Annotated in this window: 77 protein-coding genes, 2 pseudogenes and 1 riboswitch; of the genes and pseudogenes, 44 read left to right on the top strand and 35 right to left on the bottom strand. The window is 56.7% G+C overall.

Features of this window, described 5'->3' with window-relative positions:
* From HMPREF3096_RS21710 to HMPREF3096_RS21725, 4 genes are all read left to right on the top strand, one after another.
* A partial coding sequence (locus HMPREF3096_RS21710; protein ID WP_070544607.1) for a carbohydrate porin occupies positions 1–1,436 on the top strand: 1,436 nt, incomplete at its 5' end.
* 269 nt (positions 1,437–1,705) lie between these two features.
* Positions 1,706–3,574 carry a beta-glucoside-specific PTS transporter subunit IIABC gene (locus HMPREF3096_RS21715; RefSeq protein ID WP_070544581.1) on the top strand — a complete coding sequence of 623 codons (1,869 nt, stop codon included), beginning with the start codon at positions 1,706–1,708 and terminating at the stop codon, positions 3,572–3,574.
* 4 nt (positions 3,575–3,578) lie between these two features.
* Complete coding sequence (locus HMPREF3096_RS21720; protein WP_070544582.1) at positions 3,579–5,039, top strand: glycoside hydrolase family 1 protein; 1,461 nt, start codon at positions 3,579–3,581, stop codon at positions 5,037–5,039.
* Between the two features lie 23 nt (positions 5,040–5,062).
* Positions 5,063–5,896 carry a PRD domain-containing protein gene (locus HMPREF3096_RS21725; protein WP_023340178.1) on the top strand — a complete coding sequence of 278 codons (834 nt, stop codon included), beginning with the start codon at positions 5,063–5,065 and terminating at the stop codon, positions 5,894–5,896.
* A 72-nt stretch (positions 5,897–5,968) separates the two neighbouring features.
* Here HMPREF3096_RS21725 and HMPREF3096_RS21730 read toward each other — a convergent pair whose 3' ends face one another.
* Complete coding sequence (locus HMPREF3096_RS21730) at positions 5,969–6,844, bottom strand: LysR family transcriptional regulator (protein ID WP_070544583.1); 876 nt, start codon at positions 6,842–6,844, stop codon at positions 5,969–5,971.
* A 129-nt stretch (positions 6,845–6,973) separates the two neighbouring features.
* On the opposite strand from HMPREF3096_RS21730, the gene gstA reads away from it, so the two are divergent.
* The gene (gstA, locus tag HMPREF3096_RS21735; protein ID WP_008804819.1) at positions 6,974–7,588 is read left to right on the top strand and encodes a glutathione transferase GstA; all 615 of its coding nucleotides are present in this window, start codon (positions 6,974–6,976) and stop codon (positions 7,586–7,588) included.
* A gap of 69 nt (positions 7,589–7,657) precedes the next feature.
* On the opposite strand, the gene HMPREF3096_RS21740 is transcribed toward gstA, so the two are convergent.
* The 6 genes and pseudogenes from HMPREF3096_RS21740 to HMPREF3096_RS31050 form a co-directional block, all read right to left on the bottom strand.
* The gene (locus HMPREF3096_RS21740; RefSeq protein WP_070544584.1) at positions 7,658–7,951 is read right to left on the bottom strand and encodes a PTS sugar transporter subunit IIB; all 294 of its coding nucleotides are present in this window, start codon (positions 7,949–7,951) and stop codon (positions 7,658–7,660) included.
* A 265-nt stretch (positions 7,952–8,216) separates the two neighbouring features.
* The gene (fabF, locus tag HMPREF3096_RS21745; RefSeq protein WP_070544585.1) at positions 8,217–9,491 is read right to left on the bottom strand and encodes a beta-ketoacyl-ACP synthase II; all 1,275 of its coding nucleotides are present in this window, start codon (positions 9,489–9,491) and stop codon (positions 8,217–8,219) included.
* Between the two features lie 19 nt (positions 9,492–9,510).
* Positions 9,511–11,073, bottom strand: coding sequence for a DHA2 family efflux MFS transporter permease subunit (locus HMPREF3096_RS21750; RefSeq protein ID WP_016161075.1), 1,563 nt, complete (start codon positions 11,071–11,073; stop codon positions 9,511–9,513).
* Positions 11,070–12,113, bottom strand: a complete 1,044-nt coding sequence (locus tag HMPREF3096_RS21755) for an HlyD family secretion protein (protein WP_070544586.1) — start codon at positions 12,111–12,113, stop codon at positions 11,070–11,072. Before HMPREF3096_RS21755 ends, HMPREF3096_RS21750 begins: the two co-directional genes overlap by 4 nt.
* Positions 12,097–12,654 carry a winged helix-turn-helix transcriptional regulator gene (locus HMPREF3096_RS21760; protein ID WP_070544587.1) on the bottom strand — a complete coding sequence of 186 codons (558 nt, stop codon included), beginning with the start codon at positions 12,652–12,654 and terminating at the stop codon, positions 12,097–12,099. Before HMPREF3096_RS21760 ends, HMPREF3096_RS21755 begins: the two co-directional genes overlap by 17 nt.
* Positions 12,651–12,770: pseudogene (locus tag HMPREF3096_RS31050) on the bottom strand (hypothetical protein); the annotation flags it as partial. The pseudogene HMPREF3096_RS31050 and the gene HMPREF3096_RS21760, both read right to left, overlap by 4 nt.
* Before the next feature lie 205 nt (positions 12,771–12,975).
* Here HMPREF3096_RS31050 and asd point away from each other — a divergent pair.
* A complete protein-coding gene (gene asd, locus HMPREF3096_RS21765) occupies positions 12,976–14,094 on the top strand; it encodes an aspartate-semialdehyde dehydrogenase (protein ID WP_070544588.1) in 1,119 nt (372 codons plus the stop codon).
* Between the two features lie 37 nt (positions 14,095–14,131).
* On the opposite strand, the gene HMPREF3096_RS21770 is transcribed toward asd, so the two are convergent.
* The 5 genes from HMPREF3096_RS21770 to hpxW all read right to left on the bottom strand — a co-directional run bounded on the left by HMPREF3096_RS21770 (position 14,132) and on the right by hpxW (position 18,199).
* On the bottom strand, positions 14,132–14,554 hold the full coding sequence (locus HMPREF3096_RS21770; protein WP_070544589.1) for a GNAT family N-acetyltransferase: 423 nt from the start codon (positions 14,552–14,554) through the stop codon (positions 14,132–14,134).
* Positions 14,555–14,639: 85 nt separating this feature from the next.
* Complete coding sequence (gene hpxZ / locus HMPREF3096_RS21775) at positions 14,640–15,026, bottom strand: oxalurate catabolism protein HpxZ (RefSeq protein WP_070544590.1); 387 nt, start codon at positions 15,024–15,026, stop codon at positions 14,640–14,642.
* A complete protein-coding gene (locus HMPREF3096_RS21780) occupies positions 15,023–16,420 on the bottom strand; it encodes an AtzE family amidohydrolase (protein WP_012541680.1) in 1,398 nt (465 codons plus the stop codon). Before HMPREF3096_RS21780 ends, hpxZ begins: the two co-directional genes overlap by 4 nt.
* Positions 16,417–16,602: an oxalurate catabolism protein HpxX gene (gene hpxX, locus HMPREF3096_RS21785; RefSeq protein WP_012541681.1), complete on the bottom strand. Its 186-nt coding sequence runs from the start codon at positions 16,600–16,602 to the stop codon at positions 16,417–16,419. Before hpxX ends, HMPREF3096_RS21780 begins: the two co-directional genes overlap by 4 nt.
* Before the next feature lie 10 nt (positions 16,603–16,612).
* Positions 16,613–18,199, bottom strand: coding sequence for an oxamate amidohydrolase (hpxW, locus tag HMPREF3096_RS21790; RefSeq protein WP_038422574.1), 1,587 nt, complete (start codon positions 18,197–18,199; stop codon positions 16,613–16,615).
* A gap of 179 nt (positions 18,200–18,378) precedes the next feature.
* Between hpxW and hpxU the strand changes: the two genes are divergently transcribed.
* The 7 genes from hpxU to hpxK all read left to right on the top strand — a co-directional run bounded on the left by hpxU (position 18,379) and on the right by hpxK (position 24,780).
* Positions 18,379–19,218, top strand: a complete 840-nt coding sequence (gene hpxU / locus HMPREF3096_RS21795) for a MurR/RpiR family transcriptional regulator HpxU (RefSeq protein ID WP_008804829.1) — start codon at positions 18,379–18,381, stop codon at positions 19,216–19,218.
* A gap of 214 nt (positions 19,219–19,432) precedes the next feature.
* Positions 19,433–20,218 (top strand): transporter substrate-binding domain-containing protein, encoded by a 786-nt coding sequence (locus HMPREF3096_RS21800; protein ID WP_004143665.1) that lies wholly within the window; start codon positions 19,433–19,435, stop codon positions 20,216–20,218.
* Between the two features lie 9 nt (positions 20,219–20,227).
* Positions 20,228–20,893, top strand: a complete 666-nt coding sequence (locus HMPREF3096_RS21805; protein ID WP_004176117.1) for an amino acid ABC transporter permease — start codon at positions 20,228–20,230, stop codon at positions 20,891–20,893.
* A complete protein-coding gene (locus HMPREF3096_RS21810) occupies positions 20,893–21,549 on the top strand; it encodes an amino acid ABC transporter permease (RefSeq protein WP_004179948.1) in 657 nt (218 codons plus the stop codon). The genes HMPREF3096_RS21805 and HMPREF3096_RS21810 overlap by 1 nt, the downstream gene beginning before the upstream one ends.
* Entirely contained in the window at positions 21,530–22,267 is a 738-nt protein-coding gene (locus HMPREF3096_RS21815; protein WP_070544591.1) for an amino acid ABC transporter ATP-binding protein, read from the top strand. The genes HMPREF3096_RS21810 and HMPREF3096_RS21815 overlap by 20 nt, the downstream gene beginning before the upstream one ends.
* A gap of 15 nt (positions 22,268–22,282) precedes the next feature.
* Positions 22,283–23,524: a pyridoxal-phosphate-dependent aminotransferase family protein gene (locus HMPREF3096_RS21820; protein ID WP_008804831.1), complete on the top strand. Its 1,242-nt coding sequence runs from the start codon at positions 22,283–22,285 to the stop codon at positions 23,522–23,524.
* Complete coding sequence (gene hpxK / locus HMPREF3096_RS21825) at positions 23,521–24,780, top strand: allantoate amidohydrolase (protein WP_063266861.1); 1,260 nt, start codon at positions 23,521–23,523, stop codon at positions 24,778–24,780. The genes HMPREF3096_RS21820 and hpxK overlap by 4 nt, the downstream gene beginning before the upstream one ends.
* Positions 24,781–24,812: 32 nt before the next feature.
* Here hpxK and HMPREF3096_RS21830 read toward each other — a convergent pair whose 3' ends face one another.
* Complete coding sequence (locus HMPREF3096_RS21830) at positions 24,813–25,790, bottom strand: NAD(P)H-dependent flavin oxidoreductase (protein ID WP_004179941.1); 978 nt, start codon at positions 25,788–25,790, stop codon at positions 24,813–24,815.
* Between the two features lie 174 nt (positions 25,791–25,964).
* On the opposite strand from HMPREF3096_RS21830, the gene HMPREF3096_RS21835 reads away from it, so the two are divergent.
* Together HMPREF3096_RS21835 and HMPREF3096_RS21840 are read left to right on the top strand one after the other, a co-directional pair.
* Positions 25,965–26,870 carry a LysR family transcriptional regulator gene (locus HMPREF3096_RS21835; RefSeq protein WP_162542831.1) on the top strand — a complete coding sequence of 302 codons (906 nt, stop codon included), beginning with the start codon at positions 25,965–25,967 and terminating at the stop codon, positions 26,868–26,870.
* 87 nt (positions 26,871–26,957) lie between these two features.
* The gene (locus tag HMPREF3096_RS21840) at positions 26,958–27,446 is read left to right on the top strand and encodes a hypothetical protein (protein ID WP_064166513.1); all 489 of its coding nucleotides are present in this window, start codon (positions 26,958–26,960) and stop codon (positions 27,444–27,446) included.
* Between the two features lie 232 nt (positions 27,447–27,678).
* On the opposite strand, the gene HMPREF3096_RS21845 is transcribed toward HMPREF3096_RS21840, so the two are convergent.
* Together HMPREF3096_RS21845 and HMPREF3096_RS21850 are read right to left on the bottom strand one after the other, a co-directional pair.
* Entirely contained in the window at positions 27,679–28,779 is a 1,101-nt protein-coding gene (locus tag HMPREF3096_RS21845; RefSeq protein WP_023322644.1) for an NADH:flavin oxidoreductase/NADH oxidase, read from the bottom strand.
* Between the two features lie 107 nt (positions 28,780–28,886).
* Complete coding sequence (locus HMPREF3096_RS21850) at positions 28,887–30,494, bottom strand: FAD-NAD(P)-binding protein (protein ID WP_070544592.1); 1,608 nt, start codon at positions 30,492–30,494, stop codon at positions 28,887–28,889.
* A gap of 276 nt (positions 30,495–30,770) precedes the next feature.
* Here HMPREF3096_RS21850 and HMPREF3096_RS21855 point away from each other — a divergent pair, with 276 nt between their 5' ends.
* Entirely contained in the window at positions 30,771–32,003 is a 1,233-nt protein-coding gene (locus HMPREF3096_RS21855) for an MFS transporter (RefSeq protein WP_070544593.1), read from the top strand.
* Between the two features lie 40 nt (positions 32,004–32,043).
* On the opposite strand, the gene HMPREF3096_RS21860 is transcribed toward HMPREF3096_RS21855, so the two are convergent.
* Positions 32,044–32,958, bottom strand: coding sequence for a DMT family transporter (locus tag HMPREF3096_RS21860; protein WP_070544594.1), 915 nt, complete (start codon positions 32,956–32,958; stop codon positions 32,044–32,046).
* A 203-nt stretch (positions 32,959–33,161) separates the two neighbouring features.
* Between HMPREF3096_RS21860 and HMPREF3096_RS21865 the strand changes: the two genes are divergently transcribed.
* The gene (locus HMPREF3096_RS21865; protein ID WP_023297644.1) at positions 33,162–34,262 is read left to right on the top strand and encodes an iron-containing redox enzyme family protein; all 1,101 of its coding nucleotides are present in this window, start codon (positions 33,162–33,164) and stop codon (positions 34,260–34,262) included.
* On the opposite strand, the gene HMPREF3096_RS21870 is transcribed toward HMPREF3096_RS21865, so the two are convergent.
* Entirely contained in the window at positions 34,238–34,816 is a 579-nt protein-coding gene (locus HMPREF3096_RS21870) for a TetR/AcrR family transcriptional regulator (protein WP_023322639.1), read from the bottom strand. The genes HMPREF3096_RS21865 and HMPREF3096_RS21870 overlap by 25 nt on opposite strands.
* A 338-nt stretch (positions 34,817–35,154) precedes the next feature.
* On the opposite strand from HMPREF3096_RS21870, the gene HMPREF3096_RS21875 reads away from it, so the two are divergent.
* Together HMPREF3096_RS21875 and HMPREF3096_RS21880 are read left to right on the top strand one after the other, a co-directional pair.
* Positions 35,155–35,343, top strand: coding sequence for a hypothetical protein (locus HMPREF3096_RS21875; protein ID WP_004891873.1), 189 nt, complete (start codon positions 35,155–35,157; stop codon positions 35,341–35,343).
* 69 nt (positions 35,344–35,412) lie between these two features.
* Positions 35,413–35,991 carry a GNAT family N-acetyltransferase gene (locus HMPREF3096_RS21880; RefSeq protein ID WP_162542817.1) on the top strand — a complete coding sequence of 193 codons (579 nt, stop codon included), beginning with the start codon at positions 35,413–35,415 and terminating at the stop codon, positions 35,989–35,991.
* 37 nt (positions 35,992–36,028) lie between these two features.
* Here the strand turns inward: HMPREF3096_RS21880 and oxlT are convergent, their stop codons facing one another.
* Complete coding sequence (oxlT, locus tag HMPREF3096_RS21885) at positions 36,029–37,327, bottom strand: oxalate/formate MFS antiporter (RefSeq protein ID WP_012968194.1); 1,299 nt, start codon at positions 37,325–37,327, stop codon at positions 36,029–36,031.
* A 446-nt stretch (positions 37,328–37,773) separates the two neighbouring features.
* A riboswitch (guanidine-I (ykkC/yxkD leader) is annotated at positions 37,774–37,872 on the top strand.
* A 56-nt stretch (positions 37,873–37,928) separates the two neighbouring features.
* Here oxlT and HMPREF3096_RS21890 point away from each other — a divergent pair.
* The 7 genes from HMPREF3096_RS21890 to atzF all read left to right on the top strand — a co-directional run bounded on the left by HMPREF3096_RS21890 (position 37,929) and on the right by atzF (position 47,544).
* Complete coding sequence (locus HMPREF3096_RS21890; protein WP_044649752.1) at positions 37,929–38,987, top strand: putative urea ABC transporter substrate-binding protein; 1,059 nt, start codon at positions 37,929–37,931, stop codon at positions 38,985–38,987.
* Positions 38,988–39,011: 24 nt separating this feature from the next.
* Positions 39,012–39,827 carry an ABC transporter permease gene (locus tag HMPREF3096_RS21895; protein ID WP_008804845.1) on the top strand — a complete coding sequence of 272 codons (816 nt, stop codon included), beginning with the start codon at positions 39,012–39,014 and terminating at the stop codon, positions 39,825–39,827.
* Positions 39,824–40,600, top strand: a complete 777-nt coding sequence (locus tag HMPREF3096_RS21900; protein WP_012541697.1) for an ABC transporter ATP-binding protein — start codon at positions 39,824–39,826, stop codon at positions 40,598–40,600. Before HMPREF3096_RS21895 ends, HMPREF3096_RS21900 begins: the two co-directional genes overlap by 4 nt.
* 4 nt (positions 40,601–40,604) lie before the next feature.
* The gene (locus HMPREF3096_RS21905; protein WP_070544595.1) at positions 40,605–41,333 is read left to right on the top strand and encodes an urea amidolyase associated protein UAAP1; all 729 of its coding nucleotides are present in this window, start codon (positions 40,605–40,607) and stop codon (positions 41,331–41,333) included.
* Between the two features lie 10 nt (positions 41,334–41,343).
* Positions 41,344–41,979 carry an urea amidolyase associated protein UAAP2 gene (locus HMPREF3096_RS21910; RefSeq protein ID WP_008804848.1) on the top strand — a complete coding sequence of 212 codons (636 nt, stop codon included), beginning with the start codon at positions 41,344–41,346 and terminating at the stop codon, positions 41,977–41,979.
* A 166-nt stretch (positions 41,980–42,145) separates the two neighbouring features.
* Positions 42,146–45,751 (top strand): urea carboxylase, encoded by a 3,606-nt coding sequence (gene uca / locus HMPREF3096_RS21915; protein WP_070544596.1) that lies wholly within the window; start codon positions 42,146–42,148, stop codon positions 45,749–45,751.
* Complete coding sequence (gene atzF / locus HMPREF3096_RS21920; RefSeq protein WP_070544597.1) at positions 45,748–47,544, top strand: allophanate hydrolase; 1,797 nt, start codon at positions 45,748–45,750, stop codon at positions 47,542–47,544. Before uca ends, atzF begins: the two co-directional genes overlap by 4 nt.
* Before the next feature lie 42 nt (positions 47,545–47,586).
* On the opposite strand, the gene HMPREF3096_RS21925 is transcribed toward atzF, so the two are convergent.
* Together HMPREF3096_RS21925 and HMPREF3096_RS21930 are read right to left on the bottom strand one after the other, a co-directional pair.
* On the bottom strand, positions 47,587–48,225 hold the full coding sequence (locus HMPREF3096_RS21925; protein WP_023322633.1) for a hypothetical protein: 639 nt from the start codon (positions 48,223–48,225) through the stop codon (positions 47,587–47,589).
* A gap of 124 nt (positions 48,226–48,349) precedes the next feature.
* Entirely contained in the window at positions 48,350–49,015 is a 666-nt protein-coding gene (locus tag HMPREF3096_RS21930) for an SDR family NAD(P)-dependent oxidoreductase (protein ID WP_070544598.1), read from the bottom strand.
* Between the two features lie 104 nt (positions 49,016–49,119).
* Here HMPREF3096_RS21930 and HMPREF3096_RS21935 point away from each other — a divergent pair, with 104 nt between their 5' ends.
* The gene (locus tag HMPREF3096_RS21935) at positions 49,120–50,040 is read left to right on the top strand and encodes a LysR family transcriptional regulator (protein WP_023322632.1); all 921 of its coding nucleotides are present in this window, start codon (positions 49,120–49,122) and stop codon (positions 50,038–50,040) included.
* 36 nt (positions 50,041–50,076) lie between these two features.
* Here the strand turns inward: HMPREF3096_RS21935 and HMPREF3096_RS21940 are convergent, their stop codons facing one another.
* Entirely contained in the window at positions 50,077–51,129 is a 1,053-nt protein-coding gene (locus tag HMPREF3096_RS21940; RefSeq protein WP_032730998.1) for a LacI family DNA-binding transcriptional regulator, read from the bottom strand.
* A 216-nt stretch (positions 51,130–51,345) separates the two neighbouring features.
* Between HMPREF3096_RS21940 and HMPREF3096_RS21945 the strand changes: the two genes are divergently transcribed.
* The 8 genes from HMPREF3096_RS21945 (at position 51,346) to HMPREF3096_RS21980 (ending at position 56,965) form a co-directional block, all read left to right on the top strand.
* On the top strand, positions 51,346–51,783 hold the full coding sequence (locus HMPREF3096_RS21945; RefSeq protein ID WP_070544599.1) for a PTS sugar transporter subunit IIA: 438 nt from the start codon (positions 51,346–51,348) through the stop codon (positions 51,781–51,783).
* 11 nt (positions 51,784–51,794) lie between these two features.
* Positions 51,795–52,061: a PTS sugar transporter subunit IIB gene (locus HMPREF3096_RS21950; RefSeq protein ID WP_012968203.1), complete on the top strand. Its 267-nt coding sequence runs from the start codon at positions 51,795–51,797 to the stop codon at positions 52,059–52,061.
* A gap of 30 nt (positions 52,062–52,091) precedes the next feature.
* Positions 52,092–53,354: a PTS ascorbate transporter subunit IIC gene (locus tag HMPREF3096_RS21955; protein ID WP_023322629.1), complete on the top strand. Its 1,263-nt coding sequence runs from the start codon at positions 52,092–52,094 to the stop codon at positions 53,352–53,354.
* Between the two features lie 23 nt (positions 53,355–53,377).
* Entirely contained in the window at positions 53,378–54,058 is a 681-nt protein-coding gene (gene alsE / locus HMPREF3096_RS21960) for a D-allulose 6-phosphate 3-epimerase (RefSeq protein ID WP_012968205.1), read from the top strand.
* Between the two features lie 113 nt (positions 54,059–54,171).
* Entirely contained in the window at positions 54,172–54,642 is a 471-nt protein-coding gene (locus HMPREF3096_RS21965; protein ID WP_012968206.1) for a PTS sugar transporter subunit IIA, read from the top strand.
* Positions 54,643–54,698: 56 nt separating this feature from the next.
* A complete protein-coding gene (locus tag HMPREF3096_RS21970; protein WP_004179922.1) occupies positions 54,699–55,010 on the top strand; it encodes a PTS fructose transporter subunit IIB in 312 nt (103 codons plus the stop codon).
* Between the two features lie 42 nt (positions 55,011–55,052).
* On the top strand, positions 55,053–56,159 hold the full coding sequence (locus tag HMPREF3096_RS21975; protein WP_023322628.1) for a PTS fructose transporter subunit IIC: 1,107 nt from the start codon (positions 55,053–55,055) through the stop codon (positions 56,157–56,159).
* A 185-nt stretch (positions 56,160–56,344) separates the two neighbouring features.
* Entirely contained in the window at positions 56,345–56,965 is a 621-nt protein-coding gene (locus HMPREF3096_RS21980) for a LysE family translocator (protein WP_023322627.1), read from the top strand.
* A gap of 57 nt (positions 56,966–57,022) precedes the next feature.
* Here the strand turns inward: HMPREF3096_RS21980 and HMPREF3096_RS21985 are convergent, their stop codons facing one another.
* Positions 57,023–58,231, bottom strand: coding sequence for an MFS transporter (locus tag HMPREF3096_RS21985; protein WP_023322626.1), 1,209 nt, complete (start codon positions 58,229–58,231; stop codon positions 57,023–57,025).
* 103 nt (positions 58,232–58,334) lie between these two features.
* Between HMPREF3096_RS21985 and HMPREF3096_RS21990 the strand changes: the two genes are divergently transcribed.
* Positions 58,335–59,237, top strand: a complete 903-nt coding sequence (locus HMPREF3096_RS21990) for a LysR family transcriptional regulator (protein WP_070544600.1) — start codon at positions 58,335–58,337, stop codon at positions 59,235–59,237.
* A 41-nt stretch (positions 59,238–59,278) separates the two neighbouring features.
* On the opposite strand, the gene HMPREF3096_RS21995 is transcribed toward HMPREF3096_RS21990, so the two are convergent.
* Positions 59,279–60,166, bottom strand: a complete 888-nt coding sequence (locus HMPREF3096_RS21995; protein WP_070544601.1) for a LysR family transcriptional regulator — start codon at positions 60,164–60,166, stop codon at positions 59,279–59,281.
* A 160-nt stretch (positions 60,167–60,326) separates the two neighbouring features.
* On the opposite strand from HMPREF3096_RS21995, the gene ahlK reads away from it, so the two are divergent.
* The gene (gene ahlK, locus HMPREF3096_RS22000; RefSeq protein ID WP_004218740.1) at positions 60,327–61,121 is read left to right on the top strand and encodes an N-acyl homoserine lactonase AhlK; all 795 of its coding nucleotides are present in this window, start codon (positions 60,327–60,329) and stop codon (positions 61,119–61,121) included.
* Positions 61,122–61,225: 104 nt separating this feature from the next.
* On the opposite strand, the gene tolA is transcribed toward ahlK, so the two are convergent.
* From tolA to HMPREF3096_RS22035, 7 genes are all read right to left on the bottom strand, one after another.
* Positions 61,226–61,654, bottom strand: coding sequence for a cell envelope integrity protein TolA (gene tolA / locus HMPREF3096_RS22005; protein ID WP_008804864.1), 429 nt, complete (start codon positions 61,652–61,654; stop codon positions 61,226–61,228).
* Between the two features lie 111 nt (positions 61,655–61,765).
* Positions 61,766–62,908: a M20 family metallopeptidase gene (locus HMPREF3096_RS22010; protein WP_012968216.1), complete on the bottom strand. Its 1,143-nt coding sequence runs from the start codon at positions 62,906–62,908 to the stop codon at positions 61,766–61,768.
* A complete protein-coding gene (locus HMPREF3096_RS22015) occupies positions 62,908–63,663 on the bottom strand; it encodes a glutamine amidotransferase (protein WP_023297626.1) in 756 nt (251 codons plus the stop codon). Before HMPREF3096_RS22015 ends, HMPREF3096_RS22010 begins: the two co-directional genes overlap by 1 nt.
* A gap of 14 nt (positions 63,664–63,677) precedes the next feature.
* Positions 63,678–64,757, bottom strand: coding sequence for a phosphotriesterase family protein (locus tag HMPREF3096_RS22020; protein WP_008804866.1), 1,080 nt, complete (start codon positions 64,755–64,757; stop codon positions 63,678–63,680).
* A 3-nt stretch (positions 64,758–64,760) separates the two neighbouring features.
* Positions 64,761–65,762, bottom strand: coding sequence for an ABC transporter permease (locus HMPREF3096_RS22025; protein ID WP_016161045.1), 1,002 nt, complete (start codon positions 65,760–65,762; stop codon positions 64,761–64,763).
* Between the two features lie 18 nt (positions 65,763–65,780).
* On the bottom strand, positions 65,781–66,527 hold the full coding sequence (locus HMPREF3096_RS22030) for an ATP-binding cassette domain-containing protein (protein ID WP_004198552.1): 747 nt from the start codon (positions 66,525–66,527) through the stop codon (positions 65,781–65,783).
* 380 nt (positions 66,528–66,907) lie between these two features.
* The gene (locus HMPREF3096_RS22035) at positions 66,908–67,930 is read right to left on the bottom strand and encodes a LacI family DNA-binding transcriptional regulator (protein ID WP_004190069.1); all 1,023 of its coding nucleotides are present in this window, start codon (positions 67,928–67,930) and stop codon (positions 66,908–66,910) included.
* A 345-nt stretch (positions 67,931–68,275) separates the two neighbouring features.
* Here HMPREF3096_RS22035 and HMPREF3096_RS22040 point away from each other — a divergent pair, with 345 nt between their 5' ends.
* Positions 68,276–69,229 carry an ABC transporter substrate-binding protein gene (locus HMPREF3096_RS22040; RefSeq protein WP_004151648.1) on the top strand — a complete coding sequence of 318 codons (954 nt, stop codon included), beginning with the start codon at positions 68,276–68,278 and terminating at the stop codon, positions 69,227–69,229.
* A gap of 1 nt (position 69,230) precedes the next feature.
* On the opposite strand, the gene HMPREF3096_RS22045 is transcribed toward HMPREF3096_RS22040, so the two are convergent.
* Positions 69,231–70,103, bottom strand: coding sequence for a PfkB family carbohydrate kinase (locus HMPREF3096_RS22045; protein WP_070544602.1), 873 nt, complete (start codon positions 70,101–70,103; stop codon positions 69,231–69,233).
* Positions 70,104–70,129: 26 nt separating this feature from the next.
* Between HMPREF3096_RS22045 and HMPREF3096_RS22050 the strand changes: the two genes are divergently transcribed.
* The 6 genes from HMPREF3096_RS22050 to HMPREF3096_RS22075 all read left to right on the top strand — a co-directional run bounded on the left by HMPREF3096_RS22050 (position 70,130) and on the right by HMPREF3096_RS22075 (position 77,073).
* Positions 70,130–70,975 (top strand): BtpA/SgcQ family protein, encoded by an 846-nt coding sequence (locus HMPREF3096_RS22050; protein WP_004176161.1) that lies wholly within the window; start codon positions 70,130–70,132, stop codon positions 70,973–70,975.
* Positions 70,975–71,619, top strand: a complete 645-nt coding sequence (locus tag HMPREF3096_RS22055; RefSeq protein ID WP_023297624.1) for a TenA family protein — start codon at positions 70,975–70,977, stop codon at positions 71,617–71,619. Before HMPREF3096_RS22050 ends, HMPREF3096_RS22055 begins: the two co-directional genes overlap by 1 nt.
* Before the next feature lie 377 nt (positions 71,620–71,996).
* Positions 71,997–73,607, top strand: a complete 1,611-nt coding sequence (locus HMPREF3096_RS22060) for an ABC transporter substrate-binding protein (protein WP_070544603.1) — start codon at positions 71,997–71,999, stop codon at positions 73,605–73,607.
* Positions 73,585–74,547, top strand: a complete 963-nt coding sequence (locus HMPREF3096_RS22065) for an ABC transporter permease (protein WP_008804871.1) — start codon at positions 73,585–73,587, stop codon at positions 74,545–74,547. Before HMPREF3096_RS22060 ends, HMPREF3096_RS22065 begins: the two co-directional genes overlap by 23 nt.
* Complete coding sequence (locus HMPREF3096_RS22070) at positions 74,540–75,403, top strand: ABC transporter permease (RefSeq protein WP_077270180.1); 864 nt, start codon at positions 74,540–74,542, stop codon at positions 75,401–75,403. The genes HMPREF3096_RS22065 and HMPREF3096_RS22070 overlap by 8 nt, the downstream gene beginning before the upstream one ends.
* The gene (locus HMPREF3096_RS22075) at positions 75,400–77,073 is read left to right on the top strand and encodes a dipeptide ABC transporter ATP-binding protein (RefSeq protein ID WP_046881456.1); all 1,674 of its coding nucleotides are present in this window, start codon (positions 75,400–75,402) and stop codon (positions 77,071–77,073) included. The genes HMPREF3096_RS22070 and HMPREF3096_RS22075 overlap by 4 nt, the downstream gene beginning before the upstream one ends.
* Positions 77,074–77,257: 184 nt before the next feature.
* Here HMPREF3096_RS22075 and HMPREF3096_RS22080 read toward each other — a convergent pair whose 3' ends face one another.
* The 4 genes and pseudogenes from HMPREF3096_RS22080 to HMPREF3096_RS31955 all read right to left on the bottom strand — a co-directional run.
* On the bottom strand, positions 77,258–78,796 hold the full coding sequence (locus tag HMPREF3096_RS22080) for a DHA2 family efflux MFS transporter permease subunit (RefSeq protein WP_070544605.1): 1,539 nt from the start codon (positions 78,794–78,796) through the stop codon (positions 77,258–77,260).
* A 10-nt stretch (positions 78,797–78,806) separates the two neighbouring features.
* A complete protein-coding gene (locus HMPREF3096_RS22085; RefSeq protein WP_176747757.1) occupies positions 78,807–79,985 on the bottom strand; it encodes an efflux RND transporter periplasmic adaptor subunit in 1,179 nt (392 codons plus the stop codon).
* 15 nt (positions 79,986–80,000) lie between these two features.
* Entirely contained in the window at positions 80,001–80,456 is a 456-nt protein-coding gene (locus HMPREF3096_RS22090; protein WP_008804876.1) for a MarR family winged helix-turn-helix transcriptional regulator, read from the bottom strand.
* A 404-nt stretch (positions 80,457–80,860) separates the two neighbouring features.
* A pseudogene (locus tag HMPREF3096_RS31955) lies at positions 80,861–81,125 on the bottom strand (ISNCY family transposase); the annotation flags it as partial.
* Positions 81,126–81,229: the final 104 nt, after the last annotated feature.

Consider the following 81,229-nt stretch of genomic DNA (forward strand, 5'->3'; position numbering starts at 1 on the left):
CAGCAAAAGTTCGATTTATTCAACAAAGCCGCTCAGCAGATGAAAAAATTCAACCAACAACAAATTCTGCCACTTCAACTGTTGCAGTAGCATCGAGTAATAGCAACAAAACAGGCAATAGTGCCACAACTAAAGTTAATAATGATCTTACGTTGAAAGAAATTAGTGACTTTGTTAAAAACGATATTGGGTTTTCGTACAATGGCTATTTCCGTTCTGGTTGGGGAACGGCTAATCATGGATCGCCAAAAGAATATGCTATTGGATCTCTTGGCCGTTTCGGCAATGAATATACCTCATGGTTCGATCTTCAACTCAAGCAGAAAGTGTACGACCAGGATGGTAAAACTGCACATGCTGTCGTTATGCTGGATGGCAATGTGGGTGAGCAATACAACAATGCAGTCTTTGATAAAGATACAGAGAGTAACTTACAATTTTCTGATATCTATCTCACGACAAAGGGATTTCTTAATTTTGCCCCTGAAGCTGATTTTTGGGTAGGTAAACACTATCTGCCTAAGTATGAGATACAGATGCTTGACTGGAAAAGCGTCAGAACAGAAAGCGGAGCAGGGCTCGGTATAGAAAACTGGAAAATGGGTCCAGGCAAATTTAACGTTGCTGTAGTGCGTCAGGACCTGAACGCGCGTGCTCTTGATTATGATACATCAGGAAATTCATTACAGATCAATACGAATGCGCTTGATATACGTTATCGTGAAATTCCATTATGGGATAAGGCAACATTAGAACTTGATGGGCGCTATAACATGGCAAACAAATCAGACGTCGTGAAGTCAGGGGAGGCTGATGGTCAGTATTATCATGTAAAAGATGCCTGGCTGGTAGGTGCGATTTTAAGGCAGAAGTTTGACGCAGGGGGTTATGACGAATTAACCCTGCAAGCTGCCAATAATTCTATCGCCAGTTCTTTTGCAAAAATTTCAGGAGCAAACCCAACATTTGGGAGTGGTGATAACTATTATGGAAATCACACAAATGGCAAGGCATTCAGAATAATTTCTCAAGGGGAATTTTACCCCACGGAAAACACTATTGTTGCACACGCACTAGTATATTCAAATGGTAATGATATATTTAGCTATGATACTGGTGCTCATACAGATTTTGAAAGTTATCGAAGTGTCATCCGTCCTGCTTATATCTGGGATAAATTCAACCAGACCGGGGTAGAACTCGGATGGTTTAGACAGGATAACAAAACTCAAGAGCAGACATATAGTGAATCCGGTTACAAAACAACATTGTATCATGCGCTTAAAGTTAATACATCAATTCTAACTTCAAGGCCAGAAATTCGGTTCTATACAACGTATATCCGGGCAAACCAGAACGAGATATCGAATTATACATTCAACGATAATAAAAAAGATCAATTATCTATTGGCGCTCAGGCTGAGGTGTGGTGGTAACTATCGGTTAATATAAAGGAAATATAATACAGGGAGAAAATACTCCTGGGAGGGTTTTTATATCGTGGTCATTTACGAGGATTATTATGTGATAACTGTCACATTTTGACAAAAGATGGGTTAATTTTATTGCCTGTAACTATGTATATAGTATATTGTTGGCAAATATGTAGTACAGGCGTGTAACTGGTAATGCAGGCAAGACCTGAAATTCTCCCCCTCATTTGGGGTGAGAATTTCAGGTCTTTTTTTTGCTCATGAGGCAACTTATGGATCATCTAAATACTGGGCGTACAATTCTCAAATTAGTCGGCGGAGCAGGCAACATCGAACACATTGAACATTGCTCAACCAGATTACGCTTAAGCTTGTATGACAATGCTAAAGTTGAAGTGTCTGACCTCAAAAAATTACCTGAGGTAATGGGTGTCGTGACAAATTTGCAGTGTCAGATAGTCATTGGCAAAGACGTTGTTAAAGTGTTTGATGCGATTAGATCGTTAATGGCTAATGATGCTGACGTGAAACAGAAACCAGTAACAAAGAAAAAATGGAATGCATGGTTGATTGATTTTGTTATCAGTATCTTTCAACCACTCATACCTGCAATTGCAGGTGGCGGCGTGCTGAAATCCATTTTAATTATTTTGAATATGGCTGGATGGCTGACTAAAGACAGTTCGACATATCAAATTTTGGACTGCATCGGAACCGCGCCTATTTATTTTTTACCCTTACTTATCGCCATCACTACTGCGAATAAGCTTAAAGTTAATCCATTAGTTGCATTGACTGCTGTCTCAGTCTTGTTGTTGCCCACATTTACTACCCTGGCAAAACAAGGCGCAACGTTAATGACTTTCGATGTTACGAACGTCTCTTATGCAGCGCAGGTGTTTCCCGCAATTCTTTGTGTTCTTTTTTATGCACAAACGGAATCTCTTTTTAATCGTTATACGCCTAATGCATTACGTGGTTTCTTATCGCCCATGTTATCGCTGGTTACGACGGTCCCCGTCACATTGCTTATCCTTGGGCCATTAGGTTTTGAAATGGGTTCTCTGTTAACGCATCTGATCCTTTGGATGCATGGCAAATTTGGATTCATCGCAACAGGCTTACTTGCGGGCGGACTGCCATTTATTGTAGCGGCCGGTATGCATAAACCTTTCCTCCCTTATGCCATAATGTCAATGGGGCAAACGGGTAAAGAATCTTTGTATAACCCAGCTTCCTTAGCTCACAATATCGCTGAAGCAGGAGCCTGCCTTGCCGTTTCGCTAAAAAGTAAAGATAAAATGTTTAAAGGGACTGCTCTTTCCTCTGGAATATCAGCGCTGTTTGGCATTACTGAACCTGCACTTTACGGGATTACTTTACTGCATAGGCCAGTACTGATCTCCGTGATGCTGGGGGCAATGGTCGGTGGCTCCTTCATGGGATTTATGATGGTCTCAGCTTATGCAATTGTAGCGCCGAGCCTTGCCAGTATCTCAATTTTTGCGTCACCGGATAATCCAACCAGTTTGATATATGCAATCATCGGCGCACTTGTTTCATTCTGCCTGGCATTTTTATCAACATTATTCTTCTGGAAAGAAAAAACAGCAACGCCCCATCCAGAGGAGGACATGCCCAAATTTGAGAAGACTGAAGTCACTGCTAATCCAGTCTTAATGAATGACTTTACCTTTACCAGTCCGGTTGAAGGGAAAGTCATCCCCCTGACAGAGGTCAACGACGATGTATTTTCTTCAAAAATCATGGGGGATGGTATCGCTATCGTTCCAACTGTGGGAGCACTCTATGCACCTGCCGATGGCGTTATTGAGCATGTGTTCGAAAGTGGCCATGCAGCCAGCATGATGACTACCCATGGAGTAGAGGTTATCTTTCATATAGGAATTGATACGATACAAATGAACGGTCAAGGCTTTCACCCGAAAATTACAGATGGCCAACACGTTAAAGCGGGTGAACTATTAATCGAATTTGATATTGATGAAATAACTAAAGCGGGTTATGACCCAGTTGTAATAATGGTTATTACCAATAGCGATCGTTTTATGATGAAGCCGTCGAAAGATCATACCAATACACTCCAGCAGTTTAATATTTTTTCATTAAAAGAGGCTTGATATTATGTCGAAATCTATTCTTCCCAAGAATTTTTTATGGGGTGCAGCCATTGCAGCCAATCAGGCAGAGGGTGCATGGAACGTTGACGGCAAAGGGCCTTCTGTTGCAGATGCAGTTGCCTATAAGGCGCATCTGAGCACGAGCGATTATGCCGGCCATATGGCCGTATCTGATCAAAACGTGAGTGATGCGCTTGAGGGGAAGAATGATCAAAATTACCCTAAACGCAGAGGCATCGATTTTTATCATCGTTACAAAGAAGACTTAGCGCTTTTTGCCGAAATGGGTATAAAAGTCCTGCGCGTATCAATCGCATGGTCACGAATCTTCCCAACAGGTGAAGATGAGCAACCGAATGAAAAGGGATTACAGTTCTATGAAAATATGTTCACTGAAATGCGCAGACTTGGCATTGAACCATTGGTTACGCTCTCACATTATGAAATGCCATTAGCATTGAGTGAGAAATATAATGGCTGGGTCCACCGAAATGTTGTTGATGCGTTTGTACGCTATTCAAATGTGTGCTTTGACCGTTACAAGAATTTGGTACGTTACTGGTTGACATTCAACGAAATTGATAGCATTCATCGGCATCCTTTTACGACAGCGGGTGTCCGCGAAGAGAAAAGTCTACCGGGAGAAAGCACGCAGGATATTTATCAGGCGTTGCATCATCAGTTTGTTGCTTCGGCGTTAGCGACAAGAGACTGCCATGAAAAGATACCTGGCAGCCAGGTCGGATGTATGCTTACTAAGTTAACAACGTACCCACTGACCTGTCATCCTGCTGACGTGGAAGCCACACTGAAAAAAAATCTCGAAAACTATTTTTATTCAGATGTTCAGATTAAAGGCGAATATCCACCATTAATTAAGCGGGACCTGGAGCTGCGGAATATCAAGATAAAAATGCAGCCGGATGATTTGGAAACGTTACGTCGCTATACTGTAGATTTCCTTTCATTCAGTTATTATATGTCCATCACGGAATCTGTTCAGTCCGATGCAGAGCGCACGGCAGGAAATACTATCATGGGTGAAAAAAACCCTCATCTACCGGCTTCTGAATGGGGATGGCAAATAGATCCTGTAGGGCTTAAAATTTCGCTACTGGAGCTTTACGATCGATATCAAATCCCTTTATTTATTGTTGAAAACGGGTTTGGGGCAAAAGATACAGTGGTTGATGGGAAGATTCATGACGATTACCGTATTAATTATTTCCGTGCGCATTTTGAGCAGATGATTGAAGCTGTCAAAGAAGGTGTCGATTTAATAGGGTATACGAGTTGGGGAACAATTGATATTATTAGTGCTGGCACGTCGCAAATGACCAAACGCTATGGTTTTATTTATGTAGATCAAGATGACGAAGGGAACGGTTCTTTGAATCGGTTACGCAAAGACTCCTTCTATTGGTATCGCAAGGTTATAGCGACGAACGGGACTGATTTAAGTTAATCATTGCTACCGCGGGAACTGAGATGAAAGTTAAAAAGTCCTTAAATAACAGCATGCTGCTTGCTGAGAATGACGGAAAAGAGATGATACTCTTTGGCAAAGGTATCGGTTTTAACACCAAACCAGGGACAATTATCGACTTGCAAAGTGTCGAACAGGTCTTTATGCCTTTGGATACCCTCAAGTCGCGACATTATCTGTCACTAACGGACACAATTCCTGCGGATTTCTTTGAGATCACTCATGAAATTGTTAAGATGGCTCAAGCTCATTACAGCGAAAAGCTTAATTCAGTTTTACTATTCACCCTAGCGGAACACTTGCATTTTGCTGTTGAACGCTGTAAGACAAATACGAACATTGCGAATAAACTGACCTGGGAAATAAAGCGTTACTATCAGAAAGAGTATAGCATTGGCGAGTTGGCAAGAGATTTGGTATCAGCTAAGTTTGCGGTGAGCCTTCCTGAAGACGAGGCTGTACACATTGCTTTTCATATTATCAATGCAACTTTTCAATTTGATGAGACTAACGCACATAAGCAAGTAGAGTTAGTTAACAGAATTGCTGAAATTGTTCGTTATAAACTCAATCAAAATATTGATGTGAATTCAATTCACTATGCCAGATTTATTACGCATTTAAGATATTTCGCTGAAAGGGTATTAAATAATAGCCTTGCAACAGAAGAAACTGACGACTTCTATAATGAGTTAATTCGTTTCCATCCAAAAGCGATGGTGGTTGCTGAGGTGATTCGTGACTTTATAAAAAGCAATTACGCCATTGCTATTCCTAATGATGAACTTACCTGGTTAGGTATACATATCAGTAAACTCAGTAAATATTCAAAGTGAAATTTTAGTTTGGGAACAGGAGACAGGTCAGAGATTGATGCCATGGCGATAAGATGATTCACGCTTGAGCGCTCATCTTTGTTTACGTAGCGCATTAAGCAGCGCCTGTGTGGCATCAGAAGACGTTCCGGATGGCGAACAAACCAGCCCAAATTCACGATGAATAGCCGGCGTCACTGGCACCACGCACAGGTTGCGTAAGGTCTCCGGCAGGGCGGATTCCGGTACCAGCGCGACGCCCATCTCTTCGCCGACCAGTTTACAGGCGCTTATCCAGTCGCGAACCGTCACGCGGATATCAGAGAGTTGCAACCCGGCCTTTTCCATCAGGCTTTTGCCATTCACGACACAGCCGCCCGTCGCCAGAACAAAGGACTGGTCCGCCAGCGCCTTTAGCGTTATGCCATCAGCTTTCGCATGCTGTGCCAACCGATGGCTGGCGGGCAGGACCGCGACCCATGCATCCTGTCCTAGTACCACCTCTGCACGTCCGGGAACGGGATTCATGACCACCCCAAGTTCAACGGTGTCTGCGGCAAGCCACGCTTCGACTTCTTCGTCAGAGCCTTCCAGCACAACAACGTCAATACCCGGATGTAGGCGCTTAACGTCGCGCAGCAGGCCGGGCAACAAGGTAGACGTCACGGAGGGAAAACTGGCCAGCCGAATGCGCCCGCGGGTGACGTTCCGGCCCCGATCAGCCAGTTCGCGGATGGCGTTCAGCTGCGAAAGCATGTTTCTGGCATGTTCCACCACCTGCTCACCCAGGGCGGTAATCCCGATGTATCGTCGCTCACGGGTAAATACCGGAAAGCCCAGAGAAGCCTCCAGCTGGGCAATGGCCTGGCTGGCGCCGGACTGGGTCATGCCTATCTCCTCGGCAGCACGTGAGATATTGCCGGCATCCGCCACGGCTACCAGCAGGCGCCAGTGTAAAAGATTCATCATGATTATCAGTAGCTCAGCTAATAGTTCTTTTCTATATCATTAATTTTACAGTGCGATCGGCGTTAAATACAGTGTGCTGAGGATCGTACAGGACGTTGTCCGACGGCTTTACACATTAACGGAGACGAGATGAAACTTTATTACGCGCCAGATACCTGTTCATTATCACCGCACATCGTGCTGCGCGAGCTGAACCTTGAATTTGAACTGGTGAGAGTCAACAACAGAAGCAAGATCACCGCTGATGGTCGCGACTTCCTCACCATTAACCCGAAAGGGTATGTTGCTGCGCTTGAGCTGGATGATGGGCAGATCCTCACCGAAGGGCCGGCGATGGTGCAGTACCTCGCCGATCGTAAACCCGAATACGGCCTGGCGCCACGCGCGGGCAGTTGGGAAAGGGTGCGCCTGCAGGAATGGCTTAACTTTATCACCAGTGAAATACACGCGGGTTCGGCGCCGCTGTTTAACTCCGCGCTGGCGGAAGATGTCAAAACGATTTTTCGAGACAAGCTATTCCGACGCTTCGATTTTCTGCAGACGACGCTCAGCGAAAAAACCTATCTGACTGGGCCGTCCTTTAGCGTGGCGGATGCCTACCTCTTCACGGTGCTGGGATGGTGCAAATTCTTCGCTATCCCACTGGATCGCTGGCCAGCGCTATCGTCGTACATGGAAATAATAAATGCCCGTCCTGCTGTACAGGCGGCATTACGGGCTGAAGCGTCTCAACAGGGCAGGTAGAAGGCGACATGCGTAGAGAAGGCCGCACAAGAGAGGCGGCCTTTGGTGTCAGATTGCCAGTTCAGGCATCTACGCCATCACAAACGCGAAAACTTTTTCCGCGTCGAGTGAGGCATAGGGCAGACTTTCAATCACCGCAATAGAACGAGCGTCGCCAACAATCCCTCTTATCTCCGCGACCTTATACTGAATATGCGGCGCAATGAGAAATCCGTCGAAAGCGGGCGCCACGCTGGCAAAATTTTCCAGGCCCACTGCGCTGACAATGAGAGGATGGCCCTTTTTTTCCGCCAGTAACTGTATCTTTTTGGCGAGAGAATTGGCAGTGTTGCCAAACAAACAACATATCAGAAGCTTTTTCATGGTTTTACCTCCTGAGAATTAGTCACAGGATATGACTCGCCATGCGCATAAAATGAGCGCCACCTCATAATTGCGTGAAGAATTCATCATGATGATGCTGACCTTTCTGGCAAAGATGACCGATAGCGAAGATCTTGATAAAGGTCACTGCCACGCCGTGGCGGCGCTTCGTCGTCTGCTGTGGCAGAAGAGGGAGATCAGTGACTGAGTAGGGTGTCCGGGTGGAAATTCCCCGCCGGCCAGTGCCGGCGGGGGGAGTTGACGATTATTCCCAGCGTTTCAGCAGCAGGCTGGCGTTAACGCCGCCAAAGCCAAAACCGTTCGACAGCGCATAACGCATTTTCTGCGGGCGGGCCTGCAGCGCCACCAGATTGAGACCTGCCGCCTCTTCATCGGGGTGATGCAGGTTCAGCGTCGGCGGCACCACCTGATCGCGCAGGGCCTGAATGGTGAAGATGGCCTCGATCCCGCCGGCCGCGCCTAACAGATGGCCGGTGGCGGATTTCGTCGAGGTAATGGCGACCGGATGGGCGCCAAACAGCGTTTTAATCGCCGCCAGCTCACCTTTATCACCTACCTGCGTTGAGGTGGCGTGGGCGTTGATATGGTCAATCTCGTCGACGGTCACCCCGGCCTGGCGAATAGCGGTCTCCATGGCCCGACGTGCGCCGTTCCCGTCTTCCGGGCCAGCGGTCAGGTGATAAGCATCTGCGCTGGTGCCGTAGCCGACCAGCTCGGCCAGCGGCGTGGCGCCGCGCGCCAGCGCGTGCTCCAGTGACTCGATCACGATAAGCCCCGCGCCTTCTCCCATCACAAATCCATCGCGGTCTCGGTCAAAGGGGCGGGATGCGCTTTCCGGCTGGTCGCTGTAGGCGCTGGACAGCGCCCTTGCCGCGGCAAACCCGGCCAGGCTAACGCGATGAATTGCCGCTTCCGCGCCGCCGCAGAGGGCGATATCCGCCTCGCCGCTGCGGATCATCCGCGCCGCATCGCCAATGGCCTGGGCGCCAGCCGCACAGGCGGTGACCGGCGCGCCGATGGGCCCCCGGAAACCGTGGGCGATAGACACATGCCCGGCGGCCAGGTTGGCCAGAAAAGAGGGGATGGTGAACGGCGAGAGGCGACGCGGCCCGCGTTCATCGGTGGTATGTACCGCATTGGCGATCTCGCTGAACCCGCCGATCCCGGTGGCGATCACCGTGGCGGTGCGTTCCTGTTCGGCCTCGGATGCTGGCGACCAACCGGCCTGGGCCAGCGCTTCGCGGGCGGCGACCAGCGCAAACTCAATAAAGCGATCCATCTTTTTGCGCTCTTTCGCCGGGATGGTCGCCAGCGGGTCGAAGCCGTGCAGCGGATCGCTGTCAATGGACGGCACCTGGCCGGCCATTTTGCAGGGAATATCCGCGACCAGCTGCTCGCTGAGCCGGGTGATCCCTGACTTTCCTGCCAGCAGCGATTGCCAGACGTGCTGTACGCCGCAACCCAGCGGGCTGACAATCCCCATCCCGGTGACGACAATGCGTTTAACGGAAACGCCCATAGTTAACTCTCCTGTAGTATTAGTGTGCCGGCGGCTTTTTCATCAAGGGAACCAGCAGCGCGGCAAGCAAAAAACCCATCATGATGAGGTAGAAAGCATCGGAAAATGCCTGGGTTCGCGCCTCCCGCAGCGCCAGCGCGGAAAGATTTTTCAGCGCCGCCGTCTGCGCGGCATCCGGCGAGATCCCCTGGACGGTGAAGTTTGCCGCGCTGCGCTGAACAAAATCGCTCATTGCCAGGTTGGCGTTATTCAGATGGTCCGCCAGGCGGCTGTAGTGCAAATTGGTTCTGTCGTTAAGCACCGTGCCGCACAGGGCGATGCCGATGGCGCCCCCGAGGTTGCGCATCAGATTAAACAGCCCGGAGGCCAGCTTCAGGCGCGCGGGCGGCAGGCTGCCCAGCGTCAGGGTCACCGTTGGCGCGACGGCAAACTGCTGCGCCAGTCCACGAAAGGCCTGCGGGAGCAGCAGCTGATCCGCCCCCCAGTCGTGGGTGATCGGAACAAAGCTGTACATCGACACCGCAAAGCCGATCAGCCCGGCCATCAGCAGCCAGCGCAGGTCGACGCGGTTGGCGAGCCACGAATAAAACGGAATAGACATGACCTGGAACAGGCCGGTGGAAAATACCGCCAGGCCGATCTCCAGCGCGCTGAAACCGCGCACGCTCCCCAGATACAGCGGGGTTAAATAGATGGTGGCGAAGATGCCGACGCCGGCCATAAACGAGAAATAGCAGCCGAGGCTGAAGGTTCGATCCTGCAGGGCACGGAGATCCATCACCGGCTGCGGATGGCGCAGGGTGCGGATAACAAAGGCCACGCCGCAGAGCAGGGCGACCCAGGCGGTGGTCGTCAGGGTCGCGTCATCAAACCAGCCCCAGCGCGGACCTTCTTCGAGGGTATATTCCAGGCAGCCGAGGGACAAGGCCAGCAGCAGAATACTGAGATAGTCGGCGCCGCGCAGCAGCGAGGGGTCGGCGCTGTCTACTTTCACCAGCAGCGGCACTGCCACCGCGATGTAAATCCCCGGAACCACGTTGATAAAGAACAGCCAGTGCCAGTTGTAGTTTTCGGTGATCCAGCCGCCCACCGTTGGACCTAGCGTAGGGGCGAGGGAGGCCAGGCCGCCGATCGTCGCCGCGGCAATAACCCGCTGTTTGCCCTGGAAAAAGGCGAAAGCGGTGGTGAACACCAGGGGGATCATCGACCCGCCCGCCAGTCCCTGCAGGGCGCGGAAGGCGATCATACTCTGGATGTTCCACGCCCAGCCGCACAGCAGGCTCATCAGCGTGAAGCCCGCCGCGGAAGCGGCAAACAACCAGCGGGTCGACATGACCCGGGCCAGCCAGCCGGAAAGCGGAATAATAATGATCTCGGCGATCAGATAGCTGGTTTGTACCCAGACGGTTTCATCGTCGCCCGCCGACAGGCCGCCGCCGATATCCCGCAGCGAGGCGGAGACGATCTGGATGTCGATAAGGGCAATAAACATCCCCACGCACATGCTGGCGAAGGCGAAGATCTTCTTCGCCGTCGGCATCGACAGACCCTGCGGGGCGGACAGCGCCTGAACGGTGCTCATCGAGGGCTCTTTTCGTTCACGGTGACGATCACCGACAGTCCCGGGCGCAGGACGTCAAGCTTTGCCCCGTCACCTTCCAGCGCAATGCGGACCGGCACCCGCTGCACGATTTTAGTGAAATTCCCGGTCGCGTTCTCCGCCGGCAGAATGCTGAAGCGTGAGCCGGTCGCCGGCGCCAGGCTGGCGACATGACCCTTAAAGGTATGGTTCGGCAGCACATCGGCGACGATGGTCACCGGCTGACCGGCACGCATATGCGCCAGCTGGTTTTCCTTGAAGTTGGCGTCAATCCACAGGCCGTGCGCGGGTACCAGGGAGAGCAGCTGCGTACCGCTGCTGACGAAGGAGCCGGACCACGCGCGGCGGTTGCCAATCACCCCATCGAACGGTGCGCGAATGTCGGTATAGCTGAGGTTCAGCCTGGCCATCTCGAGGTTAGCCTGGGCCTGCGCCAGGGCAGCCAGGATTTGCTGCTGGCGAGCATCCAGCACCGCCAGCTGACGTTCGGCCACGGTTTTATCCGCTTTGGCCTTCTCCTGCTCGGCATGCGCCCGACGATAATCGGCGGAGGCGTTATCGCGGATCTGTGCGGAAATCGCGCTCGACGCGGCCAGGGCGTTATAGCGTCGGTTGTCGTTAGCCAGTTTTTCGGTTGCCGCCGTGGCGGCGAGTAACGAGGCCGCAGAGCCGGCAATCGTTGCCTGCTGTAGCTGGCGGGTGGCCAGGATATCGGCCAGCGCGGCCTGCTGCGACGCCACTTCTCCGGCGGCTTTCGCGAGGGCGGCGCGATAATCGCGGTCGTCAATGCGGATCAACAGGTCACCTTTTTTCACCGCCATATTGTCCTGCACCGCCAGCTGCTGGATATAGCCGGAGACTTTGCTGGAGATGGCGCTAATGTCGCCGCCGACATAGGCGTCATCGGTGGTCTGCATAAAGCGCCCGGTATGCCACCAGTAAGCGCCGTAGCTCGCTGCCGCCAGGGCGGCAGCGCCCAGGGCCGCCAGGACAAGAATATTTTTCTTACTGGTCGGATTCATTGCTGGCCTCTCTGTAGGGTTCAGGCTGGAATTTTTGCCCGCTATCGCCTTCGCGTTTGCGCAGCAGATATTCATGACGATATTTCATCAGCGGCGAGGCGGCGGGGCCCGGCACCATGGCGTACTTACCCGGAATAATCTCTTCCCCGGTCGCTTTATCCACCATGACTGGCTCCACCCGTCGCTGGGTGGCGGTTTCCACCAGCTGCATCTGACGGCCTTCGGGGGCGAAGTGGCGGTTACCCCATTCCGCCAGCGCCAGCAGCACCATGCGAAAATCGCGGCCGCGTTGCGTAAGGTGGTATTCGTAGCGCGGCGGGGTGCTGCTGTAGCACACCTTCTCCAGCAGCCCGTCGTCGACCAGCGCCTTCAGACGGCGCGACAGAATATTGGGCGCGACGTTGCTGCTTTTCTGGAACTCGTCAAAGCGGGTAAAGCCCGCGAAGGCGTCACGCAGGATCATGATGCTCCAGCTGTCACCGATGCGGCCAAGGCTGCGGGCGATGGGGCAGGGAGCGTGGCAAAGCGGTTCATTTTTCATGGACTGTCCAGTAACCAGGTGGCTTTTGCCAGCAAATTGACATAGTCACTATCAAAATGCAAGTTACTCTTCACGGTACCCAAGGGAGAAGCCGCTCCCGTTTCGCTACGTCGTTTCTCCTTTGAATGCCGAAAAGAGGGACAGTCGCCGCCACCTTATTCCTGCTTTGCCGTAATAAGAGATAAAAATCGCTGATGGCGGATGAAACATTTTAATAATGATAGAAATCGATGTGGTGGGTAATGACCTTTATTAAGGGATGAGATATAAAGTACGGCGAAATGCAAATTAACATTCTCATAACTTATAAAGGTTAAATAAATGAAGCAGGTGGGTATTGTTGGCTGGCGGGGAATGGTAGGCTCTGTATTACTGCAAAGAATGATCGAAGAAAATGATTTCGACGATATTTCAGCGCATTTTTTTAGTACCTCAAGTGCGGGCGGTGTGGGCCCGGTTATTAATGGTAAAAGCGACATCCTTAAAGATGCGAATTCCCTTAGCGCCCTCGCCGAAATGGATATCATCATCACCTGTCAGGGCGGGGATTATACCAAAGCCATCTATCCAGCGTTAATTAACCATGGCTGGCAAGGTTACTGGATTGACGCCGCTTCGGCGCTGCGGATGGATGAAAAAGCCTGCATTATTCTCGACCCGGTCAACCGCGATAATATCGATCGTGCCGTGAAAGCAGGAGTGAAACTGTTTGTTGGCGGCAACTGCTCCATTACGCTGAGCCTGATGGGGCTGGCCGGGCTGATCAAGGCTGACCTGATCGAATGGATGAGCGTGATGACCTATCAGTCTGCCTCCGGAGCGGGCGCCAAACAGGTGCGGGAATTAATCGCGCAAAGCGCTTATATCAGTCAGCATTTATCTGCGGATGAACTGACGGCATCAGGTTCAGTACTGCCATTGGTAAATAAAGTGAGTGAGCTGATTAACAGCGCGGGTATGCCGGTGGAGAATTTTGGCGTCCCGTTGATGGGCAGCATCATTCCCTGGATCGACAGCGATTTAGGCGATGGAAACAGCCGCGAAGAATGGAAGGGCGAGGCGGAAACCAATAAAATTCTTGGCCTTGCGCCCGGCACCATTCCGGTCAATGGCTTATGCATTCGGGTCGGCGTGATCCGCTGCCACAGCGCTGCCATTACCCTTAAACTTAAACGTGAGGTCAGCGAAGCGGAATTCGCTGAGTTAGTCACCCATTCCCATCCATGGGTAAACTATGTCCGCAATAATAAGCAAGAGAGTGTCAGTCAATTGACCCCGGCTGCTATTAGTGGTTCGCTGCAGGTAGGAATTGGCCGCTACAAGACAATGTCGTTAAATAATGAACCCGTCTACTCGGTGTTAACGGTTGGCGATCAGCTACTGTGGGGTGCGGCGGAACCCCTGCGCCGCATGTTAAATATCCTGCTGGGCAAAATATAGTTACGGTCATCCGGGGAAAGCCCTCGCGCGCAGGCGGTTAAGACAAATGTTTAACGAAGCGTTTGCGGACCTCCTTGTAGCCGTTATTTTCATAAAATTGATGCTCTCTGATTCTTTTTTCACTGCTTGAAAGTTCGATCTGAGCGCATTGTTTATCGCGGGCGAGGCGCTCTGCGGCATGGAGAAGTTGCTGGCCTATCCCTGATCCACGTGATGATTCCTCAATGATCAGCGCGGAAATTAATGCCCATAAACGGTTCTCATGTACCGGTAAAATAAAATTGATAACGATTACGCCACACACGGCGTTTTCTGTTTCCGCCACCAGCGCACTCATCATACTCTGCGGGGCAGTGATGCGTTGTTCTAAGATCGCCGTCTCCGTCTGATAGCCCAGCTGCAGAAATAGCGTTTTCAGCGAGGGGATATCTTTTGATTCAGCCGCTCTGATGAACACCATGGTCTTCGACTCCAAATAGCGTGTTACCGGACCGGAAGCGGGCCGGTGGATACCTTATTCTCCGGTCCGCTCCCGTATACGCCACTCAGTCCATCAGACTGACCTGGGCGGCGACAATGCGCCAGCCGTAGGGGAAGCGTACCCAGGTCTGCTGCTGGCGGCCCAGGCGGGCGCTGCCTTCGCGGGTGAACTCGGTGCTGCACACCGCCATATCCGCGCCAAAGGTAGTAATGGTGGTATGGCGCAGATCGCGGGCCAGACCGGCGGCGGGGCGGGCGGCGCGAAAGGCGCGGATCGCCTCGATGCCATACAGATTTTCGCCGGCTCCCAGCCGTACGGTGCGCGGGTCGTGCCAGAACAGCGCATCCAGCGCCTCGATGTTATTGCTGACCAGCGCCTCTTCATACTGATAAAACGCCGCCGTCACCTCGGCGAGGATCGCCGGGCGGTCTACATTATCCATATTGATCATGCTGCACTCTCCGCCACTCGGGCATCGGTAATGCCCATCGCTTCCAGCGCCCGCGCGGCGCGAAGACAGGCTTGTTCGTTAAACGGCGCGGCAATCAGCTGCAGGCCAATCGGCTTACCGCTGGCGGTACGCAGGGGCACGGTCACCACCGGCAGACCGAGGAAGGAGATCGGCTGCGTTAGCATTCCCATGCTGGCGCGCACCGGCAGCGGCTGGCCGTTAATTACCATCTCCTCCGCGCCTATCGGCGTGGCGCTGCATGGGGTGGCGGGGGCGATCAGCACGTCGGCCTGGCTGAACAGGGATTTCATTGCCTGGCGAGCATGACGGCGAAAACGCTGAGCCTGCAGATACCATGCGGAGGGGATCATCGCTCCGGCAAGCAGCCGCTCGCGGGAGTGAGGTTCAAAACGCTCTGGCGAGTGGCGAAGATCCGTCAGGTACTGATTGCCGCCTTCGCTGGCGCTGATGATAAAGGCCGCCGAGCGGGCCAGCGCGGCATCCGCGAACTGCAGCTCGCTGTCGGCGCCCAGCGCGTGGGCGACCCGATCCACGGCCGCCCGGGCGTCGTCATCGCACCAGGTGGTGAAATAGCCGCCCAGCCGCGCGCAGCGCAGCCCCTCCAGTCCGCGCTCCAGCAGATTGCCGGTGCGCTCGCTGGCTTTATCAGCCTGAAAGTCATCGGCCGGGTCGCGCCCCTGCAGGGCGTCATACACCGCGGCGAGGTCGGCCACCCGGCGGGCAAAAGGACCAATATGATCCAGGCTGGCGACAAACGGATGGCTGCCAGAGCGCGAAAGGCGACCGAAAGTGGGTTTCAGGCCAAAGATCCCGCACAGCGACGCGGGGACGCGGATCGAGCCGTTGGTGTCGCTGCCGAGGCTGAAATGGACCAGCCCGGCCGCCACCGCCGCGGCCGAACCGCCGGACGATCCGCCGGCGATCCGCGACAGATCGTGCGGATTGCGCGTCGCGCCATAGTGGCTGTTTTCAGTGGTAAAGCCGTAGGCGTAGGCGTCCATATTGAGCATCCCGCTGAGCAGGGCGCCGGCGCTGTGCAGCTGGCGCACCGCCCAGCTGTCGCTGGTCGCCGGCGGCCGGTCGCTCAGCAGTTCCGCCCCGGCGAGGGTGGTATGCCCGGCGACATCAAACAGATTTTTCACTGCGTAAGGAATCCCTGCCAGCGGCGGCAGGGGGCGCTTTTCCCGGCGCAGGGCGTCAATGCTGTCGGCCTCCGCCAGCATGCGCTGGGCGGTGACCTCGGTCCAGGCGTTGATCTGCGGATTCACGCGGGCGATGTCGTCCAGCGTCTGGCGGGCGATCTCCCGGGCGCTGAGTTCGCCCTCGTGCAGCGCACGCTGGATCTCGGCGATGGTGAAGTGATGAAGAGTCATGCTTTATACACCCCCGCAATCTCCTCGCGCGGCCCGAGGGGATAGTCCATCAGCGGCTGCGCCATGGCGGCGATGCGGGCAAACTGGCGCTCCAGCTCTTCACGACGGGGTGCATCCAGCTCCAGGTGCAACAGGTGAGTCATCTGCGTCAGATACTCGCTCCAGTCTGGCTGTGTGGTCATGGTCTGCTCCTTAGTATCCGGCGGCGGCGCCGTTGCTGCGTGGATCGGTCGCCCCTTCAAGCAGGCCGTTGGGATGGCGGACAATGGCGCCGGCGTGGCCCATCGCTTCGCTGAAATCAGCCAGCACTTCCACTTCGTGCCCCAGCTCGCGCAGTCGCGCGATACAGGCGGGGGCAAAGCGTCCCTCCAGCTTCAGTGAATCGGAGGACTGGCCCCAGGTGCGGCCCAGCAGCCAGCGCGGACGGGAGATGCTCTCCTGCAACGGCACCCCCTGCAGGATATAGCGAGTAAACAGCGCCGCCTGAGTTTGCGGCTGACCGTCGCCGCCCATCGAGCCATAGACCATCACCCGGCCATCGTTCAGGCGGGCGGCGGCAGGGTTGAGGGTATGGAATGGCTGTTTGCCAGGGGCCAGCGCCAGGAGATGCTGCGGATCGAGGCTGAAGGCCGCCCCGCGGTTTTGCCAGACGATCCCAGTGTCCGGGAGCACCACGCCGCTGCCGAACTCGTGATAGATACTCTGAATAAATGACACTGCCAGTCCGCTGTTATCCACGACGCCCATCCAGACGGTATCGCCCGGGCCTTTGCCGCGGCCCCAGGGGGAAGCGCTGGCGTCGTCGATGCTGTCGGCCAGCGGCTGCAGGGCTTCCGGGGTGAGCAACTGCTGTACATCCACATCCAGATGGCGTGGATCGGTGATATGCGCATCGCGCAGGGCAAATGCCCGCTTGGTGGCTTCGACAATACGGTGCACCGTTTGCGCGTCGTCGGCATCGGCCATGTTCAGGCGGTCGGTGATGCCAAGGATCGCCAGCGACACCAGTCCCTGCGTCGGCGGCGCAAGATTCCACAGCGTGCCCTGCTGGTGCTGGAGCGTCAGCGGCGCCGGACGCCGGGCGCGGTGGGCCTGCAGGTCGCCGAGGGTGATCGGCATCCCCAGCGCGGCCATACCCTGCGCGAGACGCTCGGCCAGCGGCCCGCGATAGAAACTGTCGAGACCGTCGCTGGCCAGCATGCGCAGGGTACCGGCGAGGGCGGGCTGGCGAAAGCGGCTGCCGGGCCGCGGGGCCTCGCCCGATACCAGCCAGGTTTCGCTGAAGCCCGGCTGATGGCGCAACTCTTCCAGTTTGCTGGCGGTGGCGTGGGCTTGCGAGGCGGTGACCGGAATACCGTCTTCGGCATAGCCGATCGCATCGGCCAGCAGGCGGGCCACCGGCAGCGCGCGGCCGGTTAAGTCCCGTGAAATACGCAGCGCCTCGTCCCAGCCGCTGACGGTGCCGGCGACGGTCAGCGCGGCCTGCGGTCCCCGGTGGGGAATATGCTGCCGTCCGGCGTAGGCCTCGAGGGTCGCCAGCGATCCGGCCGCCCCGCTGGCGTCAATGGCGATGGGGTCTCCCTCAGGCGGTACGATCAGCCAGAAGCCATCGCCGCCGAGGCCATTCATATGGGGATAGACGACGGCGATGGCCGCCGCGGCAGCCACCATCGCTTCAATGGCGCTGCCGCCCTCGCGCAGGATCGCCAGCGCGCTCTGACTGGCGAGGTGATGGGGGGCCACCGCCATGCCGTGGGTCGAAACGTTGCTACTGTGCATAAATTATCCTTTCTGAACGAATCACCCGCAGAACACTGCAAAAGCTGTTCCATCTCTGAACGTTTCGTTTCATTGATAAAAACAATGACCAGAATTTTCCCACTGGCACGCTATGTGTAAGGCATAGCAGATACAGTATGATGAGGGATGGATGATGAAACGAAAGTTACAGGGGCGCTATGCAACAACTCGATGAACGACTGAAAGGGCAATACGCCTCGCTGTCGCCGCAGGAGCAGCGGGTGGCGGATTTCATCTTTGACCACTTTGATGACCTGATAAGCTACAACAGCGCCGAGCTGGCGCAGCTGAGCGGCGTGTCGAAAGCCACCGTCAGCCGGCTGTTCAAGCGCCTCGGTTATGACAAATATAAGGATATGCGCGATGAACTGCGCACCCTGCGCCAGAGCGGGATGCCGCTCACCGACCAGCGCGACGCGGTGCAGGGTAACACGCTGCTGGCGCGCCATTATAAGCAGGAGATGGCGAATCTCACCCAGTGGGTCAACGCCCTCGACGCCCGCCAGTTCGCCGAGGCGCTGACGGCGATGGTGGCCGCGCGCCGCATTGTGGTGGTGGGCATGCGTAACGCCTATCCGGCGGCGCTGCATCTGCGCCAGCAGCTGCTGCAGGCCCGCGGCCAGGTGCTGGTGCTGCCCCAGCCGGGCCAGAGTCTCAGCGAAGAGCTGGTCGATCTGACCGCCGATGATCTGGTGGTAATGATGGCGTTTCGCCGCCGGCCGCGAATAGTACGCCCGCTGCTGCAGCAGCTGCAGCGCGACGGGGTGCCGGTCCTGTTAATGTGCGAGCCGCAGGCCCACAGCCTGTTTCCGCTCTCCCGCTGGCAGCTCTGCGCGCCGCTGGACAGCGTCTCCGCCTACGACAGCTATGCCTCGGTCAACAGCCTGATTAATCTGCTGGCCAATGCCTTTCTCCATGAAACGCTCGACAGCGGTCGTCCGCGCATCCACGATATCGCCACGCTTTATCAGCAACTGGACGAGCTGGAACAACGCTAATGGGGCGCCAGCGTGGTGCTGTGCATTATTATGGTGCAAGAAAAATCACGTGATGGCGCCGCCGCTCGCTGAACACTTTCCCGTTAACGCTTGTCCTTTCTCACTTTTTGTTTTAATTCCTCGCCAACTCTCGCCTCGTCTGTATCTGGCACATTAGTTGCAAAAACAGATTAAAAGAATCTTTTGTTTCATGCTAACGTAACGGGTAAACATCATGAAGAAACTGTTGATCGCACTGGCCGGGGCCGCTTGTCTCCTTTCGTCTGTTTCTGCCGCGCAGGCTGACCAGCTCCAGGATATTGAAAAACGCGGCGTCATTCGTATTGCCGTGCCTCAGGATTTTCCGCCGTTCGGCTCGGTGGGCACCGACCTGCAGCCGCAGGGGTATGACATCGATATGGCGCGCTATCTGGCGAAATCGATGAAGCTCAAGCTGCAGCTGGTCCCGGTGACCAGCGCCAACCGCGTGCCGTATCTGCAGACCGATAAGGTGGACCTGGTGATCTCCAGCCTCGGCAAGAACGCCGAGCGCGAGAAGGTGATCGACTTCAGCCGCGCCTACGCGCCGTTCTTCCTCGGCGTGTTTGGCCCGAAAGGGGCGGAACTGAAGGACGCGGCCGCGCTGAGCGGTAAAAGCATCGGGGTGACCCGCGGGGCAGTGGAAGATATGGTACTGACCAGCGTGGCGCCGCAGGCAGCGCAGATTAAGCGCTACGAGGATAATAACACTACGCTGTCGGCTTACCTGTCCGGTCAGGTGCAGTATGTCGCGACCGGCAATCTGGTGGTGGCGGCCATCTCCCGGCAGAACGCCGACAAAGCGCCGGTCCCGAGCTTTATGCTGAAGGACTCGCCGTGCTTTATCGGTCTGAAAAAGAACGAACCGGCGCTGAAGGCGAAAGTGGATACCCTTATCGAGCAGGGCATTAAGGACGGCACCCTCAACGGTCTGTCTGAGAAGTGGCTGAAAGCGCCACTGCCTGCCAGCCTCGGCGCGTAAGGTCTGGGGATGACGGAGCAACTTCATTTCTCTGAGCTCTGGCCGCACTGGCCGGAGCTGCTGGCCGGCCTGTGGGTGACGGTGCAGTTGACGGTGCTGGCGACGATCGGCGGGCTGGCGATCGGCATCCTCGGGGCGGCGATCCGCAGCGGGCGCCCGGGAATGCTCAGCCGGGTATGGGGCGGATATGTGGAAATCATCCGCAACACGCCGTTTGTGGTGCAACTCTTTTTTATCGTCTTTGGTTTACCGAACCTTGGACTGAAGATGACCGCCGGTGAAGCGGCGCTGCTGGCGATGGTGGTTAACCTCGGCGCCTATAGCACCGAGATCGTCCGCGCCGGTATTCAGGTGACGCCGAAGGGCCAGTGGGAAGCCGGTCGCGTGCTCGGGCTTAGCAGGACGCAAACCTTCGTTCGCGTCGTATTGCCCCCGGCGCTGCAGCGGATTTACCCGGCGCTGGTCAGCCAGTGCATCATCGTGATGCTCGGCTCGTCAGTGGTGTCGCAGGTCTCCTATGAGGAGCTGACCTTCGCCGCCAACCTGATCCAGTCGCGGACATTTTTGAGCTTTGAGGTCTATCTGGTGACCACCGGGATCTACTTAGCGTTATCGATAGCGATGCGCCAGCTGCTGATGGCGGCGGGGCGTAAATGGCTGGGGGTACAGGCCTGATGACCACTTTTACTGACTGGGACATTATCCGCAACCTGCTGCTGGCCGGTCGCTGGACGGTGCTGCTGTCGCTGGTCGCGTTCACCGGCGGGGCGCTGGTCACCTTACCGTTACTGCTGCTGCGCCTCACCGGCGGACGCCAGGTGAAACGGTTGATCCGCGGCTACATCGAGCTGTTTCAGGGCACGCCGCTGCTGATGCAGCTGTTTCTGGCATTCTTTGGCGTGGCGCTGTTCGGCATCGACGTCTCGGCGTGGACCGCCGCCTCGGTCGCTCTGACGCTCTACACCAGCGCCTTTTTGCTGGATATCTGGTTCGGCAGCATTCGCGCGCTGCCCAAAGGCCAGTGGGAAGCCTCGCGGTGTCTCGGGCTGAGCTTCGGCCAGACCTTGTACCGGGTGGTGGCGCCGCAGGCGCTGCGCATTGCCATCGCGCCGACGGTGGGCTTTGCCGTACAGGTGATCAAAGGCACGGCGCTGGCATCGATTATCGGCTTTGTGGAGCTGACCAAGGCCGGGACGATGCTGACCAACGTCACTTATCAGCCGTTTAAAGTGTTTGCCCTGGTGGCGCTGGGCTATTTCATTCTGTGCTATCCGCTGTCCCGCTACAGCCGCTATCTGGAGAACAAATTCAATGCCTCTCATCACCATTAATCAGATGCAGAAGTACTACGGCGACAACCATGTGTTGAAGGGCGTCGATCTGGATATCGACATGGGGGAAGTGATCTCGATCATCGGCCGCAGCGGCTCGGGTAAAAGCACCCTGCTGCGCTGTATCAATGGTCTGGAGGGCTACCAGGAGGGCAGTATCAAGCTCGGGGGCATGACCATCACCGACCGCGATTCACAGGCCCGGGAGATCAGCCGCTCCATCGGCATGGTGTTCCAGAACTTTAACCTGTTCCCGCACATGACGGCGCTGGAGAACGTCATGCTGGCTCCGCGGCGGGTACTGAAGAAGTCCCAGGCCGAATGCCTGGAGCTGGCGCAGCGGATGCTGGAGAAGGTCGGTCTTGGCGACCGTCTGGATTACTATCCGGCCAATCTCTCCGGCGGCCAGCAGCAGCGCGTGGCCATTGCCCGGGCGCTGGCCATGTCGCCGAAAGTTTTACTCTGTGACGAAATCACCTCGGCACTCGACCCGGAACTGGTGGGTGAAGTGCTGAAGGTGCTGGAGCAACTGGCGGCGGAAGGTATGACGCTGATCCTCGTCACCCATGAAATGAACTTTGCCCGCGAAGTGGGCGACCGCGTGGTGTTTATGCATCAGGGACGCGTCTGGGAGCAGGGCGACAGCAAAACGCTGTTCGCCAGCCCGCAGACCAGCGAACTGAAACAGTTTATCTCCTCGGTGCGCGGTCTTAACTAACGTAAGGAATGGCAGATGGATATCACTCAGTTTTCGCAAATTAACCCGCCGCAGCGCCTGCTGATGGGGCCGGGGCCGATCAATGCCGACCCGCGCGTGCTGCGCGCCATGTCGAGCCAGCTGGTTGGCCAGTACGATCCGGCGATGACCCACTACATGAATGAAGTCATGGCGCTCTACCGCGGTGTGTTTCGCACCGAAAATCGCTGGACGATGCTGGTCGACGGCACCTCGCGCGCCGGGATCGAAGCGATTCTGGTGTCGGCGATCCGTCCGGGTGACAAAGTGTTGGTGCCGGTGTTCGGCCGGTTTGGACATCTGCTGTGCGAGATCGCGCGTCGTTGCCGGGCAGAGGTGCACACCATCGAGGTGCCGTGGGGCGAGGTCTTTACGCCGGATCAGGTTGAGGACGCGATCAAGCGCGTGCGCCCGCGCCTGCTGCTCACCGTGCAGGGCGATACTTCCACCACCATGCTGCAGCCGCTGGCGGAGCTGGGGGAGATTTGCCGTCGTCACGAAGTGCTGTTCTATACCGACGCCACCGCGTCGCTCGGCGGTAACCCGCTGGAAACCGACGCCTGGCAGCTGGACGCCGTGTCCGCCGGGATGCAGAAGTGCCTGGGCGGTCCTTCCGGCACCTCGCCCATCACCCTCAGCCCGCGGATGGAAGAGGTCATCCGCCGCCGCCGCTGCATTGAGCAGGGGATCCGCACCGATGCGCATCACGACGGCGTCGACGAGATGATCTACTCCAACTATTTCGATCTCGGCATGGTGATGGATTACTGGGGGCCGGAGCGCCTTAACCACCATACCGAAGCGACCTCGGCGCTGTTCGCCGCCCGGGAGTGCGCGCGCCTGATCCTCCAGGAGGGACTCGACAACGGCATCGCCCGCCACAAACTGCACGGCGATGCGCTGCTGAAGGGCATCCAGGCGATGGGGCTCGAGACCTTTGGCGACCTGCGGCACAAAATGAATAACGTGCTGGGGGTGGTGATCCCCAACGGGGTCAACGGCGATCAGGTACGCAAACTGATGCTGGAAGATTTCGGCATTGAAATTGGCACCTCGTTTGGTCCGCTGCACGGTAAAGTCTGGCGCATTGGCACCATGGGCTATAACGCGCGTAAAGACTGCGTGATGCAGACGCTCAGCGCGCTGGAAGCGGTCCTGAACTACCTCAAGTTCACCACCACTCAGGGCGCGGCGATGCAGGCGGCCTGGGATCACTACCGCACCGAGGCCACCCTATGAGTGATACCGCCCGCCAGCAGGCGGAGAGAGAAGCGGCTGCCAGCCGGGTGATGGCGCGTGCCGATCGGCTGGCCACCCTTAGCGAAACCGCCGATGCCCTGACCCGGGTCTATCTGTCGCCCGAGCATCTGCAGGCCAACCAGTTGGTGGGCCAGTGGATGCAGGCTGCCGGCATGATGGTGTGGCAGGACAGCGTCGGCAACATCTGCGGACGCTATGAAGGACAACAGGAGGGGGCGCCGGCGGTGCTGCTGGGCTCTCATCTTGACACCGTGCGCAACGCCGGGCGCTACGACGGCATGCTCGGCGTGCTGGCGGCGATTGAGGTGGTCCAGCGTCTGCACCAGCAGGGGCGACGGCTGGCAAAGGCAATCGAGATCGTCGGCTTTGGCGATGAAGAGGGCACCCGCTTTGGTATTACCCTGCTCGGCAGCCGCGGCGTCACCGGCACCTGGCCTGAAAGCTGGCTGTCACAGTGCGATACCGACGGCGTGAGCGTCGCCCAGGCGCTGGTGAATGCCGGACTCGATCCGGCGCGGATCGGCCACGCGGCCCGTCATCCGCGGGATATCGCCGCCTATCTGGAACTGCATATCGAGCAGGGGCCGTGCCTGGAGCAGGCGGGGCTGGCGCTCGGCGTGGTGGAGGCGATTAACGGCGCCAGACGGCTGAACTGCCGCTTTACCGGCGAAGCTGGCCATGCCGGCACGGTGCCGATGCTCCACCGCAAGGACGCCCTCGCCGCGGCGGCGGAATGGATGGTGCAGGTGGAAAACCTGACCCGGCAGCGCGGCGGTAACCTGGTGGCGACGGTCGGCACCCTGCGCTGTGCGCCGGGCGCGGTGAACGTGATACCGGGCGAGGTGCAGTTGACGCTGGATATTCGCGGCCCGCAGGATGCGCCGCTGACGGCGCTGCTGGATGAGCTGCTGGGCGAGGCGCAGGCCATTGCCGGGCGTCGCCAGCTGCGTTTCGCCGCCGAGGAGTATTATCGCATCGCCGCCACCGCCTGCGACAGTCACCTGCAGGCGGTGCTGGGCGAGGCGGTAGCGGCGGTGCAGGGGCGTTCGCTGACGCTGCCGAGCGGCGCAGGGCATGATGCTATCGCCATCGCCGAGCGCTGGCCATCGGCGATGCTGTTTGTGCGTTGCCTGGGGGGCGTCAGCCATCACCCGGCGGAGTCGGTCACCGCCGCCGACGTCGGGCTGGCTATCGACGCTTTCTCCCGGGCGGTAGAGAAGGTGGCCGACGCCTGATCGCGCCGGTCACCGTGCCCCGGCTGGCGGCTTTACACCGCCAGCTGGTTGACCACCTCGGCGACGGAGGTGATGGCATGGATGTTGCCGATCCCCGCGCCCACCGAGATATATCCCTCATCGGTATTCCCCTCCAGCATGCCCAGCCGCATCCCGCGCAGACCACCCATCGCCTGGGCCAGCTCGGTCCTGGAGGCGCCGGCCCGGTCCATGGCCACCAGTGTGTCGCTCAGTTTGCCGGGCAGCGCGCGGTAGTAGTCCGGCAGAGTACGGAACAGGCGCAGATCCAGACCGTTGGCGGCCACAATTTTCGCTTTCACCGAGTCGGGAACCCGGCTTTCGATGGTGCTGATAAATACCGAACCGGCGAAGACGCCCTCCGCCCCCAGGGCATGAACGGCGCGCGCGCCCCGGGCGTCGGTGATCCCTCCGGCGGCCATCACCGGAACCCGCTGTACCGCGTCAACGATCAGCGGGACGATGGTGAAGGTCCCGAGGGCGGTCCCCGGCAGCGTGCCGCCTTCGTCAAAGCCGGTGGCGACAATAATATCCGCTCCGGCCTGCTCCGCGCGGCGGCTGTTCTCCGGCGTCGGGTTGATGTCACGATAGATAATGGTGATCCCGGCGGCTTTCAGTTCGTCGAACAGCGCCGGTTTTAACGAACCGTCGCCGTAGCCGGTGTAGACCACCACCTTAACCCCTTCCTCTTTGATCACCGGCAGGATCGCCGGCGTCCAGATGTCATTTTCCGCCGTCGGGATCAGGTTGACGCCAAAGGGTTTCTCCGTCAGCTGTTTGGTTTTGCGGATCTCTTCGCGCATTTTCTCGGCGGTGGCCTCCGGGGTGGAGACGGCGGTTGCCGCCGTCAGTCCGGCGTTCGGGCCCAGCACGCCAAGCCCACCGGCGTTGCCGACGGCCGCCACCAGACGAGCATCGGTTAGCCAGGAGAGCGGCCCCTGGACCACCGGTTTTTCAATACCCAGAATACGGGCGACGCGGTTAGGTTGCATGATATTTTTCCTTGTATGTTAATAAGTTATAAATTTGTTCGCCCCAGCGATGCGGCAATGAGGGCAGTGTAGGCGCCTTTATTGTTTTAAAAAATGAGCAAAAACTTTCATCACTATTATTAAATTAGTAATAATGTGAGCCGATGAAGAGGTGGGAGGCGGGCCATCATGCAAATGAATCTGTTTGAAAATATTAAAATTTTTATTGAAATCGTCGATGCCGGCAGCTTTGCCCAGGCGGCTGAAAATTTGCAGATCCACCGACCGGCGGTGACCAAAGCGCTGCAGCAGCTGGAGCAGGAGAGCGGGGTCCGGCTGCTGCAGCGCACCACCCGGCGTCTGTATCTTACGCCGGAGGGGGAAGAGTTTTATCGTCGCAGCAAACCGTTGCTCTCCCAGGCCGACGATCTGCTGGAGTCGTTCGCGCCGGACCGGCCGATCCGCGGTCAGCTGCGCGTTGATATGCCGATCGCCTTTGCCCGGCTGCTGGTGATCCCGCATCTGCCGGATTTTTATCAGGCCCATCCGGAGGTGGAGATTGTCCTCAGCAGCTCCGACGTACGCCGGGATATGCTGCGCGATGGTCTGGATTGCCTGCTGCGGGTGGGGGATCTTGAGGATGGCGACTATGTGGCGCGTTCGCTGGGGGAGGTGGCGTTAACCACCTGCGCCAGTCCGGGCTATCTGGCGCGCTATGGGGTGCCCGCGACGCTGGAGGACCTGCAGTCGCATCTGGCGGTGAACTGGGTGAACAGCAGCAGCCGGCAGATTATGCCCTGGCGATTCCAGACCCCGGAGGGCATCAGGCAGATCGCCATCCCCGGTAAACTGGTGCTGGACAACTCTGAAGTATTTACTGCCGCCGGGCTGGCGGGGCTGGGGATGCTGCAGGGGATGCGATTCTTTTTGCAACCTTATATCGACAGCGGGCAACTGGTGGAAATTTTGCCGGACTTTCCGGCGCCGCGTCGACCGTTGTCGCTGCTCTATCCGCACCGGCATCTGTCGCATAAGGTGCGGGTCTTTGCCGACTGGTTGCAGGGGCTGGTAGCGACGCTGGATCGATCGGTGTCGGCTTGACTCTGCCGACTGAGCGATTATATATAAAATGTGAATGCTATTAAGCAATGAATCACAAAGCTGGATAACGACTTAACCTGTAAGGGAATGCTGATGAAACTCTGGAATAAAACACTACTTGCTTCCGCCCTGTGTCTGACACTGTTTGGCTGCGACGATGCGTCGAAAGTGGATAACAAACTGGATAAGGCCAAAGATAATGCGGAGCAGATGAAGGATGCCGCGGCGGACAAAGCGCAGGCGATTAAACAGGATGCGGATAAGCAAATCGATACGCTGAAAAGCCAGGCCGACGCCGAGGCCGACCGCCTGAAGGATCAGGCCAGCGCCATCAAGGCGGAGGCGGACAAGAAAGCGGATGCCATCGCCCAGCAGGCGAAAGCCCAGGCCGATGCCGTGAAGCAGAACGCAAAGCAGGAAAGTGACCGCATAGTCAAAGAGGCGGGTCAAATCAAAGACAATGCCATCGGCGACGCCAATCAGCTCTCGGCGGAGGCGGCGAGCAAAACCAAGGCCATCCAGGACAGTATCGCGGCGGACAAACAGCACACCACGCCACCGCCCGCCCAGCAGTAACCTGCGCTGTTTGCCTCACCCGCGCCAGGAAATATAGGGAGCGGAGCCTGATAGATTGCCCGGCGGCGCTGCGCTTGCGCGGGCCTACGCAGGGGGTGGGTTGGCTGCGCAATGACCGGGCATCACCCTTGTGTAGGCCGGGCAAGGCGTCGTCGTCGCCCGGCACGTGGACCGCAATAACATCCTGCTCAGGGGTATCTTACGATACCCCTTTTTTATGCGCGCTGCGGGTTCAACGGTTTGGCAGCAGGGTGCCTTTCAGGCCGTGTGGCTCGGAGCGCAGGTACTGCGAAGGGACGCGAACCTGGGCGCCGAGGCTGGCGGCGGCGTGCCACGGCCAGTGCGGATCGTAGAGTACCGCGCGGGCGAGGGCGATCAGGTCGGCATCGCCATCCTCCAGCGCCGCTTCCGCCTGCTGCGGATCGGTGATCAGCCCCACGCCAATCACCGGGATGGCAACCTGCTGGCGAATGTCGTGGGCGAATGGCAACTGATAACCCGGTCCGACGGTGATCGACTGCTGCGGCGACAAGCCGCCGCTGGAGACGTGAATATAGTCGCTGCCCAGCGCTTCCAGCTGCTGGCTAAACTGAATGGACTGCTCGCAGTCCCAGCCGCCATCGACCCAGTCGGTAGCCGACAGCCTGACGCCCACCGCCATGGTGTTGCCCACCGCCTCGCGGATCGCGTTAAACACTTCCAGCGGATAGCGCAGACGGTTTTCCAGAGAACCGCCGTACTCATCTCGGCGCTGATTGCTGAGCGGCGAGAGAAACTGGTGCAGCAGATAGCCGTGGGCGGCGTGCAGTTCAATCAGCTCAAAGCCCAGACGCTGGGCGCGCAACGCGCTGGCGACAAACGCCGCTTTGATGCGCGCCATATCGGCAAGGCTCAGCTCGGCGGGGGCGCGGTCGCCATCGTGAAACGCCACGGCGGAGGGGGCAACGGTTTGCCAGCCACCCTCATTAAGGGCCAGCTGATGACCACCCTGCCACGGGGCCGCGCAGGAGGCTTTGCGTCCGGCGTGCCCCAGCTGGATCCCCAGGCGGATCGGCGACCAGGCCCGAATATCCTCTACCACCGCGCGCAGCGCGTTTTCGGTTTCATCATCCCACAAACCCAGATCCCCCGGCGAGATACGTCCCGCTGGCTCTACCGCCGTGGCTTCCAGAATTAACAGGCCAGCGCCGGAGAAAGCCAGCTGACCAAGATGGATCCGGTGCCAGGAGGTGGCTTTACCCTCGTCGGCAGAGTACTGGCACATGGGGGCAATAACGATGCGGTTATCCAGCGCCAGCTGACCAATACGCGTCGCGCTAAAAAGATGGCTCATGAGTACCTCGTAAAAGTTAGACAGGGTCTTGCATGGGGGCGAACAGTCACTGTTTATAGCACGCCTGTTTACCCTTCTTTATTCGGATATTGCGTTTAAGCAGCCCGCTATTCGATAAACCACAGGCGGCGCCGGCGGCCCGTTGCCTGCTGCGACACGGCACGGGCCATCGCGCTGCCAATCTCGGCGCTGGCCGTCAGCCCCTGCACAAAGGGACGATCGTGCATCAGCCAGGGAAGGGCGCCGAAAGCGACCCGGCCGCGCAGCGTCTCGGGCGCCTGCAGCGTGTAGTCATCGCCGACGTCCGGAATGTCGTCGCCGCAGGCCAGCAGCTGCTGGCGCAGCGATGGGAAGGGCAGGTCCCGGGTTTTCAATGCTTGTTGCCCGCGGGCATCGATAAACACATCGAATTCACAGCGCTGCTGATGATGGACAATCAGCGTTCGGTGAGACTCGCGCTGCAGGTCATAATCCTCGCCGAGCGCCACAATACGCAGAATACCGGCCTGGTGCAGGGCCAGCAGCCGGCGAATGGATTCCGGCGGGATGGCGGCATAGTTATCGATAAACACCCGGGCGAGCCCGCGCCGGAAGCGGCGGCTGTCCTCGTCGTTGAGTTCCGGCACCACGCTTTCAATCGCCTCGTGCAGGCGGAGAATGGCATAGCGCCAGGGCACCGTGTGGTGTTCGCGTTTATTGCGCTCCACCTCCTGCAGATTGCGTTGCGCCCACTGGAACGGGTCATGGGTGAGACGGTCGGCAAACCAGGCCTCGGCGATGCTGTCAGGCGTTAGCTGGCGCAGCCCCGTCGCCTCGCACCAGGCCGGGGCGGCATATTCCAGCTCCTGCACGACCAGCTCGAATACCCGATCCAGTAGCCCGTCACTGCCCTGCGCGACGGCAGCCTCAAGGGCGGCAGGGGTGGCGATCTCCAGCGGCTCCCATGGGATCGGACAGTAAAAATCGGCTTCCGGGAGCACCCCATTGCGCGACAGCAGGGTGATCTCCAGCGCCTCGCTGCCAGGATGGAGGGTAAAATGGGTCGTTTTGTCGTTCTCAGTATGGAAAACACCATGCTGGGCCACCACGGCGATGGCGGCATCAATGGCGCTTAAAGAGGTCCCGAGGATCCCGACCCGACAGGGCGCGATCCGGACGTCCATCAGTCCGGTCCACGGGCTGGGGAAATACTGTCGACTGGCGCGCTCTTCCTCAGGCCACAGATGGCCGGTGGCAATCGCCACCAGGTCGACGATAACCGGTTCTGCCGCGCTATCAGTGTGGATGGCGATCCCGGCGGGCTGGACGGCAATATCCGTCACTTCACAGGATTCACAAACGCTAACGATGAAGCCGGCGTCCCGGGCCCGCTCTGTGAGATACAGAAAACGGTCGCGATAGTACTCGCCGAGGATCACTCGCGGCAGGAACTGGCGCTCATGCAGCGTGTGCCGCTCGAGGCCGCGCGCCGCCAGCCAGGCGTCGCTGTGCTGCTGCAGCCATTGCAGATAGGTCAGGTCGATAGGGGGGATCTCAATGCTGGCGATGTTAGCCAGCATTTGCGCCGCCGTATTATCGTCACTGTAGGGCATACCCACCCCGGCCTGCGCCTCTTTTTCAAACAGGGTGATCGCCAGCGGCTCGCCACGCTTCACCAGTTCATAGAACGTGTAAATCCCCGTCGGCCCCACGCCGACGATGGCAACTCTCTTCATGATTCTCTCCCTTCCTGTGGGCGGATGCGGCATGGACAGCGGTTCACTGTCGCCAGCCTGTCCTTAATTCTGGTCGAAAATTGCCGATCCGGTGGGCCGTTACACGCAATTTGAAACAAATTAGCAGGCTAATAAACTTGCCGACGGCCGGAAAAAGGGTGTAATTAACAAAAGAGCAACTTTCTATACAAACAATTTACATAAGCGGTGACACCAGCTTGCTCTGCCGGACGCCGCGCAAGCTCCCGGCAACGCCGTCGGGATAGGGATGACAAGATGCATGGCTGGACTTCACGACAGCGCAACGCGGCGATTGCCAGTTTTTTAAGCTGGACGCTCGATGCTTTCGATTTCTTTCTGTTGGTCTTTTTACTGAGCGATATCGCCCACTCGTTTCACGTCGACCTTGAAGAGGTCACCCTGGCGATTCTGCTTACCCTGGCCGTGCGGCCGATAGGCGCGCTGATTTTCGGCAGGGCGGCGGAAAAGTATGGCCGCAAACCCATTCTGATGCTGAATATCGTCTTCTTCTCCGCCTTTGAGCTGCTCTCCGCCGCCGCGCCGTCGTTGCTGCTGTTTTTTCTGCTGCGGGTGCTGTATGGCGTGGCGATGGGCGGGATCTGGGGCGTGGCCTCGTCGCTGGCGATGGAGACGATCCCCGACCGCTCGCGTGGCCTGATGTCCGGCCTGTTCCAGGCGGGATATCCCTTCGGCTATTTGCTGGCGGCCGTCGCCTACGGCCTGCTGTTTGAACAACTCGGCTGGCGCGGGATGTTTGTGATTGGCGCCGCGCCGGTGCTGCTGCTGCCGTTTATCTATTTCTGCGTCGAGGAGTCCCCGGTTTGGCTGGCGGCCCGGCAAAGTAAAGCGAGCACGGCGCTGCTGCCGGTACTGCGTAGTCACTGGAAGCTGTGCCTGTACCTGGTGGTGCTGATGGCGGCATTCAACTTTTTCTCCCACGGGACGCAGGATCTCTACCCGGTCTTTTTGAAAGTCCAGCACGGCTTCGAGCCTAAAACGGTCAGCATCATCGCGGTCTGCTACAACATCGCCTCGATTATGGGTGGCGTGTTCTTCGGTTCGCTGTCGGAGAAGATTGGCCGACGCAAAGCGATTATGATCGCCGCCCTGCTGGCGCTGCCGGTCATTCCACTGTGGGCTTTCGCCAGCGGCTCGCTGGCGCTGGGGGCGGGGGCGTTTCTGATGCAGTTTATGGTGCAGGGGGCCTGGGGAGTGATCCCCACCTGGCTCAATGAACTGGTCCCGGCCAACACCCGGGCGGTGCTGCCTGGCTGCGTCTATCAGCTGGGTAATCTGCTGGCTTCGGTGAATGCCACTCTCCAGGCGTCAATCGCCCAGCATCATGGACATAACTACGGTCTGGCGATGGCCCTGGTGGCCGGTATGGTGGCGATTGTCATTACCGTCCTGACCTTCTTTGGTCGCGAGGGACGGGTGATCCAGCCCGCAGGAGCGGGACATCGCCAGCCGCTCTCCACCAGCCGTTAACTTCTGCTACCGGGCGTCGTCAGGCGCCCGGCAGCGTACGTTAGCCGCGCAGACGAATTGCCGCCGCCTGGCGTTTCTCCAGCGAGCAGATCCCAATCCCCACCATGATAAACAGGGCGCTGAACAGATGCCAGGCATGCGGCTGGGTATGCAGGAAGAGGATGCTCAACACTCCGCCGGAGAGCGGGATGATATGGGTGTAAATTTCTCCCCGGGTGGCGCCAATCGCGGCGATACCTTTGTTCCAGAACAGATAGGCCAGCCACGACGGGAAAATCACCAGATACGCCAGGCCGCTGAGGAAAAACGGCTCGCGCCAGGCGGCCCAGTCCTGCGCCGGGTGGCGCATCAGCCAGAAGATGACGATGGGCAGCAGGATCAGGGCGCTGAGCAGCGAGCTGACGGCGACAAAGCCATTCGCCGGGATCCGGCGGTCCTTCAGACGTAATAGCGAGCAGTAGAGCGCCCAGCTCAGCGCCGACCCCATGGCCCACAGATCGCCGACGGAAAAGCGATGCAGCGAGGTGGCATGCAGTGGGTTTCCCTGGAATAACAGGATCATCACGCCAAGGGTGCTGAAGATGACCCCCAGCCAGTTGCGGGCCGAAACCGGGTCACGAAAAATCAGCCGGTTAATCAGCAGCACCATGCTTGGCGTGGCGGACATATAGATGGCGGCGTTGAGGGCGGAGGTGGTTTGCAGGCCAATATAGAGCGTGAGCGGGAAGCTGACCTGGCCACAGAGCGTTAGCACCAGCACCGCCGGCGCATTTTCCCGCAGCAGGTGGCGGCTGGCGGCGATCTGCCGGCGGTAGAGCAGGCCCAGCAGCAGCGCCGTCAACGCCCATCGCGCTTCGGTCATCAGGATCGGATCCACGCCCTGGACCAGCACGTGACCGACCACGTAATTTCCCCCCCAGAACAGGGCGGCCAGCGTCAGTAACAGATAGGGCATGCTGATTCCTTGCGTCGCTTATCACTGTACTAGATGGTAACTTTAATAATTTTATAATATCAATATTTTTATAGTGGTCTTTTCTGTTATTTATTAAAAGTATTTATTTTACAATATGATATTTGTTATTCCTAAATTTTCGTTGCCGCGTTGCGAACGGTACTATACCGTATATTTGCCATGCATTTAACAGGGACAAATCCATGCGTAACACAGAAAATGGGGTCATTGGTAGTGACCAGACCGCGGTGATGGCCAGGCTGGCACTGGATGAGTTAATTGACCAGCTTCTGCACAGCAACGCGCTGTCGCTGAAGCTGACGGCCAACCCGCTGGTGGCCGACAGAGCCTGGCATCTGGCTGAGAATACCTGCATCCGCGCCTTCTCCGCTGACGATCCACAGGCCAAAAAGCGCGCTCATCATGCGCTGTTCATCCTCTATCAGTCCTGGCTTGCCGACCCGCTCTCGCCAGCGGCAGCCAATCAGTTTCATCCGCTACTCTCCGGGATCAGAAACTACATTGAGTCTGAGTGGCTGCGGGCGGAAAGCAAACGTTTCCACCGCCAGAGACCGGTGCTTAACGCCGGCAATATCGTCGACGAACTGCGCGCCTTATGCCAGCAGCACCCGGCGTCTCATCATCCGCTGTTCGATTTCCTTGCCAGCGAGGCCTCCGCGGCGCAGATCGACTATTTCTTCAAAAGCGACAGCGCGCTGAATCTGCTGTTCTTCGATCTTGTGGCGATGGGGTTGGTGGGTTCGCTGCCGGAAACCCGCGCCGAGATTGCGCAAAATCTGTGGGATGAGATAGGTCAGGGCAGCACTGAGATCACCCACGTCAATCTGTATAAGGATTTACTGAAGCGGCGGAATATCGCGTTGCCGGACAATCATTTTGCCCATTTGTACGACTGGCAGGGTCTGGCCGGGTATAACGCCTTTATGCTGGGCGGCGTAAACCGTCAGCATTATTACAAATCGCTGGGGGTCATGGCGATGACCGAGCTGCTCGACCCACCGCAGTATGAAAAACTGGTGGCGGGCTGCCGGCGGATTGGGCTTTCCGATCGCGACGTGCATTACTATGCCGAACATATCACCGTCGATATCGGTCATGCGGACGGCTGGCTGAACAATGTGATTGTGCCGATTGGCAAAAAACATCCGGCGGCGATGGAGGAGGTCTACTTTGGCGCCGCGCTGCGCCTGCAAACCTGCAACGATTACTATGATTGCCTGCTGGCGGCCCTGCAGTCGCTGGACGGCAGCGCATTATCTCACAGCGTACCGCCTTCTGAGTAAATAAGCGCTTTGGCTGCGCTCCAGGCGGTGATCCCCGGTGGGATCTCCCGGCATTCGGCGGACTCGGCCTGCTGAGCGGCGATAGCGCCATCGATGAGCATCACCATCATCATGGCGACCCGCTCGGCAGGTTCCGGTTTTAACACCTGCAGGAGGATATCGCGGAAGAACTGCCAGAGAAGCGACTTGAATCGGGAGCACTGCTCCCGGATCGCCGGCGATGACGCGCCATATTCAAACAGCGCGCGGGTAAACATGCAGCCGTGGAACGTGTCGCAGGTAAACCAGCGATGGTAGTAGTCGAACACGGCAAACAGCTTTTCCCGCGCGGTGGCTTTATCCGCCGTGATCTGCGCCAAATCCTGCATAAATTCGCTCTCTTTCTGCTTGAGGATAGCCAGAATGAGCGCCTCTTTATCGGCGTAATAGCGGTAGAAGGTCATTTTGGAGATGCCGGCATGTTCAGCAATCCGCTCGATGCTGGGCGACTGATATCCTTCGCGATTAAACAGCGCGCTGGCGTGGCGGAGAATGTCCGCTTGTTTTGGCTTCATGCGTTTTCCTGTCGAATGGTTCGCTGTCACGACTGCCGGTGACACGGCCGTCCTGCGACAGCGGTGCATTATGCCGGATCTTGCCGCCAGACGGGCAAAAAGTAAATCAGCCGCGGTTTAAGCGGCGTCGGTTTCCTCAATAAAAACAAGATTGCGTAGACTTGCACAAGTCATGTCCTAATGTTTCCGAACCGGCGTATTATTCGGACCTTTATACACATAAGCTGTGAATGATGTACTTTCTGATATCCATTATTTCTGAAGTCTGAGACGGTTACAGCAGGACAGGCATCGAATGAGGGTATTACAGACATCATTACCAGGATGATCCGATAACTATGATGAATTTTATTAAAAGATTGCTGCGAAGAATATTCAGGTCGTTAATTTCATATTATGGCCCAGCTGTATTGACCATCCTCTTCGCCGTGGCGCAAGGGCTCTTTTTTCCAAAGACGCCTCTCTGGCTTGTTCCCCTGTTTTTCGTATTTGTTATTGTAATGTTTTATCGGTTTGTGAAATTTTAATATCGAAATTTAACTTTATATTAAATTGACAAGGAAGTGCGATGGCTGGGTTGAGGCTAGCAGGTTAAGATGGCCCCGCGATTGCCTGTCTCATTAAGAAGAAGAGAAGAGATGATGTTACCCCTGACCACGCCCCGGCTGCTGCTGCGCCGGTTCAGAACGGAAGATCTGCCGTCTTTCAGCCATTATCGCAATCTGCCGGAGGTGGCCCGTTTTCAGAGCTGGACCCAATATGGTATGACAGAGGCGAGAGCCTTCTATGAACAACAGCGTTCGCTGGCCTTTGCTGAGGATGAGAGCTGGTTCCAGCTTGCCGTAGAGATCCAGGCCAACGGTGCGCTGGCGGGAGATGTGGGGATCCATTTTTTCGATCAGGGCAGACAGGCCGAGCTGGGGATGACCTTTTCCCCGGCATATCAGCACCAGGGTTATGCCAGAGAAGCCATTCAGGCGGTGATGGCCTTACTCTTTGAACAGTTAGCCCATCATCGGCTGATAGCCGTGGTAGATACCCGCAATTCCGGCGCGATCAAACTCCTGGAAGGGCTGGGCTTTCGTCGCGAGGCGCATTACCGGCAGAATATCTTTTTTAAAGGCGAGTGGGGCGATGAGTACCTGTACGCGCTGCTGCGCAGCGAATATCCGTGAAGTGACGGGCGAGCCGTCACTTCTGTCAGCGCTGCAGTTAGCTGTGCTGGCGGATAAAGCGCGCGCGCCACGGTTTTAGCACCCACAGCGCGAGGGCGGCGGTGACAAAATCAAGACCAATAGCGCAGCTGAAGACCACATGCCAGCCGTGGGTGTACTGATAGAGCAGTGCCGCCAGCGGACCGCCAAAAATTGACCCGATGCCCTGAGAAATATACAGCCAGCCATAGTTGGTGGCGGCATGCTCGCTGCCGAACGTATCGGTGAGTGTCGACGGGAAGAGAGAGAAGATCTCCCCCCAGCCAAAGAACACCACCCCGGAGAGCAGGACAAACAGCAGCGGATCTTCCCGGCACGCCAGCCAGAGCATCATCGCCACGCCTTCCAGCGCAAAGGCGATAAACATGGTTTGCTCGCGGCCGAAGCGGTCGGAAATAAAGCCAAACAGCGGCCGGGTTAAGCCGTTGGTAAAGCGGTCTATCGTTAACGCCAGCGGCAGCGCCGCCATGCCAAACACCACCGCCTGGCTAATGCCGAAATCCTCGGCGAACACCGCCATCTGCGAAGTGACCATCAGCCCGGAAGTCGACATCATCGCCATCATGGCGAACATCAGCCAGAACAGCGGCTGGCGCAGCATTTCCCGGGAAGTAAACGATCTGCTGCTCTGCGCCACCGTCTGACTGACGGGCTGGGAGACAGCGGGCGGCGGCAGCTTCAGCCCCTGACTGGCGAGGAAGCCGACGAGGGCGAAAAGGATCCCGAAAGTCGTCATCGTGTGTTCAAGGCCGTTAGTGGTCAGCGACAGGGAGATGGGGAAGGTGGTTATGATGGCCCCCATCCCGTAGCCCGCCGCCACCGCGCCGGCGGCAAATCCCCGCTGCTGTGGGAACCATTTGACCATCAGGCCGACAACGCCGATGTAGACGATCCCGGTCCCGAGGCCGCCCATGCAGCCATAAACCAGCCAGAGCGTTGCCAGGCCATTCACCTGCGCGGAAAGCACCCAGCTCATTCCCGCCATCACCGTGCCAATAGCGATCAGCCGCCGTGGGCCAAACTTTTCCACTAACCGCCCCTGAAAAGGGGAAAAGAAGGTCTGCAGGATGATCAGCAGGGAGAAGGTGACCTGCAACTCTGGCAAACCCACGCCAAGCTTGGCGGCCAGAGGTTTTGTCAGCAGCGTCCAGACATATTGCGGACTGGAAATGGCGGCCATACAGATCAAGCCCAGCACCAGCTGGCGCCATTTGCCATATTTCGGGGTAACCAACGGTTCGCTGAGTGTCGTCATGTTGTTCTCCGTTTTCAGTAAGCAGGCTTCCGTGAAACGCATCCACCCTGGATGCCTCACGGAAAGGGGAAGGTGGCGACCGCAGAGTGACGACGTGTTGTGGCCATACGGCATACGATCTTGTCCACATCGCGGTATACAAGCGCACAGCATTAAACGTGCCATATAAAATAATCATTTATATTCAGCAGGTTAATGTAATCAGGTGGTAACTGACGGGATGCGACATGGTGAAGGAGCGGCACTGAGGCGGTGCAAATGGGTCATCGCGGTGCGTGGGAAATGTTCGTGGCAAATCCACAGAATGTCGGCGCATGCGCTCTGCGTTTTCCTGCACCAAAGCCATGCAATGCCCCAACATCACTCCCCATTTTTGGGAATCGATGCGTCCGCTGGCGGCGAAACGCGGCGGTGAGCGGCCTCTGGCTCCTGGCATGGCGCTTGCAAGAACATCGGCAGAAAGCAGCGCAACAGACAATTCAGATCACACAATAGCTGGCTAGGGTTCCGGTTCACCGCGGTGAACGTCTGGTCCGAGAGCTGGCGACCTCGGCGAGGTTACACGGCGGGATAAAAGCCCGGGAGACAGCAGCACCGTTGGGTGTCGCGCTGCTCCGTTTCTCGTGCTAACCAGAGGTCCACCATGAAAACATCGCCGCTCCTCCGCTCACTTGTCCTGTCGCTGACGCTGCTGACCAGCGTCCCGTCGTTTGCCGCCGTCAAAAAAGAGTTCAACGTCTGCTGGACTATCTACGCCGGCTGGATGCCCTGGGGAACCATCAGTAACGAAAAGATCATTGATAAATGGGCCAGCAAATACGGCATCAAGATCAATATCGTCCAGCTCAACGATTACATCGAATCCATCAACCAGTACACCGCCGGGCAGTTTGACGGCTGCACGATGACCAACATGGACGCGTTGACGATCCCGGCGGCGGGCGGTGTCGACAGCACAGCGCTGATCACCGGCAGCTACTCCGACGGTAACGACGGGGTGGTCCTGAAAGGGGCGGATAAAAAGCTCAGCGACCTGAAAGGGATGTCGGTGTATCTCCCGGAGCTGTCGGTATCCCACTATCTGCTGGTGCGCGGCCTGGAAAAAGCCGGGCTGCAGGAAAAAGACGTCAAGGTGGTGAATACCTCCGATGCCGATATCGTCTCGGCCTTCGGCACCAGCGGCGTGCGGGCGGCGGTGGCCTGGAATCCACAGCTGTCGGTTATCAAAAAGACCCCACAAACCAGCGAAGTGTTTAGCTCCTCGCAGGTGCCGGGCGAGCTTATCGACATGATGGTGGTGAATACCCAGACCCTGAAAGATAACCCCGCGCTGGGCAAAGCCCTGACCGGCGCCTGGTTTGAAATGATGGCCAAAATGAAGGCCGGGGATAGCCAGGCGTTGAGCGCCATGGCCGCCGACTCCGGCACCGATCTTGCCGGCTACCAGGCACAGCTGAAAACAACCCATCTGTTCTGGACGCCTGCCGACACCCTGGCGTTTATCTCCTCGCCGGAACTGGCGAAAACGATGCAGCGAGTGGCGCAGTTCTCGTTCGATAAAGGCCTGCTGGGTGAAGGGGCGCAGAGCGCGGACTTTATCGGTATGACCTTCCCGGGAAATGTCACACTCGGCGATGCCGCCAACCGCAAACTGCGCTTTGACGACAGCTACCTGAAGCTGGCCGCCGCGGGCCAGCTGTAATGATTATCGCCGGGAGACCACGCCATGCGCCACATTAACCGTTATCCCCAAAAGGGGATGCGCCTGACGCTGATGCTGCTGCCTTTTGTCGTGCTGATCGCCGCCTGGTTTATTGGTTCAGCGGTGCGGCTGGAAGCCAATCCGCAGGACAAATTGTTACCAGGCCTGTCGCAGATGGTGGCAGCCATTGACCGGATGGCGTTCACCCCGGACAAACGCAGCGGTGAGTATCTGCTGTGGGCCGATACGCTGATCAGCCTGAGCCGTCTGTTGACGGGCCTGGCCGTCTCGTCGCTGATCGGCCTCGGTATCGGCATCGCCGCCGGCGTCTTCCCAATGTACCGCGCGGCGCTGTCGCCGCTGATGACGGTGGTGTCAATGATCCCGCCGCTGGCGATCCTGCCGGTGCTGTTTATCGTCTTCGGCCTCGATGAGCTGTCGAAAGTGATGCTGATCGTCATCGGCATTACGCCAATGCTGGCGCGCGACCTGGAGCAGCGGGCGAAGGAGATCCCGGCGGAGCTGTTTATTAAGGCGCAGACCCTCGGCGCCAATAGCTGGACCCTGGTGCTGCGGGTAGTGCTTCCCCAGCTGCTGTCGCGGCTGATCACCTCTCTGCGCCTGCTGCTGGGCTCAGCATGGCTGTTCTTGATCTCCGCCGAGGCCATCTCCGCTACCGCCGGGCTGGGGTACCGCATTTTCCTGGTGCGGCGCTATATGGCGATGGACGTGATTATTCCCTATGTCATCTGGATCACCTTGCTGGCATGGCTGATGGATCTGGCGCTGCGCCAGCTGCACAAAGCCTGTTTCCCGTGGGCGGAAGGAGGCCGGGGATGAGTTTTATCGACATCAAAAACATCTGGCAGGAGTACGGCGACCACGTGGTGCTGGAGCGCATCAATCTGCAGGTGAAAGAGGGCGAGTTTTGCTCGATGGTCGGCGCGTCCGGTTGTGGTAAATCGACCTTTTTACGCCTGCTGCTCGGTCAGGAAAAACCGACCCGTGGCGACATCCTGCTCGATGGCCAGCCGCTGGCGGCGGAGCCGGATCGCAGCCGCGGCGTGGTCTTCCAGCGCTATTCGGTGTTTCCGCATCTCAACGTGCTGGATAACGTCGCCATCGGCCTGGAGCTGCCGGCGTCCCCGTTGCTGGGGCGCCTGTTTGGCGGCAGAAAACGCGAGGCCCGGCAACAGGCCCAGCACATGCTGGAGAAAGTGGGGCTGGGGCACGCTCTGGATAAATATCCGGCGCAGTTGTCCGGGGGGATGCAACAGCGGCTGGCCATCGCCCAGGCGTTCGTGATGCAGCCGCGGGTGCTGCTGCTCGATGAGCCCTTCGGCGCGCTGGATCCTGGCATTCGCAAAGATATGCATGCGCTGCTGCTCCAGCTATGGAGCGAAACGCGCATGACGGTGTTTATGGTCACCCACGACCTGGCCGAAGGCTTCAACCTGGGCACCCGGCTGCTGGTGTTCGACAAAGTGCGCATCGATCCGCAGGCGCCTAACGCCTGGGGAGCGCGCATTACCTACGATATCCCGCTCAATGAGGCGCGGATGGCGCAGCTGGCGACCGGTAGTGACACCAACGTTTACGCATTAAGGAGATAAATTGATGACCGTACTTTTTCACTCCAGTCCCAGCCTGCGCGAAGAGCGGCTTCCCGGCGGGGCGCACACCTCGCTGATTTTGCGCAAAGGGCAGATCCTGCGCCTGACTGATATCGACGGCGGGGCGAACGTCAGCATGATGATGCTCAACCCCCATGAGAAAAGTGAGCGCCTGAACCTGCCGGATACCCTCAAGGGCCAGCATACCGCGCGCCTGACCGCCGGACACTGTTTCTACTCCGATATGGGCCGGGTGCTGGCCGGGATCGTCGCCGACAGCTGCGGCTGGCACGATCCGTTCGGCGGGGTCCTTAACGCCGAAGAGACACACGACAAATATGGCGCCGGACGCTACCAGGAATTACGCAATGGCTTCTACCGCAACGGCGTCGATAACCTGCTGGTGGAGATGGGTAAATGGGATCTCGGCCTGGAAGATCTGCTGATGGTGGTCAACTTCTTCAGCAAAGTCACCGTCGATGACGAGGGCCGTTTCCAGTTTGTTGCCGGCAACAGTCGCGCCGGGGATTACGTTGAGCTGTTTGCCCCGATGGACGTCCTGCTGGTGCTCACCGCGCTGCCGCATCCCCAGGATCCGGCCACAGAATATGCGCCCCGTCCGGTGCAGTTGAGCTGGTATCAGGCCGACGATGAGGACGCGGCCATCCAGGCGCTCCTGACCCGCGATGAGAATCAGCGCGCGTTCCGTAATACCCAACTTTTTGCCCTGTAAGGAGGCGTTCATGACCGTTATCACCAGTAACCGACGCCCGGAAGAGGCCGTCTATCGCCATGTGATCCCGGCCGGGGAACCCTGGCTGTTTGAGGTTAAAAAAGGGCAAACCCTGCGCCTGCTTGATCTCGAAGGCAATCAGGCGATTGATACCCTGTTTTACAACGCCGACAACCCGCGCGAGCGCTACGATGCGCAGCGCACGCTGCGTCGCCAGGGGAACGCCTACCTGACCGCCGGCAGCGTGCTCTATTCCAACCTCGGCCATCCGCTGATGACCATCGTGGCCGATACCTGCGGGCGGCACGATACCCTCGGCGGCGCTTGCGCCCAGGAGAGCAACACCGTGCGCTACGCCCTCGACAAGCGCTATATGCACAGCTGCCGGGACAATTTTCTCTGCGCCTGTCTGCACGATGGCCGCCTGCATAAGCGCGATATCGGCGCCAACATTAACTTCTTTATGAACGTGCCGGTGACGCCGGAGGGCGGTCTGACCTTTGCGGACGGCATCTCGGCGGCGGGAAAATACGTTGAACTGCGCGCGGAGTGTAACGCCATGGTGCTGATCTCCAACTGTCCGCAGCTCAACAATCCCTGCAATGGCTGGAACCCGACCCCCGCCGAGGTGCTGGTATGGAACTGACCCGCTGGCAGCGCTGGCGTTTGCTGGCCTTTCGGCTGTTCGCCGTTCGCGCCGACCGCCTGAATCACACGCCGACGCGCCACGTTTAAGCGCCGGTTCCCCCGGGGACGACCTCAGGGAAAGACGAATTGTTGCGGGACGACCCGCTACGCTGTGAGTTCCGCTTATGTTTGATACCTTACTGATTGCCAACCGCGGGGCGATAGCCTGCCGCATTTTACGTACCCTGCGCGCCATGCAGGTGAAGGGGGTTGCCGTTTACGCCGAAGCCGACCTGAGCAGTCTGCACGTCCGCGAAGCGGATGAAGCGCTCAGCCTTGGCGAGGGCCCGGCAGCGCAAACTTATCTGGTGGTAGAGAAGATCATTGCCGCCGCGCTGCAGAGCGGCGCCCGCGCCATCCATCCCGGCTACGGCTTTCTGTCGGAAAACGCCGCCTTCGCCGAAGCCTGTGAGGCGGCGGGACTGGCGTTTGTTGGCCCGACCCCGCAACAGCTGCGTACCTTCGGCCTGAAACATACCGCTCGCGCGCTGGCGAAGGCGGAGGGCGTGCCGCTGCTGGAAGGCAGTGAACTGCTGGCCGACAGCGAGGAAGCCTGCCGGGCGGCTGAGGCGGTGGGCTACCCGGTGATGCTCAAGAGCACGGCGGGCGGCGGGGGGATTGGCATGCGCGTCTGCCGCGACGCCCGCGAACTGAGCGAGGCCTTTGCCACGGTGCAGCGGCTGGGGCAAAACAACTTCAGCGACGCCGGGGTGTTTCTCGAAAAATATATCGAACGCGCCCGTCACCTGGAGGTGCAGATCTTCGGCGACGGTGAGGGGGAGGTTATCGCCCTCGGCGTGCGCGACTGCTCGCTGCAGCGGCGTAACCAGAAAGTGATTGAAGAGACCCCGGCGCCGAATCTGCCGGATGGGATGGCGCAGGCGCTGTGTAGCGCGGCCATTGCTCTCGGGAAAGCGGTGAACTACCGCAGCGCCGGGACGGTGGAGTTTGTCTACGACAGTGCGGCGCAGCGCTTCTATTTCCTTGAGGTCAATACCCGCCTGCAGGTGGAGCACGGCGTGACGGAGCAGGTGTGGGGCGTGGATCTGGTACGCTGGATGATCGCCCTGGCCGCAGGGGATTTACCGCCGCTGAGCGAGCTGGCCGCCGGGCTACAGCCCCGGGGCCATGCCATTCAGGCGCGAATTTACGCCGAAGATCCTGGCCGCCAGTTTCAGCCTTCGCCTGGACTGTTAACCGACGTCTGGTTTCCGCCGGCGGACGGCGCCACGCTGCGCATCGACCGCTGGGTGGAAGCCGGCTGTGAAGTGCCGCCGTTTTTCGACCCGCTGCTGGCGAAAGCTATCGTCTGGCGCCCCAGCCGCGATGAGGCAATCGCCGGCCTGGCGCAGGCCCTGGCGGAGACCCGCCTGTATGGCGTCGAAACCAACCGCCTGTACCTGCAGCAGATCCTCGGCTTTGCGCCGTTTACCGCCGGAGAACCCTGGACCCGCTGCCTGGAGCAGTTGCGCTACCGGGCCGATACCGTGGAGGTTCTGAGCGCTGGCACCCAGACCAGCGTCCAGGACTATCCGGGACGTCTGGGGTACTGGGCGGTGGGCGTACCGCCTTCGGGCCCGATGGATGACCGGGCGCTGCGCCTGGGCAACCGTCTGCTGGGCAATGCCGAGGGTGACGCCGCGCTGGAGATCACCCTTAGCGGACCCACCCTGAAATTTAATACCGCCGTACAGGCGGTGGTCTGCGGCGCGCCGCTCACCGTCACGCTCGATGGCGCCGGGCAGGACATGAACTGCGTATTCACTATTCCGGCGGGGGCGACCCTCAGGCTGGGGGCAATAAACGGACCAGGCGTCAGAAGCTATCTCTGCCTGCGCGGCGGTATTCAGGTACCGGATTATTTGGGCAGTAAAAGCACCTTTACCCTCGGCCAGTTTGGCGGCCACGGCGGACGGGCGCTACGCGCTGGCGACGTGCTGCATCTTGCGCCTTTGGTTGAGACAGGGGAAGGCGCGGCGCTTCCCGCAGGGCTGCGCACCGCGCTGACGGACGTCCGTACGCTGCGGGTGATTTATGGTCCCCACGGCGCGCCGGAGTTCTTTGCCCCGGCGTATATGGCGACCTTTTTTGCCACCGACTGGGAAGTGCATTTTAACTCCAGCCGCACCGGCGTGCGCCTGATCGGGCCTAAGCCGGTCTGGACCCGTGACAGCGGCGGCGAAGCCGGGCTGCATCCGTCGAATATTCATGACAACCCCTATGCCGTGGGGGCCGTGGATTTTACCGGCGATATGCCGGTGATCCTCGGGCCGGACGGCCCAAGCCTCGGAGGCTTCGTCTGCCCGGTCACGGTTATCGAAGCCGATCTCTGGCAACTGGGCCAGCTTAAGGCGGGGGATAAAGTGCGCTTTGTGGCGGTGGACGTCCCCACCGCCCGGCGGCTGGCGGCAGGTCGTCGCGCGGAGCTGGCGACCCTGCAGGCGCAGGACGTTGCCTGGCAGCCTGTGCCGCTCACCTCGCCGGTGGTGATGACCTGCGGTGACGCCGACAAACGCCTGGTGGCGCGCCTCTCCGGTGATACCCATCTGCTGCTGGAGGCCGGTGAGGCGGAGCTGGATCTGGTGCTGCGCTTTCGCATCCATGCCCTGATGCAGGCCCTTGAAGGGCAAGCCCGGGAAGGGATCATCGATATCACGCCGGGGATCCGCTCGCTGCAGCTGCATTTCCAGCCGGAAACGCTGGCGCTGGAGACCCTGCTGGCGTGGGTCAGCGGGGAGTGGGCCACGGTCTGCATGAGCGATGATCTGCAGGTTCCAACGCGGGTCGTGCATCTCCCGCTCTCCTGGGACGATCCGGCCTGCCGCAAGGCGATCGACAAATATATGACCACCGTCCGCCCGGACGCCCCGTGGTGCCCAAGCAACCTCGAGTTTATTCGCCGGATAAACGATCTGCCGGATGAGCAGGCCGTATGGAACACGGTGTTTGACGCCAGCTATCTGGTGATGGGCCTCGGCGATGTCTATCTCGGCGCGCCGGTGGCCACGCCCCTTGATCCGCGCCATCGGCTGGTCACCACCAAGTACAACCCGGCGCGAACCTGGACGGCGGAAAACTCGGTGGGCATCGGCGGGGCGTATCTGTGCGTCTACGGCATGGAAGGCCCGGGCGGCTATCAGTTTGTCGGCCGCACTCTGCAGATGTGGAATCGCTATCACGAGGTGGCCGATTTTGCCGGCAAGCCGTGGCTGCTGCGCTTTTTCGATCAGCTGCGTTTCTATCCGGTTTCGGCCGATGAACTGCTGGAGATTCGCCGCGATTTCCCGCTCGGTCGCTATCCGCTGCGCATCGAACACAGCACGCTGCGGCTGGCGGAATACCAGCAATTTCTCGCTCGCGAGGCGCAGAGCATTGACGCGTTTCGCGACCATCAGCAGCGGGCGTTTAACGCCGAACGCGATCGCTGGATCGCCAGCGGCCAGGCCCATTTCGACAGTCAGGAGAGCGCCGCAGAAGAAACGGGCGATGCGCCGCTGCAGCCGGGCGAGCAGGGGGTGGAAAGCCCGGTATCCGGTAATCTGTGGCAGGTACAGACCGCGGTGGGCCGCCAGGTACGCGCCGGTGATGTGCTGGTGGTGCTTGAGTCGATGAAAATGGAGATCCCGCTGCTGGCGCCGTGCGATGGCAGGGTTCAGCAGGTCAATGTGCAGCCAGGCAGCGCGGTGCGTGCCGGGCAACGGGTGGCAGTGATTATTGAGGAGAAGGCATGATGCAGCAGACGTTTGATTTACGCCTGGCGACCCTGGCGGCGAACTATCGTAACGGCAACACCACCCCGCGGGCGCTGTTGGCGGCGATCCGCCAGCGGGCGGAAACGCTGAATCCCGAATTTAATCTGTTTATCCATCTCCTGAGCGAAGCGGAGCAGGCGCCGTTTCTCGCGGCGCTGGAAGGCCATTCGCCAGAGACGCTTCCGCTGTACGGCGTGCCGTTCGCGATCAAAGACAATATTGACCTTGCTGAGATCGTCACGACCGCTGCCTGCCCGGCGTTTGCATACCGGCCGACGCAAAGCGCGACCATTGTCGCGCAGCTGATTGCGCTGGGAGCCGTGCCGGTGGGCAAAACCAATCTCGACCAGTTTGCCACCGGCCTGAACGGAACCCGTTCGCCGTACGGACGTTGCCGCAACGCGTACCACCCGGCTTACCCCTCCGGTGGCTCCAGCGCCGGCTCCGCGCTGGCGGTAGCCCTGGGTGTCGCCAGCTTCGCGCTGGGGACCGACACCGCCGGCAGCGGTCGCGTTCCGGCCGGGCTGAATAACCTGGTGGGGCTGAAAGCGACGAAAGGGGTGATCTCCACCGCCGGGGTCGTCCCTGCCTGTCGCACGCTGGACTGTGTGACCTTTTTCAGCGCTACCGCCGACGAGGCCAGCCAACTGCTGGCGCTGGTTGCCCGGACCGATCCGCAGGATAGCTACAGCCGCCGCAATCCCCAGTGGAACAGCCGGCAGGCCTTTGGCAGGCCGTCCGCCGGGTTTCGCTTTGGCGTTCCGCAGACGCTGAACTTCCTCGGTTGCCGCGCCAGCGAAGCGCTGTTCGCCCAGGCCGTGCAGCGGCTGACGGCGCTCGGCGGCGCGCCGGTAGCGATCGATTTCGCGCCATTTCTGGCCGCCGCCCGCCTGCTGTATGACGGACCGTGGGTTGCTGAACGCTATGCGGTGGCCGGGCCGCTGATTGAGCAGCAGCCGGATGCCGTGCTGTCGGTGATTCGCGACGTGCTGGCGAAAGCGCCTGCTATCGACGCGACGGCGACCTTTAAGGCGATGTATCAGTTGCAGGGGTATAAAGCGCAGTGCGATGCCATCCTTGATACGCTGGACTGCGTGCTGACGCCAACCTTTCCGCGCCCGGTGACGCTCGACGAGCTGGCGGCGGAGCCGATCGCCCGCAACGCCGATCTGGGCTACTACACCAACTTTATGAACCTGCTGGACTATGCGGCGGTGAGTGTGCCGTGCGGGTTTATGCCTGACGGATTGCCCTCCGGCGTCACGCTGTTTGGCCGGGCGTTTACCGATCAGTATTTGCTGAGCCTGGCCGACGCCTTCCAGCGCGCGGAGCGGCTGCCGCTGGCAGGCGGCGCGCGGCTGGAGAGCCCGCCGCCTGCGCATTCCGCAGGCCATGACCGGATGGCACTGGCGGTATGCGGTGCGCATCTGGCCGGTCTGCCCTTAAACGGTCAATTGCTGGCGCGGGGCGGTCGGTTGCTGCAGGCGACCCACAGCGCGCCACGCTATCGTTTGTACGCTCTCGCGGATGGCAAGCGCCCGGCGATGGTGCGTGACGAGCGCGACGGCGCGGCGATAGCGGTGGAAGTCTGGGAGATACCCAGCGCCGAGGTGGGGTCGCTGCTGGCCGCTATTCCCGCGCCGCTGGGGCTGGGACAGGTTGAGCTGGCCGACGGCCGATGGGTGACGGGCTTTATTTGCGAAGCCGCCGGGCTGGGAGATGCCACGGAGATCACCGCCTGGGGCGGCTGGCGTCAGTGGCTTACCAGGTAAACGGAACATCCTCTGCGGTAGCGCCGCAGAGGGAACCCTCGCTTATAACGGGCTGTTCTCATCGAGCAGGGTGACGCTCCAGACGCGGGCGTGCGTGTCATCGATGCGATAGTAGCTTTTCACGCTTGCCGTACCGCCGATGGCGTAGCCCACCAGAGCGACAATGTTGAGCTGATGCCCTTGCTTATCGGTAAACGCATAATACTCATCCAGCACATAACCGCTGGCGCTGGCCGCTGATTCCAGACGATCGTCTCTGGCTTTCAGGTCCGGGGTATAGTCGGCGATGGTTTTCCCCACATAGTTTTTGGCGACGTCCTGCTTTTCGTCATCACTGACGATAAACGCCGCACTGGCAGGAAAGTGCTGAACCACCTCAGCCAGGGTTGGTTTCGGCGCAGCAGAGGGGAATAACGTATGATCGATGGTGTAGGCCTGTAGCCAGCAGGAGAATAACGCCGCTTCCGCCGCACGGCCATCCGGGTCGGAAAGCCCGGGCAGCGCATCGACGGTCTCTCCCGCTTTACGCAGCGCAATGAAATCGGCACAGGAAGAGACCCGTGCCTGATTCTGATCGCTCAACACCAGCGTCAGGGGAGACTGGTTAATCTCAAGCTCGCCCGCCGCCAGCACCGGCGTGTTTAACAATAACGTCACCGCCATACCGATAAAATATTTCATCACATAGCCTCCATGAATATCGTCGTATCCTGATCCGAGGTGACAGGGAAAGCAAGCGATGGATGACGTTTCTTCCGCACGTCCAGGCGATGGCTCCCGGACGCCAGGCGACGGCCGGGGAAGGTTACTGATGGTGTGGGACGGGATAAAACGCTTCCGCTGTCCATTGCGCGGATGGCTGGCGGTATTGCTGCCAGAACAGATCGGCAATCTCCCGGGCTTCGGCGGAACCCGGCGTGACGTAGGCCCCCACCGTCACGATGGAAAGATGAATATTTTGCGCTTTCAATACCGGGAAAAGGCCATGCGTCAGGTTAAGCAGCCCGGCTTTGCCGACGCTCAGCGTCAGATACTCCGGGTGGGGCTGAGTGGCAAACATCCCGCCAGTCAGCAGGATCGCGCCTTCTCCACGCGCGGCCATCCGCGGAGTGACCGCTTTGATGGCGGCATATACCGCGCCAATATTGGTGGTGAGATCCTGAATGAAGCCTGCCATCGACTGGGTCTCCAGATTACCGTCATGCATGGCCGCGGCGTTGAAATGCAGCACATCCACACCGCCGGTTTCCACCTCTACCTCACGAATGAGTTCCGCGATACTGGTGATATCGCTGGCGTCCGCCACGCGGCCTTCCGCGGCAAATCCTGCCGCTCTCAGCTGGTCGGCCTGTGCCGCCACATTGCTTTTACTGCGAGAGGACAGCACCACCCGGAATCCCTCACCGGCAAACCGTGAGGCCGTCGCCATTCCCATCCCAGGACCGGACCCAATACTCAAAAACGTTTTCATAGGCTGCTCTCACTGTAGGTTGAAGAGCCGCTATGTTAATAGACCAACAGATCGCTGATAATTAGCCTTATTTGCAAATGATTAATGTGCAGGGTGCAGGAATCATGTTCGATGATTTTGATGAGCTGATGGCGTTTGTCTGTGTGGCTGAGGCAGGGAGTTTTATCGGGGCCAGCCTCAGGCTGGACCGGGATGCATCGGTGATTTCCCGCCGGGTCAGCCACCTTGAGAAAAAACTGGGCGTCCGGTTGCTGGTGCGTACCACCCGTAGCGTAACGCTGACTGAAGCCGGAACCTGGTTTTTGCAGCGCGCCCGCACGGCGCTGGATGAGCTCAGCGCCGCCAGCCGGGAAGTCGGGGACTTTGCTGCCACCCCGCAGGGAACGTTACGGGTCTCGCTGCCGGTGACCTTTGGCCGGGAGCTGATTGCTCCGATGTTTCCTGATTTCCTGCAGGCGTATCCGGATATTCGCCTTGATGCCCATTTTCTCGATCGACGAGTCGATATTGTCGCGGAGGGGTTTGATGCGGTGATCCGCCTGGGAAACCTGCGGGACAGTACCTTAACCGGGCGCGAGCTGGGGGCATTTCGCAGCCAGTTGATTGCTTCGCCGGCCTATCTGCAACGCTACGGTGAACCGACTCATCCTGAGCAACTGGCAGCCCATTGGTGCCTCGGCTTTACCCACCATCCGGACTGGCCCTACTGGATCCTCGAGAATGGTCGGGAGCATATCCAGGTGACGCCAGCTGGCCCCCTCACCACCAATATCAGTGAAGCGCTGCTGACGGCGGTCATTCGCGCAACCGGGATCGCACTGCTGCCGGGATGGATGGTTAATCAGGCGGTGCAGTGCGGGGAACTGGTCCGCGTGCTGCCCGACTGGCGCAGCGCGGCGCGGGTTAGCGTTTATGCCCTGATGCCGCCCGGCACGCTGGTTCCCGCCAAGACCCGGGTATTTATCGACGCGGTATGCCAGCAGCTGGCGTCATCCCCGCTGTGGCAGGACGAGTTGAAGCGATAAGCGGGGGGTGCCGATAGAGCAGGCCACGGATGGCGGTTATACCGCGGTACTGGCCCGGACTTTGAGTACTGACGGAATTTCAATAAACTTTTCACAAGGCTTATCGTTGAGCAGGTCGAGAAGCGCTTTCCCGGCCTTCACCCCAATGTCATGCCAGGGAAATTCAACGGTTGTCAGGGCAGGGGAACAGACTGTCGATAATACCCCACCGCCTAAACTCGCAATGGCTACGGTATTGGGCACTTTGATCCCGGCGCTGTGGCAGGCCATCATGCATCCACACGCCATTTCATCCGATGTGCAAATTAGCGCATCCAGATCGCCCCAGGTGATCATCATATCCTTGAAAATATTCACCCCTGTGGCAATGGTGGAAGGCAAATGAGTGGTCACTACCCGATGCGGAGAACGGTTAAGGGCCAGCATCGCCGTATTCCAGCCGCTCAGGAGCTGGCGAAACATTGTATTGTTGGCCGGGGTACACAGTAACGCGATATTTTTTAATGAGGCGTCCGCCAGGTGGGTCACGATCTGTTTCACAGCCTTACCGTAATCCACACCGATGCACATGCCAACAGACTGCGTATTTAACGCGCCAATTTCCAGGATAGGCACATCTACGTTGGCCAGCAGCTGGGTACAGCTCTCAATGGTGTCGATATTAAACTGAATAATCGCTGCCGGGTTATAGGCGAGCATTTTTTCAAACGTTTTTTGTTCGCTTTGGCCGTCATGACCGGATTCCATAAACATCATGGTATAGCCGCGTTCAGTCAGGATCTTTTGTAACGCCTCCGACACCGGCAAAAAACCTGGCGAAGAGAAGGTGGGGACGACGGCCAGAATGAGATCGGAATGGACCGACGCCAGATTACGCGCCTGGAGATTGGGGACATAGCCGAGTTGGCTTACTGCCGCATCAATACGGTCGCGAAGGTCAGGGTTGACTTTTTCAGGCATTCTCAGCGCACGCGAGACGGTCATGGCGCTCACGCCGACAAACTCAGCCACTTCGGTCAGGGTTATCTTCCCAGTTCCCTTACGACGTTTTTCTTTCGGGCTATTGTCTGCGTCTAGACTCTTCACCAGGATCACCAACCGTTTGAAAAATAAAAAGTAACAAAAGTAAATCGTTGATACACATTATAACTTACCACAGCGAGGGGGAAAGCACATTATAACCAGTGTTAGCGGTAACTCATTTTTAACATTTTTGCTTGTTAGCGCTAACTTTGGGAGGTGTATCACAGTTGCATTTTATTTAGCTGTTTATAGTTCAGCACATGGGACCCCTCGGGAGTGCATATGATTAGAGACTGGTTAACCCCGGATAAAATTAATGTCATTAACTCAATAGATAACTGGAAAAATGCCGTTCGACTCTCAGCAGAACCTTTGCTGGCGCAGGGGTATATGGCAGAGCACTATATTGAGGCGATTTTGAAAAGCCATGAAGAACTTGGGCCTTATTATCTATTAGCCCCGGGATTAGCAATGCCCCATGCCCGCCCTGAACAAGGTGCATTGAGGAATGGATTATCGCTCCTTCATATTAAAGAGGGCATATCATTTGGCTCAACGGAGAACGACCCGGTATACGTGATTATTATACTATGCGCTCGTTCCGGGAATGAACATATCACGATGATCGGTGAACTGGCAGAACTCTTTAGCGATCAGCAAAAGCTAGAACGATTGTTAAAAGCCGATGATATTAAGGCAATTCAGGCTGTTATTGACTGAAGGAAAAGAGAATGAAAAAAGTACTCATCGTCTGCGGCAATGGTTTAGGCAGCAGCTTTATCGTTGAAATGAATGTCAAAAAAATTCTTGCCGAAATGAATAAAGAGGCTGAAGTCGCGCATACCGACCTGACGTCAGCGAAAAGCGAAACGGCGGACCTTATTCTGAGCGCCAACGATATTGCCGAACATTTAGTTGGTCATTCCGCAAAGGTTGTTGGATTAAGTAATTTACTCGACAACAATAAAATCAAAGAGATTTTAGCAGAACACATTTAAGCAACGGCTTTCTGAACCGTGGAGTTTAATATGCTTCATTTCCTTATTTATGATGTGTTAGGGACACCGGCAATTCTGGTTGGATTGTTTTCTCTGATCGGTCTGCTGTTGCAAAAAAAAGGAATTTCAGATGTTATTTCAGGAACACTGAAAACCATCATGGGCTTTGTTATTTTAACGGCAGGCGCCGGTATCATTGCCTATACATTAACCATTTTTAGCCAGCTGTTTGAACATTCATTTCATATTCAGGGGGTGGTCCCTAACACCGACGCGATGGCCGCGCTGGCGCAGAAGAATTATGGCACGGAAACCGCCACAATCATGGTGTTGGGCATGTTGATCAATATCGCCCTGGCGCGTCTGACGCCATTAAAGTACATCTTTTTAACGGGCCACCACACGCTCTATATGGCAGCGATGCTGGCGGTGATCTTGTCAGTCGGGGGATTGTCGGGGGGGTGGGTGGTGGCCATCGGGGCGGTGATTCTCGGCGCGATGATGGTGATCTCTCCGGCGATCTTGCAGCCGTTTACCCGTAAAATTACCAATACCGACGATCTGGCTCTCGGCCATTTTGGCTCTATTGGTTATCTGCTTTCCGCGCTGGTGGGCAAAGTCGTCGGGAAAGGTAGCCCCTCGATTGAAGAAATTAAAGTGCCTAAGTCACTCAATTTTCTTCGCGACTCGTCGGTGGCCATCTCTCTCACTATGATGATTCTGTTCCTGGTGTTGGTGGTCGTCGCGGGCAAAACCTTTGTCGAGGAGACACTGAGTGCCGGTCAGAATTTTATTATCTTCGCCATTATTCAGTCCCTCACTTTTGCTGCGGGGGTTTATATCATCCTCGCCGGTGTGCGGATGGTGATTGCCGAAATTGTGCCAGCGTTTAAAGGTATTGCAGACAAATTAGTGAAAGATGCGAAGCCGGCGCTCGACTGCCCGACGGTGTTTCCCTTTGCTCCAAATGCCGTCATCGTCGGGTTTCTCGCAAGCTTTGTCGCGGGCCTGGTCAGCATGTTTCTCTGCCCGCTGTTCGGTTTGAGCGTCATCGTCCCGGGGCTGGTTCCTCATTTCTTCTGCGGGGCAACGGCTGGCGTTTACGGCAATATCACTGGCGGACGTCGCGGGGCAGTGGTGGGGGCATTTGCCCACGGCCTGCTCATTTCGTTCCTGCCGGCCATCCTTTTGCCAATGATGGGAGACATGGGCCTGAGTTCTACAACCTTTGGCGATGCAGACTTTGGCGTTGTCGGCATCGTTCTGGGGCACATTATCGCAATGTTTAACTAACTGTTTATTATCGGAGATGGTTTATGAGCGCGAAATTTTCACCCTCACTGATGTGCATGGATTTAACGCAGTTCAAAGAACAGATCACGGCAATGAATAAAAAAGCGGATTTTTATCACGTTGATATAATGGATGGTAATTACGTCCGCAATATCACACTGTCTCCCTTTTTTATTGAGAACCTGAAAAAAATCACTACCGTTCCCATCGATGTCCATCTGATGGTGAACCATCCGGAAGATATTATTCCCATGTGTCTCGAGGCCGGCGCCGATATCATTAGCTTTCATCCCGAGACGGCGAATAACAAAATTTTCCGCCTGCTGAATCAGATCAAGGATGCAGGCAAGCAATGCGGGGTGGTGTTGAACCCGGCGACACCGGCTGAAAGTATTGCTGAATATGCGCACCTGTTGGATAAAGTGACGGTCATGTCAGTTGATCCGGGCTATGCCGGACAAAAGTTTATTCCTGAATCGCTGAACAAGATAAGAAAGCTCATCAGTATGCGCAAAAATAATGGCTATCACTATCTGACAGAAATTGATGGCTCCTGCAATGCAAAAACGTTTGGCCAGATTGCCGAATCCGGTGTGGATGTCTTTATCGTAGGGACATCGGGTCTGTTTTCTCTACATGAGGATGTCAGCCAGGCATGGGACAGAATGATCGAGATTTTCCAGCGTGAAACCGTCGCTGCCTAATTAATTTTTTTACGAACCACAGCATATATTTATAAAAAATTAAAAGACCTGCATCACGCCAGCGATGCCTGCTCTGTTATTCAACGACCACTCTATATGAATGCGGGTGAATTATGGATATTTCGACAGTGCTTAATGTTAAAAACATCAAGTTAAATATGACCGCCAGAACGAAAGAAGAGGTGATAGAAGAACTCACCGATTTACTAGTACAGGATGGTGCGGTGACTAATAAGGAGGACTTTATTCGTGATGTCTGGTTACGTGAGGAGCAAGGCTCTACCGGTTTTGAAAATCATATTGCGATCCCGCATGGCAAATCTTCCGGTGTTTCCCGTACCGCATTAGCCATCGGACGCACGCAACATACCATTCCCTGGGAGACCATGGATGGCAGCGATGTTCGCTGTATTATTTTATTTGCGGTTTGCCTGGTGGATCAAAATGCCACTCATATTCGCCTGTTAGCGCAAGTGTCCGGGTCACTGGCCGACGAAGACATTATCGCTAAATTACTGGTTGAATCTGATCCATATAAAATCATTGCGCTTTTCAATTCAGAAACTGAAAGCACCGAAGCGTAATATGTAGTTGTTAACATTCTTTTATATCTTATTAAATGAATTAACGGAGAATCGTGATGAATATTGTCGGAGTTACCGCCTGTACGGTGGGGATTGCACACACCTATATTGCTCAAAAGAAAATTGAAACAGCCGCGAAAAAAGCCGGTCATAACGTTAAAATCGAGACCCAAGGGACCATCGGCATTGAGAATCAGTTAACCGCTGATGAGATTGCCATGGCAGATATTGTTCTGCTTGCCGCGGATGTTAAAGTGACGGGAGAAGAACGGTTTGCGGGTAAGAAAGTGGTCAAAGTCGCCACGGAAACGGCAGTGAAATCCCCTAATAAGCTAATTGAAAAACTCAGTGAAATAGTCAATTCATAATTTTATTTCGGCCTGCTGACTCTATACTTAAGGGCGTAATTTATTTCTCTAAAACAAATATGGCAAGCAGCAAATCCTAAAGGACATCTGCTGACCGCTATCTCATTTCTGATCCCCATTGTCTGTGGTGCTGGATTTATTATTGCCATCGGTATGGGGCTTGGTGGAACGGTGCAGGACACGTTAACGCCGGGGCAATTTGATTTATGGCAGGCGATGGCCACTCTGGGCGCTAAGGCGCTTGGGCTGTTGCCGGTAGTCATTGCGGTGGGGATTTCCGGCTCGATTGCTGGCAAGCCGGGCATCGCACCAGGATTTGTTGTCGGGCTGGCGGCGAACACCATCAGCGCAGGCTTTATCGGCGGGATGATCGGTGGCTACATTGCCGGCTATATCGCGCTGGCGATCATCAAAAACGTCAAGGTGCCTGACTGGGCTCGCGGTTTGATGCCAACGTTGATCGTGCCTTTTTTTGCCTCCATTATCAGCTGCCTGATTATGGTCTATATCATTGGTACGCCTATCGGTATCTTTACGGAAGCGCTGACATCTTTCCTGAGAAGTATGGGCACGTCATCGAATCTTGTGTTGGGCGCAGTGATAGGCGCTCTGTGTATTGTTGACTTTGGCGGCCCGCTTAATAAGACATGCTTTGCCTTCGTTCTCACGCTGCAGGCGCAGGGAATAAATGAGCCGATTACCGCGCTTCAGTTAGTTAACACCGCAACGCCTATTGGTTTCGGCCTGGCTTTCTTCATTGCTAAGCTTCTGCGTAAGAACATCTATAACAGTGAAGAAGTGGAAACCTTAAAATCGGCGGTTCCAATGGGGATTGTTAATATCGTTGAAGGCTCTATCCCGATCGTCATGAACGATATCGTCCGCGGTATCGCCGCCGCGGCCATCGGTGGCGCGTGCGGTGGCGCAGTCACCATGGTGTATGGTGCGGATGCCACGGTGCCTTTTGGTGGGGTACTGATGATCCCCACCATGTCACACCCGATGGCTGGCATTATGGCCCTGCTGGTGAATATTGTTGTTACCGCCACGGTTTATGCTGTCATCAAAAAAGATATTCCGCGTGATGTGCTGGTTACTCATGATCACGAAGAAGAGGATATCGACCTTGATGATATTAAAGTGAGCTAACTTACCCCTGTATTATTTTATCAATGGCGTTGAGCTAGTCCTGCAAATCAGCCCATAACCGAGGGGTCCTTAGTTATGGGCTGAGTTGCGTCAGGTAGACGGCTGGGTAAAAGTGGAGCAGGGTGAACATTGTTGTTGCAAAAATGTGAATGCTTCAGTAGCCTTGTCTCTTTCGGAGACAGGAAATGCTCGTCACTGATTCACTTCTTGCTTACACCCTCGCAGCCACACTGCTTACCCTGACGCCAGGTCTTGATACTGCTCTTATTCTCCGCACGGCGACCGCTGAAGGGGGACGCAAAGCCTTGCATGCCGCGTTAGGCATTGATCTTGGATGCTTTATCTGGGGCGCGCTGGTGGCCTTTGGTTTAGGTGCGCTACTGGCGGTTTCTGAGTTGGCTTATACCTTATTGAAATGGTGCGGAGCAGGATACCTTTGCTGGCTGGGCATCCAGTTGCTCCTGCGCCCACGCCAGCAATTTAACCCCAACCCGACCGAATCAGATTCCACGAGTAACTGGTTCCTGCGTGGGATGCTGGGGAATGTGCTTAACCCCAAAATGGGCGTCTTCTACGTTTCGTTTTTGCCCCAGTTTATCCCTGCCGGGCATTCACCGATCAACTGGACCTTTCTCCTGGTCACCATCCATGTATTGATAGGGACGCTGTGGTCGTTAACGCTGATTACCGCCACTCGCTATGCCGCCGGCATCCTGAAAAAACCAGCCGTGGTGAAATGGATGGATCGGACAACCGGCTGCCTGTTTCTGTTGTTTGCCGCGAAGCTGGCCATGAGTCGGCGGTAGTCACGCAGGGGCGTATGCCCCTGTTTTTGTCTTAAAAAATGAGCAACCCGTGGAGTACTACTCAGTGCTGTAACGATCGGGCTCGAACGTACGCTTAGCCAGTTTCTTTTGCAAAACGATGACAATAATTGGGGTTCCTGATGCGGTAATTGCACATACCGCCAACAGCGTGTCCATATTTTGTAGCGCCATGCGATGGTCGGGTAACAAAAAAGCAGACAGGAAAAATGCGGCAGTCGTCATCAGATACATCATGGATGTCTGTAATGAAGAGAATCCCGCTCGTTGGTTGTTATCAGGAAACTGAATCGTCACCGCCGACGATGACACCAGACGACTGTAAGCTGAGCCGAGAAACAACGTAATAAATAGCGCCGGATGCGGATAGCCCAGGAGGGGTATCAGCAAGCTCAGGATAAAAACGAGGGTCGACCCGGTCGCCAAACTCAAAGCAGAAAAACGAGAGGTTAATGCGCCTGTCATTCTGGTAGACAGATACCCCGCCAGACCCCCGCCGAAGAACAACCAGGGCAGCAGACCTTGAGAAGCCCCCAACAGCTGCGTCATTAATGGCGCCAGAACAGGAATGATCAGCATTGGACTAAACTGTACCAGCGCATTACCGGAAGCAAACAGTAAAGTATCTACATCGAGGGGCAGCGCGTGGGACGTGTCGAAAGTGACGGGATCCTGAGGGATGATGAAGACGATCAGCGGCAATGCCAACCAACACAGTGTACAGATTAACCACAACGCGACATGCCAACCGTAATGAGTACACAAAAATAGTACAGCGGGCATCCCCACGATGCTGACCATCGAAAATGACGCAATCACCGTCGCCAACATTTTTCCGCGCAAGTCAGCCGGCGTGTGGTTTATCAAAATAGTGATCCCCACCCCCATTGTCGTACCGCCAACCAGTCCTGCGAAGAAGCGCAATGTAAGAAGAAGAGGGAAACTGGTGGTCAATGTCGTCAACAGTGTCGCCATGGCTAGCAGTACCATATTAGCGATTAAAAAACGTTTCTTATTGCAACGGTCAACCCAGTAAAAGGCGATAATTCCCGACAGGACGGCTCCAGATGTGTACATACCGGATACATAGCCTGAGAAGGTGACGGGAACAGCGAAATCTGCAGCCATAAATGTAAAAACAGGGCTGAACATCATATATTCCAGCGCATTAGTAAACTGGACAAAAGCGATTACCATAGCAATCCGAATGAGCGTCTTTTGATTAAATGTTGTGGCGACCAGTGGCATAGCAAGCGACCTGTGGATGAAAGATATCCTAGCTTAACTGCTATCAAACTTGTCGATTAGATGGTAAAAATGGCACTCATTATTATCATATGTGGGATAGTTGATGCGGCCAGTTCTTGACTTTAATGCGCTGAAAATCTTCATTGCTGTGGTGGAAAGAGACAGTTTTGTGGGGGCATCGAAAGCCCTGGAAATGCCGACATCAAATGTGAGCCGTTGCATTTCTCAGTTAGAAGACAAACTGAACCTTCAGCTCATTGAGCGCAGTACCCGACATATGAAACTCACACAGGCTGGGCATCTACTCTATACCCGGGCGAAGCCATTACTGGAAGCACTTGAGCAAACTGAAACCGAATTAACGTTGCGACAAATGCAATTCAAGGGGCCATTACGTATCTGTATTCCCAATGAAATCGGTCCTGTATTGCTGGGCTCTGTTGTTGCTGATTTCGCCTGTCAGCATCCGGACCTGGAGATAAGTTGCGTCACAAATTTGTCGGGTTATGAATCCCTGCGAGATGATCTGGATTTAGCTGTCATTGTTAGCCGTGGTCAGATGGATGACAGTGACTACATCGCCCGTCATCTGGTGACAATCCCTTGCACCATCGTTGCGGCCCCCTCCGTCATCCAGCGTTATGGCACGCCTTCTCGAATACAGCAATTTGAAGAGTTACCCTGTATTACAACGGTGAATGCGCTTAAAGGCGCTCCCTGGCAGTTTGTGAATAAAAAGGGCGGATTCGAGACGATCAAGGTTAACGGTCGTTATCGGGTCAACAGCGGAGAGATGGCAGGGCGGGCGGCCATCTCAGGTGTCGGTTTTGCCATCCTGTCGAAACAAGCCTGCCAACCCTATATTGATGATGGGCGGTTAATCGAGATTGGATTTGAACAATCGGCAGCCCCCTTGCAATTATTCGCTCTGTATTCAGATCGGCGTTACTTGCCGGCAAAAACAAGAGCGCTTATTGATTTCATGCATCAGAGATTGAGTCATTAACAAGAGGCCATCTTCAGCGCGCCAGGGCGGCGCTGTTTTATTCAGCCGGCCGGCTCAAGCAACAAATCTCTGAGATAGCCCTCCAGTAGGGAGGCACAAATTCGCGTTTCATACGACATCATCCCAGCCGGTGGATGGAGCAACCAGGCACTAAATGGCGGGATCGGATAGTGGCTTAAGAGGGGGATGAGCGCGCCGTGTTCCATTTCTTTTCTGCAAACCGGACTTTGCAAAACACCAATGGCATGTCCCGCTAATAACCAGGAGAGGACACTCCGCCAGTGCGTTGACTGAAATTGAATATTGACGGGAACATTAATGAGTTGATCTTCGGAAGCGACCAATTGAATGCGATTACTGGCGAATACACCGGAAACAGCAGCAAATGGATAATCTGTCAGCGCATCCGGCGTGTCAGGATGACCCATTTTCGCCAGCAGAGCCGGAGAGGCCACTAGCACTCTGCGCACGGCGCCAAGCGGACGTGCGACAAAAAAGCCTTCGGAGACATCACCTAACCTCAGTGATAAATCGACCCCCTCGGTGACGGGATCGATGACGCGGTCGTTAAAAATGACATCGACCTGCAGCTCCGGATGCTCGTTCTGAAGCTGCAACAATGCAGGCATCAGCAGGCTTTCTCCGGCGGAATAGGGCGCGGCAATACGGATTTTGCCTTGCAGCCCCTGATTTTCCTCATTCACAGAAAGAGCATGCTCTGCCGCCTGAACGGCCGTTTTGCTTCGCTCATAAAACACGTTACCGCTGTGCGTTAGAGACATGTTACGCGTGTTGCGCCTAAGCAAACGTGTCCCAAGATGTGCTTCCAGTTTTTCTATTCTTTCACTCACGGCGGGCTGGCCAATGCCGAGATCGCGGGCTGCAGCCGACATGCTGCCCCGTTCAACCACCCTGATAAATATGCGCATTGCTGAGAAGAGATCCATTCACCAATTATATTGGCTTTACCGATAAATGTAAGTGGGGACAGGCATCTACTGCTTTCCTGCGAAATGATGAAAAATCCAGACTCAAGGCCTGAGTCAGGCTAAATTTCAATCTATTTAATTGATTTATTAGTGGAAAATAATGATGCCAGAGATAAAGCTTTTCATGTTCCAGTCAGGAACACAGCATTGTCGATATCAGCATATCCGGATGAATCAGGGCGTGGGAGAGCATTATGAGATCCCTGTTCCCTGGTTTCTGCTGACCCATCCGGATGGGTTTACGCTGATTGACGGCGGTCTGGCTGTCGAAGGATTGAAAGATCCCAGCGGTTATTGGGGAAGTGCTGTAGAGCAGTTTAAACCGGTGATGTCAGAAGAACAGGGTTGCGTGGAACAACTTAAGAGGATTGGCATTGCTCCTGAGGATATCCGCTATGTGGTCCTGTCCCATTTGCACTCTGATCATACGGGAGCAATTGGTCGCTTCCCCCATGCTACGCATGTTGTCCAGAGGCAAGAGTATGAATATGCCTTTGCCCCTGACTGGTTTACTTCGGGAGCCTATTGCCGACGCGATTTCGATCGTCCCCAACTTAACTGGCTATTTCTGAACGGGTTGTCCGATGATCACTATGACCTTTACGGTGATGGCACGCTGCAGTGTATTTTCACCCCAGGGCATTCACCAGGCCATCAATCTTTTCTTATCCGCTTACCCGGTGGTACAAATTTTACGCTAGCGATTGATGCGGCTTATACCTTAGATCATTACCATGAGAAGGCGCTCCCGGGGCTAATGACGTCTGCTACTGATGTCGCTCAGTCAGTGCGAAAGCTGCGTCAGCTTACCGAGCGATATCATGCGGTATTCATACCCGGCCACGATCCTGAAGAATGGAAAAAAAACAGGCTTGCGCCAGCCTGTTACTATTGAATCATTCCTCGCTGATCGCCAAAAAGCGTCTGTTAAGAAGGGCTGTCAGCTTATCTTGTTCGAAATGGCCCTGGTGATGGCCGGGGCCATTTCTGCGGGCAAGCTCAGGGCTTCACGTCCAGCACGACATGACTGAATGTTTGATAGGTTTTTTCGTCTGGCGCGGGCGGAATGTTGGCTTTTTTCAGCGCGGACATCACCTGCGCGCAGAATGGCCGATCGCCGCTCTCGACCGTCGGATCCTGCACTGTCCCGTCACGCTGTAGCGTAAAGCGCACCGAGCATTTTTGCCCTTGCCAGGAGGCCGGCTGGTCTATGTTAGCGAAGATAGCCGCCTGGATCCGCGCCAGATAGCGTGAGGCATTGGCCTGGGGTGAAGTATCGGAACCCGTTTGATAATCGCGAAGTATCTTATCCACTTCAGCCGATATTTTAGCGTCTTCGGCGCTGTCCGGCGCAGAAGCACCACCCGAGCAGGCGGAAAGAAGTAAAGAGAGGGTGCAAACGAGCACAGCGTTGGTTTTCACGGACATGCTAAGCCTCCTTGCTGGTGGGGATACCGTCGTGTACGAGGCGGTTATCCTCTGTTATTCCGCGAAATTATTCAAACGCTGAATGCATGGCACGCGCTTTCAGTGACAGTGTCACTCATTTTTTACTTTCGTCGCGGGCGGTGATGCCATCCAGTCGCGAATAATGTCACCGTATAGCTGTTCTGCCTCCGCCAGTCGGCTGAGCAGGCAGTACTCGTCGGTTTGATGCGCCATCGACGGCTCGCCGGGGCCGAGAATAATACAGGGCGGATCGCCCAATGCAGGCAGCAGCAGCGAGGCGTCGGTAAAGTAGGGCACCACGCGCGGCGCAATCGGCTCAGCGTGCAGCGGCTGACAGCGTTGGTAAACCTGCTTAATCCACGCGTGATCCTCCCGGCTGAGGACGGCGGGCAGGTCGACCAGCGTGGAGACGGTGACGCTTTCGCCAAGCAGCGTCGTCAAGCGCTCCCGGATAGTGGCGTGCTGTAAATTGGGCGCGCTGCGGATATCGACATCAAAACGCGTGCGGTCCGGTACGGAATTAATATTGAGTCCGCCTTCTATGCGTCCGACGTTGAGGGTGGGTTGCTTCATTAGCGGATGCGGCGCGCCTGGCGAAAAATGCTGAATCTTACCCAACGCATCCGCCGCAAGATAGATAGCATTGATCCCCAGCTCCGGCATCGCGCCGTGGGCGGTTTTCCCCCGCGTTTCGCAGCGTAGCCAGAGCGCGCCTTTATGGCCGATAACCGGATAGTTGGCGGTGGGTTCACCGACGATCAGCGCGCCCACCTCCGGCAACGTTGCGGAGGCGATCAGCGCCCGCGCGCCGTCGCAGCCGGTCTCTTCTCCGCCGGTTATCAGCAATACCGCGCCGCGTCCGGCGAGGATCGCTTCCCGCTGATGAACGCAGGCGACGGCAAACGCCGCTATCGCCGCTTTCATATCGCTGGATCCGCGGCCATAAAGACGCCCATCTTCCATCTGCGAGCCAAAAGGATCGTACTGCCAGCGGGCATTTCCCAGCGGGACGGTATCCAGATGTCCGGTAAAGGCCAGCGGTTTACCGCTCTTCGCCCCGGGAAGGCTGGCGATAAGATTGCAGCGTCCCTCGCCGAACGACGACAGCGAAACCTCAAAACCGCTCTCGTCAAGCCAGTCGGCGAAGAACCGCATGCAGTCGGCTTCGCTGCCTGGCGGGTTGATGGTGTTAAAGCCCAGCAGCTGCCGGGCGAGCTCAAGGGTCGTGGTCATCAGCGGCGTTCCGTCAGCCAGTCGAGGCAGTTAATCCATAGCTGGCGATAGCCGGGCCATTTGGCAAACTCTTCCGGCAGCCAGTGCGCCGACATGTCGCTGGTCCACACCAGCGAACGACCCTGCTGATATTCGCGAACAGCCAACAGCGGATGACCGGTACCGGCCACGCTCGCCAGCAGTTTGCCTTCCGGGTGCATTTCAACTTCGTTATAGCCCAGCAGCCACGGCCATTCGCCCGGAATATCGTTAAACAGGGGGTGAGATTCCGTCACTTCGGCATAGCAGCCTTCCGGGGTTTCAATGCGATCGTCCCAGGCCAGGCAGCGTACCGGCAGCACTTTCTCCACCGCGGTATGGCGGTAGCGCGCGCCGCCGTTGATTCCCTGGAAGCTGTAATAGCCGCCGATCATCATCAGCGCCCCCCCGCCGGCCACGTAATCATGCAGGAGCGTTAAACGGTTGGCGGTTCGGCGGCTCTTCAGCCAGGTGTCCGGATGCAGCAGCAGCGTATTGGCGCCAATGTCCGAGAGAATAATCGCATCCCACTCCTGCAGCGCTTCCAGCGTCAGCGGAAAGTCGGTCGCCGCCGCGTGGGCGGGCATATAGGTAATGGCATAGGGACTGTCGGCGAGCGCGGCCAGAAAGTCCGTTGCGCCGGTGTGCCAGGTGGCGGTGGCAAACTGGTCGAAGCCTTTAACGTGCGTTGACGTGCTGGTCCAGGACTCACCGACCAGTAAGATTTTTTTCTGCATGATGACGTTTCCTTTTATCCGCCAAAGACCCGCTGGGGGTTTCCAATCATTAAGGTTTCAAGTTGTTCGCCGCTGACGCCGTGGCGCCGCAGACGGGGAACAAAATGCTTGAGTATGTAGCCATAACCGTGGCCGCCGTAGCGGGTGAGCATGGTTTTCAGGAAGACGTCCTGCGACAGCAGAATTTGCTGGATGTAGCCGTCGTCAATCAGCTCGCGGATCGCGCGGGCGTTCTCCTCGTCGGAGGGCGACTGCGCCGACTCGTCGGCGTAGTAATAGCTCATGCCAATCATGTCGTATTCGAGAAACGCCCCGCGCTGCGCCAGTTCGCGCTGGTAGCGCTTATCGGCAAAGCTGGGATTCATATGGCACAGCACGGTATGGCGTAAATCGGCGCCTTCCTGCTCGAGAATATCCAGCACCCGATGGCCCAGCCGCTCCCAGCCAGGCAGATGGACCTCGATCGGCACGCCGGTCGCGGCGCTGGCCCGACCCGCAGCGCGCAGGGATTTCTCCTCATCCGGCGTAAAGCGGCTGGAGATACCGATTTCGCCGATAAGTCCTGCGAGCACCTCCGGTTTCTCCTCCGCGCCGCCAAGATCGTAAATCAGCCGTTCGGTCAGCTGTTCGACGCTGCTGATTTTTACCCACTCAGGGTGCGAAGGTTCCAGATAGAGCCCGGTCCCCATAATGATATTCAGACCGGTCAGACGCGCGATGCGCGCCAGCGCTTTCGGATCGCGGCCAATGCCGATATTGGTCGGGTCGACCACCGTTTCTCCGCCAAGGGCGCGAAATTTAGTCAGCTCGTCAATCGCAACGTCGACATCAAACAGCTGACAGTTATCGCGGCTCATCAGCGGGTTAAGCGACAGTTCGCCAAGGTTTTCCATTTTCACCGGCATTTCGGCAAGACGGCGATCGCTGCAGCAGCAGGGCGGCACCCATTTGCCGGAGGCATCCAGCAGAATATGCTCATGCATCAGAGTAACGCCCATTTCGTTAATCGGTAGTGGGCCAAGCACAGTCATTACGTAACCGCTGCTGACGCCAACCGGCAGCGGGGAGGGATGGCGAAAAATTGATCCTTTCATCAGCTATCCTTTTGCCGCGGAGCGCGTCGGGTTGAGAATGCGGGTGTTCAGCCAGATAGCCAGCAGGATAATGGTGCCGGTGGCTATCTGGGTGTAAAACGGCGAAATATGCGACAGGATCAGCCCGTTCTGAATGACCGCAATCGACAGCGCGCCCAGCAGCGTGCCAATAATAGTCCCGAAGCCGCCAAACAGACTGGTGCTGCCTAGCACAACGGCAGCAATGACCTGCAGTTCAAAGCCTTCGCCCTGGTTGGAAGAGCCGCTGCCGAGGCGTGCGGTAATGATCATCCCCGCCAGCGCGGCGGCCATTCCGCTGATGATATAGACCTTCATGGTGACCGCTTTGGTGTTAATGCCGCTGCGCCGCGCGCCTTCGGCGTTGGCGCCGATAGCGGTCACGTAGCGGCCAAAGCGCATATGGTTGAGAACGATATGCCCGATCACCAGTATCATCATGCCGATCAGCGCGGGCATGGGGATACCAACTACCCACGCGCGTCCGATAAAGGTAAACAGGCTGTCAGCCGGCACCGGAATCGAGTAGCCCTGGGTGACCAGCAGCGCGATGCCGCGAACTACGGCCAGGGTGGCGAGCGTGACGATGAACGCCGGAATGCCTTCATAGGCAATAAAGAAGCCGTTGATGGCGCCAACGAATCCGCCGAGCAGCAGGCCGCCGAGGAGTACCACCGGCCACGGCAGCCCCCAGTTATTCAGAGCGATAGCGGAGAGTGCGCCGACCAGCGCCAGGGTGGAGCCTACCGACAGATCGATACCGCCGGTGGTAATGACCAGAGTCATTGCCGTCGCGACGATCAGCAGCGGGGCGCTCTGACGGATAATGTTGAGCCAGTTGGTGCCGGTGAGAAAGTTGCTGGTGATCAGCGAAAACACCACGCAGCAGAAGACGAAAAAGAGCGCGATGCTGACCACGCCTGAGTGGTTATGCAGCAGGCGGCGCGGCAGCGAATGCTGGATCATGCGGGAGCTGCTTAAGTTCATGATACTCATCCTGTTACCTCAATGTGCTGCCGCAGAGCGGGCGGTGAATTTTTCGCCCACAATCAGGTTAACGATATCGCTCAGGCTGGTGTCGGACACCCGTCTGTCGGCGACGTTAGTACCCTCATACATCACCATGATCCGGTCGCAGACCAGGAACAGGTCCTGCAGGCGGTGGGTAATCAGAATCACGCTCACCCCGCGAGCGGAAACGCGGCGAATGAGCTCCAGAACCGCTTCAACTTCCGCGACGGCCAGCGCGGCGGTGGGTTCATCCATAATCAGCACTTTCGGGTCAAAGGCCGCGGCGCGGGCGATGGCTATAGCCTGGCGCTGGCCGCCGGAGAGATTTCGCACCAGCAGGCGAGTATCCGGAATGGAGATCCCGAGCCCTTTAAGCATCTCTCTGGCATCGGCGTGCATTTTGGCCTCGTCGAGAAAGGGGATGCCGAGGACCGATTTCATCGGCTCACGGCCCATAAACAGATTGCCCGCGACATCGACCGTGTCGCAGAGCGACAGATCCTGGTAGACCATCTCGATATGGCAACGGCGCGAATCGGCCGGATTCGTAAACTGTTGCTGTTCACCGTCGATACGAATCGTGCCGCTGGAGGGGATCACCGCGCCAGAGAGCACTTTGGTCAGGGTGGATTTCCCCGCGCCGTTATCGCCCACTAAGCCCAGCACTTCGCCCGGGGCCAGCTCAAGGTTGACTCCGCGCAATGAGCGTATCGACCCGTAGGTCTTGGTGATATTGATCATCTCTACCCTTGGCGGGGTAGTTTGTGGCTGCTGCATCTGATAACTCCCATCGCTGTGGCCGGGAAAATGTTCGCCATCCTGCGGGAGAAACTCTATCCGACACGGTTTACAATCTAGTAAACCGGTTTACCTGCGGAATAGAGCACTCGCCAGGGCAGTCAGGACAAACGCTATGTAAGATATTTGTTCGCCAGTAAGAACATTGCAGCATCCGTGCCAGGGCAGGAACCACACAGCAGCCCTGTAACTTAACCTTATGTATTCAATACACTTAATTGAATACAATCCGGTAAACCGGTTTACTGATTATAGTGAATAAATTGTTAATTGATCGTTTTTTGCGCCAAAAGCGGGCGCTTTTGCGCCATTTTGGGACGGGCTTAACAGATCTTGATCGAGTCGCGGCCAATCCATTCAACCGGCAGGCGGGTTTCCGCAGGGATGTCCGGATCGTCGTTTAGCAGGCGCATCATGATGTTCACCGCGGTACGGCCCAGTTCGCGGGCGGGCTGACGGATAGTGGAGATCCGCGGCTGGGTAAAATCGGCGTAGTTGGCGTCATCGAAGCCGACTAACGAAAGCGCCTCCGGCGCCTGGAGCCCGCTGGCGCGCAAGCCATCGAGCAGGCCGAGCACCAGATAGTCGCTGGCCGCGAAGACGGCGGTGGGGCGAACCGGTTGGCTGAACAGGTACCGCAGCGCCTGCTGGCCAAACTCGCGCTGGTAGTCGCCATACATCACCCATTCGGGCGGCCAGCTCAGGCCCGCTTGCTCCATCGCGGTGCAAAAGCCCTGATAGCGCTCACGGACGCTCATCAGCTTGTCCGGGCCACCGACGAAAGCGATATGGCGATGCCCGGCGGCGATCAGTTTTTCGGTGGCGATCCGCCCGCCCTGGACGTTATCGGCAAACACTTTCGGTACCTTACTGCCGGGAATATCTTCATCCAGCAGGACAATGCGTTCGTGACGCTGGACCTCCTTGCGCAGCAGGCCGTTATCGGGGCGGTTGGTGGTGAACAGCAGACCGTCGACCTGGCAGGTATCCAGCCAGCGAATGAACTGGCACTCTTTTTCCGGGTTGTTGCGGGTGATACACAGCACCAGGCTGTAGCCGCTGGCAGAAGCAGCCTCTTCGGCAGCGTCGGCCAGTTCGGCAAAGAAGGGGTTGGTAATATCGGGAAGCACCAGGCCAAGCGTTTCGCTGCCGCCTTTGCTAAGACGACGTGCCAGGCTATTGCCGCGATAGTCCAGTTCGCGAATGGCGGTTTCGATGCGGTCGATGGTGTCCTGCGGCAGCACAATACTGTTGTTCATATAGCGCGACAGGGTCGCCTTCGACAGCCCCGCCAGCTTTGCCACATCGGATAACAATACGCGTTTTATACTCATTTCCTGCGCCATTTCTGCCAGAATCGGCTATCTGTAACATAGTTAAGCGCGGTGGATACAGCAATTTCTCTGCGAACAATCACCAAAAATAAATGCTTGACAAATTTTAATCAGCAGAGAATTGTATAGGCAGTTTACCGCATCATCCGGGAAGTCATTCCCAACCCCGTTTAAGTTATTCCAGTCGCGCACCGACACGGACCGGTTGCCGGGATGACATTAAGCAGGTATCCGCCGAACGTTCAATGATTGTTCTGGCGATATAGACGATATTTGCCCGCCAAAAAAATAATCCTTCTGCGTTCGCATGCGGCGCGGAACTCTGCTGGCTATCAACTATTCCCGACGAGGATACTGATGATGTTATTTCACACCGGAAAACTGCGTTTACTTGCTGTCGCTACGACCATGCTGGCATCCATGAGTTTTATTTCTGCCGCCAGCGCTGCCGGTCCGACTTATGCGCTGGTACAAATCAACCAACAGGCGCTGTTCTTTAATCTGATGAATAAAGGCGCACAGGATGCGGCCAAAGCCAGTGGCAAGGATTTAGTTATTTTTAACTCTAACGATAATCCCGTGGCGCAAAACGACGCGATAGAAAACTATATTCAGCAAGGCGTTAAAGGCATTCTGGTTGCTGCTATCGACGTTAACGGGATCATGCCAGCGGTTAAAGAAGCCGCCGCCGCAAACATTCCGGTGATTGCGATTGATGCCGTATTACCGGCCGGGCCACAGGCAGCTCAGGTCGGCGTTGATAATATTGAAGGCGGCAGAATTATTGGTCAATACTTCGTGGACTACGTGCAGAAAGAGATGGGCGGCCAGGCGCGACTGGGTATTGTCGGCGCGCTGAATTCGGCCATTCAGAACCAGCGGCAGAAAGGGTTCGAAGAGACGCTGAAAAGCAATCCGAAGATTACTATCGCTAACGTGGTCGACGGGCAGAATGTGCAGGATAAAGCGATGACCGCGGCGGAAAACCTGATCACCGGTAACCCGGATCTGACAGCGATTTATGCCACCGGCGAACCCGCGCTGCTCGGCGCTATCGCCGCCGTAGAAAACCAGGGGCGGCAGAAGGATATTAAAGTCTTTGGCTGGGATCTGACGGCGAAGGCGATTTCCGGTATTGACGGCGGCTACGTCACCGCCGTACTGCAGCAGGACCCGGAAAAGATGGGCGCCGAAGCCCTGAATGCGCTGAACAGCATCACGTCGGGTAAAACCGTGCCGAAAACCATTCTGGTTCCGGCGACGGTGGTAACCAAAGCGAACGTCGATTCATACCGTCCGCTGTTTAAGTAGGTCAGCGCGCGCCGCCCGTGGTTAACAGGGCGGCGAGCTCACGGCTGCCGGGAAACGCGCTGAGCGTCCCCCGGCGGCTAACGGTAATGGCGGCAGCGCGACTGGCGTGCGCCAGCGCCAGCGCATCCGGCGCGACGCCGCGCAGCAGGGCGGAGGCCAACATGACGGCGAGGAACGTGTCGCCCGCGCCGGTAGTATCAAGCGCCTCGGCGGGCACGGCGGGACAAAACTGACGCTGGCCCTCCTGGACCAGCCAGGCGCCTGCGGCGCCCTGGGTAATCACTAAGGTTTTCACCCCGTATGGCTGGAGCAGCTCGGCCTCGGATTCATTGACCACCGCGATGTCGATGAGCGGCCACAGATGGCAAAAGTCAGGATTGACAGGTGAGGGGTTGAATACCGTCGTAATGCCGCGGCTTCTGGCGTACTGGAACAGCGCCCGCGTTTTATCGAGGGAGAAATTGCCCTGCTGTAGCAGAATATCGCCAGCGACGGCATCCGCCATATGCGGAATAATTTCATCCAGGCTGAATGTATCGGCCGCCGCCGTAGTGGTAATGATGGCGTTGTCACCATCAGCGCTATTTAAAATAATCGAGGTATCGCTATGTTGATTGAAATGGCCGTCGGGTAGTAGCGTCAGTGGTTCATTTTTTATCTGCTGGCGGATCCACGCGCCGTTGCTGTCATTTCCCGTGGCGGCAATTAAACGCGTCTCTATTCCGCAGCGGGATAATATAATCGCCTGGTTCGCGCCTTTACCGCCGATATCCTGCGACACTTTAACGCCGTGAATGGAGGCTCCTTTTTTCGGTATATCCGGAATGGACCAGGTTTCATCTACGGTAATATTACCAGTAACGTAAACACGCATAGTGTTCCCTTAACAGGATGGATAATATGGTTGCTATCTCAGCAGAAAAAACGAATGCAATACAAGCTATTTTTTCACGAAGCAAGGCTGTTATTGGTGTTATTCATTGCGACCCATTTCCTGGCTCGCCAAAATATCGAGGAAAATCAGTCTCGGATATTGTTGAACGTGCGCTTCGTGATGCTGAAAATTATATTTCAGGCGGTGTTCATGGTCTGATTATTGAAAACCATGGCGATATTCCTTTCTCTAAACCTGAGGATATCGGCCATGAAACCTCAGCGCTGATGGCGGTCATTACCGAGAAAGTTCGTGAACGTTTTGCTGTGCCGCTGGGCATTAACGTTCTGGCTAACGCGGCGATCCCGGCAATGGCGATCGCCCTGGCGGGAGGCGCCGATTTCGTCCGCGTAAACCAGTGGGCCAACGCCTATATCGCCAACGAAGGATTTATAGAAGGGGCGGCCGCTAAGGCGCTGCGCTACCGCAGTATGCTGCGCGCTGAACATATTCGCGTTTTTGCCGATAGCCACGTTAAGCACGGTAGCCATGCCATTGTCGCCGATCGTTCGATTCAGGAACTGACGCGCGATGTCGATTTCTTCGAGGCTGACGCGGTGATCGCCACCGGCCAGCGTACGGGCGATAGCGCCACGATGGCGGAAATTGACGAGATCCGCGCGGCGACGGAACTACCGCTCCTGGTGGGCTCCGGGGTGACACCGGCTAACGTGAAGCAGATCCTCGGGCGGACTCAGGGGGTCATTGTGGCCAGTACAATGAAGGTCGATGGCGTCTGGTGGAACGATGTTGAGCTGGCCCGGGTGAAGCATTTTATGTCGGTCGCGCAGGCCGCGCTGGAGGAAGCTTAATGGAAGCGTTTAGCGAACGCCTGCTGCGCGAACATCAACCGGCGTGGCAGGCGATGCAGCAGCACCCGTTTGTGACTGATATCGAACAGGATCGTCTGCCGACAGTCGTCTTCAACCGCTATCTGGTGTTTGAGGGCAACTTTGTCGCGACGGCAATCGCGATTTTTGCCCTCGGGGTCAGCAAAGCGCCGGGTATTCAACAGCAGCGCTGGCTGATTGGCGTGCTGAATGCCCTGGTTGATATACAGATCGCGTGGTTTGAACAGGTGTTGTCAGCGCGGCAGATCGATCCCGCTGAGTACCCGGATGATTTGCCCGGGGTACGGCGCTTTCGCGACGGTATGCTGCGGACCGCCCGCGAGGGCAGCTATGAGCAGATTGTGACCCTGATGTTCGGTGCGGAATGGATGTACTATTTCTGGTGCCGACGGGCGAGCGAATATTATCAGAGCGATGCTGATTTACGACGCTGGGTGGAAATGCACGCGGAGGACGAATTTTATCAGCAGGCTCTCTGGCTAAAAAACGAACTCGACCGCTGCGCCATGGCGCTGAGTGAAGACGAAAAGCAGGCGTTATCGGCGCTTTACGGCGAGGTGCTGCAGTGGGAAATTGATTTCCATCACGCGGCATACGAGGAGTAGCCGCGAGGAGGATCACAGGGGGCGCCGGACGCGGCGCCTCCTGAATACGGGTTATATCTCGACGTTCTGCGTCTTGTTGGCGAAACTTACCATTACCGTTAATGCCGATTCTTATTTCACATTTTTATCTTAATAAAGTCGGAGGGTTAATTTAGCTGCCTTCTGACTCTTTTGAGAGAAATTATAGAGGGCGAGCATTTATGTTATTTTATTCGGGCCTGTAGCTCGGGGCTCTCTTTTTTCTTTTCTTCCCACCTGAAGAAAAAGCTATTTTCAGAAATAGATATAAATTATCCATCGTTACTCGACGGCGGCTCTCCCCCTACAATGGACTTTAATTGCCAGATATTTAACAAAAACCAGGCCAAGGAAAAGGGATGAAACGAAGCATTTATTCACAGAACAGTTTATTGCGCATCAGTCTGCTTTCCGCGCTAACGCTTACTGCCAGCTTCACCACTCACGCACAGGATAAACCTGTCGCGGGGGGTGTGCTGACGGTCGCTCTGGGCAGCGATACCCCGATTATTGACCCCTCTATTACCGCTTATTCCGTCACCGCTCTGGTTACGCGTAACGTGGTGGATTCTTTGGTCGGCCAGGCGGAAGATAACAGCTTTACACCATGGCTGGCGGAACGCTGGGAAATTAAAAACAATAACCGCGAATACACCTTCCATCTTCGCAAGGATGTGACTTTTAGTGATGGCACGAAACTGGATGCTGCGGCGGTAAAATATAACTTTGAACGCATACTCGATCCGAAAACCACCTCCAGTTACTCCAAATCGTTGTTGGGGCCGATTGACGCGATCACTACGCCAGATGAGTACACCGTGGTGATCCGCTATAAAACGCCTTTCGCACCGCTGCTGCAGGGGCTGAGCTTGCCGTATCTCGGTATTCAGTCACCGGCTTATCTGCAGAAAGCGGCGAATACCAGCAATACCGTGGTCGGTTCTGGTCCCTTTATCCTCGAATCGTTTGTCAAAGGCAGCGGGAGTAAACTCAGCAAGCGCGCCGATTACAACTGGGGTCCGGGCTATGCCACCCATAAAGGCCCGGCATGGCTGGATAAGATCGAATTTAAGTACCTGCCGGAGTCAGCGGTACGTCTTGGCGCGCTGAATAGCGGGCAGGTACAGGTGATCGATGCCATTCCGCCGGTGAATTATGCGCAGGTAAAAAATAACCCGAAGCTGGATGTGATCACCAGGGAAAACCCCGGCGTTCCGCGCGTCCTTTATTTGAATAGCGACACAGGGATCTTCAGCGACCTGAAAGTGCGGCAGGCCTTCCAGAGCGCCATCGATCGCACTACTGCCGTTAAAGCCGCGTTCTTTGGCATCCTGAAACCTGCCGACAATATTCTTGGACCCGCTACGCTGGATTACGATCCGGCCATTGCCAGCCAGTGGGGGTTTGATCTGCAAAAAGCCCGCCGTCTTCTGGATGAAGCCGGCTGGCAGCAAACCGATAGCGAAGGCTACCGGGTCAAGGAGGGTAAACGCCTTACTGTGCAATTTACCTATTCTTCAAACGATGTCGAAGCCGCTGACGTGACGCTGTTCCAGGCAATTCAATACCAGGTAAAACAAGCCGGTTTTGAACTGAAACTCGATCCGGTGGATTCAGGCATTCTCAGCAGCCGCACGGCGGCTAACCAGTACGACATTATCTCGAACTATTTTGTTCGCCCGGAGCCGGACATCCTGCGTACCGTTTTCCATTCCAATTATATTCCGCCGAAGGGGAACAACTTCAGCCGCGTTAAAGCGCTGGATAGCCAACTGGAAACTGCTGTCGGTGCCAGCGAAGCCGAGCGTAAACGCATCTACTATGCCATCCAGCACCAGATAATCGATCAGGCCTGGGCGGTGCCAATATACATCCCGGCATATCAGTTAGGGAAAGCCAAACAGGTGCAGGGCATTAGCTGGGCCACGAACGCGAAGCCGAATTTCTATGATGTCTGGATCCAACGCTAAGCTGCTGGCAGCAGGCAAGCGCCTGCTGACCATTTTCGCCGTGCTGTGGGGCGCGGCAACGCTGACGTTTGTTGCGGTAAAACTGATCCCCGGCGATCCTGTGGCAATTCTGATAGGCAGCGCCAACAGCGTTGTGGATGATAGTTTTCGCGAGACACTGACCCGCCAGTTCGGCCTGGATAAGCCACTGTGGTGGCAATATTTGCGCTACTGTGGCGAGGCGCTGACGGGCAACCTTGGCGTGAGTTATCAGTATCGCCAGCCTGTTGTGCAGGTGATTAGCGCAGCGTTGAAAGAGACGGTGCCGCTGGCCGTCAGCGCCCTGGCGCTGGCACTGGTACTGGCGGTATTTAACGCATTACTGACAGCCGGACGTCATCCGCGTCTGCGGTCTCTGCTTGCCGGGTTGGAGCTGATGCTGCTTAGCACACCGGTGTACTGGATCGGCATCGTGTTGTTGAGCATTTTCAGTTTCAAACTGCAATGGTTTCCGGTGACCGGTAACGATGGCTGGATCGCCCTTGTGCTGCCGGTGGTGACGCTCAGCCTGCCGCTGGCTGCGACACTCAGCCAGGTGCTGCGTGATGGGCTGGAGGAGGCGCTTTCGCAGCCGTTCGCCATGACCGTGCGTACGCGAGGGGTGAGTGAAACTGCGCTGCGCTTACGGCATGCGTTGCGCCATGCCTCGCTGGCGGTGTCGACGCTGACGGGGACGCTGCTGGCCAGCGTATTAGGCGGCTCAATTCTGACCGAAACAGTATTTGGTCGGGCGGGGCTGGGGCAAATCACTCTCGGTGCGATTGAGAACCGAGACATGCCCCTGGTGCTGGGGGTGGTGATGTTCTCCGCGCTGTTGTTTGTGGTGATTAACCTGCTGATTGATACCCTTTATTTACTGATCGATCCCCGTCTACGTCTGCGAGGGCATGCTGATGAGTGATCTTTTACTGCGGGTGGCCCGCCGCGACGGGGGGCGCTATCGTAACCCGTGGCTGGCGCCGGGTACCAGCATTCCGTTGTTACTGGTGCTACTGCTCGTGGTGGCGGTGTTTTTTCCATCGCTATTCACGCCGTACACCCCCGAACAGATGGATTTCAGCGCGATTTTGCAGCCGCCGGACCTCAGACACTGGTTCGGTACTGACCAGTTGGGGCGTGATGTGTTTACCCGCGTGGTGTATGGCACCTCGCTGTCGCTGAGCATTGGGGTCGGCGCGACCCTGATTGCCAGCGCGGGCGGTATTGTGCTGGGGACACTGGCAGGTCTTGCGCCCAGGGCGGTACGGCAGTTACTCGTACGGCTACTGGACATTATGCTGGCGTTCCCCGATTTGCTGTTGGCGCTGCTGGCTATCACGGTGTTGGGGCGTGGGCCAGAGAATACCCTGCTGGCGGTCGGACTGGCCGGCATTGCTGGCTATGCCAGGCTGGTGCGCGCGCAAGTGTTGCAGGTCAGGTTATCGGGGTATGTGCAGCATGCGGTGGCGTTGGGAGAGCCGCCAATGGTGATTATTTTGCGCCATATTGTGCCCAATACGCTGCGCCCGCTGCTGGTACTGGCAACGGTGGGGATAGGGTATTTCATATTATCCGCCTCGGCCCTCAGTTTCCTTGGACTTGGGGTGACTCCGCCGACGGCGGAGTGGGGCGCATTGCTCTCTGAGGGACGTAATTTTCTCGATAGCGCCCCATGGGTCAGCCTGCTGCCCGCCAGCGTTGTCGCGCTGTCGGTGATTGCCATTACGCTGCTCGGCCGACGTGTTCAAACCCTTATTGCCAAAGGCGGGATCGCATGACTTCAGAGACCTTCCAGCAACCGCTGTTACAGGTGGCGCAACTGAGCGTCAGCTTCCCCTCGCCGCAGGGGCTGATTGAGGCGGTTAACGCCTTATCGTTTGACGTGCATGCCGGTGAAGTCCTGGCTTTGGTAGGCGAGTCCGGTTCGGGTAAATCCGTCACGGCCCGGACGCTAGTCGGGCTGGCGGGGGCAGGGGCGGCTGTTCGCGCCGAGGCCCTGATATTGCATGGGCACGATGGCCTGTCGCAGAATTTACTGGCGTGCGATGCCCGCCGTTGGCAGCAACTACGCGGGCGCGAAATTGGTTTTGTTTTGCAGGATGCACTGACCTCGCTTGACCCGCTGCGCCGGATTGGTCAGGAAGTCGCGGAGCCGTTGTTGACGCACCGCCTGGAACGGGGGGCGGCAGTTCGCGAACGCGTGGCGGAGCTGTTAACGCAAACCGGCATCCCCGATCCGCATAACCGGATGGCGCAGTACGCACATGAACTCTCCGGTGGCTTGCGCCAACGAGCGCTCATCGCGTCGGCGCTGGCGGCGGGGCCGCGATTACTCATTGCCGATGAACCTACTACCGCGCTGGACGCCACCGTACAAAAACAAGTTTTGAATGTATTCAGGGCCCTGGCGGATGCCGGGCATGGCGTGCTGCTGATCACCCATGATTTATCGGTGGTGGCGGATATTGCCGACCGTGTGGTGGTGATGCGGCAGGGCAAAGCAGTGGAGAGCGGCAAGGTGCGACAGGTGCTGCATGCGCCGCAACACCCTTATACCCGCCGTCTGCTGGCGGCCATTCCCTCTGCCGGTACGCGTGGGACGTGGTTAACAGGAAACGATCCGCTGGGTCAAACGGTAGTGCGGGAGAACATCAGTACTGACAGCACCACACCCGTGCTGGCTGCCGATAACGTATCACTGGCGTATGTTCTGCCGGATGGCCGTCGCTTGCAGGCCGTCAATCAGGTGACGTTAGAGGTCGCGCAGGGCGAAACGCTGGGCATTGTGGGCGAATCCGGTAGCGGGAAGACCACGCTAGGCAAACTGGCGCTGGCGCTGCAGGCACCGCAACAGGGCGAGATCCTTCTCGCTGGGCAACCATGGAGCAGGCTGACAGAACGTCAGCGGCAGCCGTTGCGGTCGCGTATCCAGACGATTGTGCAGGATCCGCTGGGTTCATTTAATCCGCAATATAACGTGGCGCAATTGCTGCAACAGCCTCTGCGCCTGCATACGACGCTCACAGCCGCGGACCGGTTGTCACGTGCGCAGGCGTTGCTGGCGCTGGTTGGTTTAAGTCCTGATCTGCTGACGCGACGTCCGGCCACGCTTTCCGGTGGGCAGCGGCAACGTATCGCCATCGCCCAGGCCCTGGCCTGCGAGCCGGATATTCTGATTTGCGACGAGCCGGTGTCGGCGCTGGATGTCACCACCCAGGCGCAAGTGTTGGATTTGCTGGTAGCGCTGCAACGCCGTTTGCATCTGTCAATGCTGTTTATCTCTCATGATCTGGGCGTGGTGCAGCATATGAGTCATCGTATTGCGGTGATGAAAGACGGCGAGGTAGTCGAAAGCGGCAGTGTGGATCAAATTTTTCGGGCGCCACGCCACCCGTGGACTCGACAATTGTTATCAGCTGTTGGGCAGACGCCGTTGCGATATAACTGAGCAGTAAACGTCAAACACCGTTATCAGAAATGGGGTCATGTTATTCAACACTCTTATCATCTCCAGAGCCCGTTCCAGGCGGTCTTACGTGATAGAGGGCAGGGAAGAGGCACTGGCCCGGCGCTCGATAGTGCCATCCGTACGCAGTGCTCGTTCAGCTAAGTTTGCCTATGTGAATTTCAGTTTAGTGACCTGCTGCGGGGGCGCCTGGCATACCCGATTTCACGAACGGCGGGCGGGTGAACCAGATGATGATAATCAGCGCCATAAAACCCCAGCCGAGCGCCCAGAAATAGTCGATTGTCGACATCATGTAGGCCTGCTGGGTAACCACCTGGTCAATCATCGCAAGATGCTGCTGCGTCGGGCCACCCATCTTATTTACGTAATCCATAGCCGCTGGGTTGTACTGTGTCACGCTCTCGGTCAGATTCGCGTGGTGGAAAACTTCACGTCGCTGCCAGATCCATGTGGTTAACGATGAGGCAAAGGAGCCGCCGAGTACGCGAAAGAACGTGGCCAGTCCTGAGCCTTCCGCCACTTCGTTACCGTGCAGATTCGACAGCACAATGGTGGTCAGCGGCATGAAGAAGAAGGCCACGCCAATCCCCATAAACATCTGCACGCTGGCGATGGTGCGGAAATCCACGTCAGTATTGAACTGCGCGCGCATCAGACAGGATGCCCCCATTGTCAGGAATGACACTGAGCATAAAATTCGCAAATCCACTTTGGTGGCGTAACGTCCGATGACTGGCGTCAGCACCAGTGGTAAGAAGCCCATCGGCGCAGCGGCGAGACCGGCCCAGATAGCCGTGTAGCCCATCTGGGTCTGCAACCACTGCGGCAGAATAATGTTGATGGCAAAGAACGCGGCATAGCCCAGCATCAGCGCCAACGTGCCGATGGCGAAGTTGCGGTCTTTGAACAGCCGCAGGTTCACAATCGGGTGACGTTCGTCCAGCTCCCATATCACAAAGCAAATCAGGCTGATCGCCGAGACAATAGACATCACGATAATGGGCGTAGAAGAGAACCAGTCTTCGTCGTTGCCCTTATCCAGCACCACCTGCAGCAGGCCCACGCCAAGCACCAACAGCGCGATGCCAATATAGTCGACAGGCGATGACTGCGTTGTTTCTTCACGCATGCGCAGCTGCGACCAGACCACGATGGAGGCGAAAATCCCAATCGGCACGTTGATGTAGAAGATCCACGGCCAGGAGTAGTTATCGGTAAGCCAGCCGCCGGTGATGGGCCCCACGATAGGCGCCACCACGGTCACCATCGACAGCAGCGCCAGCGCCATGCTGCGTTTCATCGGCGGGAAGATAACCAGCAACAGCGTCTGACACATCGGGAACATCGGCCCGGCGAAAAAGCCCTGCAACGCACGGAAGATGATGAGCTCCGTCATGCTGTGGGCGAAGCCGCACAGAAATGACGTCAGGGTAAAGAACATCACCGAGGCGATAAACAACCGCAACTGCCCGAATCGGCGGGTAAACCAGCCTGTCAACGGTAGAGCAATAGCGTTACACACCGCAAAAGAGGTGATAACCCATGTCCCCTGATCGGCGCTAACGCCCAGGTTGCCGGAGATAGTCGGCAGCGCCACGTTGGCGATGGTGGAGTCCAGCACCTGCATAAAGGTCGCCAGCGACAGGGCAAGCGTCGCCAGAAACAGGCTGGGGGGCGTAAAGGCTGCCTTCGGCTCTGACATAGCTTCTCTCTTAGCGCTGGGCTACAGCGCTGGTGTTGTCATGAAGGATTTTCGCCACCAGATTATCGGCTGCTTCCATTGGCGTTTCATACACATCGGTACGGAATCGCGGCTGTTCGACGGTTTTTTGTGGCAGAAGATGACCACCCTGATTGCGGATATCCACCTCAGCGTTCATCGACAGACCCACACGCAGCGGATGCTTCTGCATGTCATGTGGATCAAGCGTGATGCGTACCGGCAGGCGTTGGACGATTTTGATCCAGTTGCCGCTGGCGTTCTGGGCTGGCAACAGTGAGAATGCGCTACCGGTACCAATGCCGAGACTTTCGATGGTGCCGTGATATTTCACGTTATCGCCATAGAGATCCGCATTAAGCTCTACTTTTTGCCCAATGCGCATGTTCTGCATTTGGCTCTCTTTAAAGTTGGCATCCACCCACACTTCATTCAGCGGCACGATGGCAAGCAGCGTGGTGCCGGAGGTGACCCGCATCCCGAGCTGCACAGCACGTTTAGCGACGTAACCACTGACGGGCGCAACAATGGTGCTGCGGGAGTTATCGAGATAGCGTTGGCGCAGCGTCGCAACGGCGGTTTTGACTTCAGGATGGTTATCCACCACGGTGTCATCAACCATCGCCTGATTGGTTTTGAGCGCTTGCTCTGCAGCCAGTAAATCGCTTTGCGCGCTGGTCACGGCATCACGGTAGTGCGCCAGATCTTCCACCGCAATGGCGCCGGAACTGACAATTTTTTCCCGGCGCAAGTAGTCACTTTTCGCTGTTTGCAGGGCTACTTTTTTGGCAGCAACTTGTGCACGGTAGTTGTCGGCAGTGCTATAGAGACCACGCACCTGACGCACTGTGCTGGCGAGATTGGCTTCAGCCTGCTGCAGGGCGATGGCGGTATCGCTTGGGTCCAGCAGAACCAGGGGCTGGCCTTTTTCGACATAATCGCCTTCATCCACGGTCACCTGAGTCACGGTACCGGTGATTTGCGGTGTCAGGGTGACCTGATTTCCGTTGACGTAAGCATCGTCGGTGCTCTCGTAATAGCGGGCGTAAAGCAGATACCAGGCCAGACAGCCTCCTGCCGCGAGGATCAGGATCAGTAATAAAATGGCGAAGTTTCTTGTACGCTTGCCTGGGCGCTTGTCAGAGGGAGGCGCGTTATTTTCCATAGACATAACCGGTGACCTTAATTAGCGATGGGGGGCCGTGAATTCATCGGGCAGCATTTTGATAAGAATATCTGCGAGCTGCCGGGATTCTTCGGGCGTCAGACGCGCCGTTAAGTCCGCGAGGATGGTATTCAGTGCTTCATTCTGAAACGTATTGCACAGCGTCTGACCTTTTGCCGTCAGGGCCAGGATCACCTGGCGCTTGTCGTGCGGATTCGGGCGGCGCTCGACCAGGTCGTTCTTCACCATACGTGCAACCATACGGCTCATTGCCCCGGTATCCATCTGCAGGCTCTTGCAGATTTCTGCCGGGCTGGTGTTACCTTTAAATATATTAATCAATACCTTAAATTGCGGTGCGGTAATGCCGCTGTCGGCAAAGTAATGGCCGATAAGCAGGTCCTTAAACTGGTTTGCCAGATGGAACAGCAAACCCAGATGCAGGTTTTTATGGGAAGAGTCGATTGGGGTATTCATGATAGCTGCCTGGTCAGTAATTAACATGATAATTACTGCCTGGTCACCAATTGTCAAATTAGGTCAACAGAAAGCACACATATTGACAAATGGAGGAGGGCGATAAGCGAATTACGATCACTCGAACCCGTGATGCCCGCAGACATCAATTTGGATGCGCTCTGGGGTACAGGCCCGACGCAGGCGTGATTGATGTACGCGCGGCCGTAACTTGCCAGGGTTCCATAAAGCAGTCTGTGTCATCAGCTGGCGTACTGTCGGACCAAAATCAGCGTAATGTTCGCGGATAGTACGCAGTACACGTTCTCAGTTGCCGGTTGCCAGGCTGGCTACGACGACGGTTAACAAGTGAAAGCGGCCCATGTTCACGATAGCGCTCCAACAACCGTCGGCAGTGTCTGTCAGATATCTCAAGCGGATAATATTGAGTACGTACCGGGCAAGACCATCAGGTCGTTGGTTATTGCTGGGTTTTCAACGACGACGGCTAGCCATACCCAGCGGGCCAGATTCACGGTAACGCGACAGAAGGCATCGGCACAGGCTGTCAGATATGCTCAGGCGCTGTGTGGCCATCAAGTGTAGTCAGACGTCGAACGATAACGTCCTAATAACTTTGAGTCGGTTAACTTTATCCAAAGCAAAAAACTCCGCCGCATGAGCCGTCATCAGAATCTATCGATGCTGAATCTACGAGTACTTATCCAGGAGAAAACCTAACAACTTAGCCACCACAATATGTGTCTAGCCAATGTTGAAATGTCGTGCTGAAA

The sequence above is a fragment of the Klebsiella sp. HMSC25G12 genome, from assembly GCF_001807705.1.
GTDB lineage: Bacteria > Pseudomonadota > Gammaproteobacteria > Enterobacterales > Enterobacteriaceae > Klebsiella > Klebsiella variicola.

Coding starts and splice junctions, on each gene's coding strand:
- tolA (WP_008804864.1), bottom strand. CDS start 61,654: ATGTCCGTGAAAACCAACGCTGTGCTCGTTTGCACCCTCTCTTTACTT.
- HMPREF3096_RS21815 (WP_070544591.1), top strand. CDS start 21,530: ATGCCTCTCATCACCATTAATCAGATGCAGAAGTACTACGGCGACAAC.
- hpxU (WP_008804829.1), top strand. CDS start 18,379: ATGCAACAACTCGATGAACGACTGAAAGGGCAATACGCCTCGCTGTCG.
- HMPREF3096_RS21845 (WP_023322644.1), bottom strand. CDS start 28,779: ATGAGCCATCTTTTTAGCGCGACGCGTATTGGTCAGCTGGCGCTGGAT.
- HMPREF3096_RS21810 (WP_004179948.1), top strand. CDS start 20,893: ATGACCACTTTTACTGACTGGGACATTATCCGCAACCTGCTGCTGGCC.
- HMPREF3096_RS21820 (WP_008804831.1), top strand. CDS start 22,283: ATGGATATCACTCAGTTTTCGCAAATTAACCCGCCGCAGCGCCTGCTG.
- HMPREF3096_RS21755 (WP_070544586.1), bottom strand. CDS start 12,113: ATGAATCCGACCAGTAAGAAAAATATTCTTGTCCTGGCGGCCCTGGGC.
- HMPREF3096_RS22085 (WP_176747757.1), bottom strand. CDS start 79,985: ATGTCTATGGAAAATAACGCGCCTCCCTCTGACAAGCGCCCAGGCAAG.
- HMPREF3096_RS21900 (WP_012541697.1), top strand. CDS start 39,824: ATGAGTTTTATCGACATCAAAAACATCTGGCAGGAGTACGGCGACCAC.
- HMPREF3096_RS21925 (WP_023322633.1), bottom strand. CDS start 48,225: ATGAAATATTTTATCGGTATGGCGGTGACGTTATTGTTAAACACGCCG.
- HMPREF3096_RS21870 (WP_023322639.1), bottom strand. CDS start 34,816: ATGAAGCCAAAACAAGCGGACATTCTCCGCCACGCCAGCGCGCTGTTT.
- HMPREF3096_RS21805 (WP_004176117.1), top strand. CDS start 20,228: ATGACGGAGCAACTTCATTTCTCTGAGCTCTGGCCGCACTGGCCGGAG.
- asd (WP_070544588.1), top strand. CDS start 12,976: ATGAAGCAGGTGGGTATTGTTGGCTGGCGGGGAATGGTAGGCTCTGTA.
- HMPREF3096_RS21955 (WP_023322629.1), top strand. CDS start 52,092: ATGCTTCATTTCCTTATTTATGATGTGTTAGGGACACCGGCAATTCTG.
- HMPREF3096_RS21835 (WP_162542831.1), top strand. CDS start 25,965: ATGAATCTGTTTGAAAATATTAAAATTTTTATTGAAATCGTCGATGCC.
- HMPREF3096_RS21930 (WP_070544598.1), bottom strand. CDS start 49,015: ATGAAAACGTTTTTGAGTATTGGGTCCGGTCCTGGGATGGGAATGGCG.
- HMPREF3096_RS21720 (WP_070544582.1), top strand. CDS start 3,579: ATGTCGAAATCTATTCTTCCCAAGAATTTTTTATGGGGTGCAGCCATT.
- HMPREF3096_RS21980 (WP_023322627.1), top strand. CDS start 56,345: ATGCTCGTCACTGATTCACTTCTTGCTTACACCCTCGCAGCCACACTG.
- HMPREF3096_RS22075 (WP_046881456.1), top strand. CDS start 75,400: ATGACTTCAGAGACCTTCCAGCAACCGCTGTTACAGGTGGCGCAACTG.
- HMPREF3096_RS21935 (WP_023322632.1), top strand. CDS start 49,120: ATGTTCGATGATTTTGATGAGCTGATGGCGTTTGTCTGTGTGGCTGAG.
- HMPREF3096_RS21995 (WP_070544601.1), bottom strand. CDS start 60,166: ATGCGCATATTTATCAGGGTGGTTGAACGGGGCAGCATGTCGGCTGCA.
- HMPREF3096_RS22070 (WP_077270180.1), top strand. CDS start 74,540: ATGAGTGATCTTTTACTGCGGGTGGCCCGCCGCGACGGGGGGCGCTAT.
- HMPREF3096_RS21965 (WP_012968206.1), top strand. CDS start 54,172: ATGGATATTTCGACAGTGCTTAATGTTAAAAACATCAAGTTAAATATG.
- HMPREF3096_RS22030 (WP_004198552.1), bottom strand. CDS start 66,527: ATGATCAATATCACCAAGACCTACGGGTCGATACGCTCATTGCGCGGA.
- HMPREF3096_RS21850 (WP_070544592.1), bottom strand. CDS start 30,494: ATGAAGAGAGTTGCCATCGTCGGCGTGGGGCCGACGGGGATTTACACG.
- HMPREF3096_RS21770 (WP_070544589.1), bottom strand. CDS start 14,554: ATGGTGTTCATCAGAGCGGCTGAATCAAAAGATATCCCCTCGCTGAAA.
- hpxZ (WP_070544590.1), bottom strand. CDS start 15,026: ATGATCAATATGGATAATGTAGACCGCCCGGCGATCCTCGCCGAGGTG.
- HMPREF3096_RS22090 (WP_008804876.1), bottom strand. CDS start 80,456: ATGAATACCCCAATCGACTCTTCCCATAAAAACCTGCATCTGGGTTTG.
- HMPREF3096_RS21910 (WP_008804848.1), top strand. CDS start 41,344: ATGACCGTTATCACCAGTAACCGACGCCCGGAAGAGGCCGTCTATCGC.
- HMPREF3096_RS21800 (WP_004143665.1), top strand. CDS start 19,433: ATGAAGAAACTGTTGATCGCACTGGCCGGGGCCGCTTGTCTCCTTTCG.
- HMPREF3096_RS22040 (WP_004151648.1), top strand. CDS start 68,276: ATGATGTTATTTCACACCGGAAAACTGCGTTTACTTGCTGTCGCTACG.
- HMPREF3096_RS22045 (WP_070544602.1), bottom strand. CDS start 70,103: ATGCGTGTTTACGTTACTGGTAATATTACCGTAGATGAAACCTGGTCC.
- atzF (WP_070544597.1), top strand. CDS start 45,748: ATGATGCAGCAGACGTTTGATTTACGCCTGGCGACCCTGGCGGCGAAC.
- HMPREF3096_RS21725 (WP_023340178.1), top strand. CDS start 5,063: ATGAAAGTTAAAAAGTCCTTAAATAACAGCATGCTGCTTGCTGAGAAT.
- hpxW (WP_038422574.1), bottom strand. CDS start 18,199: ATGCACAGTAGCAACGTTTCGACCCACGGCATGGCGGTGGCCCCCCAT.
- uca (WP_070544596.1), top strand. CDS start 42,146: ATGTTTGATACCTTACTGATTGCCAACCGCGGGGCGATAGCCTGCCGC.
- HMPREF3096_RS22055 (WP_023297624.1), top strand. CDS start 70,975: ATGGAAGCGTTTAGCGAACGCCTGCTGCGCGAACATCAACCGGCGTGG.
- HMPREF3096_RS21865 (WP_023297644.1), top strand. CDS start 33,162: ATGCGTAACACAGAAAATGGGGTCATTGGTAGTGACCAGACCGCGGTG.
- HMPREF3096_RS22065 (WP_008804871.1), top strand. CDS start 73,585: ATGATGTCTGGATCCAACGCTAAGCTGCTGGCAGCAGGCAAGCGCCTG.
- HMPREF3096_RS21890 (WP_044649752.1), top strand. CDS start 37,929: ATGAAAACATCGCCGCTCCTCCGCTCACTTGTCCTGTCGCTGACGCTG.
- ahlK (WP_004218740.1), top strand. CDS start 60,327: ATGATGCCAGAGATAAAGCTTTTCATGTTCCAGTCAGGAACACAGCAT.
- HMPREF3096_RS21840 (WP_064166513.1), top strand. CDS start 26,958: ATGCTGATGAAACTCTGGAATAAAACACTACTTGCTTCCGCCCTGTGT.
- HMPREF3096_RS22020 (WP_008804866.1), bottom strand. CDS start 64,757: ATGAAAGGATCAATTTTTCGCCATCCCTCCCCGCTGCCGGTTGGCGTC.
- HMPREF3096_RS21855 (WP_070544593.1), top strand. CDS start 30,771: ATGCATGGCTGGACTTCACGACAGCGCAACGCGGCGATTGCCAGTTTT.
- HMPREF3096_RS22050 (WP_004176161.1), top strand. CDS start 70,130: ATGGTTGCTATCTCAGCAGAAAAAACGAATGCAATACAAGCTATTTTT.
- HMPREF3096_RS21950 (WP_012968203.1), top strand. CDS start 51,795: ATGAAAAAAGTACTCATCGTCTGCGGCAATGGTTTAGGCAGCAGCTTT.
- HMPREF3096_RS21740 (WP_070544584.1), bottom strand. CDS start 7,951: ATGAAAAAGCTTCTGATATGTTGTTTGTTTGGCAACACTGCCAATTCT.
- HMPREF3096_RS21945 (WP_070544599.1), top strand. CDS start 51,346: ATGATTAGAGACTGGTTAACCCCGGATAAAATTAATGTCATTAACTCA.
- HMPREF3096_RS21970 (WP_004179922.1), top strand. CDS start 54,699: ATGAATATTGTCGGAGTTACCGCCTGTACGGTGGGGATTGCACACACC.
- HMPREF3096_RS21880 (WP_162542817.1), top strand. CDS start 35,413: ATGGCCCCGCGATTGCCTGTCTCATTAAGAAGAAGAGAAGAGATGATG.
- HMPREF3096_RS22060 (WP_070544603.1), top strand. CDS start 71,997: ATGAAACGAAGCATTTATTCACAGAACAGTTTATTGCGCATCAGTCTG.
- HMPREF3096_RS22015 (WP_023297626.1), bottom strand. CDS start 63,663: ATGCAGAAAAAAATCTTACTGGTCGGTGAGTCCTGGACCAGCACGTCA.
- gstA (WP_008804819.1), top strand. CDS start 6,974: ATGAAACTTTATTACGCGCCAGATACCTGTTCATTATCACCGCACATC.
- HMPREF3096_RS21750 (WP_016161075.1), bottom strand. CDS start 11,073: ATGAGCACCGTTCAGGCGCTGTCCGCCCCGCAGGGTCTGTCGATGCCG.
- hpxK (WP_063266861.1), top strand. CDS start 23,521: ATGAGTGATACCGCCCGCCAGCAGGCGGAGAGAGAAGCGGCTGCCAGC.
- HMPREF3096_RS22080 (WP_070544605.1), bottom strand. CDS start 78,796: ATGTCAGAGCCGAAGGCAGCCTTTACGCCCCCCAGCCTGTTTCTGGCG.
- HMPREF3096_RS21830 (WP_004179941.1), bottom strand. CDS start 25,790: ATGCAACCTAACCGCGTCGCCCGTATTCTGGGTATTGAAAAACCGGTG.
- fabF (WP_070544585.1), bottom strand. CDS start 9,491: ATGGGCGTTTCCGTTAAACGCATTGTCGTCACCGGGATGGGGATTGTC.
- HMPREF3096_RS21875 (WP_004891873.1), top strand. CDS start 35,155: ATGATGAATTTTATTAAAAGATTGCTGCGAAGAATATTCAGGTCGTTA.
- HMPREF3096_RS22035 (WP_004190069.1), bottom strand. CDS start 67,930: ATGGCGCAGGAAATGAGTATAAAACGCGTATTGTTATCCGATGTGGCA.
- HMPREF3096_RS22025 (WP_016161045.1), bottom strand. CDS start 65,762: ATGAACTTAAGCAGCTCCCGCATGATCCAGCATTCGCTGCCGCGCCGC.
- HMPREF3096_RS21730 (WP_070544583.1), bottom strand. CDS start 6,844: ATGATGAATCTTTTACACTGGCGCCTGCTGGTAGCCGTGGCGGATGCC.
- HMPREF3096_RS21780 (WP_012541680.1), bottom strand. CDS start 16,420: ATGACTCTTCATCACTTCACCATCGCCGAGATCCAGCGTGCGCTGCAC.
- alsE (WP_012968205.1), top strand. CDS start 53,378: ATGAGCGCGAAATTTTCACCCTCACTGATGTGCATGGATTTAACGCAG.
- HMPREF3096_RS21715 (WP_070544581.1), top strand. CDS start 1,706: ATGGATCATCTAAATACTGGGCGTACAATTCTCAAATTAGTCGGCGGA.
- HMPREF3096_RS21760 (WP_070544587.1), bottom strand. CDS start 12,654: ATGAAAAATGAACCGCTTTGCCACGCTCCCTGCCCCATCGCCCGCAGC.
- HMPREF3096_RS21905 (WP_070544595.1), top strand. CDS start 40,605: ATGACCGTACTTTTTCACTCCAGTCCCAGCCTGCGCGAAGAGCGGCTT.
- HMPREF3096_RS21990 (WP_070544600.1), top strand. CDS start 58,335: ATGCGGCCAGTTCTTGACTTTAATGCGCTGAAAATCTTCATTGCTGTG.
- oxlT (WP_012968194.1), bottom strand. CDS start 37,327: ATGCGTTTCACGGAAGCCTGCTTACTGAAAACGGAGAACAACATGACG.
- HMPREF3096_RS22010 (WP_012968216.1), bottom strand. CDS start 62,908: ATGACCACGACCCTTGAGCTCGCCCGGCAGCTGCTGGGCTTTAACACC.
- HMPREF3096_RS21895 (WP_008804845.1), top strand. CDS start 39,012: ATGCGCCACATTAACCGTTATCCCCAAAAGGGGATGCGCCTGACGCTG.
- hpxX (WP_012541681.1), bottom strand. CDS start 16,602: ATGACCACACAGCCAGACTGGAGCGAGTATCTGACGCAGATGACTCAC.
- HMPREF3096_RS21860 (WP_070544594.1), bottom strand. CDS start 32,958: ATGCCCTATCTGTTACTGACGCTGGCCGCCCTGTTCTGGGGGGGAAAT.
- HMPREF3096_RS21985 (WP_023322626.1), bottom strand. CDS start 58,231: ATGCCACTGGTCGCCACAACATTTAATCAAAAGACGCTCATTCGGATT.